We start from the raw sequence: 115,343 nt of genomic DNA, 5'->3' as shown, positions 1-115,343 counted from the left end.
TCGGTCCGCGGATCGAGCTGCCAGAGATCGTTGGTAAAGAAGATTTTGTGAAAAATAATAAAATATTTCGTAAAATCAGTGGAAATGATCCCGGCAAGCAGGGCGGTCACGCCCAGAAATAAAACCGTCCCGGCGCAGAGCATCCGTGGCAGCAGGTGTTTTAACGGAACCTTGAAAAGTGCCAGCAGTGCAACCGATGCCGCTGCCAGAAACAGGCAGAGGCGGCGCAGCGCCAGTCCTCCGAGAAAGAGGTTGCGGACATCCGCCATGTGCGCCTTCTCCCTGGCGTTGAAAAATTCGCGCGGCGTCCCGTCTACGACGGTGTCAATGTTCAGATCGTCGCGGCTGCCGCGCAGATACGCCATCATCTCGTCCGTCACGTAAAGCAGGTCGTCCATCTCCATATGGACATCATCGGCAACCTGGTAGCGGGTGTATTCATTTTCATAATAATGCGGCGTCCAGTAGGCGACGGCTTCCACCGAGGTGATCAGAAACACGATCATCAGACTGAAAGCACAGATAAGCCCCAGAAGCCAGCTTAAATATGTTTTTTTCTGTGTCATATAAAACCTTTCGCGGCTGTCGGGTTGTGGTACAGCTGCAGCCTTTCATTTTATGTGATAAATTTGTAAAGAGGTCGTTTGTTCTATTTTCCTTGAAACGGCTCTGTATGTTAAAGTTTCCGTTTCGTTATCCAGTATAACAGTTTCGGGGAAGCATGAAAAGGCGCGAAATGGAAAAATATGTGAAATTTTTGTTACTGTTTACGGGTAGGCACTTTTGGAATCGAAAGTGCCGTAAGAAAACATGGTGGCAGCAGGAGTTTGCCGTATTTGAATGCGAAGCCACGGCAAATTCCGTTACTGGGCACGATGCGTGAACAGTAATAAATTTTTCGAAAGAATGGCGGGAGGGTGGAATAGGGGCTTGCCAGCTGGCGGGGGATTCCTGTATACTGGAGGAAGATGTTATAATCTGGAGCAGAAAGAGAGAGGATACGAATATGATAAAGGCAGTCATCTTTGATATGGATGGGGTCATCATTGACAGTGAAGGAATTTATCTGAATTATCTGTATGAATATGCAAAAACGAAAAATCCGGAGGTGACTCTGGAGAGTCTGCACGGGACGGTGGGGACGACGAAGCAGGACTGCTGGATGGTTGTGGAGAAGGCGATCCACAATGGTCAGACCTGGCAGGAGCTGCATGACGAGTATCTGGGGCGCTGGACGGACATTTTTAATTCGATTGATTATCTCTCGATCTTCCGCCCGGAGATTCTGGATGTGATGGATCGCCTGAAAGCAGAGGGCTTCCGGCTGGCGGTCGCATCCGCGACGAATATTGAGCAGGTGGAGCGCATTTTAAAGGAAAATGGCGTGGCGTCCCGTCTGGAGCGGATGATCAGTGCGAGTACGTTCAAGCGCAGCAAGCCGGATCCGGCGGTTTACCTCTATACGGCGGAGCAGATGGGCCTGCAGCCGGAGGAGTGCCTTGTGATTGAGGATTCGACGGTCGGCATCACGGCGGGGCACTGCGCGGGAATGACAGTGGCGGCGCTCATCGATAACCGTTTTTCCTTTGACCGGAGTCTGGCGGACTATGAGTTAAATTCGCTGGAGGAGATTGTGCCGCTGGCGGAGAAAATTCGGGATTTGAAGTAAAATTTGAGTTGAGTAAATTCAGGGATTCATTGCGGAAAGTATAATTGCGAAAGTGATGAACCATTGTACAAAGAAAATGAAAAGGAACCATGTATGTCAGGGAGAAGAATCACTGCATGTATGGTTCCTTTTTTTGGCTGATTACTGCGAAACCTGCCGGATAAAGTCTCTGGAAACGTAGGCTTCCTGTCCGTTGTAGCTGATTACCGCCCATTTTTCGTCGTAATCACGGAGATATTCCACATCGGTATCTGGTGCTAGAACACCAATCCTGTCGGTGTCGGTGGATGGTTCCGGACGGACATTGACTGTGTCGGTGGTCCGGTAAACGGTCGATTCTGCGGCAACGGTCTCTGCCTCGGTTTCTGGAGCCAGCGATTCGGTGCTGACGGCTGCAGTAGAATCCGGTTTGGCATCCGTCGCAGGGCGTATCATCTTGATGATCAAAAGCAGCAGGATGATAATAATAATCAGAAGCACTGGTTTAATAATGCTTCGAAATTCAAAAGACGGACCGCCTGCATAGGCGCGCGGACGGCGTCCCTCGGAGCTGCCGGAACGTGTGCCGGCAGGTTTTCCGTTTCCAGAGCTGGCAGAGGAATGTCGGCTGTTCCCGCGAAGGCGGGAAGAAGCGGGGGTTGGAGCTGCACTTCGGGAAGCCCGGGTGGATTTTTTTGTGTCATTGTAGTCATTTGCGAAGGTGTAGACCTCCTGCGACAGAAGGTGATGCGCCTGATTGGCGTTGTAGGCGCTGTTGTCTCCCTCATGGATCGCCTTGTTGCCGATCGTGCGGATCTTGTGGTAATGTTCGCAGGTGGTCTTGCTGATTTTTCCGGCGCTGTAGAGGGCGTCGATCATCTCCAGAAGACCGGTTTCCAGAATGCCATACCGCTCGCAGAGGCATTTGACCATGTATTCAAGGGTCTGGCGGGCTTTCACCATCGCCAGGTTATAATTCTTCTGTCCGATCAGGCGTTCGGTCTCGCGAACCCCGCCGTGGATCTGTTCCCAGGTGCTCTGACCTGTGTTAGCTGTTGTTCCCATAGGCATATCCTCCTGTGTATATGATGCGGGTCCGAAACCGGCGTGCCGGCGGCTGTTCCCGGACGGATCCTGACTTTTGAATGTCCGGCGAAGGGGTGAAAAGACGGCAGTCATTTCGTGACCGTATGTTTGGTTTTGTCCTAAAATTATTATAATATAATCGCTTGAATTATTCATCTATAAAATGATAAAAATTGGAAAAGTTATGAAATTTGTAAGAAAAGGACACAAAGTCGGACGGATTAGAAAGGACGGCATGAAGGAGAGGGGAGGCTGTTTATGGGCAGGCATTTTTGGAACCGAAAGTGCCGCAAGAAAACGTGGGGGCAGCAGGAATTTGCCGTATTTAAATGCGAAGCCACGGCGAATTCCGTTACTGGGCACGTATGCGTGAACAGTACACGGGGATCGTAAAATGGTGTGAAAATAGAGCACCTTAGCTTGCGAAATGGGGGCTTCAATGGTAAGATAAGGATAGATCCGGCGGGTAAGCCGGGGCGTCTCAACGGAATGATACGGTACGGAAGAAAGTCCATCCGGGACGGCGCAGATTGTAGACAGCAGGAGGAACGAAGATGAGATTACGCCATATACCGGGCGCAGAGCAGATGATAGAAGAAAACCCGCATGTGGTTCATGGGGCGAAGGAGAAGAAGGGAACCTGGCAGCAGATTTTTGGAAATGACCATCCGATCCGCATCGAGGTGGGTATGGGTAAAGGTCAGTTTATTTTGGAGCAGGCGTCCCGCAACCCGGATGTGAATTTTGTGGGTATTGAGAAATATTCGACGGTTCTTTTAAAGGCGATCCGCAAGAGAGAACAGATGGAACTGTCCAATATCTATTTCTTATGTGAGGATGCCAGAGAACTGGCAGAGATTTTTGGACCGGGGGAAGTAGAGCGGATTTATTTGAATTTTTCGGATCCGTGGCCGAAGGACCGCCATGCGAGACGGAGACTGACCTCGCCGCCATTTATGGCAGTGTACGATCAGGTTCTCCAGAAGGATGGAAGAGTCGAGTTCAAGACGGACAACCAGGATTTATTTTCCTATTCCCTGGAAGCCATCCCGGAGGCGGGCTGGCGCATCACAGAATATACCCGTGACCTGCACCACAGCGAGATGGCAGAGGGCAACGTCATGACCGAGTACGAGGCAAAGTTCTCGGCGCAGGGCAAGCCGATCTGCAAGCTGGTGGCAGTGCGGTAGGAAAATCGTTACTGGGCACGGGTAGGCACTTTTGGAACCGAAAGTGCCGTAAGAAAACGTGGTGGTAGCAGGAATTTGCCGTATTTAACGGTTATCTGAGCTGGCAGAGCCGGAATAAAGAAAATAAAAGCTGCATATATTTACTATAATATAAAGAAGGATGGCTGGATGCGCGGCGGTGCTTTTTGTGAGAAACCTGGACTCACATGAATGGTAACGAGGTGCGCAGAGCGTTTGCCAGAAATCAGGAATGGATATTAAAAAGCAGCTTACACGGAAACTCATTCAGGCGACCAGCGATAAGGTAGAACTGAATAAACAGGCGTTAAAATGGAAAAAATCGATGGAAGAGGCAGCAAAGGCACTGGGAGGCGGTAAAAAGAAGCCGTCGTAAAGAGAAACAGGGCACTTCTGTTGACTGCCTGTATGGATAGAACGAAAGGAGGAAATGAGTGATGGAAATGAAGTTTACGACCGCGAATTTTGAGGAGGAGGTACTGAAATCGGAGATTCCGGTACTGGTTGATTTTTATGCAGACTGGTGCGGTCCGTGCCAGATGATGGCGCCGGTGATCGGGCAGCTGGCGGGCGAGTATGAGGGAAAAGTGAAGATCGGAAAGCTGAATGTCGATGAGAACCCGGATATTGCAGTCCAGTATAAGGTTATGTCGATCCCGACGATGATTATTTTCCGGAATGGGGAAGTGTTCAGCAAGGAAGTCGGCGCTAGTTCAAAGAAGGAAGTGGAGAAGGCGATTGGGCGGGCGCTGTAAAAGCTGCGTCTTTGGAGTCCGGCGTGGGGCGGGGTAAAAAAGGTTGCGTCTTTGAGTCCCGGCGTGCGCAGCTCGAAAAAGCTGGCGCTTTTCCTCGCTGTCGGGCATTCGCCCTATAAAGAAAAAAAGAGATAACGGATGCTGCTTATGTGCAAGCACAACGCGTCATCCGCCATCTCTTTTTTTCTTTGCACGCCTCATTGCTAACGCACAAAGTGCCTGCCCCACAGCTCTCGGTCTGCGAAACAAGCACTTGATAGTGCGCCTTCAGGGACTCGAACCCTGGACAAATAGATTAAGAGTCTACTGCTCTACCAACTGAGCTAAAGGCGCTTATTTTGTTTTCTTGCGGATGCCTCATCCGTAAGACATGTGTTATTCTACTCCATCCAGAATAAAATGTCAACAGTTTTTTAAATATTTTTAAAAATATTTTAAAAAGCATTATTTTCGGTATTTTTAAAACAGATAAGGGTATGGGCGAAGGAGACTCAGAGGGTATATGGGATGCAGCCATGGGAGAAATGACGAGGTGGGTTTTGCACATGGGACGGTGGATAAGTCTGGAAAGAACGTCGTGGAAAGGGGATCACAGATTTGGGTGTTTGTAAAGGGAGAAAATGATTTTTGTGCAAAATTCTGATTCGAAAAAATATAGGGGAATCCTCTTCCATTTTTAATCTAATTGGTGTATGCTTAAATACGTCACGACGAACACACTATATATTGTGTTATGAAAGAAAATGAGTTCAATATTTTGTGTGTAATTCTAAAAATTACCTAAATACAAATCAAAAATAAAGCCAATCGTAAGACAAGTCGGAACGGAAAAGAATCCTGTCAGTGAAGGCATCCGGACATGAAAAATAGCCTGTCAGAAGAAGGCGCTGCTCTCATGAATGAGGAAATGAGAGTAAGCTGGGGGACGGGAAATGGATACAGATGGATGTTCGATGTATGCCATAAAAGTAGAAAGAGAAATCACAGAAACAGGAACCGGCGAGTCAATTTATAGATTATAGAAGACAAGTCATAAAACGGGCTTAAGGGTAAGGAGAGGGAACAGGGATGGAAGACACAGTAACAACCAATGTAATCAAACGAAATGGAGAAGAAGTACATTTTGACCGGGCGAAGATCGTAAATGCGATCACGAAAGCGAACGGCAATGTGGAGCGTATTCACCAGATGAACCCGTACCAGATTGAAGCGATTGCAGATACGATCGCCGAGCAGGTGCAGGAGATGCCGCACGCGGTGAATGTGGAAGACATCCAGGATATGGTAGAGACCAGCATTATGGAGATGCGTGGTTATGAGGTTGCACAGAAATATGTGCGCTACCGCTACCGCAGGGAGTTAAAACGCAAGTCCAACACGACCGATAACGGCATCCTGGCACTTTTGGATCATATTAATGAAGAAGTGAATCAGGAAAACTCCAACAAGAACCCGGTCATCAACTCGACCCAGCGTGACTACATGGCGGGCGAGGTCAGCAAGGACTTATCCAAGCGTGTGCTGCTGCCGGAGGAGATCGTCCGCGCGCATGAGGAAGGCATCATCCATTTCCATGATACCGACTATTTTGCACAGAAGGAGCACAACTGCGACCTGATCAATCTGGAGGATATGCTGCAGAATGGCACTGTGATCAGTGAGACGATGATCGAGAAGCCGCACAGTTTCTTTACGGCCTGCAACGTGACCACCCAGATCGTGGCGCAGGTAGCCAGCAACCAGTATGGCGGACAGTCCTTTACTCTGGCGCATCTGGCACCGTTTGTGGACATCAGCCGTCAGAAGCTGCGCAAGAACGTGATTGCAGAGCGCACCGAGTGCGGCGAGGCACTGGATGAGGATATCATCAACCGCGTGACCGAACGCCGTCTGCGCGAGGAGGTTAAGAGCGGCATCCAGACGATCCAGTACCAGCTTATCACCCTGATGACCTGTAACGGACAGGCTCCGTTTGTCACGGTATTTATGTATCTGGACGAGGTTCCGGAGGGACGGACCAGAGATGACCTTGCGATGATCATCGAGGAAGTGATGCTGCAGAGAATGCAGGGCGTCAAGAATGAAAAGGGCGTCTGGATCACACCGGCGTTCCCGAAACTTATCTATGTGCTGGATGAGGACAATATTACAGAAGGTTCGAAATATTGGCACCTGACTGAGCTGGCAGCGAAATGTACCGCGAAACGGATGGTTCCGGACTACATTTCCGCTAAGATTATGAAGGAATTAAAGAAGGGCGAGGTTTACCCGTGCATGGGCTGCCGTTCTTTCCTGACGGTAGAAGATTCCCAGATGCTGTCGAACGGCAAGCATAAATTCTATGGACGTTTCAACCAGGGTGTTGTCACGATTAACCTGGTCGATGTGGCTTGTTCTTCGGAGGGAGATATGGACCGCTTCTGGCAGATTCTCGATGAGAGACTGGAGCTGTGCCACCGTGCGCTCCGCTGCCGTCATGAGAGGCTGCTCGGCACGATCTCCGATGTGGCGCCGATTCTGTGGCAGAATGGTGCGCTTGCCCGCCTGAAAAAGGGTGAGACGATCGACAAACTCCTGTACAACGGCTATTCTACGATTTCTCTGGGATATGCAGGTCTGTATGAGATGTGTATGCGGATGTTAGGAAAATCCCACACCGATCCGGAGGCGAAGCCATTTGCACTGAAAGTTATGCAGCGTCTGAATGATAAATGCAAAGAGTGGAGAGAGGCGGAGAACATCAGCTATTCTGTATACGGCACGCCGATGGAGTCTACGACTTATAAATTTGCAAAATGCCTGCAGAAGCGCTTCGGTATCATTCCGGGCGTTACGGATAAGAACTATATCACGAATAGCTACCATGTACACGTATCCGAGAAGATTGACGCGTTCAGTAAGCTGAAATTTGAGGCAGAGTTCCAGAAGCTCTCCCCGGGCGGTGCGATCAGCTACATCGAGGTGCCGAATATGCAGACTAATATTCCGGCAGTTCTCTCTGTGATGCAGTTTATCTACAATAACATTATGTATGCGGAGCTGAACACCAAGAGTGATTTCTGTGAGAAGTGTGGCTATGACGGCGAGATCAAGATTGTTGAGGATGAGGCTGGCAAGCTGGTGTGGGAGTGCCCGAACTGCGGCAACCGCGACCAGAACAAGCTCTTTGTCGCACGTCGTACCTGCGGCTACATCGGAACCCAGTTCTGGAACCAGGGACGTACCCAGGAGATCCGGGATCGGGTGCTGCATCTGTAGGATGTGGTGAAGGCTTTGGCTTGCCAGGCGTCGGACGATTATAATAAATGGAAAATGAGACGGAAAATCGGAATCACTGCCCGGCAGCGGTTCCGGTTTTCTGGTAATGTACTCTCGGAATCTTTCTGTGCTTGATTTTGTGAGATGATTTTTTGTCAGTTGTGTCCAAATTTCTGAGACGTACGCGGTGCGTACGTTGATGAAATTCGGGCACGGCTGGCGGAAAATCAGCCGCAAAAGCGAGTGTAGAAAGACTCCGAGAGTACATTGGTCTAGGGGAGGAAGAGATGTATTACGGAACCATTAAAAAGCATGATATTGCCAACGGTCCGGGCGTGCGCGTCAGCTTGTTTGTGTCGGGCTGCCGCCATCACTGCAAGGGCTGTTTCAATGCGGAGACGTGGGATTTTCGATATGGACAGTTATATACAGAAGAGACGGAGAAAGAGATTTTAGCGGCATTGGAGCCGGGATATATACAGGGCTTTACGCTGCTCGGCGGAGAACCGTTTGAGCCGGAAAACCAGATGGAACTGGTACATTTACTCCGGAAGGTGCGCGAGACGTATCCGGAGAAGGATATCTGGTGCTACAGCGGCTATCTCTGGGATCGGGATCTGGCAGCCGGCGGCGTTGTCCATACAGAGGTGACAGACGAGATGCTGTCCTATGTAGATGTGTTGGTGGACGGAGAGTTCGTGGAAGCGGAGAAGGATCTGACCCTGCAGTTTCGCGGAAGCCGGAACCAGAGAATTCTGGAGCTTAAAAAGCTGCGGAAGCAGGGAAAATAGAAAGTTCAGGTTTACAGAGAGGGAGTTACAGAAATTGCTGCAGTAACCGCGTAAGAATGCTTTTTACTTGAAAATAGGATCGCTAAAAAGAGCTGTCACAAAAGCCGGTGCAAACCGTCGGTTGACAGCTCTTTTTTGGCGTGCGATCCGCACATGAAATCACTTGTTTCCGAATGTTTAATACATTCCATCGTAAGGATCTTCTTCCTCATGAACTTCAAATAGATCGCCGGGCGTACAGTCCAGTGCGGAGCAGATGCGGGCGATGGTGCTGAAGCGGATGGATTCAGTTTCATTGTCCAGAATTCGGCTGGCATTTTTATAGCCAAGCCCGGTCATGGCGATAAAACGGTATTTCGTCAGACGCTTTTCAGCCAAAAGTTTATGAATGCGAAGTTTAATCGTGACAGTTTTCAATTCGGAATTTCCTCCTTTGTATACACACAGTGTTACCTTAAATATAAAGGATTTTCAATGTGCGGATAACTGGCTTAAACAATAGCTGATGTAGAGGAACTTATAGATACATTAGAAACGATTCACTGGTTTGGGTATAAAAAAAGAACTGCCACGCTCATGGCAGTTCTTACGAAAACAAATAGATAGTAAAAAACATCAGCTGTGAATCGCCTTTAAGGCGCCTCACTCCCCCCGTTCTCTTCTGCGTAAAACATCCGGTACTGCGCCGGGGTGATGCCGATCTCCTGCTTAAATACGCGGATAAAATAGGAGGGGATCCGCAGTCCTACCATCTCACCGACCGACTGGATCGTGGCGTCGGAGTGGAGGAGAAGCTGGGAGGCGTGTTCGATGCGTAGTTTTTTCAGGTACTGCATCGGGCTGGCGCCGTATGCCTGGTGGAAACTGCGGATTAAGTGGGACGGGCTGTAGGAATACTGGCGCGCCAGATCGTTTAAGGAGATCTCCTCCGTGTAGTGGGCATCCAGGTAGTCGCGCAGCGTCCGGGCGATGCTTTCCTTCTCGCGACTGTAGCAGTACGGCGCATAGAGAACCTGGAGAAATTCAATGAAATCATGCTGGAGCTCAAACGGCGTCCGCACGGAGGATGGAAAGCTCTTTTTCTGTGTGTATTTGCTGAAAGAAACCAGGTTCATCCGCTGCAGATACTTTTCCAGCTTCTCCCGGTTGGCTTCCGGCACGGTGCCGGTGCGCGGCAGGGAGAGAATGAAATTCTGCGGCGAATAGTAAAATTTCGGCGCGGCGCGCCGGGTTACGTTGTCCGGGTAAAATTCATCGGACAGGCTGTATTTACCGTTGGTATAGAAATGCACCCAGCTCGTCGTGGTCTTTTCCTGGCAGACGCGGCTGCCGCGGTGCGGGGTATCGGGGGTAATGATAAAAAACTGCCCGGCATTCAGTTCAACGCGGAACGGATCCTGTTCGAGATATAAAGTTCCGCTGTGAACATAGATAAGATCAAAGACATTTCGGATCGTCCGGCGCTCATGGATATCGCCGGGGCGGTAAACACATCCGCCTCCGACGATAAAATAAGGAAGGGGCGGACAGTTTAAATTAATAAAATTCATGATGTATGTACTCCCGTTTAAATAAAAACAGCCACGTAACAGGAATCCTGTCTGAACCGCAGAGAAGCAAACGAAAAACAGGACAACTTTGTCAGGTTGTTAAACAAATTTAAAATATCAATTTTATTATATCAAATAGAAAGAAAAACAGCAAGAATCTGTTTGGCAAATCCCTTATATTTGCAGAAATAAAACACTCTACTTGGGAAAATAAGAGGGGATGAATGAAGAATAAAGAAAAATCAGAGAAAAAGAAGGAATGAAATCAGGCTGATTTTGTTCTATAAAAATACGCGTATTCTTTTCTATAATATGCAAAATGTGTTAGATCGCTTTTCCACTATTTGAATGGTATACTTATAAGAAAACATACAAAAAAAGAAGCCTTTTTCAGATTATTGATAGGCGCTTACGGATAAGTGAATAATAAATCAGGAGGTTTTCTGTGAATGATAAAAAAGGAGACAAGTTTCATTGATTTGAAACAGGTAAAGATAGACGACCCGTTCTTTTCGCGGGTACAGAATGTGGTAATTCACACGATGCTTCCGTATCAGGAACGGGTGCTTCACGATGAGGTGTCCGGAATCCGAAAGAGCCATGTGATTAAAAACTTCCGCATTGCAGCGGGAGATGAGAAAGGAACGTATTACGGGCGTGTATTTCAGGACAGCGACCTGGCGAAATGGCTGGAGGCGGTGGCGTACTCACTGACCGTCGAGGCAAATCCAGAGCTGGAGGCGCGTGCCGATGCGATCATCGACCTGATCGGGCGGGCGCAGCAGCCGGACGGCTACCTGGATACCTATTTCATTGCGGCGGAGTCGGAACATAAGTGGCAGAACCTGACGGACTGCCATGAGATGTACTGTGCCGGACATATGACGGAGGCAGGCGTCGCGTACTATCAGGCGACGGGAAAGACGAAGCTTTTAGATATCTGCTGCAAGCTGTGCGATCATATCGATCGGCGGTTCGGACGGGAAGCAGGCAAAGTAACCGGCATTCCGGGACATGAGGAGATCGAGCTGGCGCTGATGCGGCTTTATCAGGCAACCGGGGAAGAGAGATACCGGAAGCTGGCGGCATATTTTATCGATGAGCGCGGACGGGATCCGGAGTTCTTCCATAAAGAAGCGGCGGCTAGAAGCTGGAGCCGCACCGATTACATGGACAAGCAGCCGCCGTCCTACATGCAGAACCACAAGCCGGTGCGTGAGCAGGATACGGTGGAAGGACACGCGGTCCGTTGTATGTATCTTCTGACGGCGGCGGCAAACCTGGCAGCGCAGAATCACGATGAGGCGCTGATGGCAGCCTGCCGGAAGATGTGGGACAACATGGTAGACCGGCGGATGTACATAACGGGTGGAATCGGTTCCACCTATTACGGCGAGGCATTTACCGTGGATTATGATTTGCCGAATGATACCGCTTACGCGGAAACGTGTGCGGCGGTGGGGGTCTGCTTTTTTGCGAAACAGATGCTGGAGGCGGATCCGGACGCGCGGTATGCGGATATTCTAGAGCGGGAGATTTACAACGGAACCATCAGCGGCATGCAGTTAGACGGAACGAAATTCTTTTATATCAATCAGCTTGAAGCCAATCCGGGCATGCCGACCAACGCATATGGCGAAGAAGAATACACACCGGAGCGGATCGGCTGGTATGACTGTGCATGCTGTCCTCCGAACCTGGCGCGTCTGATGACTTCACTTGGTTCTTATGTATGGTCTTCAAGTGAAGATACGATCTATTCCCACCTGTTTGTCGGGGGAACGGCTTCCTTTGAAACAGCGGGCGGCGTGAAGATAGCGCTTACATCGAAATATCCGTGGAACGGCTCCGTTACCTACACGGTAGAACCGGAGCAGGCGGGAGCAGAATTTACTTTGGCAGTCCGTTATCCGGGCTGGTGCCATCAGATGCAGGTGAAGGTCAATGGCATACCGGTTTCCGGGGCAGTCAAGACAGACAAGGGCTACTGGATGATCCAGAGAAGCTGGCAGCCTGGTGATACTGTTTCCTGCGAGATGGAGATGGAGCCGGAGCGGGTCTATGCACACCCGATGGTGCGGGCGGATGCCGGATGCGTGGCACTCAGACGCGGACCAATCATCTACACCTTTGAGGGCGTGGACAACGGAGAGGATCTTCAGACACTGCGGATTCCGCGGGAGGCGAAGATTGAAGTGCTTCCGTATCAGGCGGATCTGCTGGAAGGTATCGTGGCGCTGCGCGTGACGGGCTGCCGGAAGAAAACGGCGGTTAATCCGGCGCTTTATGCAGAAGATGCGGCACCGGAAGAGGTGGTAACCCTGCAGGCAATTCCGTACTATGCATGGTGCAACCGCGGCATGACGCATATGCGCGTGTGGATGCAGGAATAGAGAGATAAAACCGTTTGTCTTATTTTATACTTCGGAGTTGAAAGAATATCCGGGCTATAAGAGAAGGAGAGAGACGTATTATATTAAGAAAGAAGGGAGTACGGACATGAAGAAATATATCGGAAAACGTATCATGATTTCTCTTGTCACGCTTCTGATCATCATCCTGGTACTTTTTATGCTGCTGCAGCTGATGCCGGGATCTCCGTTCAACGATGAAAAGCTGACCGCGGATCAGATTGCGATGATGTCGAAGAAATATGGACTGGACAAACCGTTGATCGTACAGTTTTTCACGTATGTGAAGAACCTGCTGCAGGGCGATTTTGGTGTATCGTATGTTATCTCCAAGGATACCTCCATCTCGGTTCTGTTAAAGAACCGTGTGCCGGTCAGCTTTGGAATCGGACTGGAGGCAGTTTCCTTCGGTGCGGTAGTCGGACTGATTTTAGGTATTCTGGCAGCGCTCAAGAAAAATAGCTGGCTTGATACCATCTGTACTGTGATTTCAGTTCTGGGCGTCAGCCTTCCGTCCTATGTTTTTGCATTGGTTATGGCATATTTCATCGGCTACAAGGCACAGTGGCTGCCGCTTCTGTTTGACGGCAAGAAGTTCTTCGCATCGTCGATCATGCCGATGCTGGCGCTGTCGATGTTTACGGTAGCGACGGTGGCTCGATTTACGAGAACCTCCCTTCTGGAGGTGCTGGACAGCGACTACATGCTGCTTGCGGAGAGCAAGGGAATCACGGGACGCCCGCTTCTGGTGCGCCATGCACTTCGAAACGCGCTGATCCCGATCATTACGGTACTGGCGCCGCTGGTTGTCGATCTGATGATTGGTTCCCTGGTTATCGAGAAGATCTTCTCGATTCCGGGCATCGGAAGTTTAATGATTGCAGCGATTCAGTCCAACGATTACAACGTGACGATTTCGCTGGCATTTATCTACAGTGTCATGTACATTGTCCTGATGCTGGTGGTTGACGTCCTGTACGGAATTATCGACCCGAGAATCCGTCTGGCGAAGAAATCGGATTGAGAGGTGATGGCATGAAAAAACGGAGTGACGAAAAGACAGATGAGAAAATGACAGGCGGGGATGCGGCTTCCGTTCGGGAGCATGTGTTATCACCCGAAGAATATTTAAGCCAGATCGAATTTCTGGACGATGATTTTGAATTCCAGCACAAAGACGGCTTTGAACATGTCGATACAAACTTTGCAAGCCAGAGCTACTGGAAAGAGGCAATTGCACGGTTTAAGAAAAATAAGGGCGCAATGTTCAGCTTTGTCTGTATTCTGTTTCTGATTGTGATGGCGCTTGTCGGACCTCACATGAACCAGTTTACCTACGATCAGCAGATTATTACCAACCAGAACATGGCGCCGAGAGTGCCGGGGCTGGAAAATATGGGTATCTTAGATGGTTCTGAGACGATCCGTACATCCACCGGAAGCAAAGAAATCAACTATTATGAGAGCAACAGTCTGACCGATACCTACTACTGGTTTGGTTCCGATTCGCTGGGACGCGACCTCTGGACCAGGACCTGGAGCGGAACGCGGATCAGCCTCTATGTAGCGGTTCTGGCGGTATTCATCGACCTTGCGTTTGGTCTGACGTATGGACTTGTATCCGGATATTTCGGCGGAAAAGTCGATATGATCATGCAGCGTATCGTCGAGATACTAAACAGTATTCCGTACCTGATCACGGTTACCCTGCTTTTGTTAGTTATGAAACCGGGGCTTATGTCTATCACGTTCGCCCTGATGTTTTCCGGGTGGCTGGGCATGAGCCGAATCGCCCGCGCGGAGGTCTTAAAGCTGAAAGAGCAGGAATATGTGCTTGCTTCCCGGACGCTGGGAGCAAAGAGTTTCCGCATTATTTTCAAAGAGATTTTACCAAATATTTTTGGTCCTTTGATCACACAGACGATGTTCTCGATCCCGCATGCGATCTTTACCGAGGCATTCTTAGCCTTTATTGGCCTGGGGGTGCCGGAGCCGATGGCTTCGCTGGGTTCCCTGATTTCGAGTGGATATCAGAACTTTACAAGCCATCCGTACATGATCGTGTTCCCGTTAATTGTCATGGGACTTCTGATGCTGTGCTTTAACATGCTGGCGGATGGTCTGCGTGATGCATTGGATCCGAAGATGAAGGATATGTAGGAGGAAATGGCATGGAGAAAAAAGAAGAAATTTTACGAGTGCGGAATCTGGACATTTCCTTCGAGACGACAGCCGGAGTGGTCAATGCCGTCCGGGGCGTCAACCTGACGGTAAACCGGGGCGAGACGGTTGCAATCGTTGGGGAATCCGGTTCCGGTAAATCGGTTTCTGCGAAGGCGATCATGGGAATCCTGGCAAAGAACGGAACGATCGACCGCGGACAGATCACATTTTCATATTATCGTAACCCGGAGGAACGGGTCACCAGAGAAATTCTGCAGATGAAAAAAGAGGAAATCCGCCGCCATATCAACGGAAAACGGATCGCGATGGTCTTCCAGGATCCGATGACCTCCTTAAACCCGCTGATGCCGGTTGGGAAACAGATCATGGAAGGCATGATCTGGCATTATCATACACCGAAGGAAGAGGCATATAAGAAGGCGCTGGAGCTGATGAAGCTGGTCGGCATCACCGACGCGGAGAAGCGAATCAAAAACTATCCGCACCAGCTCTCCGGTGGTATGCGCCAGAGAATCGTCATTGCGATCGCACTGGCGTGCGATCCGGAGCTTTTAATCTGCGACGAGCCGACGACGGCGCTGGACGTTACGATTCAGTCGAAGATTCTGGAACTGATTCAGGAGATTCAGAAAAAACGGCAGCTGTCGGTTATCTATATCACGCACGATCTGGGTGTCGTTGCGAAGGTTGCCGATTATGTCAACGTCATGTATGCAGGCAAGATCGTCGAGAGCGGCACGGTCGAGGATGTATTCTACGATCCGTGCCACCCGTACACATGGGGACTTCTCTCCGCGATGCCAGATCTGGGAACGGACGACGAACGTCTTTACACAATCCCGGGCAGCCCGCCAAACCTGCTTCACAAGGTAACGGGTGATGCGTTTGCACCGCGGAATAAATATGCGTTAAACATTGACAGTCGTCTGGAGCCGCCGATGTTCAAGATATCGGAGACACACAGCGCCGCGACATGGCTGCTGCATCCGAAGGCGCCGAAGGTCGATATGCCGCCGGAGCTTCGGGATCGAATTGAGAGAATGAAGAAAGAGGGGGGAATCGCATGAGTGCAGTGACAGAGACAAACAAAAAGCCCCTTCTGGAAGTAAAAGGACTCAAGCAGTACTTTCCGGTCAGCCGGAAATTTACCGTAAAAGCGGTTGAGGATGTCAGTTTTTATATCAATCCGGGCGAGACCTATGGTCTTGTGGGGGAATCCGGATCGGGAAAGACGACGATCGGGCGGGCGCTGATCCGCCTCTACGATCCGACCGCAGGACAAATTACCTTTGACGGGATGGATATTTCCGGAAAAATGAGCCGCCAGACAGAGGCGAGACTCAGAAGTGATATGCAGATGATTTTCCAGGATCCGATGGCATGTTTAAATCCGCGCCAGAAAGTAGCGGATATCATTGCACAGGGGCTGGATATCCATCACCGGTACCATTCCCAGAAAGAGCGGACCGAGATGGTGGCAGACATCCTCCACAAGGTAGGTCTGGCGCCGGAACATGCAAACCGGTACCCGCATCAGTTTTCCGGTGGTCAGCGGCAGCGTGTCGGCATCGCCCGGGCGCTTGTCATGAACCCGAAGCTGATCATTGCCGATGAGTGTATCTCGGCGCTCGATATGTCCATTCAGGCGCAGGTTGTCAACCTGATGAAGGACATCCAGGACGAGACGGGGCTTGCATACCTCTTCATCGCCCACGACCTCTCGATGGTTAAATATATTTCCGACCGCATCGGCGTTCTTCATCTGGGCTACCTTTTGGAGACGGGCACGACGGAGGAGATTTTCTCCCATCCGGTACATCCGTACACCCGAAGCCTGATTTCGGCGATCCCGAACCCGAACCCGGTGGTAGAGCGCAGCCGGATTGCACTGCACTATGATTATAAGACGAGCGGCCTGGATTACGGCGCAGGTACGATGCATCAGATTGAGGGCACACATTTTGTGCGCGGAACCGATGCAGATTTGGAAAAATGGGTGTAGATTTAAAAGAAAGCCGATGCATTCCGGCACAAAATCAACCATAATAAATGTGATAAAATGACCTGTTTAGCGGGTGATTTTATAGATGAGCCGAACCAGCAGACAACTGAGGATAGACAGCCGGGACCAGGAAATGCAGCATGAAACGGGAATGGTTTGGTTTTATTAAAAAAACAAAAAAGGAGGAAGTATTATGAAGCTAAAAAAAGTAATGGCGTGGACGCTGGCTTCTGCTATGTTTGCTGGACTTTTAGCAGGCTGCGGCGGATCGACCCAGACAACAGAGACAGCAGCGGCTGAATCTGGAAGCGCAGAGGGCGGCAGCTCGGCTGAGGGCGGCAAGGTGCTTCGCTATCAGGCAAGCACTCTGGTAGACTCCCTGGATCCGGCACTTTCCAACGACTACACATCCAGTGGTGTTATCTCCCAGTTTATGATGGGTCTGATGACCAAGGATGAGTCAGGTGCTCCGGTTTACGGCGTGGCGGAGAGTGAGGAGAAGTCCGAGGATGGTCTGACCCTGACCTTCAAGATCCGTGACGACGCAAAATGGTCCAACGGCGATCCGGTAACGGCAAACGATTTCGTTTACGCATGGAGACGAGTAGCCGATCCGGCAACTGCAAGTGATTACCAGTTCTTTATCACAACCGCCTGCATCGCAAATGCAGAAGAGGTAACAACAGGTGAAAAACCGGTTGAGGAACTGGGTGTAGAGGCAGCGGACGATAAGACATTAGTCGTAACTTTAAGCTCCCCGTGTGCTATCTTTGATTACCTGATGGCATCCGGCGCATGCTTCCTGCCTTTAAATCAGAAATTTGTAGAGAGCTGCGGCGGCAACTTTGCAACTTCCGCAGATACCCTGTTAGCAGATGGTCCGTTCAAGGTATCTTCCTATGAGCCGTCTGCCATGAAGGTAGAATTAGTAAAGAATGATCAGTTCTTCGGTGCATCCGATGTCAAACTGGACGGTGTTGAGTTCTCGATCATTACCGACAGCCAGACAGCAGCCCTTTCTTTTGAAAATGGCGATCTGGACGTTGTAACCTTAAGCGGTAACCTGGTAGAGCAGTATGAGGATGATCCGAGATTCTCCACCAGAAGTGACGGTTACAACTGGTATCTGACCCCGAACATGAAGAAAGAGGGGCTTGACAATGTAAATATCCGTAAGGCACTGGCAAAATCGTATGACAAAGAAGCGATCACAACCCGTGTTCTGAAAGATGGTTCCACACCGATGGATTACTTCGTACCGCAGGGTCTTGCTACCAATGAAAAAGGCGAAGATTTCCGCGAGGCAGCAGGCAGCGCATACGACAGCTGGACCTACGATGTAGAGGCAGCAAAAGAGCTGTGGAAGACAGGTCTTGGCGAGCTTGGAAAAGATTCCTTATCTTTTACCTTAATGTGTGAAGATACCGATTCTGCACAGGCTGTTGCACAGTTCCTGCAGAGCGAGTGGCAGAACAATCTGCCGGGTCTGACCATCGAACTTCAGGTACTTCCGAAGAAAGCCCGTCTGGAATACATGCAGAAAGGTGAATATGATATCGGTCTTACCCGCTGGGGTCCGGACTACGCAGATCCGATGACTGATCTGGATATGTGGATAACCGGCAGCTCCACCAACTACTCCCAGTTCTCCGATGCAGACTACGATGCAACCATCCAGTCCGCAAAGAAGGGCGATCTGGCACTCGACCAGGATGCTCGTTGGGAAGCTTTAGTTGGCTGTGAGAAGACGCTGGCAGATCAGTGTGTTCTGTTCCCGATTTACGGACAGTCTGTAGCCGTTATGACCAATCCGGATGTAAGCGGTATCCAGTACTACTCCGTAGGGCTTCCTTATCTGTTCATCAATGTAGATAAAAAGTAATAAATAAAAACAGATGGATCAAAATCTGAAATGATTTTAGATTCAAAGCGGACCGCAGAGTGAGAAAATGTACCCTGCGGTTCGTTTTTTTTGTTATTTTATGGCATTTTCGCTGTCAAACTGCAGCCTGCTTGTAACGGTTCACAGGTGGGAATTTTCTGAACTGAAAATTCCGTACGATACAGTAAGGGATGATTTACACGAATCGGAAATGATGATACAATCATAGAAATAGTACAGAGTATTGAGGTGGAAAGATGGCAGGGAAAAAACGAAACAGCAGCTTTGAAATACTGACAGCCATGCAGGACTTAAACACCCCGGCGGGAGCACTCCAGCTGGCGCAGATCCTGCATCTTCCGTCCGCCAGCATTGGGCGGGAGCTTCTGGATCTGGAGAAAGCAGGGCTGCTTGTCAAGGTGCAGAACAAGGGGCGGATCCTGACGCCGCAGGGCGAACGCTTTTTGGAAGAAGAACGGTCACGCCGGGAGAAGATGAAGGCGGCGAATGAGCTTATCGAGGCGGCGTCGATGGAGACAGAAAGCGGGCTGGAGGATATTCTTTTGGTGCGGAAACTCCTGGAGGGATATGCGGCGGAGGCATGTGCAGAGCGGATTGAGCCGAAGGAACTTCAGAAATTAAAAGATCTGCAGGCAGACTATCTCTATGCAATCCGCCATGGAAGGGCGGGAAGCGAGGAAGATCTGGCGTTCCATCTGAAAATCGCGCATCTCTCAGGCAGCCCGTCTATCTTGCGGATGTTAAAGCTCATCCTGACCGACCAGGACGCTTATGCGCGCTTCAACCAGGCAGCAGTCCGCTCTGACGAAGTCCGGGAAAATGAACACGAAAGCCTTCTGGCAGCGATTGAAGCCGGAGACGGGGCACTGGCGCGCCGGGAGATGGAGCGGCATCTGGAGCATGTAGGGGAGAACCTGCAGGCGTATTTTGCGGGGAGAAAGTAGGATTTGTACGGATTATAAATAAGAAAAAATTTATGCAAATCACATCTTCGATGCGGAATTTGTATGTGCAAGAATTCTGTTCTTAAATATGCTTGCGTTATCTGAAATAAAAAATAATGGTTTGCAGAATAAAATTTAAAACAGAAAAAGAAAATGAAAAAAGGATACTTAAAAATGTGAGGATTTATAGCGGATAAATAACAGATATTCATGTTTGATTATGAATCAAAAAGATATAAATTTCATATAAGTGAAAACCAAGTGAACAAAATTCACGTTTAAACAAATGAAAATGAAAAATTATGAAAGCGTGTGAACCGTTATTTTTTTAAAAAATACTCGATCAAATAGTAGAAAGGAAGAATACAAATCTTCAAATAATACAACATTTGAACGGAAGTTATGCTGAAATTCTGTAAGTAAACAGATATTACAAGGGTAAAATAGCATGTTGAAAATCCCGTATTGAGGTAAAATAAGGGGCGAACAAGTGTCCTGTCGATGTAAAAAATTTCAAAATTATGAAAAATGAGATTGACTTTCGATGAAAAGCAGAGTACCATAGAGGTATCAAAACCAAAATAGAAACAATCTGTTTTTCGAGCCGAAATTGCTAAGCGGGAAACCGTATGCAGTCAGGCCAATGGGTACATCTGGAAATGGAAGTGCCTTCCGCATTTGAAAAGAAAGAGAGATTCGCTTTACATCGATGGATACGGGAAGCTGTCAGGCTTCTTGTATAGATAGGGTATATATGTGCTGACAGATAGGTATAGATATAGGTGTATCCATATCTATAGGTGCAGATGTATATACAAACTCGGATACGTTAAGCGGTACTGTCTTTTCAGAGGCGGTGCCGCTTTTCTTTTTGTGTTTCTAAGAACAGGAGGTGCGGATGGAGCCGGATATTAAAAAACTGAACCAGCTGCTTTTATCGGGAAGCTGCTGCAGTCAGGCACTTGTTTCGCTGGGACTTACCCTTAAGGGCGAGGAGAACCCGAGCCTTCTGAAGGCATCTGCAGCACTCTGTCTGGGAGTCAGAAGCGGGCTGACCTGCGGAGCTTTGACCGGTGCGGCGATGATGATGGCGCTCTTTGAGCCGGAAGCGGCATACAGCGAGATGATACCGGAACTGGCAGACTGGTTTCAGGAAAACTATGGTGAAATCTATGGAGGAAGTGATTGTCATTCGATTTTAGGAGATAACATGGCCAACAAGGCACTTCGGTGTCCCCAGGTGGTAGAGAATACCTACCGCAAGGCCAGAGAACTTCTGGAGGACTATGGCGTGGATCTGGCGGATCTGGCAGAGATGCTGGAAAACGCGGATGACTAAGGAATCGTAAGTATTGGGTATGATGCGGAAGGATAGTCGGAAGCATCAGGGCTCTATTTATTTTAAAGAAGGAGGACGAAACAGCATGAAATTAAGAAAAATGATGTTGAACATCAACGGTGTGGATCGTATGTTTATGTGCGATCCGGAAAACGATAAACTGTCAGATGTTCTGCGCCGGATCGGTCTGACCGGTGTTAAGGTTGGATGTGGAACCGGTGTCTGCGGTTCATGTTCCATCATTCTGAACGGACAGGTAATCCGTTCCTGTACCAAGAAAATCAGCCAGGTAGAAGAGTATTCCAAGATTACCACCATCGAGGGTATCGGTACTCCGCAGCATCTGCATCCGTTACAGGTTGCATGGATGAACTGCGGTGCTGTACAGTGTGGTTTCTGTGTACCAGGCTTCATCGTTTCCGCATATGCTCTGTTAGAGCAGAACCCGGATCCGACCCGTGAAGAGGTTCGTGACTGGTTCCAGAAGACAAGAAACGTATGCCGTTGTACCGGATACAAACAGATTGTAGATGCAGTTATGGCTGCAGCTAAGGTTATGCGTGGCGAGTGCAGCATCGAGGATATCAAGTTCCACAATCCGGAAGATGGCAACTACTACGGAAAACCGGTTGTTCGTCAGGATGCACTTGGTAAGGTTTGTGGTCTGACCGACTACGGCGATGATCAGGCTCTTAAGATGCCGCAGGGCGTTTTATATGCAGCTATCGTTCAGCCGAAGGTTACCCATCATGCAAAGATTCTGGCTATCCATACTGAGGAAGCTGAGAAGATGCCGGGCGTTGTTAAGGTTATCACAGCAAAAGACCTCATCGCAGCAGGCGGAACTAACATCATGGCTGAGGGTCAGTTCCATGAGAGAAGTACTGTTATGACACCATCCCGTAAAGTTCTTCAGGATGAGAAGATCTATCGTTACGGTGATGTTATCGCTATGGTAGTAGCTCATACACATCGTCAGGCTCGTGCAGCAGCCGCTAAGGTTACGATGGAATACGAACAGCTGCCAGAGTATCTGACATATCTGGATGCAGTTATGCCGGATGCTATCCGTATCCATGAGGATACCCCGAACATCTTCTGCGAGCAGCCGGTATTAAAGGGAGCAGGTCTGGAAGATGCAGAAGAAGTAAGAGACTTAATCGACAAAGCACCGCACGTAGTAGAAGGAAGCTTCTCCTCCTCCCGTGAGCCGCATCTTTCCATCGAAGGTTGTGTACTTCAGTCTTACTGGGGCGATGATGGTCTGCTGACCATTCAGTGTAAATCCCAGTGTGTATACTCCTCTATCGGACGTCTGGGTAACTGCCTTGGTGTACCGAAGGATAAATACCGTATCATCATGAACCCGACCGGCGCAAGCTTTGGATGGTCTACCAACGCAGGCGATATCGCACTGTGTGCAGCTTGTACCGTAGTTACCGGCGAGCCGGTATCCCTGTCCATGTCCTATGAAGAGCATCAGCACTTCAGCGGCAAACGCTGCCCGGCATACTCCAATGGCCGTCTGGCATGTGATAACGAAGGCAAGATCCTGGCTGCTGAGTTTGATATCGGTATGGATCACGGCGCTTACTCCTGGGGCGGTGACGACGTTATGACCAAACCGGCACGTTTCACCTTCTTCCCGTACAATGTACCGAACGTAGCAGGTCTGGTTCGTGTAGCCAACGTAAACCATGCATTTGGTACTGCTTACAGAAGCTACGGTTCTCCGCAGGCATATACACTCAGTGAGCCGCTGATGGATATGATGGCAGAAGAGCTGGGCATGGATCCGTTCGAGTTCCGTTATAAGAATATCTGCCGTGAAGGCGATAAGAATATCAACAGCTATGTATATCCGCAGTATCCGATGGAGAAGATCATGGATACTATGCGTCCAATCTATGAGAAAGCAGTGGCTGATGCGAAAGCAGCTGACACACCGGAGAAGAGAAGAGGCGTTGGTATCGCATGGGGCGGCTTCAACGTTACTGAGGGCGGCGGCGATAGTGCTGAGGTTGCTCTTGAGCTTATGCCGGGCAACAAGATCCGCAAATACGACACATGGCATGCAATGGGTCAGGGTGCTACAACCGGTTCTCTGGTAGTAACACTGGAAGCTCTGAAAGAGATGCATCTGACACCGGAAGATATCCAGCTGATTCAGAATGATACCAAGACCTGTCCGGATACCGGTATGGCTGGTGCCAGCCGTTCCCTGTACATGGATGGTAATGCAACCATCATCGCAGCGAACAAGCTTCTGGCAGCTATGAGAAAAGAAGATGGTACCCTTCGTACCTATGATGAGATGAAGGCAGAAGGCATCGAGACCAAGTATCTTGGCCGTTATGAGACCAACACAACTCCGGGTCTGTGCCGTCTGGATCCGAATACCGGTATCGGCGACCCGACTCCGGCATTCACATACTGCCTGAACCTGGCAGAGGTTGAGGTTGATACTAAGACCGGTAAGACTACCGTTCTGAAATTTACCTGTGTTGACTTCGTTGGACGTATCGGTAATATCGATGCTGTTAACGGTCAGGCATACAGCGGTATCATGCATGGTATCGGCTTTGCCCTGAAAGAGGACTACGCAGACGTTAAGAAACATGCGAACATGTTTGGCGCTGGTACTTCCTACATCAAGGATGTTCCGGATGATATCAACCTGATTCATATCGATGGCGCTATCTCTGATGGTCCGTTCGGTTCTTCAGGCGCTTCTGAGGCATTCCAGGCATCTGGCCACTGTGCAGTTCTGAATGGTATCTACAATGCCTGCGGCGTACGTATCCATGAGATCCCGGCACTTCCGGAGAAGGTAAAAGCTGGTCTGGATGCAATCGCAAAGGGCGAGAAACCGTACGAGCCGAAGAAATACTTCCTTGGTTCCGATATGTATGAGGAACTGGAGAACATCAAAGAGAATCCGGTACAGGTAGGAACCCAGAGTTTCTACGTATCCCTGGATGATCCGACAGCTGAGCGTCCGTTCTAATCCGATTCGGAAGAGGAATGCGTGGCTGCACATGAAGCGGGCAGCTGCGGCAAGGCGTATCGCGTGATTGTAAATAAGAATTAAATAAAAGCTGCTGCGAACCTGCAGAATCTATGTTTAGAGAGGTAGGTTTTGCAGCGGCTTTTTTGTAATAGGAAATTCCTTGGAACAATGATGCGTACTCGTGTGAAGATGCAGGTTGTCGCAAGCGACCGCGCGAGACGCCCGAATGTGCCAAGACATATTCTTTGGTTATGGTGTATAATAAAAAGTATTAAAATTGGCTCCTGGAATTTTTACTTATCGATGGAGGACGGGATAAATGATTCTGGGAGAGGATAAATGGTTACTGTTCACGGGTAGGCACTTTTGGAACCGAAAGTGCCGTAAGAAAACGTGGTGGCAGCAGGAATTTGCCGTATTTAAATGCGAAGCCACGGCAAATTCCGTTACTGGACACGTATGCGTGAACAGTAACGATAAATGCAGGAGAAAAGAAGGGAGGTCCGCCCTGTGAGCTATTTGGAAGATTTTGAAAAGACGCTGGCGGAGAAATGCCATCAGAACGAGCCGCCGTTCTGCCAGGCAGCCTGTCCGTTCCGGCTGGATATCAAGGGGCTGGAAGAAAAGTGGAAAAAGGGACGTTTCAACGCGGCGTACCGGACCTATCAGAATACGGTGGGATTTCCGGATATTGTGTCGAAGCTGTGCAGCCATCCGTGCGAGAAGGCGTGTCTGCGCGCGAAGCTGGACGGGGGAATCGCGATGGGGCTTTTAGAGCGGGCGACGGTCAAGTACGCGAAGCGGAAGGCACCGAATGCGTATAACCTGCCGTCGAAAGGGAAAAGGATCGCGATCGTCGGAGGCGGTCTTTCGGGGCTTGGCTGTGCGCTGCGTCTCTGCAATAAAAAGTACGATGTAACGGTTTATGAGCGGGAAATGGTTCTGGGCGGTCAGGCGAGAAACCAGATGGATCCGGCGGAATTTGATGCGGAGATCGAAGCGCAGTTCCAGTTTGAGGAATTTTCACGCCATCTCGGTGAAACGGTAACGGATCTGGAGGCACTCCGGGCGGACTATGATGCCGTGTATGTGGCAACTGGGGCAGACGGCGCGGACTTTGGTCTGGAAATGGACCCGGACGGCGCATTTGCGACCCGGACCCAGGGCGTTTTCATTGGCGGTTCTCTGACGGGCGGCGACAGCATGAAGGCGCTGGCGGATGGGCTGGCGGTTTCGCTTGCGATCGAACGGTATCTGAAAACGGGCGGCATGAATGAGCCATTTCGAAAGGAAGGGACACTTTTAAAGCTTCAAACGGATGGGATTGAGCGTGCCGAGCGGGTGGTTCCGGCAAACGGGGAATCGTATACGGAGGAAGAGGCGATGCAGGAGATCGCGCGCTGCCAGAAGTGTTCGTGTGATGCCTGTATGCGTGCTTGTGATCTGATGCGCCTGCATGAGAAAACACCGCGCCGTTTGTATGAAGAGGTTTACATAACAATTCATCCCGGTACGTTATCGCGCGATGGTACGTGGGCGACGAGACTGATCAGCACCTGCGATCACTGCGGGCTGTGCAAGGAGGTCTGCCCGCAGCATATTGATTTTAGCCAGTTTTTGCTCGAAAGTATGCGGGCAATGCGGAAAAAGGGCGCGATGCCGTGGCCATTTCATGATTTCTGGCTGCGCGACATGGCGTATGCCTCCGGAAAAGCGGGGCTTACGCGGAAACCGGAGAATGTTAAGCAGAGTTCCTACGCCTTCTTTCCGGGATGCCAGCTCGCCGGTTCGGATCCGCGCTATGTGACGCGGACATATGAGTGGCTGCATTCCAAAAAGCCGGATGCGGCGATCTGGATGACCTGCTGCAGTGCACCTGCCGAGTGGGCAGGCGAAGTGGACATCCACGCGGCACATCTGGAAAAAATGCGGCAGCAGTGGAGAGAACTGGGCGAACCAACCGTGATTTTAGCCTGCCCGAACTGCCGGAAGATGTTTGAAGAATACCTGCCGGAGCTGCCGGTCGTTTTCCTGGAGGAAGTGATGGAAGAGTGGGGCATGGAGAAAGATGCTGCTTTGGAACCGGACAATGCTGAAAAGGGTGAAATGGAAGCAGGAAGTACCCAGCAAGCGCAGTCGTATGCCTTGTTTGATCCCTGCGCCAGCCGCTATTACCCGGAATTGCAGGAGAGTGTACGCCATCTGGCGGATGCGGCGGGGATTACGTGGGAAAATCTGCCGTATGACGGGAAAAAGGCGCGCTGCTGCGGATACGGCGGACATATCGGGATTGCTTCTCCGAGCCACACAAGCTATATGACAACTTCCCGTGCAAAAGAGGAGGAACTGCCGTATGTGACCTACTGTGTCAACTGCCGGGAGTCCTTTGCCGGACAGGGCAAGGAGGCGGTTCATATCCTCGATCTGTTGTTTGGGTTAAATGGCGCGGGGCGCCCGGCGGCGACGGTGACGGAGCGCTGGCACAACCGCCTGGCGGCGAAACGGGAACTGCTTAAGACGTACTGGAATGAGACGATCGAAGAGGAAACACATATGAAATTAGAAGTTGAGAAGGAGCTGGAACGCAAATTGTCAGCGGGTCAGATTTTGATCGAAGATATGGAGCAGGTCATTGAACACTGTGAGCGGGAAGACCGCGGTATTATCGACCCGGAGACGGGACATCGGATCGGGCATCTGAAGATCCAGCATATGACCTACTGGGCAGAGTACGAGGTGCTGCCGGACGGCGGTTATAAGCTCTGGAATGGCTACAGCCACCGCATGAATCTGGAAGGAGAGTGATGAGTATGCCGACGATTGATGGAGGCGGAAGAGATCAGCGGATCAAAGAGGCGTTGGAGAAAAAAGTCATCTGCCGCCGGTGTCAGGTGGAGATGGTGCCGAAATCCACATTTTTTGACTATCTGGGGCACAATTTCCACACCGAGATCCTGTGCTGCCCGAAGTGCGGCGAGGTATATCTGCCGGAAGCGCTGGTAAAAGGGCGTATGGCGGATGTGGAGAGAGAGCTGGAAGATAAGTAGATAGTAGATATAAGTATGATTCATGAGAGATGCTTTTGGATCTGAAAAGGATAGGTGAGACAGGCTGGCTGCGGGGATTTGCCATGTGTGAACATGAGAACACAGCCCATCTGCGGCTGGCTTCATCATGGGAGAATTGTAATGAATTGAGATAAGGGGATGAAGGACGATGGTAATGAACTTACAGGACAGAGCCCTCCTGCCAGAAGAAATGCGCCATACATACAGTGTCTGTCCGGTCTGTTTAAAACGCATTCCGGCAAAGCGGGAAGAGCGGGACAGGCAGATATATCTGGTAAAAACCTGCCCGGATCACGGGACATTTTCCAGTGTAATCTGGAGAAATAAGCGTAAGTTTGCCGACTGGCGCGGGGAACGTCCGGCGGTGGGAGAAAATGAAAATCTAAATTGCCCGGCGGGCTGCGGTCTGTGTGCGGAGCACAGACGCGCCACCTGCTGTACCTTGCTGGAGATCACAGCGCGGTGCAATATGAACTGTACCTTCTGTTTTGCGGAGCCGGACGGGGCCAAGGATCCGTCCTTAGACACGGTAAAACGCTGGATCGACGATCTGACGGAGCCGGGAAAGACACTTTTGCAGCTTTCCGGCGGGGAACCGACAGTGCGGGACGATCTGCCGGAGATCGTGGCGTATGCGAAGCAGGTTGGCTGTAAATATGTGCAGTTAAACAGCAACGGTCTTCGCCTGGCGGAGGACGAGGCGTTTGTAAAGCGTCTGGCGGATGCGGGACTTTCGTTTGTATTTATGCAGTTTGACGGCGTGGACGATGCCGTATATGAAAAACTGCGCCGCCGCCCGATGCTGGAAGTGAAAAAACGGGCGATCGAGCAGTGCGGCCGGTATGGAATCGGCGTGACGCTTGTTCCGGTCCTTGTTCCGGGCGTCAATACGGAGCAGATCGGGGACATCATCCGGTTTGCCATTCAGCGGTCGCCGTATGTGCGCGGCGTGCATTTCCAGCCGGTCAGCTATTTTGGACGTATCCCGGAGCTTCCGGCGGATGATGACCGCTATACGCTGGATGAGCTTCTGGAGGCGGTTGTCAGCCAGAGCGGCGGGCTTATCAAAGAGGAACAGATCGCGCCATCCTGCTGCGATCACCCGATGTGTGGGTTCCACGGGGATTTCATCGTGATGCCTGGGGATAAATTGATGCCGCTGACAAATTATAGTGGAAAAACCGAGACAGAACCGGAGGGCGAAGGCTGCTGCTGCGGTCCGGATCCGGCGGAGAAGAACCGTGAATTTGTCGGACGGCGCTGGGAACGGCGCGATCTGGAAGAGACGTGCTGTTGTGGAGAAAGTCAGCCGGAAAAAGAAAGCTGCTGCTGTGGCGGAACCCAGCCAGAACCAGAAAGCTGCTGCTGTGGCGGAACCCAGCCAGAACCAGAAAGCTGCTGCTGTGGCGGAACCCAGCCAGAACCAGAAAGCTGCTGCTGTGGCGGAACCCAGCCAGAACCAGAAAGCTGCTGTTGTGGCGGAACTCAGCCCGAATCAGAATTCTGCTGCTGTGAAGAAGAGTCGGTTGACATAACAAATATGGAGGACTTCTTAAAGCGTGCCAAAAGCCACGGCTTCACGATCACATCCATGGCGTTTCAGGATGCCGGCAATCTCGATATCGAGCGTCTGCGCCAGTGCAGCCTGCATGTGTATAAAGACGGGAAGAAGATTCCGTTCTGTGCGTACTACTTGTCTCCGATGGAAAGAGGCAGATAATAGAGGCGCAGAAAGGAGAGGTGCAAAAAATGGATACAAATGAGTGCAGTCTCTGCCGCCCCGGTGGATTTGCGCTGACGAGGCAGATGTTCCAGTTTGCGGGAATTGAGATACCAGAGGCGGGAGCGGCAGATACGGAGTCTATAGATCCTGCAGTGCCGTTTCGCGTCATCGACATCGGCTGCGGAGCTGGCGGCACGATGCGCTGGCTTTCTGAGCATTGCCCGGGCTGGCAGATTTCCGGCCTGGATAAGAATCCGGATGTGCATGAACCTGGCTGGATAGAGACTGGATGTGCGGAGAAACTGCCATATCCAGATCAGACGGCAGATATCATTCTGATGGAATGCAGTTGTTCCAAAGCTGCGGAACCGGCGGCGGCGCTCCGGGAGGCGTACCGGGTGTTAAAGCCGGAGGGATGGCTTTTGATGAGCGATATGTATGCCCGGAAAAAAGAGCTTTTCTTAGACGGGATGCTGGGACGGCTGGAGTCCGCTAAAACAATCTGTGACCGGATGGCGGATGCGGGTTTTGCGCTTGTAAATATGCAGGATGTGTCTGGAACGCTGGCGGAGTGGATCGGGCAGCAGATCTTTGATGGAAATCTGGAATCCGTCTGCGCGGCGCTGGGGGCGGAACGGAAGATTTTAAAAGAAGCGGGCTGCGGTTATTTTATTGCAGCGGCGCAGCCGTCCGGGTTATGGCGGACACTTTCGTATGTAAAGGAGAAAAGTCCATTTTATCAGAAGAAATTTACATCCGTCTGGGGACAGCTTGGGGAAATGGCAGGTTCCGATGTACGGCTCGCGCCGGATTCGTTTTCATGGGCGGATTTCCGGACACTTCCCCTCACAACCCCGGAGGAACTGAAAGCGGAGCCGGAAACATTTTTATGTGTTCCAGCCAAGGAGATCGCGCGTATCATCACGCTGAAAACCTCCGGCAGTACAGGGGCACCGAAGCGCCTGTTTTTTACCGAAGACGATCTGATGCAGACGGCGGATTTCTTTGAAACAGGGATGCAGTACATGGTAAAGCCAGGCGATCGGGTCACGGTTTATATGGAAGGACCGGGATTTTTTTCGATTGGAGGACTTTTAAAAGAAGGATTGGGGCGCATCCGGGTGGAGACGAAGGTTCACGGGCTGATTCACGATATGGAAGCGGCAGCGCGGGACGGCGAGGGGGCAGACTGCCTGATCGGTGTCCCAAGCCAGATGTATGCGCTGGCAGCCCATGCGCCGGGACTTGGCCCGAAAACAGTGCTCTTAAGTGCTGATTATGTGCCGGTCAGCGTGCAGCGTTTTTTGGAAAGAACCTGGAACTGCCGGGTCTTTACGCACTGGGGTATGACGGAAACTGGTTACGGCGGCGGCGTACAGTGTGGGGCGCGCGGGGGTTACCATATGCGGGACCGGGACCTTTTGATTGAGATTCTGGATCCGGAGACGGGACAGCCGGTTCCGGAAGGGCAATACGGCGAGCTGGTTCTGACAACGCTTCGGCGGCGGGGAATGCCGCTTGTGCGCTATCGGACCGGCGATCTGGGGCGGATGATTGCAGAACCGTGTGCCTGCGGATGTTTAAAGCCTAGACTTGATAAGGTTGAGGGACGGCTGGATGACAGCGTCCGGCTGTCCGGCGGCAAGGTGCTTTCCATGCACCTATTAGATGAGCTTTTATTTGCCCTGGATGAGGTGGAAGATTTTCAGGCATCTTACAATGCGGCGCAGAAGCATCTGACGGTGGCTGTTATGAAGAAAGCGGGTTATGCAGATACGGTAGGAAGCAGAGTGAAAAATGTCAAAGCAGCATTAACGGAATACTTTGGGAACTGCCTGACCGTTTCTGTGATAGAAAAAGAAATTTCCCCCTATATCGGTTCGGGAAAAAGGCGGCTAATCATCGAGGAAAAATGAAAAATGAGTGGCAAAATTCAATATCATGAAAAACTTGACGATGAGTTTTGATTGCAGTATCATAAAATTAAAAATAATTGAGAAATTTTGAAAAAAATCAGCAAAATTTGACAAGAACAAGGAGAAAAAATGAACATAGCAATTGCATCAGAGACAGAGGAGATCGACGGACTGGTGCCGGCGACTTTTAAGGAGAGTCCGTTTTTGATGATTATTGACGCGGACAAGAACCAGATTTTCCATGTCTATGGAAAACAGGATCCGGACAATCTGGTATTTGCGAAGAAGGTGGTAGAACATGACTGTGAGGCAGTCATCTGCGGACCGATCGAGAAAGAACCGTTTGAGATACTGGTAAAGGCGGGCGTGACCCGTTATCTGGGAAGCGGGCATACGGTTCAGAAGGCATATAGCTATATGAACCGTTATAAACTGGAGCTGATCCGCGACTACATCGGCGGACCGGGACAATTTGGACACAGCCATGATTTCAGCTGCGAGTGTGGGGAAGAAGAGGAACACGAGCACTAGGAAAGGACAGAATGCGGACGATTTATTTGATCCGGCATGGGAAGCCGGAATTTCCAGATGAACGGAAATATTGCATCGGGCGGACGGATCTGCCGCTTTCAGAGGAAGGGCGGACACAGATTCGGGCGCTGGGGGAGACATTTGCGGGACGCAGAATTGAAAAGATTTATACCAGCCCGTTAAAGCGCTGCCGGGAGTCAGCCGCGATCCTGCAGGAAGTGATTGACAGAAGTATTCCGATTGAGGTCGTAGATGGTCTGGCGGAGATTGACATGGGGGAATGGGATGGTCATTCCTTCGATGAAATCCGGGAACAGTTTCCAGCGGAGTATGTGGCACGAGGGGCAGATATGTACGATTTCCGACCGCCGCAGGGAGAGAGTTTTGCAGATTGTGCAGGGCGCGCCAGGACAACCTGGAATGAACTCCGGATGAAGAGCCGGGGCGATATTCTGGTAATCGGACACGCGGGTTGGTTTCGGACACTGATCAGTGGCTGGGAGAAGCGGAAAAAGACAGAACTTCTGCAGATTCCCTTTGGCTACGGACAGGTGTATGAAAGAAAGGATTATGTATTTGACGCCTTGATCTCGGCGGCGGGGCGATCCTCGCGGATGGGGGATTTCAAACCACTCATGAAGCTCGGCGCCCAGACGGTCCTGGAACGTGAGATACAGACGCTGCGGGCGTGCGGCGTACATGAAATCACGATCATTACCGGACGCCGGGCGGAAGATATACGCGCGGCGGCTGCGGGACCGGGAATCCATTTCATCCACAATCCGGCGTATGCGGAGACGAAAATGTTTGATTCCGTCTGCCTGGGGCTTTCCTATTATAAGGAAAAGCGGAAAACGGCAGGAAAAGAGACGCTGGATGGCATTTTCTTTTTCCCGGTGGATGTGCCACTGTTTACGCCATTTACGCTGGAATATGAAAAATACCGGTTTGCGGAAGGCGATGGGGATGTCTATCTCCCGGAGTATGAGAAAACACCGGGGCATCCGCTTCTGATCCGTGCAGATGTGATCGAAAAACTGCTGCAGCATGACGGGACGATGGGACTTAAAGGCGCCTGTGAACAGCCGGGAATCCGCCGGATTTTCCTGGATGTGCCGGATCCAGGCTGCGCGTTTGATGCGGATACGCAGGAAGAGTTTCAGAAATTGCGTGACTGGGAGAGAAAACGTCCTGTCCCGGACAAAGAGGAGTGCGAGCGTCTGCTTGCATGGTTCCACACGCCGGAGGCGGCGGTGCGCCATAGCCGGGTGGTTGCGGAGCTGGCCGTGGAATTGGCAGATAGAGTTCTAAAGTATAGGGCGGAAAGGTGTGTGGAGATGACATACAAAAGCCCGCCAATCGATAAATATAAAATCTACGCGGCGGCGCTTCTTCACGACATCGCTAAAGCATACCCCGAACATCCGGAGACAGGGGCGGGATGGCTGCGGCTTCTGGGACATACCGGGATCGCGGATATCGTTGCGGATCATATGGATCTGCCGGAAGAAAAGCTGGGATATCTGAATGAAAGCCTGATCGTGTATCTGGCGGACAAGCAGGTACAGGGAGAACGGCGTGTAACGATCGAAGAACGGTTTGCGGCAAAACGGGAGAAATTTAAGGATAACCCGGAGGCGCTGGAGGGCGTGGAACGGCGGTATCAGCTGGCAAAGCGTGCGGAGGCATTACTGTAAAAAGGAAAAGAGGAAAATCATATGAAATTAATGAAAACAACCGAGGCAGTCGGACAGGTACTCTGCCATGACATGACGCAGATTATTCCGGACGTGACGAAGGACGCCGTATTCCGTAAGGGACATATCGTGCGCGAGGAGGACATCCCGGTGCTGCTTTCCATCGGAAAAGATCATATTTATGTCTGGGAAAAGGACGATACAAAATATCATGAGGACGAGGCGGCGGACATTCTGCGCGGCATCTGCCAGAATGAGTATATGCGTGCAACCGATCCGAAGGAAGGCAAGATTGAGCTGATTGCGGAGACGGACGGTCTGTTTCAGGTTGATGAAGAACGCCTCTTAAAGGTCAACAGCCTGCCGGAGATGATGATCGCGACCCGCCGGACGAATTTTCCGGTAAAAAAGGGTGATAAGTTAGCCGGAACCCGTGTGATCCCGCTGGTAATTGAAAAAGAAAAAATGGAGGAGGCGAAAAAGGCAGCGGGTTCAGAGCCGCTGTTAAAGCTGATTCCGTATAAAAATAAGAAAGCGGGCATTGTGACGACCGGAAATGAAGTATTTTATGGACGGATTGAGGATAAATTTGGCCCGGTCATCCGGGACAAGCTTCAGGAATTTGGTGTGGAAGTTCTGGGACAGAAGATTATAGGGGACAATCCGGATAAAATCACGGAGGCAATCCGGGAATGGCTGGATCAGGGTGCCGATTTTGTTGTCTGTACCGGTGGCATGAGCGTCGATCCGGATGATACGACACCGAGCGCGATCAAGCAGACCGGGGCGGAGGTTGTCTCCTACGGCGCGCCGGTACTCCCGGGAGCGATGTTCTTGCTGGCATATACGAAGGACGGAAAGCCGATCATGGGACTTCCGGGCTGCGTGATGTATGCGAAGAGGACCATCTTTGATCTGGTGCTGCCGCGTGTGATGGCAGATGTGCCAGTGACAAAAGCGGATCTGGCGAAAATGGGCGCAGGTGGTCTGTGCTTAAATTGTCCAACCTGTATTTTCCCGAACTGCGGTTTTGGTAAATAATCGAGCCAGAGAGAGGCGATGAGGCAGCAACCGCGATGGCACAACTGCGAAATGAGAAATGGATGGCTCATGCAGTATAAAAGAGAGGAAGTGCGTGATATGAATCTGTATGGGGAGATTCTGAAAAAACTGGAAGGGACGCCGTGTCTGGCGCTCGAGAGAAGCTTTGTGGGAGAAGAGGGAAATCTAGCAGATATGCGCTGTGAACTGAAAGAAGGCGCAGAGGCGTCGGAGATTGGAAAAGAAGCCCTGACACAGGGGCAGCCGGTCTGTGGGCGCGCCGGAAGCAGTTGGAATGTGGCGGAACCATTTTTCCCGAAAGAGCGCCTGATTATTCTCGGAGGCGGCCATGTGGCTCTTCCGGTGGCAGAATTTGGCGCGCGCGTCGGATTCCTGGTAACTGTGGTGGACGACCGCCTTTCCTTCGCGAATCCGGGACGATTCCCGATGGCAGAGAAGGTGATCTGTGATGACTTTGGGCATGCGATCAAAGAACTCAAGATTCAGGAGAGCGACTATATCTGTATCGTTACGCGCGGACACCGCCACGATGCGGACTGCCTGCGGATGATTGGAAAAGGAAAAGAACCGGCGTATCTCGGCATGATTGGTTCGAGACGCCGCGTCGGTATCGTGAAACAGGAGCTTCTGGAAGAAGGTTACGATCCAGAGCGGATGAGCCGTTTAAAGAGCCCGATCGGTTTAAAGATCGGCGGTGTGACACCGGAGGAGATCGCGATCTCGATTCTGGCGGAGATCATACAGGTAAAGCGCATGGATCGGGAAGACAAACGTGTGAAAAACCGTTCCGATCTGGATTTTGATGTGCTGAAACGCCTGGCAGAGGAGCCGGATGAGTCGAAAGCAGTGGTCACGGTGATTGAATCAAAGGGATCCTCCCCGCGCGGGGCAGGCGCGAAGATGATTGTCTACCGGGACGGACGGATTCTCGGCAGCATCGGCGGCGGCTGCAGCGAGGCGGCCGTGCTGGGCGAGGCACGTTCTCTGATCGGAAGCAGCAGGTACAAAGTAGTTCATGTAGATCTGACCGGCGAGGCAGCGGAAGATGAAGGAATGGTCTGCGGCGGCATTATGGATGTGCTGGTGGAAGACTTTGCCACGGATCGGGAACCGTGTGACCGGTAAGGAAACCGAAGCACCGGCGTATTTGGATAAAAAATTTCAAATAAATGAAAAATAAAAAGATAAAAATAAAATACATGAAAAATCATCATAACAATTTCACGAAAATAGACGGAAGGGCTTGGAAAGAAAAACTGGAAAATTCATAAGAATAAAGGGAAAATGCAGAAAAAAGCCGCGTTATTTTTTGATGCACATAACGACGACGAGCATTAAATAAGAATTATTGTAAAGATTGACAAAAAAAGTGCCACGTGCTACTATTTGATTAGCAAATATCATTATAATTTTTCAAAAATAACGGAAGGGTAAAAACCACATTGCTATGGCGTAAGGAATCGAAACGAGGAGGATGCCGGAAACATGTGCGTGAAATGAGGGAGGAACCAAGATATGAGAAAAACGTGGGCACTTGTAATAGCAGCAGCGATGGCGGCAGCATCCCTGACCGCATGTTCATCCAGCAAACCGGCTGAGACAGCAGCACCGGAAACGGAGGCAGTTGAGACAGAAGAGACCGAAGCAGAAGCAGAGGCAGCCGGCGACCAGCAGGAGATTCTGGTAGCGGCAGCAGCCAGCCTTCAGTACGTTATGGAAGACAAGATTCAGCCGGCATTTGAGAAAGAGAATCCGGACATCAAGCTGAGCTTTACCTTTGACAGTTCAGGAAAGCTGCAGACCCAGATTGAAGAGGGCGCAGATGCAGACGTATTCTTCTCCGCAGCGATGAAGCAGATGAACGCGCTGGAGGACGAGGGACTGGTTGATGCAGATTCTGTCGTAGAGCTTCTGGAAAATAAGATCGCCCTGATCGTTCCGAAGGATTCCACACTGGGAATTACCGGTTTTGAGGATATTACAAAGGCAGAGAAGATTGCACTCGGCGATCCAGAGAGTGTTCCGGTTGGACAGTACTCCAAGGAAGCCTTTGAGAACCTGGGTATGTGGGATGATGTAGAGGCTAAGACAAGCTTTGGTACCAACGTAACCGAGGTTTTAAGCTGGGTAGCAGCCGGAAGCGCTGATGCAGGTATCGTGTACCTGACCGATGCAACCACCAGCGACCAGTTTGACCAGGTAAAGGTTATCGGATATGCACCGGAAGGAAGCGTATCGAAGGTTATCTATCCGGTTGGCGTTGTAAGCGCAAGCACAAAGAAAGATGCAGCACAGAAGTTTGTAGATTATCTGGGAACTGATGATGCGCTCTCCTTCTTTGCGGAGTATGGCTTCACAGCAAATAAATAAGCCGGGAGCGATGGCTGTCTGGGATATGCAGCCGACTGTGTGAACAGAAAACAGGACGGCGAAGGACAGACAGTGAACAACGTAGGGAATAAAATCCGCCGCAGAATGCAGGGTCCGCTGAAAACCAGGTGTTCTGCGGCAGTTTTTATCTCAGTCGAGAAGACTCCGAGAGTACATTTCATAGGAAAGGGGGAAGAAAGATGGACTGGTCTCCGATATGGATATCGATGAAAACAGCAACGCTGTCGATCATTATTACGTTTTTTCTGGGAGTCTGGATGGCGCGGCTGGTGGTATCGGCACGCTCTGAGAAAGTGAAAATGGTGCTGGACGGCATCCTGACGCTTCCGATGGTCCTGCCGCCGACGGTAGCAGGCTTCTTCCTGCTGATGATTTTCGGTGTAAAACGACCGCTCGGACAGCTGTTTCTGGAATTGTTTGGCGTCAAGATTGTATTTTCATGGGCGGCAACGGTGATCGCGGCGGTGGCGATCTCATTTCCGCTTATGTACCGGGCAGCGCGCGGCGCGTTTGAACAGGTCGATGTGACGCTTATCTATGCGGCTCGGACGCTGGGATTTTCCGAGAGCCGCATTTTCTGGAGGGTGATTCTGCCGTCGGCGATGCCGGGCGTCCTCAGCGGCGCGATCCTTGCCTTTGCGAGAGGACTGGGCGAGTTCGGTGCGACCGCGATGCTGGCGGGCAATATCGCCGGAAAGACGCAGACACTGCCGCTTGCCATCTATTCACAGGTGGCGGCTGGAAAAATGTCGATGGCATACCAGTATGTGTGGATCATCGTGGTGATTTCCTTCCTGGTCGTCGTGCTGATGAATGTGCTGTCGCGGCGGGATATGCGCGGAAGCAGCAATCATAAAAAGAAGGATAACAGTGTGGAAGCGGGCGGTCAGGATGCAAAGGTTTCGGTGGAACTGTTTGCGGACAGGGAAGCGGATGCACAGAAGGGAGGCGCGGGATGAGCCTGCAGGCGGCAATCAAAAAGAGATTTTCCGGCTTTTCGCTGGACGTATCGCTTAACACCGATGGCGGCGTCATGGGCATTCTCGGCGCCTCCGGAAGCGGCAAGAGCATGACGCTCAAGTGTATCGCCGGAATTGAGACGCCGGACGAAGGGCGGATCGTGTTAAATGGCAGGGTGCTCTTTGATTCGGAAAAGCGCATCAACCTGCCGCCGCAGAAGCGGAAAATCGGTTATTTATTCCAAAATTATGCATTGTTTCCGAATATGACCGTAGAAACCAACATTGCGGCGGGGCTTTCGGGCAGCAAGGAGGAAAAACAGGAGGCGGCTGCCCGCATGATCCGTCTCTTTAAATTAGAAGGGCTTGAAAAAAGGTATCCGTCCCAGCTTTCCGGCGGACAGCAGCAGCGTGTGGCGCTGGCGCGCATTCTCGTCTATGAGCCGGATGTGATCATGCTGGATGAACCATTTTCGGCACTTGATTATTATCTGAAGGAACAACTGCAGTTCCAGGTGCGCGAGGTACTCCGCGGGTACACGGGCGATGTGCTGATGGTCAGCCACAGCCGGGACGAGGTCTATCGGTTCTGCGAGAAGAGCATCATCTTAAACCGCGGACAGGTGGCGATGAAGGGAGAGACGCGGGCGATTTTTCAGAAACCGGAAAATGTCACTGCGGCACGCCTGACAGGCTGTAAAAACTTCAGCCGGATCCGGCGGATCGGCGAATATGAGGTGGAGGCGCTAGACTGGGGACTCACGTTTCAGACCGAAGAAGCAGTTGCCGCGGAGCATGCCTATATCGGCATCCGGGCGCATCAGTTTTATCCGGCGCGCGGCAGTGCGAATGAATTTACGTGCGAGTGGGGGGACACACTCTGCCAGCCATTTGAGTGGGATATTTTGCTGCGTCCGGTGGAAAACGCAGAGGCAGCGGGTGACAAAGAAAATGCACCGGAACGCGAGGTGATCTGGTGGAAGGTAGACTATAAGCAGAGTGATTCACTAAACCGGTATCAGCGCGGCGACCGCGTCCGGCTGGGAATCGCACCGGGAGATATCATGCTTTTAAAAGAAGGTTAGAATGATAGAAAAGGGGATATGTATGGCAGACGGGAAAACAGGCGCGATCATCCTGGCGGCAGGGCGGTCGGCGCACATGGAAGAATTAAAGCCGATGCTCCGGATGGGGCAGACCACGATGATACAGCGGGAGATCGACACGATCCGGCAGGCGGGGATCTCGCCGATCGTCGTCGTGACCGGGTATCAGGCGGATGTGCTGGAACGTCATATTTCACACCGTGGTGCGGTCTGTATCCGAAACAAGCGGTATGAGACATCGCAGATGTACGGCTCAATCTGCATGGGACTGCGCCATATCCAGAAAAAAGCCGATCGGGTGCTGTTGTTCCCTGCCGACGTGCCGATGATCACGGCGGACACAATCGAGAAGATGGCGCAGGCGCCCGGAAGCATGGCAGTACCGGTCTGTCAGGGAAAAAAAGGACACCCGGTCATGCTGTCGAAGGAAGTGTTTGGACATATCTTAACGTACCGGGGTGGAAAAGGACTCCGCGGCGCAATGGATGCGTGGGGCGAAGGCGTCCGGGAGATCGAGGTTGAAGATCCGGGTGTTTTACTGGACACCAATACGAAAATGGACTACGAATCGCTGCTTGCCTACGAAAAAGACAGGCAGAAGCGCGGGGAGCTGGCATTTCAGGCGTCGATTTCGCTGAGCCGCGAGGAAGAATGCTTCAGCGCGCTGACGGCGGATTTTCTGGAGGCAGTTGCTGAGAGTGGTTCAATGCTCGGTGCCTGTCAGATCCGGGATATTTCCTACAGCAAGGGCTGGAAAATGCTCAAGATCGCGGAGGCGCAGCTGGGAATCCAGTTTTTAGAGCGCCAGACGGGCGGAAGCAAGGGCGGATTTTCTGTGCTGACGCCGGAGGGAAAGGTGTTTTTAGAAAAATTCCGCCGGATGGAAGCAGCAGTGCAGGCGGCAGCAGAAGCAGCGTTTGAGAAAATCTTTCTGGAGCCGGAAGAAGAGGAAAAGGAGGATACAGATGGAAGAGAAATTAACGCATTTTGATGAAAAGGGAAATGCGATCATGGTAGATGTAACGGAAAAGAAGATTACCAGCCGGACGGCGACGGCATCCGGCAAGATTCACGTCAATGAAGCTGTCATGAAGGCGGTTCTGGAGGGAACGGTTGCCAAGGGCGATGTGCTGGGGGTGGCGCGTGTGGCGGGAATCATGGCGGTGAAGCAGACCGCACACCTGATCCCGATGTGCCACACACTTCTCATCACGAAATGCAGCGTGGATTTTGAGGTGAATGAAAAAGAGCTGACGATCAAGGCACTTTGTACTGCGAAGCTGGAAGGAAAGACCGGCGTCGAGATGGAGGCGCTGACCGGTGTCAGCGTGGCGCTTCTGACCATTTATGATATGTGCAAGGCGATCGACAAGCGGATGGAGATCGGAGAGATACATCTCGATGCAAAATCGGGAGGAAAGAGCGGGGAATTTGTGCGATGATAGACGGATACGGCAGAACGATCGACTACGTCCGGATCTCCGTGACCGACCGATGCAACCTGCGCTGTGTGTACTGTATGCCGGAGGAAGGCGTCTGCAGCATTTCACATGAAGAGATCCTGCGGTTTGGTGAGATCGAGAGGGTCTGCCAGATTCTGGCAGAGAACGGCATTCAGAAAATCAAGCTGACCGGAGGCGAACCGCTGGTGCGCCGGAGACTGCCGGAGTTAGCAGCAGCGTTAAAACAGATTCCGGGAATCAAGAGCCTGACGATCACGACGAACGGTGTTTTATTAGAAGAAATGTACGATGCGCTGGCGGAGGCGGGGGTTGATTCAGTCACGATCAGCCTGGATACGCTGGATGCGTCGGTGTACCGGCAGCTCACACGCCGGGATGAGATCGAAGCGGTCAGACGCGGCCTTCGGACGGCGATCCAGAAAGGCAGGATGCAGATCAAGATAAATTGTGTGCCGGTGCTTGGGATCGAGGAGCAAAAGCTTTTAGAGGTGGCGGAACTGGCGAAAAACCATAACGTGCACGTGCGTTTCATCGAAATGATGCCGATCGGCATGGGAACGCAGTTTGCCTTTGTGAAAGAAGATGCGTTGAAGCATGCGCTGGAAGAGGCATTTGGAATCTTTACCCCGTGCGGGGACGTGGCAGGAAATGGCCCGTGCCATTATTTCGCAGTCCCTGGCTTTCAGGGGCGGATCGGTTTTATCAGCGCGGTCAGCCATAAATTCTGTTCCGAATGCAATCGGATACGGCTGACCTCAGAAGGATTCTTAAAAACCTGTCTCCAGTATGACAATGGGGTGGAATTAAAGACCATTCTGCGCGGCGGCGGTACCGATGAAGACCTGCGCCGGGCGATCGGACAGGCGCTTGCGGAAAAGCCGAAGGGACATAGTTTTGAGAAAAAGACGGAATTTACGGATCGGGAACACCGGGGAATGTCCCAGATAGGCGGATAAGCAGGGTGTTTGTGAGGATTATGATTATGGTTTCTGCGGTGAAAGTGTGAGCCGGCGGAATGTTACAAGTGAAATATCGTATATGAAATATGAAATCGGAAAATTTATGGATAGAAAAGGGGAAACAATCATGGGAAAAGTAATCGCAACGTGTACCAGTGAAATCAAAGGTGTTCAGAAGAAAAATGTCCATCAGGTCTGTCTTATCGAGGACTATGGAATCGAGGGTGACGCCCATGCGGGCAAATGGCACCGTCAGGTCAGCCTTCTTTCATATGACAGGATTCAGGAATTCCGCGCGCGGGGGGCGAAGGTCGAGGACGGCGCGTTTGGTGAAAATCTGGTCGTGGAAGGAATCGATTTCAAGACGCTCCCGATCGGGACAAAATTTAAATGCAACGACGTCGTGCTGGAATTGACACAGATCGGAAAAGAATGCCACCATGGATGCGCGATCTTCCAGGCAATGGGCGATTGCATCATGCCGCGCGAGGGCGTATTTACGAAGGTGCTGCACGGCGGCGTGATCAAAGAGGGAGATAATCTGGAGATTCTGGAAGAAGCGTAGGAAAGAGATCAAAGAGAGGTGGGAAACCAATGAGAGCAGCAATTATTACATCCAGTGACTCTGGGTACGCGGGAAAACGGGAGGACGTGAGTGGTCCGGTAATCGCAGAAATGGTGAGAGAGGCTGGTTATGAGGTGGTCTGGCAGAAGGTGCTGCCGGATGACCAGGCGATGTTGGAAGAGGTGATGAAGGAGATCTGCGATGAGGGAAAGGCCGATCTGCTCTTAACAACGGGCGGAACGGGATTTTCTCCGCGCGACGTGATGCCGGAGGCGACGCTGGCGGTCGCGGAACGGATGGTTCCGGGTATCCCGGAGGCGATGCGGGCATACAGCTTACAATTTACAAAGCGGACGATGTTAAGCCGAGCGGCAAGCGGGATCCGCAAACGCACGCTGATCGTCAACCTGCCGGGCAGTCCGAAGGCGGTGCAGGAGTGTCTGGAATACATTCTGCCACAGCTGGATCATGGATTAAAAATCCTTTTGGGGCTTGATGGGGAATGTGCTAGAAAGTAGGGAAAGCAGCAAAAACGAAGATGGAAAAACAGATATAATATATGAGACGATGTATGCTAATAGCGAGGACTTTCAAGTCCTCGCTATTTCAACGATGGTCAGCGCATTTGTGGCTGAATGGAATGACCACAAGAAATCTACTCCATTCAGTCATGAATGTTCCGTTCAGGAATTACTTACTCGATGCGGAGCATCCGATAGCCGATTCCGATGTGTGTTTGTATGTATTGCTGCCCGTCTTTTCCGCGTTCCAGCTTTTTGCGCAAGGTTGCCATGAACACCCGCAGAGAAGCGATATCGTTTTCCCAACTGCTGCCCCAAATCTGCTGCGTGATATAGGTGTGTGTCAGAACCTTACCAACATTTTTGGAGAGCAGGCACAGCAGCTTGTATTCGATGGGTGTCAGGTGTAGCTCTGTGCCGTCAAGATATGCGCAGCCTGCCGCATAGTCGATTTTCAGCGCACCATTCGTAAAAATCGGAGAATCCTGCACGGAGTCTGTTTTCATCATCGACAGTCTCCGCTGCGTCACCCGCAGTCGTGCCAACAGTTCGTCCACGGAAAAAGGCTTCGTTAGATAATCATCCGCCCCAGCATCCAGCGCCCCGATTTTATCGGAATCCTCTGTTCTGGCGCTGATCACAATGATCGGCATATTCGACCACGACCGGATTTTTTGGATGACTTCCACGCCGTCCATATCCGGCAGCCCCAGATCAAGCAGTACAATGTCCGGGTTGTGAGACAGCGCTTCCATCACGGCACTTGCGCCGTTTTGCGCCGAAAGATACCTATATTCGTGAGTTTTTAGTGTCATCGTTATTAAATTTCGCACCGGGGTATCATCTTCTACAACGAGGATGAGCGGCTTATTCATTTAAGTTCACCTCACTAAGTGGTATTGTAAAGGAAAAGATGCAGCCATGCGGCGAATTGTCTTTCAACGTCATTTCACCATGATGTGCATGGACAATAGTTTGACAGAGCGTAAGTCCAAGTCCAAGACTTCGGCGGCTGTCGCCAATTGGATTCCCCCCAGTAAAGAACATTTCAAAAACACGTTCCTTCAGTTCATTCGGAATACCGGGACCGTTATCGCTGACACATATTTCAGCCATATTTTCTCGCGGGATTGCCGTGATCCGGATGTTCGAGCCAACTGGAGTATATTTGACTGCGTTATTCACCAGATTGATGAGCACCTGCATGATGAGTCCTGCGTCCATCCGTGCCAGCAACAGTACGTCTCCGCAATCTACTGCGATGTGATGTTCTGCCGCTCTTCGGTCAATATGCCTGAGTGCTTCCGATATGATGTCATCCACGACCTGATCAGAAAGGTGCAGCTTTACGCTGCCGTCTACAATTTTCGTAATGGAAAGCAAGTTCTCAACCAGTCCCGTCAGCCATTGTGCATCGTCATAAATGTCCGTAAAAATCTGTTTCCGTGTCTGCTCATCCAACACGTCATAGCTGTGCAGCAGCGTATCTGCGTTGCCGGAAATCGAGGTCAGTGGTGTCCTGAGATCATGAGAAATCGAACGCAAAAGATTGGCGCGAAGCTGTTCGTTCTTTGCAAGAACGGCAGCTTCTTCCTTTTCTCTGGCATTTCGCAGGTTATCCAGCGCCAGAGAGCACTCGCCGAGGATGGAGAACAGAACGCTGGATGTAAATGCGTCAGGCTGCGTTTGCTTTTCCATCGGAATCCCGACAACACCGTAAATCTGCTGCCCGGTACGGATGGCAAGATACAGCCGTTTTGCTTTTGGAAAGTTTTGCGTCGTTGCTCCGGCGCGCTTGCGGTTTTGCCAGACCCATTGAACCACGTTCTGTTCCCGGTCGGTATCTGGGATGCTGTATGGACTACTTCCGTCAGCCGGATAAATGTTCCCATCCAGCAGAGCGTTGCCCTGTGCCGGGTAAATCAGAACGTCTCGCTGCATGAGCTTTTGTATCTGCGTCGCGGTCATCCGATAGACCTCCTCCGGCGTTTCCGCTTTTTGGAGCTGTCTGTTCATATCAAAAAGGAGCTTCGTGCGATAAGCGTCCCGTGCGGATAGCTGTGCGTGGGCTTTGAGCTTGGCCGCAAGTGTACTTGTCAAAAGTGCAGCCGCGAACATGACGGCAAAGGTTATTGGGTATTTGCTGCCATAGGCTGCCAAAGACAGCCGGGGCTCCGTCATAAAATAATTGAACAGGAGGACACTCAAAAAAGCGGACAGCACACCGCAGGTATATCCGCTGGTAAAAGTGGAAGTCAGAAGCACACCCAGCAGGTAAACCATGATGATATTGGCATTTGCAAAGCTGAGCCGCAGAAAAATCCATCCGATGACCGTCGTAACTGCCAGAATTCCGATGGTCAGAAGTAGTTCCCGGGCGGTCGGAAACGCCGGGCGGATAGTAAGCGGCTGATTTCTGCGGCAGTTCTTATAGGCTTCCACATCCGGAATAATATAAATATCTACCTCCGGTGCAAGCGTAATGAGCTGTTCTGTCAGCGTCGATTCGCTCCAGAAATGCCGCCGCTGTATGCCGCTTCGTCCAATCACAATTTTGGTCACATCAGAGAGCCGCACATATTCCGCGATCTGTGTCGCCACATCTTCACCATGCGTTGTGACAATTTCTGCGCCAAGCTGCTGCCCCAGACGCATATTCGCCTGCAAACGGACGGTATCTTCCGCGTTCATATCAGCGTCTCCGGGGGTCTGCACGTAAAGTGCGGTAAGACTGGCGCAAAATGCCTGTGCCATTTTCCCTGCCATTCGTACAATGCGTTCATTGGATGGAGACGAGGACAGGCACACAAGAATATGCTCTTTTGGCATTTCGCTTCCTTTATTCTGCACATTTTCACCACCCCTCTTAAACAATATTATAGCAATTATAGCACCAAAATGTGAAGGTTTCTACTGCGCCCAATTGGATTTGTTGTCCGGAAAAGAAATTTGCTCTGAATCATAGATCACGATTTCTACATGGGCATGACTATTGCGAAACTGAGAAAATGTTTCCTCAAGTTCGTCAGGAGAAATATTTCCGACCAGATGCACGCACGGTTCAGCCTGCTGTTGTTCAGACGATTCTTTGATGCGCTTCTGATTTTCGTCCAGAAAGCGATCCAGCCGTTTCATCAAAACCCAGCCGAACAGGAACATTAGCGCCGTCCCAGCGATCAAAACGCTATCTTCCATATACCCTCACCGTCCATTCAGATTCGGAAGCACTTTTGCAGCGCTTTGTATTCGCCCAACGCTAAAATCGTTATTTCCCCGGACAGCACCGTATCCGGCGTAATGGAAGCGTCGATTTTTCCTGAATGTTTGATGCCGAGAATGTTAATGCCATACTTTCTGCGAATATCCAGTTCACCAACACTTTTGCCGATCCACCCGGCCGGAACTTCTACTTCAAAAATGGCGTGCTGCTCGTCGATCTCTATGTAGTCGAAAATATGGTCGGCAGTGTATCGGATCGCTGCCCATTTTGCCACCTGTTTTTCCGGGTAGACTACCTGGTCGGCACCGTTGCGAAGCAGAAACTTTGCCTGCACATCACGCTCGGCACGCGACACCACGCACTTCGCCCCCAGCTCTTTCAGCAGCGAGGTGGTTTCCAGCGAGTTCTGAAAGTTACCGCTGATGGTTACGATGCAGACATCAAAATTTCCGATGCCAAGAGAGCGAAGAAACTCCGCGTTTGTACTGTCGCCAATTTGTGCATTGGTGACATATGGCAGCACATCATTGATTCGTTCCTCGTTTGTATCGACCGCCATGACCTGATGCCCCAGCTGAGAAAGCTGTACTGCAATATGCCGTCCGAAGCGGCCTGTGCCAATCAATAGAATGTTTTTCATGTGAAAAGACTCCTTATCCAATCGTGATTTTTTCCTGCGGCAGCTTTGCATTCCCCACTTTTTTGCTGGAAAATGTCGCATAAATAAGGGTAAGACCGCCGACTCTGCCCAGATACATGAGCGTGATCAACACCATTTGCGATGGAATGTGCAGCTGCGGTGTAATACCAAGTGTCAATCCCACCGTCCCGACCGCCGATGCCGTTTCATACAGGCAGGCAGACAGCGGAAGATTCTCATATGCGCTGATAAAGACAGCACCGCCAAAGAACAGCATCAAGTACATTGTCAGAATGGTCGCGGCGGTCTTGACGGCGCTGCAATCGACTCTGCGTCCGAAAAATCGGGCACTATCGCGCTGGCGGAAGGTTGCAGTGGCATTGGCAAGCAGAACCGCCAGTGTCGTTGTTTTCATACCGCCTGCTGTAGAACCTGGAGAACCGCCGATCAGCATCAAAAGGATCATTACGCCCTGTGATGCACCGGACATCGTGGAAAGATTTACCGTGTTGAAGCCCGCTGTCCTCGGCGTGACAGACTGAAAAAAGGATGCCAGCAGCCGGTTTCCGGCGGGAAGCGCGGAAAAGTCTGAAAAGAAGAAAAACATAGCAGGCAGAAAAATTAAAAAACCTGTCGTGACCAGAATCACCTTGCTCTGCATTCGGTAGCGATGAAACCGCCACTTGTTTTCAAAGATGTCATCCCACGTCAGAAATCCAATACCTCCGATCACGATCAGCAGCATAATCGTGATATTGATTATCGGGCTGTCCGCGTAGCCGGTAAGAGATGGATAGCGGTTGCTTTCTGTCCCAAGAATGTCAAACCCGGCATTGCAAAAAGCGGATATGGAATGAAATACCGCCATCCAGATGCCACGCCATCCGTAGTCCCGGCAGAATACCGGCAGCACGGCAAGCGCTCCCAGCAGCTCAATCAGAAACGTCCCTCGCAGGATGAAGCGTGTCAGACGGACGATTCCGCCGACCTTTGGTGCTGAAATTGCATCCTGCATGGTGCTGCGCTGCATCAGAGAAATCTTTCGCCCGGACAACAGCGCAAACGATGCTGCTACGGTTACGACACCAAGACCACCAATTTGGATCAGTGCCAGAATAACCGCCTGCCCAAAGGTTGACCAGTAGCAGCCTGTATCCTGTACTACAAGCCCTGTCACGCAGACGGCAGAGGTCGCAGTAAACAGCGTTTCATTGAATGGAGTTACATTCTCTCCAGTCGTGGAGATCGGCAGCATCAGCAGTAGCGCTCCGAGTAGAATGACCCCGGCAAAACCCAATGTGATAATTTGAAAAGACGAAAGACGGCGCTTTCGTCGAATAATCTCGTCCGGCATAAAGGCAGCTCCTTATTTCTGTGATGGTCATATTATATAGCTGGAGATTTTAAGAGCGGATAAGGGAGATTTACGACGTATTAAGATTGAATAAAGATGAGGAGATTGCTTGTGCAGATTGGGCAAGATGGCTTATTTCAATCGCTTTATTTGCGGAAGTGGACAATTTCAAAGAAAATGGCAAGGAGGATATGAACGATAAAATAAGGCGCCGGATCAAAGTGGGGTGCGAAGGTTGAGGGAGGAATTACGATGAAAAACCGGAAAAGTGCGCCGAGATATGAGTAGGATGCTGGAAAATATGTGTTTTTGGTTGTATACTGTGTATGTGAATAAAATCGGGGGAGTAACTATCAGAAAAGTTCGCTCGGAATCGTCTGGAAAAATTTCGGGTAAACGGAGAGGAGAAAGAGAGGGTAGAAGTTTATGAAACTGGGATTTATTGGAACGGGAATCATTACGACGTCCGTCGTGACTGGATTCTGCGAGAGCGGAATGGAGAATCTGCAGATCGTTGTATCGCCGAGAAATAAAGAACGGGCGCAGATGCTGCATGAGAAATACCCGGAGATCGTGTCGGTCGCGGCGGATAACCAGGAAGTTGTGGACCGGTCGGACTGGGTCTTTGCGGCGCTCCTTCCGAAGGCGGCGGAAGATATCTTAAAACCGCTTCATATCGGACCGGAGAAGAAGTTTATCAATCTGGTTGCAACGCTGAGCTTAAAGCGCATTGAGGAAATGTTTGGACCGAGAGAGATTCTGGCGGATGTTGTGCCTCTGACCTTCGCGGCGAACCGCTTCGGACCGGTGGTGATTTACCCGGATATCCCGGAGGTAGTCGATCTGATGAGTCACGTCGGCAAGCCGGTTCCGGTCGATACGCCGAAGCAGATCGCGATCCTTAGGAGCACGACGGGCCTGATGAGCGCTTACTATATGCTTCTGACCGTCATTATCCAGTGGTGTGAGAGAAACGGGCTGGATGAGCCATCCGCACGGGCATACATCACCGAATTTACTGGGGCGCTGTCCCGCAAGGCAGCGACGTGGGACGGGGATCTGGAAGACCTTGCCAGAGAAATGACACCGGGAGGACTGAACTGGATGGCGCTGACGCATCTGGAGGAAAAGGATGCGTATACGCCTTGGACGGAGATTCTGGGGCCGATTTTGGAGAAGGTTATAAAAGAATAGAGTCGAGGTGGAAAAACTCGGGGCGCACATTTTTCACGCCCCGAGTTTTTCTTTTAATTAAAGTGTGAGTATTCTAAAAAAGTAGTTGCTTTTTTTAAGAAGGAATGATAGTATATAGAAAACACTTTAGTACGCTACCATGATAGCAAGATAAACAAAAGTGATGGGAGCTATAACGGCAGGATATAGACGAGCGGGTGATTGTCCGGCGGATTTTGTTGAGCCGGGGCGGTTGCGGCGGCAGTTGAGAGGAGATAGAGCATGAATTTAGAGATTCAGAGCCTTCGGAGGGCGGAGGCGGCGACGCTTCGCCTGAGAGGTCTTTATGAGAGCTATGGATACCGCAAGTACCGGATGGGGCGGTTTGAGGAATATAGTTTGTATGCAGCGAATAAAAGTTTCCTGCTGGGGGAAAATGTGCCGACATTTACGGATCTGGACGGACGCTTGATGGCTCTCAAGCCGGACGTGACGCTGAGCATCGCGAAGAACACCAAGGCAGATAAAAATACGTGCGAGAAGGTCTATTATCTGGAGAGTGTGTATCGTGAGAGCAAGGAAAGCCACACTTACAAAGAGATCAGCCAGATGGGACTGGAGTGCATGGGCGGCGTGGATGACTGCGTGATCGCGGAGGTGCTGGCGCTGGCGCTCAAGAGTCTGGCGGATTTTGAGACGGACTATGTGCTCAAGATTTCCAACATGGATTTCGTGGTGGGACTGATGGAAGAGCTTCCGGTCAATGCCGATCAGAAAGATATCATTTTAGGGCTGATTCGGACGAAAAACCGCAGCGGATTGGAAAAATTGTGCGCGGATCTGGCACTGCCGGAGGGCGATACAGAGAAATTGATGAAGGTTTCCGGGCTGTACGGAGAGTTTGGGCGGGTGCTGGCAGAGGCAGGTGCGATCGCGGATACGCCGAAAATGAAGGAGGCGGTTGCACTTTTATCCCGCCTGTATGAGGTTCTGGAGGCGATGGGACTGGGCGGACAGCTTGACAAGGTGCGGCTGGATTTCTCGATGATCAATGACATTGAATATTATAACGGTATTATTTTCCAGGGATTCTTAGATGGTCTGGCACGCCAGGTTCTTTCCGGCGGCCAGTACGACGGTATGATGGCAAAATTAGGAAAGAAAGCCGATGCGATCGGATTTGCCATCTATTTGAAAGAGCTGGAGCGCCTGCCGGAAAAGAGCATCCGCTACGATGTCGATGCGCTGGTACTCTATGAGCCGGATGTCGATGTAGTGCGCCTGTGCCAGGCGGTTGAAAGTCTGCGCCGTCAGGGACTGCGCGTGCGGGTGGAGAAAGCTGTGCCGGAGGATCTGCGTTACTGCTATCTGTACCGGTATGACGGACGTCTTTCCCTGGAAGAGGACCGGGAAAATGCCTTTCAGGAGAATGGAAAGGAGGGCGCGAGATGTTAAACATAGCACTGCCAAAGGGAAGACTGGGCGATCAGGTGTATGAGCTTCTGGCGTCGGTCGGATATGACTGCAAGAGTATTTACGACGAAAATAGAAAACTGGTGTTTGAGAACCCACAGACGGGTGTCCGCTACCTGCTCGTAAAGCCGAGTGATGTGGCAATCTACGTCGAGCACCATGCGGCAGACGTCGGAATCGTCGGAAAAGACATTCTGATGGAGAGCAACCCGGATGTATACGAGCTTCTCGATCTGGGACTTGGAAAATGCCGGATGTGCGTGGCTGGAAAAGAGGATTACGTCGAGGACAAAGACCGACCGGTGCGCGTGGCAACGAAATTTACGAATATTGCGAAAGAGCATTACGCGAAGCTGGGACGCGATATTGACATTATTAAATTAAACGGAAGCATTGAGCTGGCGCCGATTCTGGGACTTTCGGACGTCATCGTGGATATTGTAGAGTCGGGCAGCACGATCCGTGAAAATCACCTGAAAGTGCTGGAAGAGTTCCTGCCGATCAGCGCCCGTTTCATCGCCAACAAGAGCAGCTTTGAGTTTAAAAACAAGCAGATCACCGAGATGGCGGAAAAGCTGAAGGGCGCGGTGGAAGAACACCAGAAGAAGAAAGAACAGGAAAAGAAGGAAAAAGCAGAGAAAGAGAAACAGGCAGCAAACGAAGCAGCCGCAGAGGACAAAAAGGAGGCGTAGGCAGATATGAGCCGTTTTTTGAGCAAAGCAAGCGAATCACTTCTTCCGTACACACCGGGCGAGCAGCCACAGGGACGGAAATTTATCAAGCTGAACACCAATGAATGCCCGTATCCACCGAGCCCGAAGGTTGCGGAGGCGATTCTGGCGGGGTATGAGGAAATTGCGGCTGGTTGTGGCACTGCGGGGGCAGCAGGCAGGGCAGAAAAGGCTGACTGTGGATGTGATGCAGGTGCGACAGAAGCTGGAAAAATGGCGGAAAAAGTGGCTCAGATTATGCCGCCGGAACTGGCGAACCTTCGTCTCTACTCGGATCCGGAGGAGCGCGTGCTGATCGAGGCGATCGCCGCTCACTACAGAGTCGGAACCAATCAGGTCATCGCAGGCAATGGCTCCGATGAGATCCTGGGATTTGCATTCCGGGCCTTCTGCGATTCGGAAGCACCGCTGCAGTTTGCGGATCTGACCTATGGCTTCTATCCGGCGCTGTGCGGTCTCTATGGCATTCCGTTCAGGGTAGTTCCGCTGGAGGAAGATTTTACCTTAAATATTGAGCCATATAAAAATTGCGGAAATAACGTGATCATTGCCAATCCGAACGCCCCGACGGGGATGAACCTGCCGCTCTCTGCGATTGAGGAAGTGGCGGCATCCAATCCGGACCGCGTCGTGATGGTGGATGAGGCATATGTGGATTTCGGCGGAGAATCCTGTGTATCACTGCTTCCGAAATACGAAAATCTGGTGATTATCCAGACCTTTTCCAAATCCCGCAGCTTAGCCGGCGCGCGCGTCGGATTTGCGATCGCAAACCCGGAACTTATCGCGGATATGAACCGGATCAAATACAGTTTTAACCCGTATAACGTCAACCGCCTGTCGATTCTGGCTGGCGCGGCGGCGATGCGCGACTGGGACTACACGAAAGAATGTACCGGGCGCATCTGCAAAACGCGTGAAAAAACGACCGAGGCGCTCCGGGCACTTGGATTTACTGTGCTGGATTCGAAGACCAACTTCATTTTTGCCAAGAGCGGCGATATGCCGGGAAAAGTCTATTTTGACGGACTGCGCGAGGCAGGAATCCTGGTAAGACGCTGGGACAGCGAGCGGATCAAGGATTACGTCCGCATTTCCATTGGATCGGAAGAGGAAATGGAGACATTTGTGAAGGAGACGGAAAAACTGGTGGAAGCAGCGAGGAAAGGAAGGTAGCATGGCAGCAGAACGGAAAGTATCTCTGGAACGGAATACCGCAGAGACGAAAATCAGCCTGTCGATTGATTTAGATGGAACGGGAAAATATCAGGTCGATACGGGCTGCGGATTTTTAAACCATATGCTGGAACTCTTTGCCAGACATGGACGGTTTGACCTCACATTGAAATGTGACGGAGATACGCAGGTCGATTACCATCATACGACAGAGGACATCGGAATTGCCCTGGGACAGGCAATTTTAGAGGCGCTGGGCGACAAAAAGGGAATCCGTCGCTATGGAAGCTTCCTGCTTCCGATGGATGAAACACTGGTGATGACGGCCCTCGATTTAAGCGGACGCTCCTATCTGGTCATGGATGTGGACATCCCGACCGAAAAAGTGGGCGATTTTGATACCGAGCTTGTAAAGGAATTTATGACTGCACTGTCCTCCAACAGCCGGATGACGCTGCATTTCAAGATGTTTCACGGAGAAAACAGCCACCATATCATCGAGGCGATGTTTAAGGGACTGGGCCGGGCACTTGGTGAGGCGGTGTCGATCGATGAAAAATATAAAAATGAGATTCCTTCGACAAAGGGAGTTCTGTGATTTTCGCGCGTGACTGTGAAGGTACTGAACAGTTACCACATTAGATAATAGGGAGGTCGCGAATGATAACGATTATTGATTACGGCGTCGGAAATTTATTTTCCCTCAGTTCTTCTCTGAACTATCTGGGATTGGAAAATAAAGTCAGCCGGGATCCGGAAGATCTGAAAAAAGCGGATCACATTATTTTACCGGGCGTCGGCGCGTATGGAGATGCGATTGCGAAGCTGCGGGGATCCGGCATGGCGGAACCGCTCTTAGAAGAAGCCAGGGCGGGCAAGCCGATCATGGGAATCTGCCTTGGAATGCAGCTTCTCTTTGATAAAAGCTATGAATACGGCAAGCATCGGGGTCTGGGACTGATTCCGGGTGTGATGGCAGATTTGAGGGAAGACATTCCGGCAAACTTAAAAGTGCCGCATATGGGCTGGAACAGCCTGCATCTGACCGAAAAAGGGAAGAAGCACCCGCTGTTCAAGTACAGCAAAGAGGGCGATTACGTCTACTTTGTCCACAGCTTTTACGGAAAGGACTGTGAAGAAAGCCTGCTGGCAACGTCAGAATACGGTATTCCGGTGACCGCGTCTGCGGCCAATGGAAATGTCATGGGCTGCCAGTTCCATCCGGAGAAGAGCGGAGAAGTGGGACTGCGGATTCTGAAGGCATTTGCGGAGATATAAGATTATAGGTTTGAGAAAGAAAACGGTCTGTTGGGGCTTGGCAAAAAGCGCGAGAATAAGCGCGTGAATGGAAAACAGAAAATCGTGGATTGCGAGGAAAACAGACGGTGATGGAGAGGACAAGAACATGGAGTTATTTCCGGCGATTGATTTGCGGGGCGGCAAGGCCGTGCGACTGGTGCAGGGCGATTATAACCAGATGACAGTATTCAGCGACCGACCGGAAGAGGTGGCGCTGGGATTTAAAGCGCAGGGCGCAAAAAATCTGCATGTAGTCGATCTGGACGGCGCGAAAGATGCGGCGCTGGCAAATTTTGATACAATAGAGAAATTAATCAAGACAACGGGACTTTTTGTGGAAGTCGGCGGCGGCCTCCGCAACGAGGCATCCATCGATAAATACCTGTCACTCGGAGCCGGACGCGTGATTCTCGGCACGGTGGCAGTCACAAATTACCCATTTGTCGAGGAAATGGTCCGCAAATACGGAGATAAGATTGCGGTCGGTGTCGATGCCAAGGACGGCTTTGTGGCAACCCACGGCTGGCTGGAGACGAGCGAAGTGCGCGGCGTAGATTTCTGCCGCCGCCTGCGCGATACCGGAGTGAAAACGGTGATTTACACCGATATTTCCCGCGATGGGAAGATGCAGGGAACGAACCTGGAGCTTTATAAAGAATTATCGCAGATTGAAGGGCTGGATATCGTGGCGTCCGGTGGAATCAGCAGCCTCAAGGAGATTGATATTTTGAAAAATGAGGTGTATGGTGCAATTTTAGGAAAAGCGCTGTATCTGGGTGCGATTGATTTGAAGGAAGCACTGAAATATTCCGTTTAGGAGAAGCATCGTATAAAAAGCGGCGAAAAAATCATTCGAATCGTTCGAATAAATAATCAGAAAAAGAAATCAGGAGGGAACGGCATGATTTCAAAACGTATTATTCCGTGTCTGGATGTAAAGAACGGGCGTGTCGTGAAAGGCGTCAATTTCGAGGGAATCCAGGATGTGGCGGATCCGGTCGAGATGGCGGAATTTTACAACCAGAGCGGCGCGGATGAGCTGGTATTTTATGATATTACGGCAAGTGTAGAAGGAAGAAAAATCTTTACGGACATCCTGACGGAAGCGGCAAAACGGGCTTTCATCCCGCTGACGGTCGGCGGCGGCATCAGCACGCTGGATGATTTTGACCGGGTATTAAAATGCGGCGCGGACAAAGTCAGTGTCAACAGCGGCGCGATCAAAAATCCGGAACTCATCACCGAGGCGGCCCACCGCTACGGCGATCAGTGCGTGGTGCTTTCGATGGATGTGAAACGCGTGGGAAATGAATTTCACGTATTTAAGCAGGGCGGCCGGGTCGATACCGGTATCGATGCGCTGGAATGGGCAGAATCCGGTGTCAAACGCGGCGCAGGCGAGCTGGTAGTCAACAGTATCGATACCGACGGCGTGAAGCAGGGATTTGATATTCCGATGCTTTTAGAGATTGCAAAGCGCGTCGATGTGCCGATCATTGCATCCGGCGGCGCGGGAAAGAAAGAAGACTTCTTAGAGCTCTTCCAGTATCCGCAGATCGACGCGGGACTGGCAGCAAGCATTTTCCATCGGAAAGAAGTGAATATTAAGGAATTGAAACAGTATCTGGCGGAGAATGGGGTGGAGATGCGGTTGATCTAAATCATCCTAAATTGCGAAGGGAGTGAGAAGTTTGAGGGCGGTGCTAAGTTCGAAAAGACCTCACTAAGCACCGGCGTATGCGATGTTTTCTACAGTTTTTGGATGCCTGTTCTCCTGTGGATCATAAAGGAGAGCGTCGGCGTTGCGCTGACCGTACGAAAACATGGGCTATCAGGCAAAAATCCCATTGCTGTAGGCAATTTTTAATGGATTTTGCGCGTGACTGTGAAGATACTGAACAGTTACGATGTAATTAAAATTTTATGTGGTAAGGCAGGATAAAAATATGAGTGAGAATATCAACGAGATTGCAGGCGTAGAGGCGTCGTTTAAAGTGGATGAATTGAAGTTTAATAAGAAAGGTCTGATTCCGGCGATCGTGCAGGATCATTATAGCAAGAAGGTTCTGATGATGGCGTGGATGAATAAGGAGAGTCTGGAGATCAGTCTTCGGGAGCGGAAGACCTGTTTTTACAGCCGCAGCCGTCAGGAGCTTTGGAGAAAGGGCGAGACGAGCGGGAATGTGCAGCATATTTCCAGTATTTATGCGGACTGTGATAAGGATACGCTGATTGTCGAGGTAGTCAAGGAAGGTCCGGCGTGCCATACGGGCGCGGAGAGCTGCTTTTTTGAGCCGGTTTACCAGAATGAGGAGATCACGCCGTTTTCCTATGAGGGACTTTACGACCTGATTCTGGGACGTAAGACGAATCCGAAGGAAGGAAGCTACACGACGTATCTGTTTGATAAAGGTCTGGACAAGATCCTCAAAAAAGTCGGCGAGGAGTGTACGGAGGTTATCATCGCAGCAGCGAAGAAGGACAAGGCAGAGACAATTTACGAGCTGGCAGATCTTTGCTATCATGCGATGGTTCTGATGGCAGACGCAGGCATCAGTGTAGAGGATGTGACGAAAGAGCTGGCGAAGCGGCATGTGGTGGATCATAAGGTGAAGCAGGAGTATATGAAGTAAAAATGCTTTAAAGAAGATGAAGGCGGTGTCTGGCAGGGGTGCTGGATGCCGCTTTTTTGTTATAGAGGCTCCTAAAAAAGTGACAAAAGAGGACATGAAAATATATGGAATAGATATAGATGCCTTTGTGTTCTTTTGTTTATTATGTATAATATTTACTTTATTAATTGTTGAGAAAAAAAGAAAAATAGACCTGTCAATCACCTTGAAAAAGGATCCGGATGTGCTATAATATTAGAATCAAAGAAAAGGCAGGTGAGTTATATGATATTAGTTGATAAAAATATAAAGGAATTATCTGCTGAAGGAAAGCTGATTAAAGAAGCGTATACGGAAGAAAATGTCAATAGTATATCATATGATTTGACACTTGGAAGTTTTGCAGACAAGGCAGAGACTGAGAAAAAATTGATACCTGGTGCCACGGTGATAATAAAAACGAAGGAAAAATTAAGTATTCCAGATAATATTACCGGGCGAGTGGGAGAAAAGAATTCACTGTTAAGAATGGGATTAAAAGTGGATGGTCCACAGTACCAGCCGGGTCATACAACCTATGCCTTTCTTCGCGTCCAGAATATCTCTGCGGATGAGATAACTTTGAAAGTTGGCATGCATATAGCACAGATATACTTTGAAGAATTAAAAGAACGACCAGAAAAAACATATGCAGAGCAGGAAAATGCATCCTTTCAGAACGAAGATGAGTATAGACATTTTGGAAAATACGAAGAAGCCTATAGAAAAAATATTAAAGCTTTCGAGAAAATGCAGGATATCAAAGAGAATATTGAGAGTGCGTCACATCGTATTTATGGAAATGTCCTGACATTGATGGGAATTATAGTTGCTATTTTTTCGCTGATATCTATTAATTCACGTATATTTGATGGACAGACAATCAGCCCATCGTATATCATTGCGATGAATTTATCACTGACATTCTGCATTGCCGTGATGCTGGGAATGATTCTCTTTTTAATTAATAAGGGAAGAGGAAAAGGTTTTGCGATTATATATGGAATTGTATTGTTGATTCTGGGAATTGCATCGGTTATATTTTGTTCAAAATTCTAAAAATAGGCCTTATAGAAGAAAAGCGGTATCCAGCGTTTTAAACTGGATGCCGCTTTTACTTTTCTAGGGGATAAATGGTATAGGTGGAACAAAGCTTGAAAGGTGGGAATGAAATATTGCATATAAAGGATCGGATAAAAGAAAAACTTCAAGAATGGAATGGTTTCTGGTTAGATAAAGATTCTGCCAGTACGAGCATTATATGGGCGCTTGTGTTTTCATGTTGCATTCTAGTGCTGGATTCATATGGAGCATTTACATATTGTAAAAATCAGTATGGTGTGTTTAGAGTTTATATAGTGTTGATTTTCAGCTTTTTGATATTGGCGGTCTTGGTGTGGAAATGGAACTGGTGGAAGTTGCTGCAAATACCCCATAAAAATTCGGCAGATGCAAGTATGTTTTTTATCATGCTTTCGTCTTTGATGATTGGTGTGGGAGAGTGCATATATAAAACTTTGTACTGTTACAAATTGTTACTTTTAGGGGCGTTATTGCTGCTTTCGAGTTTAGTTTTACGTTGGCGGTGGAGAACTTTTTTTCGAAATGCAGAACAAGATAAAAAGAAATTGGTTGATTTGCTCCAATTATTAAATGGAGAACTTCATGCAGAAGGTCAGCCGATCCTTTTTTCGGAGTCTACTCCGGATAAAGATTTACTGGGGCGTCAGGGGCTTGTTAATATGATTTGCAATTCTGTTAATGCCTGCAATGCTGAACATGCATATGTGATTGGAATTAAGGGTGCATGGGGAAGTGGTAAAACAACTATTTTAAATATTGCAAAGAAGGAATTGCGTGAAAAAAAAGAAAAAATAATCATTATAGATGATTTCGATCCATGGATATTTGGTACACAGGAAGCACTTCTGACTGCAATGTATGATGAGATATTGTCTAAAACAGGGCTTCAATATAGTTCCTATAGAAATCGAATAATAGCTAGAAAGCTGCAGAAAACAGTTGCTGATTCTAAAAAGTTATTAGGCGTATTTGATGTTTTTCTAAATGATGAAAAAACTGCTTATGAAACTGTAAAACAATTGAAACAGAATCTTGCTCGATATTTATGTTTTATTGACAAAAAGATTGTCTTAGTTATTGATAATATAGATCGGGCTGAGGCAGATAATATTTTATTTTTATTTAAGCTTATCGGGGCAGTGTTTGATCTCCCCAATATCCTATATATTTTGTCATATGATGATAAACGGATTAAGGCGGTGTTTGAGGATGAGAAAAAAATCAATCCAAAGTATATTGAGAAAATTGTCCAGCAAGAAATCGCAATTCCTGATATTCAGAAGGAAAGGCTGGAGACCATCTGCGATGAATGTATAAAAAATCTCTTGCAATGCTATGGTGTAACTGAGGATTGGTTAAATCAGTATACTAGAATCATTCAGGTGATCAGTACCTCCATTACTAGCTTGAGGCAGTTGAAGCGCCTTTTCAACACTGCGTTTGTAACAACATTTTATTATGATAATATTCTATTTAAACCGCATTTACTGGCGATTGAAACAATACGTTTTTTAGAGCCAGAGTTATATGAAACGATAAAAAGTAATCCTCAATTCTTTATTTCCAGAGATTTTGGGATTATTCTGAGCAGAGTTGGTTGGAATGGAAGCAGGCAGGAATTTAATACAGAAGGAAAAAGGTTTTTCGAAGAATTGTTTCAAAAGTTTGAACAATATGAAGATCTGCTGGCAGAGTTATTTCCCTATGTTCAACGGTATAAGGAAAATCAGGAATTAAAATCAGAACGTTTTGTTGAAGCTGGTGAAGAAAAACATATTACAATTGCGACGATTTCCAGCATAAAGTATTTTGACCTATATTTTTCATATGGTACTAACGATCATCTTGAAATAATGTCCCTGGTTAATAACTTTATAATTTCAATTAATGGGTCAAAAGAACAAGAGGGTGTTGCGTATACTCAGGAAAAGATTATAAAACTTCCGAAAGAAAGGCAAAGAGAATGGCTTGAATGTCTCCAAAATAAAACGAAAGAACTGGATAAAGACAAACGTATTCTTGTTGCAAAGGGAATTTGCAATGTACTTACATACATTGACCGTTCTCCTTCGTTTAGGTTTGGTTCTGTCTATCAAAGAGCCTTAATTGTAGCAACAAAATTGGCAGGAGGTGCTGATACGGCTGCGCTTAATGATTTTGTTGAAGCTTGTTCGAGGAGATATAATATTTTAGCATTGGAAGAGATGATTTCGGATTGCAAATCTTTTAGGAGAACAGAAGACCATGAATATCAGGAGCTGCAATTGATTCTTGAAAGAAAATATGATGAATTATGTAATCAAATTATAGAACAGAAGATCGATTTATATGAAGCCCCTGTTTATCAAAGATTTCAAATCTGGTCTTTATATGATGCATTTGAAGAGAAAGAGAAAATTCATATTTATATGAAAGCAATTGTCAACCAAAAAAATCTTTTCCGCGTGCTGGCGGATGTGATCGAAGAGTCGGATGGAATCAGAGGGCATGGATATACATTTAACGAAGGAAAAGAGAAACTTTTGTTTGGAGAAATAGGTTTTCTTCAATCGTTTATTGAAAATGTCACCCCGCAAACTGAAACCGAAAAATTCATTTTAAAATTGAGGAAAAACAAGCAGGATATCCGAGATGAAAATTCAAGAGGTACGGAATATTTAGTTACCCCATTTAATTGGAATTTATAATGTGATAATATAATAGAGAACTAAATAAATCGATGGGACTGGCGCATCAGCGAGAGTGCGGCAAGGACTTTTTAATTACTTCAAAGGGACAGCGGAAATTTCAGAGTAAAAAAATGCTGAACAAGGCGAGGAAATACGATGGAACTGTTAAATATATATGAAAAGATATACAAGGACGTTTTCTGCAAAACATTCAGCCGCTTCTTTTTTGTGTTTTTGTGCGGAGGTGCAGATAAAAATAACATTAGAAACCGGGTCAGAACGTATTTAGAAAAGGAACGGTTTCAAGTTCTCTATCCGGAAGATCTGTTTATGGATATGCTCAATCGGGATAAGAACAGTGATCTGCTCGAATACGAAAATCTTCTGGCGGACAGTGCGGATGTTGTGTGCATCATTTGTGAAAGTATGGGGTCGGCAGTCGAGCTGGGAGCCTTTGTTCAGAGTGAAAAATTCGAACAAAAACTGATCGTCTGCATGAATCAGAAATATGCCAGAGATAAAAGTTTTATTATGATGGGGCCGGTCAAGCATCTGGAAAAGAAGAACAAAGAGGCAGTCATACGATATAAAGATACAGAACCGGAAAAACTGGGAGCTGCATTGAGCAAAAAAATGACCATTTTGCGCCGCTTTGCACAAAAAGGAAATAAGATGCAGAGTTTTGAAAATATAGCTGCCTATATTTCGTTTATACCGGTTATTGTGTACTTTTTCAAAGATGTAAAACGGAAAGAGCTGCATAAAACATTAAAAGAATTGCTTTTAAAGAATAAGGAGCTGCCAGCAACCTATAATAAGCTGTTTAATGCATCCCTGAAATATATGGTCCGTTCTGGGAGCCTGACAACAAGGTTTGATGAAAATGAGAATGATGAGATATTGTCATTATCGAAGGCGGGATATATGGAAGTGAATGATTTGCTGAAGCTGTCGTATGCGGCTAATCGGACTGTCTTGCATGATAAGATACGGTGTGATATACTGAGAGAGCAATTAAATAATTAGTCGCCCTTTTTAGTTTATACATAACGTATTATTACATTGTGTTCGGAAGAAGATTCTTGCTTCCTTGGTGTATGGTCCACATGATTCGTTATGCTTAGCAGTATAGTTCATAGTCATGAATTATCCAGCTAACCCTAACGAAAAACTTATGGTGAAAGGGGCGACTTTTTATGTCTCAAAAAATATCTCCATTATTAATCAATTCTTTAAAATTACCGGTGTTTGAGACGTTGGAAGAATTATCAGAGATAACCAGGCTGAGTACGCGTCTGCTGTATTGTCTTTCCAAGAAAACGGATCGGTATTATAACGTCATAGAAATCCCCAAGCGCAACGGAAAAATGCGTGAAATATCAATTCCATCCTATACATTACATATCGTTCAAAGATGGATTCTGATGGAAATATTGAATAAATTAGTTCCTTCAAGCAGTGCGATGGCTTTTAGGAAGGGTGACAATTTTGGGCATAAACAAAATGCTATTTACCATGCAGATACCTTATATGGGCTGGCGATTGATTTGAAGGACTTTTTTCCAAGCATAACAGCGAATAAAGTGTATACGCTTTTTTCTAATCTGGGCTATAATCACTTTGCAGCAGCGATACTGACGAATCTTTGTACGCTGGATGGAAGATTGCCGCAGGGAAGTGCATGTTCCCCGGCGATATCCAACATCATATGTATGAATATGGATAAACGTCTGATTGGATTGTGTGAAAAAAGAGGAATCCGTTTCTCACGCTATGCAGATGATATGTACTTTTCCTGTGATGATAAATTGCTGTTATTGAAAAATTATCCCATTATAAAAAAGATAATCGAAGATGAGGGCTTTCTATTGAATGAAAGAAAAACACATTTTCATACGCCATCGAATAAAAAGCAGATCACAGGAATAACGATTTCACCAGGAAAAGCGGAGAACGCGGTAGAATTAAAGGCTCCAAGAAAGCTGAAACAAAAAATTAGAGCGGAGATTTTCACTTGTTTAATGACAGGGGATTATAAAAATCGGGAGCATATTTTGGGAGAGATTGCGTATGTTGAATTTATTGAGCGGGAAAATAAGTATCCTTATAAAGATCGAATAAGGCATTATATTGAAGAAAAATCAACTAAGATACAGTATTTTCCGGAGCTGGTGCAGGCTTATAATGAGAATCGATTTTTTAAGGATATGCCGTTGCTGGAGGGAAAATAATAAGAAGCTGCCTTTTTGTGAAAATTGGCAGCTTCATTCTATCATGCAGTCGATTGCATTTGTTTTGTGATGAGAAAAACAATTTTTCTCACTTCTTAAGACTTTTCTAACCTTTTCTTCCCATACAGAGATTTCGCTTTTATGAAAAACGATGCTCATCTTACCAATAGCTTATGAGGTAAAATAAGGAATATCAGTACGGAACAAAAAGTTACTGTTTTTTTATGTATAAACAACCAAAAAGGACACCTTTTCCTGTCACTCTCGCCCGCTCTTGGCATATCTCACTTATTCATATCCGTATCAATCACCCTAAAAATTCGTTTCACAACCACCAATAAATTAAAAATGACTAAAAACGAGCAGGCATAAATTAAAAAGCTGAAAACCCAGCTAAGCTGTCCTGTGAATAAATTTACTAAACACAGGATTAATACAGATACACACATGGTTATTTCAAACATGACAATATAATAGGTTTCTATCAATGCCTGTTTTGAGGTGTTTGCTTCTATACTGTAATAATCCAAATCTTCTTTAATTTTAGCTTTCATCTGGATGATGGTTGTCAAAAGTGCAAATAACATGGATGTTAAAATGGAAATTAATACAGTTAAAATATTTTGGATCGTTTCGCTGATTGGATTTTCTCTGGCAATAATTCCAGCCAGAAGAATCGGCAGGATCATATAATTTAAAAGTGGTGCTATCAACAAATGTCCTTCTTTATCCTTAAAACAACTAAAGTAATTTTTAAAAATATCCACCAAGGAAGCGTATTTAAGTTTAAGAACACAGCTATTAAACAACCATATTACCAGTATGATACTCAGAGAACCTTCTCTGCTTAATATCCAATGTTTCATCAATTCACCTTCTTATGCTAACCCCATGCTCCGCATATATTCTTTTGCTGTTTCGCGCATTTCGGACTTTAATATGTCTACATCGGGATGCCCTGTTTTGACTCCGGCCTGATCGGTGATGTCTTCTGTCACAACCAGGGCATCTAAATTGCCGATATCAATGGTTTTTCTGTCTTGCCTAGGCGAAATTTGAATTTCAGGCAGTCATAATCGAAATCGGATACAGAAACAACTTCACATAAGCTCCGCTGTCCTCTTAAGACCTCCCGGATCTTATCGGCGCCCTTTTCAAGAAAACCCAAAGGATTATGGATGATCCGTTCTTCATACACGGCCTCATCATTTCCGCGTATCCCATTTCGCTCAGAAATATCCTGGGAAATTCCGTATTTAATCATCCGGAGTTCTTTTAAAACACCATCTACCAGGTAGTGTTCTACATATTCTTTAGGCATAAGAGTTTCTAATGAAAAGTTCCAGCCTTCATATGTGTGTCTGACAAATTTTTTCATGCGGTGTTCAAATGCTGATTTCATGCTGCTGCGGCCTTCGGTCTGAAAAATAAGTATGCCACGTTCCGGTCTTATAGGAGACAGTGCCAGATAGAAAGCGAATGGTATAACTTCAGCCTCTTCAACGGTCTTCTTGTGGGTCAGTTTTCTGGTTTTTGTGTGAATGAGTTCGGCTTCAGTTCCATATTCTCCGGTTTTTACAACTCCTGTAAAAGCATTAAAAATAATATGTCCATCCTCATCTTTTACACATTCCACCTCAAATGAGTTGACTTTAAAAATGTTCTCAGCATGGTTATCAATATCAAATTGTTTCGCATTCTGTTTAGAGAAAGCTGAAATCATATCTATAAAAGTTAAATGTCCATGTTTCTTTTCAAAGTGATACTTTCCAGTATGAAAAACATTTAAAGCATATATGGTTAAACCTATTTTTTTCATGGCATTGGCCTCCGAGGTATTATTTATAAATCTGTAATTTGTAAATGCTAACAAGCCAATTATAGAACTTATGTTCTGCGATGTCAACTGAGTTCGCTATCAGTCCGATATGTATTTCTAAGTAAATATAGAATTTTGCCTTTTTACCCTTTATTTTAAGAATTTCCTAAACATTCCTTCCCACAAACTTCTATTGAATCCCCCCACAAACCGTAGTATAATAAACTAGACTTCGCATAGGCACAAATCCTCTAAAATCAGGGCGTGCCGGATGCGGATGTATGAAAGCGCGTTAAGAGACGCAGAATAAGAATCAAAAGCACGTGGAGTAAGCTGCCTGTGATCAATGTCATGGTCAGATGAAAGATGGAACATAGGATGGATCGAGATCGTATCCGGGCAGCCAGAAGGCGGCTCCGGGATGGCGAAGCATACCCATTGTGCACCTGAAAGCAGGGAAAATGCAAAGGAGAGTGCGGTATGTGGTATGTGATCCAAACACAGACAGGCAGGGAACAGGAGCTGACAGAATGCATCGAACGCGTTTTGAAAGGAAATGGATACCAAGCCTGTTTTGTGATCGAGCAGGAATGCGTCTGGCGCAATGCCGGGGAACTTTTGGAATACCAGAAACCGCTCTTTCCATCCTATGTTATCGCGGACACCGACACGCCGGAGGAATTCTTTCTGGCATTAAAGCGGGTCCCGAAGCTCTCCAAACTCCTGCGGACGGACTGTGAATTCTGGGAGATCCAGGAGGAAGAAAAGAAATTACTTTGCCAGATGATGGAGTTGGATGAATGTCTTGTCCGCCGCTCCTTTGTCACCCTTGACGAAGACGGCAACATCCTAACCGCCCAGGGACCATTATCCTTCTTCCAGGACAAGATTGTACGCAAGCGCATCCGTAAGCGGATCGTGACGGTCGAGGTCGAGCTTCTGGGAGAAAAGCGCAGGATAGAATTGGGAATCCGTCTGCCGGAAGATAAGTAAGACAAAGGTAAGGGACAGACTGTAAAAACAGAACCTTAAATTATAAAATTAAATAAAAAGGAAGGAACCAAAACACAAAAGCATGAATCAATTCGAACCATATAAGCGGCTGATCAAGCTGGGCTTTGCCCTGATTCTGATCGCGCTGCTGACAGGACTTTACGGTGCCATCTGGATCAACTGGTACAACAAGATCATCTGGGCGCCGTTTTTCCGCAGGGGTAACTGGATGATGATATTCATCTATGGACTCCTGCTTATTTTCTTTATGCAGCTGTACGGCGGATTTAAGATAGCGCTCCTGAAACGGGGCAATCTGATCTACTCGCAGATACTGGCGGTGGTAGTCACCAATATCATTACGTATTTCCAGATCAGTGTGCAGGATAAGAAATTCACGGCACCTCTGCCGCTGGCAGTCAATCTGGTCGGCGCAGTCATCATCATTCTGGCATGGACGATGACATTTCTGTGGCTGTACCGGGGGATGTTTCCACCGAGAGAACTGCTGCTGATATCGGGCGATCACTCCGACTATCATCTGATCGAAAAGATGAACGCCCGCGAAGATAAATACATCATCAGCCAGATCATCAGCTATCACGAAGGCCCGGAACGGGTAAAGGCGGAGATTGCCAGATATGACAGCGTGATTGTCGGAGATATTCCGGCGCACGAGCGCAACTATATCATCAAATACTGCTTCGGACGGAATATCCGGACTTACAGTGTACCAAAAATTTCAGACATTCTGCTTCGGAGTTCGGTGGAACTGAATCTGTTTGATTCGCCGCTGCTGCTTTCGAGGAATAACCAGGGACTGCAGATTGAACAGGCCATCATGAAGCGGATCATCGATATCATCGGATCGCTCGTCGGAATCGTTATCACGATTCCGGTTTTTTTGATTGTAGGAATCAGCATCAAGGTGACAGACGGCGGACCGGTGATTTATCATCAGACGCGCCTCACAAAAAATGGCAAGAAATTTCAAATCTATAAATTCCGGACCATGGTGCAGAATGCGGAGGCGGATGGAAAGGCAAGACTGGCCAGTGAGGACGATCCGAGAATCCTGCCGATTGGCCGCCTCCTTCGTGCAACCCGCCTGGACGAGCTGCCACAGATTTACAATATTCTGAAAGGCGATATGTCCATCGTGGGTCCGCGGCCGGAGCGCCCGGAATTAGCAGCCGAACTGGAAAAAGAGATACCGGAATTTTCCTTCCGCCTGCAGGTCAAAGCCGGACTGACCGGTTATGCCCAGGTATATGGAAAATACAACACAACCCCTTATGACAAGCTGAAGCTGGATTTGACGTACATACGGAACTATTCTGTTCTGGAAGATCTGAAGCTGATTATCATGACGCCGAAGATCATGCTGATGAAAGAGAGTACGGAAGGGGTCAAAGAAGAACAGGAGCCGACAAACGGAAAATAAAACATGGAAAAACAAGCAGATATACGCATTTTGATTGCCTGTCATAAGCCAACGTATGTGCCGGAAAATCCCCTTTTTTATCCGATACAGGTGGGAACGGCTCTGACAGATCGGCGGCTGGAAGGAATGGCATACCATGACAATGAGGGCGATAATATATCCGAAAAAAATCCAGATTATTGCGAACTGACAGCCCAGTACTGGGCGTGGAAACATTTGGATTGCGATTATTACGGATTTTTCCATTATCGCCGTTATCTGACCTTTCGCAATCTAAGCCCGGTGACTGCGAAAGGGAAAATAATAGGAAAACGTCATATCCCATATATAGAATTAGATTCCGTATGGGAAGATCTGACACCATACTGGATCGAGGAAGACTGGATGTGCCGCCAGATCGAACAATACGATCTTCTGACCGTGTATCGCGAACGAATCAATACAACGGTTTACCGACAATACTGTCAGTATCATGATGGAAACAATCTGAATCAGATGCTGGCACTTTTAAACCGGATTTATCCGGAATATGCAGATGCGGCGGACGCATATATGCATTCCAAAGAAATCTATTATATGAATATGTATATCATGAAAAAAGAGCTGTTCCAGAAATACATGGAATGGCTTTTTACGCTTTTAAGCGCCTTTGAAGCAGAGAGAAAAGAAGCAGACAGGCAGAAACAGGAGCCGAGACTGATTGGGTATCTGGCGGAGCGCCTGTTCGGCATCTTTTACTTATATCAGAGAAACAGGGGGACGCAGTGTGCGGAACTTCCCTATCTGAAATTCTATCATACCGAACCGGGAAAGGAGGAAAGCACATCCAATATACGGGAATTCAGGCTAAAACCGACAAAGATCAAAATAAAAATAGACATGCGCAGATTAAACCGCTTATTTCCGGCAGGAAGTTTAAGACGGGTTCTGCTGCGCGGACTTTTTCTGAGATAAAAGAAAAAAAAGAGAAAGGAAAAAGATATGAATTTGTTCTTAAAACGACTGGGCGGATTTTACAAATACCGCTTCCTGATGCAGCAGCTTGTCACAAAAGACATCAAGCTGAAATACCGCCGGAGCTTTCTGGGGTATCTTTGGAGTATTCTGAATCCGCTGATGGTTATGGTTATCATGGTAATTGTATTCTCCAATATGTTCCGGTCGGATATTACCAATTTCCCGGTATACCTGATTATCGGACAGACTCTTTATAACTTTATGAGTGAATCAACCACACAGGCGATCTTTTCCATCATTGGAAATGCGTCCCTGCTAAAAAAAACGTATGTACCGAAATATGTATTTACCGTCTCTAAAATCACAAGTTCCTTTGTAAATATGATATTTGCTCTGGGGGCACTTATTATCGTATTTATTGTGTGCCGGGTAGTCCCGAATGTATTCTTTCTGTTCATTCCGGTGATTCTTTTGCAGGAATATCTATTCTGCCTGGGACTGGGAATGCTGTTAGCACAGGGATGTGTATTCTTCCGTGATATCCAGCATATTTACAATGCAGTACTGACCGCATGGATGTACCTGACCCCATTATTTTATCCGATCACCCTGCTTCCGGAGGCACTGCGGAAACTGGTTATGACCCTGAATCCGATGTACTTCTATATCACGCAGTTCAGACAGATCGTTCTGGAATGCCGGATGCCAGATCCGTATCTGATCATCGCCGGATTCGTGGCAGCAGGTATCGCACTTCTGGTCGGAGTGGGCGCGTTCTTAAAGACGCAGGATAAATTTATCTTATATATCTAGGAGGCAGAAATGGCATCGGACAAAGATACAATCATAAAAGTAACCAATGCGGCGGTCCGTTTCAATATGGCTTCCGAGCGCATCGATAACTTAAAAGAATATTTTGTAAAACTGATCAAACGGGAGCTCATGTTTCAGGAATTCATGGCTCTGAAAGATATCAATTTTGAAGTAAAACGCGGGGAAGCGTGGGGCCTCATCGGAACCAATGGTTCCGGAAAATCAACCCTGTTAAAACTGATCTGCGGCATCCTGAAGCCGTACCGCGGCACGGTAGAAGTGAGAGGAAGCATTGCACCACTGATCGAGCTGGGTGCCGGATTCGACGGGGAACTGACGGCGACGGAAAACATTTATTTAAATGGCGCCGTTCTCGGTTACAGCAAGGAATTTATGGATGCGCATTATGATGAGATCGTCGAGTTTGCAGAACTCAAAGATTTCATGAATATGCCGATCAAAAACTATTCCTCCGGTATGGCAGCCCGTCTGGGATTTGCTATCGCCACGATCGTGCAGCCGGAGATCCTGATCGTCGATGAGGTACTGGCGGTCGGAGACGCAGCGTTCCAGGAAAAATGCCAGGAGCGCATGCATCATATGCTGGAAAATGGTACGACGCTTTTGTTCGTCTCCCATACGATGGCAACGGTGCGTCAGCTCTGCGACCATGCAATCTGGCTGAACAAGGGAAATGTGGTTATGCAGGGCGAGGCAGAGAGCGTCTGCGATGCTTATATGGAAAGCCTGAATCTGCCGGAAAACGCATAAAAATCCCGCAAAATGCTGTAGATGAAAGGAATGTAATATACATGGAAAAACAAGCAGGACAGAACCCGGATATCCGGATCTACGTGGTCTGCCACAAACCGGCCTATGTGCCGGAAAACCCATATTTATACCCGATTCAGGTAGGAACGGCACTCTCCGGAAAAAAACTTCCGGGGATGCTGCATGACGATGAGGGAGACAATATTTCCGAACGGAATAAGACATACTGTGAGCTGACGGCACAGTATTGGGCATGGAAAAACGAAGAGGCGGATTACTATGGATTTTTCCATTACCGCCGCTATCTGGCATTTGATCCGTCTCTGAACAAAGACGATGGATGGGGGAATATTGCCTATGACCGCATCTCAGAAGAAGCGATCGAGGAAATGAAACTTCAGCCGGAGATTATGCGCGATCTGATCACAAAATATGACGTGATCAGCGTCCGCGGACGCCGGTATCCGCGCATTAAGACAGAAGGAAAAACGATGGATGTATACCATGAATATGGCATGGTTCCTTTCCAGCACCGGAAAGATCTCGACATTACCCTGCAGATTTTGAAAGAAAAATATCCGGCGTTTGCACAGACAGCAGATTCGTATATGCAGTCCGAAAACGCCCATGAGTGCAATATGTTCATCATGAAAAAAGAGATCTATAAAGACTACTGTGCATGGCTCTTTGACATCCTTTTTGAGACAGAAAAGCGGATCGACAGTACCTGGTACAGCGTGGAAGAATACCGGGTGATGGGATATCTGGCAGAACGCCTTTGCGGCATCTACTATGAGTGGCTGAAAACCCAGCCGGGAATCCGGGCGGGAGAATTGCCGAAAACCCTGTTCAAAGAGACAGCGCCGAAAGCGGTTCTGGAGCCGGTTTATCCGGCAGGCGTGCCGATCGTGCTGTCTGCCAACGATAAATTTTCACCGTATCTTGACATCATGATCCGCTCGGTGATTGTGAATGCCTCACCGGAGAGAGAGTATGACATCATTATTCTGTACAACGACATTTCTGAGAAAAATCAGCATCTGATTTCCATGGCAGCCAGGGACAAACAGAATATATCGATTCGTTTCATCCGAGTATGTGAATACTTCGATGCGGGCAAATTATTTGTCGATCAGCACTTGTCCGTAGAGACATATTACCGCCTGATCATCCCGGAAATCATGCCGAATTATCACAAGATTCTCTACCTGGACTGTGATATGGTAGCCGATCATGACGTAGCAGAACTGTATGATTTCGACCTGAACGGAGCTGTGATCGGGGCAGCAAAAGACATCGATGTGGCAGGACAGCTGAATCTGAACCAGAACAACTGGCAGACCTATGCGACCGAGATATTGGGTCTGGATAGCCCGTATGACTATTTCCAGGCAGGTGTCCTGATTCTTGATCTGGACGGACTCCGCAGGACGATGAGTTCAGAAGATATGATTCAGATGGCACTGACCCATTCCTATCGCTGTCACGATCAGGATATCCTGAACATCGTGTGCAAAAACAAAGTAACTTACCTGCCACAGCAGTGGAACACGCTGATGGACTGGCAAGAGATTGGACGCAGCCGTATGGACATTCTCAAGATGGCGCCGAGACAGCTCTATGAAGCATACACACAGGCGAGAAAACGCCCGTATCTGATCCATTTCGCTGGATACCAGAAACCTTGGGATGTGGTGGACTGTGATTTTGCGGAATATTTCTGGGAGTATGCGAAGCTGTCGCCGTATTATCCGATGATCCTGAGAAAAACGAAACGATGCCTGATGGATGAGAGAGAAGCGGAACTGTCAAGAATCGCAAGGATGGAGCAGAACGCGGGCATCCGGAAGATCGCCAATAAGGTGCTGCCGATTGGGAGTCGGAGGAGAGAGTGGGTTAAGGGAATCATTAAGAGAAAACGTTAGTGTATATTGGAGGGGTTATGCCAAAAATATCCATATTGATACCAGTTTATAATGTTGAAAAATATCTGCGGGAGTGCCTGGAGAGCGCAATTAACCAGACAGAAAAAGATATCGAAATCATTTGTGTGGACGATGCATCAGAAGATAGTTCACTAAAAATACTGCAAGAATATGCGAATCGAGACAGACGTATTAAATTAATAAAACATGCTGAAAATATGGGTTTATGCAAAACTCGAAAAGATGCAGTAGAAATAGCGACAGGTAAATATATATTATTTTTAGATAGTGATGATTATATATCTTTGAATACTTGCGAATATCTTTTTTGCATTATGGAGAAAGAAGAATATGATTTTGCACAATTTGGAGCAGAAATTTTGGCGGGAGAAAAACTGGCAGACGATTTGATTTTATGGGTTGATCATTTTATGAATCCAGAGGACACAAGTGGGATACAGAAAGATATTTTAAGTGCCTGTTTTGTTGAACATAAATTTAATTGCAACTTGGTCAATAAAATTTGGAAAACAGAGTTGTGCAAAGAGGGATTTGCTAAGCTTTTAGATGGAAAATATGTATCTGCAGAAGACAGATATGCACTGTTTATTCTTTCTTATTATGCCAAACATGTAGGAATAATAAAAGAAAAGTTTTATCATTATCGCTTGGGTGTTGGAGTTACGGGGGGAAACGTATTAGATATTAAACGTTTTGAAAGTAGATGTAAGGGCTCTGTAATTGTCGAAAACGTAAAACAATTTTTGATTCATCAATGTAAATTCGAAGACTATAAAAATGAGTTTTTTAATTTAAAAGATGAAATTTTGTTGGATTGTATTGATTGTTGGTTATATAAAATCGAAGAGAAAAATGCAAGAAAATGTTTTGAATTATTATTACAGTATTGGGATGCTCAAGATGTAATAAAATTAATAGGATCTAATTATTTTGAAAAACAGGATTTAATATTAAAGAGAATAAATGATAAATCAAAAGTGGCAATTTATTATCGATATGTTGGATATCTGGAAATGGATAGGGTTTTATTAAACTATAAAAAATATTTCGAAGAAAAAGGAAAACAAGTTTTACTGATTACCGACGAGAATTCTCCAGAAGAAGGAGATCGATATTTAGAATGTCAGTTGGAGCATATTTTTTCGGCAGAAAAAGCAAATTGGGGTGATTATCAATATAGAAGTAGAGATATACAAAAAGTATTATTGGATAATAGGGTAGAGAGGTTAGTATATTTGTCTCCTACATCACATATTGCTAAAATGGATGAATTGACAATTAGACTGTCGGGATGTTTATTTGAAATGGGAATGGATGAGTATAGAGTTGATGAATTAAATAAAATTAAAATGCAAGAATCTATTTCGGATATCAGATTCTTGAAAAAAGTACTAAGGAAGATAAAAAGAGGAGAATAAATTATGGAAAGAACAGATTTTACAGAAGAGTCTACTTCTATTAAAAGAGTTCAAGATTTGAAAGAGGAGAAAAGAATTATAGAGGTTGAAAAAGAGCGAACACAGAGATTGTTGGAAATGAAAACAAAAGAATGTGATATTTTATGGGAGCGAACAAATAGATTAGAAACGGATTTGCGAGTTATAAAAAAAACAAAAGGATATCGAATAGTTAATAAATGTTGGAAGTTGATTGACATAGTAAAAGGAAGAAAAGAGATACAACGAGAGTGTGTTTATGATGTTGTAGATGAAAATAAAAAACAAAAAAATAAAAAAGAAAAAATAGCTTTAATTGTAGATAGACCTGATTGGGCGTTTGATCATATTGCGGATCAAATAAAGAAAAATTTGAATCAATATTATGATTTTAAAGTGATTTATGCTTGTGATATAGAGAATGTGGCAGATATATTTATTTTAAGTCAGGACTGCAAAATAGTTCACTTTTTTTGGAGGGGATTATTATCATCTTATGATAGTGAATGGGTGCAAAATCGAATTTTTCGATTGGGTTATACAAAAGAAGAGTTTTTTAGTAAGTACATAAAAAACAAAAAAATATCAACAGAAATATATGACCATCTATGCTTAGATGATGAAGAAAAGATGGTTACAGAAAAGTTGTTTGCTCGTAAAGAGTCGATACTAACGGCATATGCTGTATCTTCAAAAAAACTTGAAAGAATATACCAGGAAAAAGTGGAATTAAAAAAAAGACCGGATGCTTACTTGCCAGATGGAGTGGATTTGAATTTGTTCCAACCGAATAATTTAAGTAGATTTGACAATATAAATGATAGATTAATTCGTGTTGGGTGGGTAGGAAATAGTAAGTGGAGTATTAACGATTTAAAAGGAATTAATACTATTATAAAGCCAGCGATACAAGAATTAAGACAGGAAGGCTATAATATCGAATTATATACTTCTGACAGGGAAGAAAAAATGATTCCGCATTACCGTATGCCTCAATTTTATAGCAAAATTGATTGTTATATTTGCGCGTCATTACATGAAGGAACACCTAATCCGGTTTTAGAAGCAATGGCTTGTGGGGTTCCGGTTATTACAACAAATGTGGGTGTTGTGGAAGAATGTTTGGGGACTCTACAAAAGAATTTTATTATGAAAGAACGGACGGTTAAGGAACTGAAAGAAAAAATAATTAAATTATTAAAAAATAGAGAAGTATTTAAAGAGTTATCTAATGAAAATCTTGAGAATATAAAACAATGGGATTGGAAAATTCAAACAGAAAATTTTAGGAAGTATTTTGAATTTTGCTTGAATAAGAGAAATGGATAATATTAAGTAGGTATTAAAAAATGAATTTAATTAATATTATAGATTACGATGAGGGAATAAAAAAGTTAGCTAGATATGCGCTTGAAAGGAAACTTGTTCCTGTTTTCGGCGCTGGTTTTACAGCTGGATGTCAAGCTGTTAATGGTGGTGTTCCGGATGGAAAACTTGCAAAAAATGAAATGAGTAAACTGATATGTGCAGAAAAAAATTGTTTATATAGTTACGAAGAGGTTAATAAAAAAAGTTTTTTTGATGTTTCAGACTTGTTCTTTGAATGCGTTTCTAGTGAAAAACGTGCAAAATATTTTGAGGATAATTTTACGGAAGTAAAATTATTACAGCAACAAATTGATTTTTTGACAAAGGTAAATTGGCCATATGCATATACATTAAATGTGGATGATGGAATTGAACAAAATTCGGATTTTCAATTAATATTGCCATATCTTAAATTTAGGCGACCGAAAACATCTAAAAAATTATTATATAAATTACATGGGGATGCGAATTATGAAAGTAGATATAGAGATGATAATAAAAATAATATAGTGTTTAGCCAAGAACAATATTTACAGGCAATTACAAGTGAAGAAAATAAAGATATTTATAAAGCACTGCTTTCAGATTATGCACAACAACATATGCTTTTTATTGGATGTAGTTTGCAAAATGAAATGGATTTGCAATATGTTTATAATAAAAGTAAAAATATACAGCAAGATGCATATAGGATTGTTTTAAGAAATGAAAAACCAACACTTGATGAAGAAAGAAGTTTAAAGAAACATGGAATTAATGGAGTGATAATAGTTGAAAATTTTGAAAAATTTTATCCGGATTTCGTTTCAATGTATCAGTACTTGGAAAGGGAAAATAGAGAAAAAATATATAAATATATAAATCCGAGTATAATAATCGAAAAAGGAAAAAAAGAATCCTTGAAATTGATTTCAAATACAAAAATATTTGATACTCAAAAAAATGCTTTTTTAAAAAGTACATTACATATTTATCGAGACTGTAATAAGGAAATACAGGATGAATTGGATAAAACATCGTTTGTTTTGTTGAAAGGAAGACGCTTTAGTGGAAAAACATATGTTTTGTGCAATTTGGCGGAATATTATAAGAAAAGAGATGTTTTTTACTTCCCATCAGAAATATTTGTGGATGAGGAGTTGATTCTTAAAATTTTAGAATCACAAAAGGATAGTATTTTTTTGTTTGATAGTAATTCGATGTCGTCGAATGTATATGGATTATTAATAGATTTAAGGACGCGATTAAATAATAATAATAATAAAGTTGTAATTGCGATAAATTCTAGTGATAATTATTTGGTCTCTAATTTGAATTGTAATGTAATTGATATAAGTAATAGATTTGATGAAAATGAAATCGTAATGAGTAATAAAGTACAGGATTCTTTTGGATTGGTTAGGCGCAAGGCGGATCAAACGAATATAGATTATTTGTATGTTTTGAAAAAGGATCAAAATATAAATATACCGTTTACTATAAAGAAAGAGATTAAGATTTCTCTTAAAGAAAGAAGTGTGTTAATTGCGTTATGTGCGTTGGATAAATTATACTATTCAGATTTGATTTCTCTTGATTTAAATCGCGATGAAATAAATGATATATGTAAAAAGTTTTCTCCATTTGTTGAGTTGATTTTAACAACAGAAGAAGAGGCAACAAAACATTCAAGTTCAAAAATGGTTCATAATAGTAAAATTGCACTAATAGAATTATTAAAGCAATTTCAAATACAGGAAATATCGGATAGCATATACTATATTGTCAAAGAATTTAAACTTGATTATTCGAGAAAACGTTTATATATAGATATTATTTTATTCGATACGCTGAACCAAATATTTTCAACAAACAAAGACTCAAAAAGTCTTATTTATACTATCTATAAAGATTTGCAGCCATTATTAGAGAATGATTTACATTATTGGTTGCAAAGAGCAAAAAGTATATATAGAACCCAAGACAATGTTGAGAGCTTTGAAGAAGCGTATACGTATGCTAAAAAAGCTTATATAGATGGTAAAGGAGCTTTGGTAGTAAAAGCAGCTCTTACTACAGCACTTATTTCGTGCGCAATAGCAGAAAAAAAGCCTGAAAAGGACAAAATGGGTTATTATATAGAATGTGTTTTCTTAGCTCATACGGCGGTTTTTTCGGATTATTTTCATTTATATCCAACATACTTAAATTCGGAATTACCGATAGGAAAGAACACGACAAGTGAACGAAGAATAACTGAAGCGTGTGAATATATATGTAAAAATTGCGAACAATCGGGGTGTGAAAGAGAAAGTAGGGAACTGCTGGAGTATTTTGAACGAAAAGAATATATAGGAGAAAAATATAATGTGCGGAATAGTAGGATACACAGGAGATAAACAGGCAGCGCCCATTCTTCTTGCCGGATTAGAAAAATTAGAGTATAGAGGATATGATTCAGCTGGTTTGGCGGTTAGAAAAGGGAAATCATTGCCGGAAATCGTAAAGGCGAAAGGTAGGCTGATTGCTTTAAAAGAAAAAACAAATGCTGGAAAAGCAATACATGGAAACTGCGGAATTGGACATACCAGATGGGCGACCCACGGTGAACCGTCAGAATTGAATGCACATCCTCATGCAACGGAAGATAGAGAGGTTGTAGGTGTTCATAATGGAATTATTGAAAATTATCAGGAGTTAAGAGAAAAACTGATAAAGAAGGGATACTCCTTTTATTCTGATACGGATACGGAAGTGGCTGTAAAGTTGGTTCATTATTATTATGAAAATTATGGTCAGAATCCGATTGATTCATTAGCAAGAGCTATGACTAGAATTCGTGGTACCTATGCACTGGCTTTTATGTTTAAAGAATATCCAGAAGAAATATATGTAGCCCGTCAGGATAATCCAATGATATTGGGGCAGGGAGTGGGAGAAACATTTGTAGCGTCGGATGTACCGGCGCTTCTTCCATATACGCGCCAGGTTTATTATATTGGGAATCAGGAAATGGCTCGTTTGCATAAAGGAGAGATTACTTTTTACAATATCGACCAGGAAGTGATTGAAAAAGAACTGATTGAAATTAAGTGGGATGCAGAGGCTGCAGAAAAAGGCGGATATGAGCATTTCATGATGAAAGAAATTTATGAGCAGCCAAGAGCAGTTCGTGATACAGTCAATGCAGTTTTAAAAAATGGGAGAATTGATTTATCAGATGCAGGTTTAGATGAAAAAACAATCCGTTCAATTGGACGAATTTATATTGTGGCGTGTGGTTCTGCGTATCATGCAGGAGTGGCGATGCAATATGTAATGGAAGAATTGGCAAGAATTCCGGTACGTGTGGAACTGGCTTCTGAATTTAGATATCGGAATCCAATTTTGGAAGAGAATAGTTTTGTTATTATTATTAGTCAGTCGGGGGAAACAGCAGATAGTTTGGCAGCTTTGCGTTTGTCAAAAGAGCAGAAAATCCCAACACTTGCGATTGTGAACGTAGTCGGTTCAACGATTGCGCGTGAGGCAGATCATGTATTTTATACATTAGCTGGACCGGAGATTGCGGTAGCAACGACGAAAGCGTATAGTGCACAGCTGATTGCCGGGAATTTGTTGTCGATTCAGTTTGCTTATGCAAAAGGAAAACTGGATGAAAAGAGATATAAGGAACTAATAGAAGCGCTTCAGAAGCTTCCAGAACAAATTCAAAAAGTGCTGGATGATGAAAAAGAGCGAATTCAGTGGTTTGCTTCAAAATATGCAAATGCGAAAGATGTATTTTTTATCGGCCGCGGCATTGATTATGCTGTCGGCATGGAGGGAAGTTTAAAATTAAAAGAGATCAGTTACATTCATTCTGAGGCATATGCAGCAGGAGAGCTAAAGCATGGAACAATTAGTTTGATTGAAGATGGGATTTTAGTAGTCAGTGTATTAACGCAGAAAGAACTATATGAAAAAATGATCAGCAACATGGTTGAAGTGAAGTGCCGTGGAGCTTATCTTGTAGCAGTGACAATGGCAGGAAATTATAAAGTAGAAGATACAGTAAATTTCGCTTTGTATATTCCAGAAACAGAAGAGTGCTTTACACCGAGTTTAGCAGTGATTCCGTTGCAACTTTTGGGATATTATGTAAGCGTTTCGAAAGGTCTGGATGTGGATAAGCCGAGAAATTTGGCGAAGAGCGTAACGGTGGAATAGGGGGAGAGTAATGGATTATTTGCGGAGGAACATATGAATACAACCCTCATCATCATGGCTGCTGGCATCGGTTCCCGTTTCGGAACCGGTATCAAGCAGCTTGTAAAGATGGCTCCCAATGGGGAGATTATTATGGACTTTTCGATTTACGATGCAAAAGCAGCTGGATTTACCAAAGTTGTTTTTGTGATTCGAAAAGCAATCGAAGCGGAATTTAAAGAAGTGATTGGAAATCGCTTATCGAAAGTTATGCCAGTAGAATATGTCTATCAGGAATTGGAAGATTTACCGGATGGATATGAGGTTCCAGCAGGGCGCGTGAAACCATGGGGAACTGGACAGGCAATTTTAGCTTGCAAGAATGTAGTAAAAGAGCCATTTGTGATTATTAATGCAGATGATTATTATGGAAAAGAAGCATTTATAAAGCTTCATGATTTCTTGATTTCCGAGAATGAGAATAAAGAGAAGATGAACCTTGCCATGGCTGGATTTTCTTTGAAGAACACGCTGAGTGAGAACGGAGCTGTAACTAGAGGTGTCTGTGTGGCAGATGCAAATGGATATCTGGAGAAAGTGATTGAGACAACGGGAATTCAGATAGTGGATGGAAAAATACAGTGCGATAATGCGGAAGTCAGCAAATGGATTACATCAGATGCAATGGTATCTATGAATATGTGGGCGGGATATCCGGATTTTTTGCGGTATATAGATGAAGGATTTGCCAGATTCCTTGATACATTAGGGGAAAATTCAGAGAAGAAAGAATATCTTCTCCCGAATATTGTGGCGGAATTGCTGGAAAAGAATTTGGCGGCTGTAAAAGTCCTGAATACATCGGATAGATGGATTGGTATTACATATAAGGAAGATATAGAACCGGCACAGGAGAAGTTTCGATTTATGATGAAATCTGGCATATATCCGATGCAGTTATGGGAGTAGTAATGTATAAAAAATTAAGAAGGTTTAGATTATGAATTTTTTTGAGAAGTTGAAATTATTAAAAAAGAATAATGCTACTGAAATGAATTACAAGATGTTATTTCAAAACATTATAAAGGGTATATATCTGTCCGTATTTTTGATAATAATTTTAATTTGTGTTTTTTTCCCTAAGATTGAATATGCAAATAAATCTCTTTGTGCGAATTTTTTGTCGCCATGGGTGCTAATGTTTTTGGGAACGATTTTTTTTGCTGTAGTATATACTGTGGCAAATTGTTTTAACTTTAAAAACAGTAAAAAAACTATGATAGTCGTTTCGATACTGTTTTTCTTTTTGAACCTTTTTTGTGTGTATAATTATTATTTTTATACAGGGTGGGATTCTTCCGAATTAATAAATTTTTCTAATTCATATATACACCATCAAAATGCAAATGATTATCAATGGTATTTTTCAAGATACCCTAATAACCTGTTTTTGGCAGAAATTTTCTCTATAATCCGATTTGTGGCACATAATATAGGATTCCATGATTATGAATATTTTGCTATTTTGACAGTTCAATGTTTTTTAAATGCCGTAACAGGCTATTTATTATTTCATATAATTAAGTATTTATTTGATGATACAAAAATTTCGCTGTTTGGGTATGTTGTTTATGTTCTTTTGGCTGGAATATCTCCATGGATTTCTATACCGTATTCGGATTCTATGGCATTGATATTTCCTACGTTGATTTTATATCTTTATATTCATAATAAAAAGAAGAATTCTATGTTAGTGTGGTTCTTCATAGGTCTTTGTTCAACGGTGGGATATAAAATAAAACCTCAAACATTTATCGTTTTTATTGCAGTTATTTTAGTTGAAACATTTTGCGTTGCAGGAAAGAGAGAATTGAAAAAAAGTTTCTTGAATGATTTGATTGCTATTTTTGGCGCTTTCATGGGGCTGTGTATAATTAAAGTTGGAATTTCAGCGATGAATTTTCCGGTTGATAAAAACATGTCTTTTGGAATTGCACATTATTTTATGATGGGTATGAATCCTGCTGATATGGGAAATTTTTCTGATAAGGATGTTGAATTTTCTGCATCATTTTCAACTTGTGCAGAAAGAAACGCAGCAGATTTGTATGTGGCAATTAATCGTATTAAAAATATGCATGTACTAGGCTTGGTGCAGCAATTTGCGCGAAAAATATTATCCAATTATTATAATGGTACATTTAGCTGGGCTGCAGAAGGTGGATTCTTTTTGGAAGTATTTCCTCCGAAAGCGACACCAATATGTGAGTTTTTGCGTGGTTTGTATTATACGGGACAATATGGAGACATCGGAAAATACTATATTTTATGGTCAAATTTTGAACAGATGATATGGTTGACAATTATATTTTTAAATGTGTTTGCATGGCATGCAACTAAAAACAATCGTGTATGTGTGATTATGTTAAGCATCTTAGGGCTGACACTGTTTGAATTAATTTTCGAAGCACGTGCAAGATATTTATTCACATATATTCCACTATATATTATATTGTCTCTCTATGGATTCCAATATATAAGATCAAGATTAAATACTTTTAGAGAACGATATAAAAGATCGGAAAGGTAAAATTTAAAATGAATACCATATTATACATTATTATTCCTTGTTACAATGAGGAAACAGTTCTTCCAATTACATCAAAGATGTTTTTGGATAAGCTGACTTCTTTGATTCAGTCTAATACGATTTCTAACAGCAGCCGTATCCTTTTTGTGAATGATGGAAGTAAGGATAAGACATGGGAAATCATTTGCAATCTGGCAAAACAAGATGAACATTTTATAGGAATCTCTCAGAGCCGTAACCGAGGCCATCAAAATGCGGTTCTTGCGGGTTTGATGGAAGCGAAAGATAAATGTGATATTACAATTTCCATTGATTGTGATGGTCAGGATGATATTAATGCTATGGACGAGATGGTGGAGCAGTATAAGCAGGGATGTGAAATTGTCTATGGCGTCAGAAGTAAACGTGATACAGATACATTTTTTAAACGTTTTACAGCAGAAGGATTTTATAAACTTTTAAACTGGATGGGTGCGGAGGTTGTCTATAATCATGCGGATTATCGCCTTGTCTCAAGTCGGGTGTTAAAGGAGTTTGCTAATTTCAAGGAGGTAAATCTTTTTTTGCGTGGGATGTTTCCGCTGGTTGGCTTTAAGAGCACAAGTGTTTATTATGAGCGTCATGAAAGAATTGCAGGAGAAAGCCATTATCCATTAACGAAAATGTTGAGCCTTGCGTTTGATGGTATTACGAGCTTGAGCATAAAACCTATTCGAATTATTACAGCGCTTGGTACGGTGATTGCAGGACTCAGTTTTCTTGGAGTTATTTGGTCGATCGTGATGCGTTTCATGGGAAATGTAGTTGCCGGATGGTCGAGCATGACATGTATTATTTGCTTGATTGGCGGAGTGCAGCTGGTTTGTCTAGGGATTTTAGGTGAATATATCGGAAAGATTTATATGGAAGTCAAGCATCGGCCGAGATATATTATTAGTGAACGGACAGAAGTAAAAGATACTTCTAATTCACATAAGAAGGTTCACTATTAAGTCTGGGGGGTGCCTGAATGGAGAGACAGGAAATGGAAGGAAAGCAGCGCAGGAAGGCTCTTCTGGTTACCCATGTCAGCGGCTTTGTCCCGCAGTTTGAGATGAACAATGTCCATATTTTACAGAAAATGGGATACGAGGTTCATTATGCCTCAAATTTTCATACGCCGTCCTATGGAACGGATAATCACCGTCTGGATGGAACCGGGATTATCTGTCACCAGATTGATTTTGTACGGAGTCCGTTTGATAAGCGGAATTTTCAGGTGTACCGTCAGATGGTTGAGCTGATGCGCCGGGAAAATTTTTCGCTGGTGCACTGCCACACACCGATGGGAGGTGTGATGGCGCGCCTGGCGGCCCATGCGACGGGGACTGGCCCGGTGATTTATACGGCGCATGGATTCCATTTTTTTAAAGGGGCGTCGTGGAAGAACTGGCTGTTTTATTATCCGATGGAAAAGTTTTTATCGAGGTATACGGATCAGCAGATCTGTATTAACCGAGAGGATTATGAACTTGCGAAACGGAAATTCCATGCGAGGTATGTGGATTATGTGCCGGGTGTGGGGATAGAGGAAGATAATTTTTTTAAAATGGGGGAAAAGGAACGTCAAAAGAAGAGAGAGAGTCTGGGCGTGCCGCCGGGACGGGTAGTGCTTTTGACGTCCGGGGAGATGATTCCGAGGAAAAATCAGGAAGTGCTGTTTCGGATGCTGGCGAAGCTGAAGGATTCGGAAAAGGAGTCAGTTTTATCGTTGGAACGAAATGAAACGGCAGATGAGCAGGAGGATGCTGGAATAGGCAGGCGAGTTGAGAGATGCAGCTATGAACGGCTGCATCTTTTATTATGCGGACATGGCGAATTGAAGGAGTATTTGCAGGATCTGGCAGCGCAGCTTGGGATAGCGGATCATATATCATTTTTGGGTTATAGGGAAGATATGGCGGAGATTTTTGGTGCTTCGGATATCTTCCTTTTTCCGTCTTTCCAGGAAGGACTGCCGCGTGCGATGCTGGAGGCGATGGCGAGCGGACTGCCGGTGGTTTGTTCGGAGATCCGGGGCAATACGGACCTGATGGGAGAGGAGTGGACTTTATCTGAGGATGGAAGCCAGAAAATCTGTCCGGGCGGAATGATGATTGAGAAGATGCAGGATGAAGAAGTCTGGGCGCGGGCACTTTTGTATATGCTGGAACATATGGATGAATGGGACCGGATGGGCGAGGTGTGCAGAAAGCGAAGCCGTCTGTTTGGCCTGGATGCAGTGGGGGAAAAGATGGAGAAGATTTACAAGAGACTGCTGGGAAGAGAGTCGGAGAGAGGATAAAGGAGTCATGAAGGAGAAGATGGTATTTGCGCCAGCCAGCGTATTGTTTTTATTGTTTGTTTTTTTGAAACAGTTTTATCTATTTCCTTCGGGAGGAATGGGAGCGGCGGATGTTTGTCTGCTGCTCTCTTTTTTTATTTTACTGGCTGGATGCTTGAAAAAGAAGGAACGAATCGGACGGGTTCGGGAAGATGGTTTTTTCTATGTGTTTTTGCTGTTTGTGATAGGGATTAATGCATATTATGGTATACGGCTGGGGCGGAATGAGTTTTTCCGGTATACGTTTTTCTGGATTTATAATGCCTGTGCGATATGGACGTTTCGGAAGCTGGTGGATCAGGAGAATGAAACGTTTTTATTGTGGATGAACCGGGTGGTGAAGGTAAATATCGTTTTGCAGCTTCTGGTATATGCATCGGGCCATGGACGGATTTTTCATGAATACTGGGGCGCGGTGCGGTACCAGGGAACGTTTAATGATCCGAATCAGCTGGCGTTTTTCTTATTTATGATGGTGCTGCTTTTGTACCTGTACCGGTGTCGGTTCGGCGATCGGAGCTTTCTTATTTTTTACTTGCTGGCTTTACCGGTGCTGGCGGCATCGAAATCGACGGGAATTCTGCTGGGCTTTCTGGTTTTTACCTTGCTGGCAGGAGCGCATGCACTCTATCTGGAGGGATGCAGGAGAAAGGTTCCGTCGAAGGTGTGGATCGTGGGAATCTGTGGTGGATTTCTTTTGTTGGGCGTGTTTTTGTGGTGGATATGGCCAGCGGCGGATTTCGATGTGAAGACCGTGGATTACAATATGCTGACCCGGATTCAGGAGAAGATCTGGAAAGTTGCACATGGCGGACTTTTGGGACTGTTTCTGGATCGCGGCATGGAGAAGCTGGTGCTTTACCCACAATACCTGTTATACGGCGCAGGCGAGGGCGGATTTGACCGTTTCACGCTGACCAGCCAGATCAATGAGATTCATTGCTGCCTGTTCAGTGTATTATTCTGCTATGGAATAATCCCGACGGTTTTCCTACTTATCTGGCTGGTCCGGAATCTGCGGTATATGAATGCGGCGATGATGTGTGCGGTGGCAGGGATTTTGGCGGAGAGTTTCTTTTTGGTGAATTACCGGCAGCCGATGTTTTGGATGATTTTGGTGTATGGGAGTGTGATAAGGGAGAAGGAGAGTGAAGGTAGGCTTTTTTCTTAACAAATGTGGTTAGGAAAAAAATTTACATTTGGAAATATTTAAAATTTGCTGCTCCTAGTTGATTTTTTTTGAGGATTGAAATTAGCAATAAACTTAAAATAACTCGAAAACTTGACTTTTAACATTGGCTAAGTTAAAATGAAAAAAATTGAGTTAAAAAGGGGAATGGGAAATATGCTTACAAGCGTATTCGGGATTTCTACAAAATATGAAGCATGGAATCATCAGGATTCTTTGCCTGTTTATATTGCAGGGAGTTATAATTTTCACACAGCATATATTGGAAACAGACGCTGTATAATGCTTACTCCGACAGAAGAACTTGCCACACTTCCGGCATTGAAAAAACAGATTACAAAAATACAGCAGATTGATAATGTACCAGTCGTATTTGAACTTGCGTCGGTATCTAATTATCGAAGAAAAAGCCTTATAGAAAATAATATACCGTTTATTACTGATAAGCAGGTCTTTCTTCCTTTCATTGGGACAATGCTTTCTGATGAGAAAGAACCCCAAAAGCTGACAGATAAGTTTGTTTGCTCAACACAGCAGTTGTTTTTGTTTTATCTGTATAGTAAGAAAAAACGATTGTATATTTCAGAAGCCGGAAAAGTACTTCCATTTACAGCAATGACCTTGACCAGAGCAGTAAAGCAGTTGGAAGCGACGGATTTGTTTCTTGTAGCAAAAGACGGTGTCAACAAGTTTATTGAGTCAAAATATAACAGAGATGAATTATTTGAAAAAGCAAAAGTATATTTGACAACACCTGTCCGCAAAGCAGGATATATAGATAAGACGCAAGTTACAGAAAATATGGTTTTTGCAGGGGGAACGGCACTTTCTGAAAAAACAATGCTAAATCCAAGCCGAGTTGCTACCTATGCAATCAGTGAGAAGGATTATGATAAAACTTTACTGACCGATGAATTGATAGACCCAGATAAGCAGGTAAGACTTGAATTATGGGCATACAACCCGAAACAATTTTCAGAGGATAACAGTGCTGACGATATTTCCATTGTTTTATCTTTTGGAGATACAAACGATGAGAGAATTGAAGAAGCAGTAGATGAATTGCAGGAAAGAAGGTTGAAGGAGTAATGGTCAGCGGATTTACAAAATTTAAGGAAAGATTTCAGGGTTTTGAAAATCAATATGTTATCATCGGCGGGACAGCTTGTGATTTGATTATGGAAAATGAAGAATTACCGTTTCGTGCTACAAAAGATGTAGATATTGTATTGATTGTCGAATCCATAACAGCAGAGTTCGGCAGGCAGTTCTGGGAGTATGTCAAGGAAGCAGGATATGAGCATTTGAATAAAAGTACCGGAAATGCACAGTTTTATCGTTTCACATCTCCGAAAAGCAAAGAATATCCATATATGATAGAAATATTTTCCAGAAATCCGGATTTTCTTATATTGGAAGATGATGCAGTTCTCACACCGCTTCCGATAGACGATGAAATCTCCAGCTTGTCGGCAATCCTTTTAAATGAAGCGTATTATGAATTGCTAAAAACCGGACAATTGATGGTTGATGGCATTCCGGTATTAAGTCCGACTTGTCTGATACCATTTAAGGCGAAAGCGTGGCTGGATTTAAAGGAACGCAAGCTGAATGGAGAGCAGGTTGACAGCAAAAATATAAAGAAACATAAAAACGATGTGTTCCGATTAGCACAGTTAATCACAGCCAATACAAGGCAAGTTCTCAGTCCGGAAATAGCAGAGGATATGAAAAAGTTCTTATCTGAAATAGCTGATGAAACAGTGGATTTAAAGTCCTTGGGTATAAGAGGAACAGATAAGAAGAAAATGACAGATATGTTGTACCAGTGTTATGGGTTGAAGGATAATACATAGTAAAAGTGTTCTTGAAGATTTTGGACTCGCCCTGAGAGGGGAGGGTGCGGACATTTTCTTGGACAGGTTAAACAGCCAATCCAAGTCTACGTCTGTACTCCATAGGACTCATGTATCCTAATGGAGTATTAATAAGGTATTGTGTCCAAATTGAGAGTTTGTTTTGGGGAATGCTTGAAGCTGACGGGATATTCTTGTTTAAATTGTCGTTGTATGTTATAAATAAATCACAAGTATAACAACACGTAACAAGGAGAAAACCAACATGTACGATTATTTAATAGTAGGCGCCGGTCTCTACGGTGCCGTATTCGCCCATGAGGCGAAGAAAGCGGGCAAGAAGGTTCTGGTGATTGACCGCCGCCCGAATATTGCAGGAAATGTGTATACAGAGCCGATGGAGGGCATCCAGGTTCACAAGTATGGCGCGCATATTTTCCACACGAATAATAAGGAAGTCTGGAATTATGTAAATCAGTTCGCGGAGTTTAACCGTTTTACGAACTCTCCGGTGGCGAATTACCACGGCGAGCTGTATTCCCTGCCGTTTAATATGTACACCTTCAACAAGATGTGGGGTGTCGTGACTCCGCAGGAGGCAGCGGCGAAGATCGAGGAACAGCGCAAGGCAGCAGGCATCACCGAGCCGAAGAACCTGGAAGAGCAGGCGATCAGCCTGGTTGGTACGGATATTTATGAGAAGCTGATCAAGGGATATACACAGAAGCAGTGGGGAAGAGAGTGCAAGGATCTTCCGTCCTTTATCATCAAGCGTCTTCCGGTTCGTCTGACCTTTGACAACAACTATTTTAACGCCCTGTATCAGGGAATCCCGGTTGGCGGCTATACGAAGATGGTTGCCAATATGCTGGACGGCATCGAGGTTCGCCTGGAAGAGGATTATTTTGAGAATAAGGCTGATTGGGATGCGATGGCAAAGAAAGTAGTTTACACCGGCGCGATCGATGCGTATTTTGAGTATTCGCTGGGCGTTCTGGAGTATCGTTCTGTGCGCTTTGATACCGAAGTGCTGGATATCCCGAATTTCCAGGGCAATGCGGCAGTGAACTATACAGATGCGGAGACTCCGTGGACGCGTATTATCGAGCATAAATGGTTTGAGTTTGGCAAGGATGCGGATGGCAATGATCTGCCAAAGACGGTTATCAGCCGTGAGTACAGTTCTGAGTGGAAGTTAGGCGATGAGCCGTATTATCCGGTCAATGATGCGAAGAATGGTGCGCTGTATGAGAAGTACAAAGAGCTGGCCAAGAAGGAAGAGAAGGTAATCTTTGGCGGACGTCTGGGCGAGTATAAGTATTATGATATGGATGCGGTGATTGCTTCGGCGTTGGAGCTGGTGAAGAAAGAGCTGTAGGAGAATTTTTGATTTTTATTCGGATCGGCGGATGGTTTCGGAATCATGGATTAGATGGGAAGCTACCTGCTGATTCAGATAAAATGGTGAAATGAAAATTGCAAAATTTAGTATTTCAAAAATAAGGCATAATAAAACATCTTGAATACAGAAAAAAGATATGCTATAGTAAAAATAGGAAAGCCAGAGACATACGGCCTGCCGAAATGAAACAGTTAATCTCTTATGAGACCAGCCGCCCCTATTGCAGTAGTGGCGGCTATTTTCTTCTCGTGAAGATTGTATAACACAATCCTACGAGAGCGACAATGAATATTCCAGACTGAATTAAATCCGAATATGTAATATACATTGTTATCGCCCTCCTTTCTGTCATTGGTATGACGAGATGCTGGAGGGGAAGCCCTCCAAAAGTAGGGGCAGGCCGCCTTTCATATGCTCTGACTTTCCATAATTTTAATTTATCATAATTATAATGTGAGATCAATAAAAAAACACATCTAAACTGTGCAAATGATACTTTTGAAAATGCACAAACTATGCACGTCATTGATTCGGCATCAATTTCTCCAAATCCTCCATCATTCTCCCCAAATCCCGTTCCACCACCTCATACACCAGCACATCCGGCTTATTTTCGTTCAAAAATTCCGGCTCGAATGCCTGCCAGTGGTAAAAATCGGTATACGCAAAGTATTTTGGCAGTCCGACCAGCAGGGCGGTGCCGAAGGAGTCGCGGTAGATCGTGATGCGTCGCGGGTCGGGCGCCTGGTCTGCTGAGATGTGGGCGATGTTGCCATCGTCGGAGGCACTGTCGTAGTGGATGGTTACATTGTTTCGGTAACCGGATACATCTGCTTTGGTATCGTCGCACATGGATTCTGGCATGTGGAACAGGTTTGCCAGATCGCCCGGATCGCGTGGCTCATAGGTGACAGTGACGTCCTCGATCGGCGTGGAGGTGCCGCCAGCGGCATCGATGATCTGCCCGGAGACGAGAAATCCGGCAGCATCGTTCCAGTGGGTGTCGGTTTTGAAATACCACTGATAGTCCCGGCGGTTTTTGAGCTCCGGGTATGGATTGACAACTGGGACATTTGTGTGTATTTCCAGATAATCGAGCAGTTCACTGCGGCGGGTAGGTCCGTCCGGTGCGGTGAAGCCATCCGGGAGGAATTCGCTGCATACGCCTTCTTTATTGGGAGCACACAGGAAGATAAATTCGGTGCCTTTTTCTTTCCAGGCGTCGTGGACGGTCTGGAGTTTGTGTGCCAGCATCTGGAGTTCCCCGGCGGAAAAACGGTTGGTGCCGAGGAAGTCCTCGACAGAGCTTCCGAGCGTGTAAAAGTACCAGCCATCTTTTCCGGTGATGACGTCCTGCGAGTCTCCGAACTGGAATAAGGAGAGGTTTAAGCGGGCGTTCAGGCTTAAGAAGCGGTTGCGGAACGCCGCGTGGTCGTTGATCCAGTCCTCAACACCGGATGGAAAGGTATCGATGGTTTCCAGCGACAGAGTTGGAAATGCCGCCAGACTGCGGTTTTCGCCGGTGCCCTCATCGGCTGTGGTTTTCAGGATAGGAAACAGCAGGTTGGGGGAGAGGATGCAGGCGAAGAAGACTGCGATCATGATATGAGTGCGTTTCATAGGATAAAGTCCTCAATTCATAAATTTTTATTCATTTCTTGAATTTTCCGTAGTGTTTATGGTTTCATTGATAGCATTTTCGGAAGATTCGCCGTTTACCTCTTTTTGAATAGTAGCTTCTTCCGGTATATTTGTTTTTTTCAGTTCATCGCCCTTTTTCGGCTTTTCAGTCGCTTTGGAAGCATCGGTTTCTTCTATTATTTTTGCGTCCTCCACCGCCTTCTCCGTCGTTTTCTCCACCAAATCAAACGCCACCTGCGCCTTAAACAGATCCCCATCAATATACAAACTAAACTGCCCTTTCTGCAGTTCCGTCAGATCTTTGGCGATCGATAGTCCCAGTCCGCTTCCCTCGGTGGTGCGGGCAACGTCGCCGCGCACGAAACGCTCGGTCAGCTCGTCCGCACGGATGTTGAGCGGATTGGCAGATATATTTTTGATGGTGAAGACTGCCTGGCCAGCAGTACCGGTTTCTGGATTTCCGGGAACGTGGGCGAGGTCTACGTAGACGCGGCTGCCCTCCATCGCATATTTGCAGACGTTGTTGTACAGGTTTTCAAGCACGCGCCACAGGCGGCGTCCATCGGCGCGGATCATCAGCGGTTCCCGCGGGGCATTGATGATGAGCTGCAGATGTCTGGCATCCAGTTTTTCTTCAAATTCGCCGTTGGTCTGAAATGCCATCTGGACGAGGTCAATGTCGGTAAATTCAAGCTTCACATTGCCGGAGCTTGCCTTGGATGCCTCGACGAGGTCTTCAATCAGTGTTTTGAGACGCTGTGATTTCTGGTCGAGCACATCGAGATAGGCGTTGATCCGCGCATCTTCAATATGTTCCCGCTTCATTAGGTTTACATAATTTATAATCGAGGTCAGCGGCGTTTTGATGTCGTGTGAGACGTTGGTAATCAGGTTGGTTTTGAGGCGTTCGCTCTTCATTTTCTCCTGAAGGGCGGTTTCAAGACCGGAACTGATGTTGTTGAGTCCCTCTGCCAGCGTGAGCTCCGGTCCGTCAAATTCATCGAGGTTGAGCTGGTAGCTGGTTTCTCCGGTGGATAGCTGCTGGACGGCGTCGCGGATGGATTCCTGTTCGATTGCCTGCCGGAACAGTATGTAAAAGATCCACAGGTTAAACAGCAGAAATACCAGCACAGTCAGACCTGTCAGCAGGTAAACAACGTATAAACTTGCATACACGCGGTCCCAGAAATACCAGGCAAGGCTGATAAGCGCTGTGTTGATTGCAAGATAGAGAACAAATCCGATGCCTAGGCGGCTGCGGAAGTTCTGCCGTGTTTTGAGGATCAACATTTTCTTCTGAATCCGGCAGATCAGGCTGGAGGTCCACAGGGTACCGGCGCGGTAGCGGCGCAGGAGGCTGAAAAAGAGCAGCAGTCCGCCCAGATACAGGACCAGCGCCTGCAGGCTGTGATCGGAGAAGTACCAATACTGCGATGGAATGACCAGATGCAGGATGCGGATGAGAATCAGGTCGCTTACAACCAGGGCGATCGCGGTCATGGCGGCAAAAAAGACGATGCCGGTTTCAGTGCCGCTCTTGTCGAAGCCGTGCAGCGTCACGTCGAAGCTGCGGTAACTCTGGTAGCCGGACACCCGGAACAGAAACAGGAAGCTTAAAAGCAGTCCGATCGTTGCAAAGATTGTCAGTGCAAATCCGGTCAGATACAGGTGCTGCCGGTGCAGGTATGCGGTATGCGTGCGCGCGTAAAGGTCAGTGACTGGATAATTTGTATCGATTCCGATCAGCAGATAATAGTCGCTGCCGGTGTACGGGTTATTGGATGCCAGTGCGGAAATGCTGCTGAGCGGGATCGCTTTCATGTTGGTGTCGTAGAAAACGGAATTGCCCGGCAGGTACGCGTAGCGCCCGTATTCCTTGACATTTTCCGGTGTCAGGGAATCGGTGTTTGTAAACTGGGTTGTTTCGCTCTGATCCGAATCTGGCTCCGTGTACTGGATTTTAAAATGCAGGTTGGATGGATTGGCGACGAAACGGTTATACACTGTGTAATAACGATGCAGTGTGTCCATGATCTCGACCGCTGCATCCTCCAATGTGCTGCGCTTCCGGCTGGCAGAACGGTAGCTGTAGATCCGCTGCGGCTCTTGAACCGACCATTCGACGTAGCCTTCGCGGCTCTTGACGCCGTCTGCCGGTTCAGAAACCTTCTGGCAGTTAAAGTCGTCGTCGAGCTGGTACCCCATGGATTCCAGATAGGAAATCAGGGAGGACAGGGAGAAATTTTCGGTCTCGCTTGGTCCAAAGGTCATTTTGAGCATCCGGCGCGAGAGGTCGATCGAGCTGTCGGCACCGAAGACGTCCTGATATTCCATATATAGGAAGATATCGTTCAGATCGTTATTAAATTGTGTGTTAAATTCCGCGGTGTCCTCATAAGGAACCGAGCCAATGCCGGTCAGCCCCAGCCCGAAATTTCCATTGATATACATGAGGCTGATACCGATGAGTCCCAGAATCAGGAAAAACAGATGCGCGAGGCTGGCGATCCATTTCTGGATCTGCATCGGAATATGTGAGAGTTTTGTCATAAATTTTGCAACTCCTAACTTCTGTTAGATGGATGATTCACATTTTTACTGCTTCTCAATTTTATATCCAACACCCCAGACAACCTTCAGATAGCGCGGCTCCCTCGGGTTAATTTCGATCTTTTCGCGGATATGGCGGATATGAACCGCAACTGTATTGTCCGCGCCGATCGCCTCCTCATTCCAGATCGCCTCGTAGATCTGGTCGATGGAGAAGACTTTTCCGGCGTTTTTAACGAGCAGAAGCAGGATGTTGTACTCGATCGGTGTCAGCTTGATGAGTTCGCCGTCCACGGTTACTTCCTTATTTTCATCGTTGATCTGCAAGCCGCCGCATTTGAATACGTGGTTGCCCATCTGATTGTTCATATTTCCCAGCTGCGTGTAGCGGCGGAGCTGCGATTTCACGCGGGCGACCAGTTCCAGTGGGTTAAACGGCTTCGTGATATAATCATCTGCCCCGATATTTAAGCCCAGAATCTTGTCCGCATCCTCAGACTTCGCGGAAAGAATAATGATCGGGATGCTGCTGGTTTCACGCACCTTCAGCGTCGTCCGGATGCCATCTAACCCTGGCATCATAACGTCCAGAATCATCAAATTCACGGTGTGCGTTTTTAAAAGTTCCAGTGCCTCCGCGCCGTCATATGCCTTGATAACCTCAAATCCCTCACCGGTTAAGTATATGTCAATCGCTTCCACGATCTGTTTGTCATCGTCACATACAAGAATACTCTGCATAGCAACTCCTCCTTTTAATAGGGTAATATATAGATAATATAGTATACAAATTTCTGTATAGATACAATAAAGATACCTATGTCTTATAATTATACAACGAAAAAGGAAACCGCGGTATCCTAATTTTTATGTATTTCAAGTGATGCGTATTTCAGGAGAAGAGCCGCCCCCAATCTGTAGGAAACATCACTCGCGCCGGCACTTAGCGAGGTTTTTTCGAGCTTAGTGTCCGCTGCAGCGAGTGCAAGAGCGAGAGCGTTTTCCGGAAGATTGGGGGCGGCTCTTCTCTGTCCGGGTTGCGTCTTCTCACCAGAATCCTGCCGTTCATTTACAAGTTATCCTTGACAAACCCCAGATTCTCCGCTACACTCTAAATTAATTTGAATATCAAACCATTTGAAATTAAAACTATCTTTTATAGAAGAAGCGGAGTTAAACGAGAAAATGACAGCTAGAATCATTGGAATCGGCGCGTATGCGCCGGAGCAGGTTGTGACGAATCAGGATTTGACGAAATTTCTTGATACAAATGATGCCTGGATCCGGGAACGGACGGGTATTGGAGCCAGACATGTCTCGACGAGCGAGGGAACCTCGGCGTTGGCGACAGAGGCGGCGAAGCGCGCGATTGCGGACGCGGGCATTTCTCCGGAGGAGATTGAGATCGTGATCGTGGCGACTTCTTCCCCGGATCGGGCGTTCCCGAGTGCGGCGGCGGATGTACAGGGAGCCATCGGGGCGAAACATGCGGTGGCGTTTGACATCACGGCGGCATGTTCCGGATTTATTTACGCCTTACATATTGTGCAGGGATTTATTCAGGCGGGCATCTATAAGACGGCGCTGATCATCGGTGCGGAGACACTGAGCAAGGTGTTAGACTGGACGGACCGCAGTTCCTGCATCCTGTTTGGCGATGGCGCGGGCGCGGCGGTTGTCCGGGCGGACGAGACGGGTGTGGTGAAGACGCTGGTCGGCAGCGACGGGACGAAGAACGACGTTCTGTACTGCCAGGCGAGAAGTCTTGAAAACTGCCTGACGGGCGGCAAGCCGGAGCTTGGTTTTATGCAGATGGACGGTCAGGAAGTCTTCAAGTTTGCGGTTAAGAAAGTACCGGAGATTGTGAATGCGATTCTGGAGGAGACCGGAACGGACCGCGAGGCGGTACAGCATTATCTGCTGCATCAGGCGAATATCCGGATTCTGGAAGCGGCGTCGCGCCGTCTGAAGGTTCCGATGGACAAGATTCCGGTCAATATCGAGCGCTACGGCAATACGTCGGCGGCTTCGATTCCGATTCTCCTGGATGAAATGCACCGGGACGGACGCTTAAAACGCGGCGATACGCTGGTGATGGCAGGTTTTGGCGCGGGTCTTACCTGGGGCGCGGCATTGATGACCTGGTAGGTGCCTGGAGAAGCAAAAAATATATAGCAAAACTAATGTACATTATTCCATTTTTTGATAAAATATAAGAACAGTGATTGCATTTTTGCGGTCACAAAAAGAAAATTCATTTAAAAAGGAGATTGAAACGATGTTAGAGAAAATGAAAGAAATTATTGCAGAGCAGCTGAGCGTAGACGCAGATTCCATTACCGAGGCTTCCTCTTTCAAGGATGATCTGGGTGCTGATTCCCTGGATCTGTTTGAGCTGGTTATGGCTCTGGAGGACGAGTACTCCGTAGAGATCCCGGCTGAGGATCTGCAGAACCTGGCAACGGTAGGCGATGTTATGAACTACTTAAAAGAAAAAGGTGTAGAGGCATAATGAAAACAAAGATCACAGAAATGTTGGGGATTGAATACCCGATTATTCAGGGCGGCATGGCATGGGTGGCAGAACATCATCTGGCAGCAGCCGTTTCTGAAGCTGGCGGTCTGGGCTTAATTGGCGGCGCCAATGCACCAGGTGAGGTTGTACGCGAGGAGATCCGCAAGGCGAGAGAGCTGACAAAGAAGCCGTTTGGTGTCAATGTCATGCTGATGAGCCCGTATGCGGATGACGTGGCAAAGGTAGTTGTAGAAGAAGGCATCAAGGTCGTAACGACCGGCGCCGGTATTCCAGGCAAATACATGGGCATGTGGAAGGAAGCCGGCATTAAGGTAATTCCGGTTGTCGCTTCGGTTGCACAGGCACGTCTGATGGAGAAGAGCGGCGCAGATGCAGTCGTTGCAGAAGGCATGGAGTCCGGCGGACACATTGGCGAGGCGACGACGATGACGCTCGTTCCGCAGGTGGTTGATGCGGTTTCGATTCCGGTGATTGCGGCTGGAGGTATCGCAGATGGACGCGGCATTGCGGCGGCATTTATGCTGGGCGCAGAGGCGGTCCAGATGGGAACCCGCTTCGTCGTATCGAAGGAATCTATCGTAAGCCAGGCTTACAAGGACAGAGTCATCAAGGCGAAAGACATTGATTCGACCGTAACCGGTATGAGTCACGGACATCCGATCCGCTGTCTTAGAAATAAGATGACGAGAGAGTATCTGAAGCTGGAAAAAGAGGGACGCCCGTTCGAGGAACTGGAGTATTTAACACTTGGAACGCTTCGGAAGGCAGTCATGGAAGGTGACGTGGACAACGGAACTGTCATGGCTGGACAGATTGCAGGTATGGTGAAGAAAGAGCAGACCTGTAAGGAAATGATTGAAGAAATGATGGCCCAGGCGGAGGCGCTTTTGGGCAGAAAGTAGAGAGTGAGTGTAACGCTATGAGCAAAATTGCATTTATTTTTCCGGGTCAGGGCGCACAGACCACTGGCATGGGACAGGATTTTTATCAGGAAACGGAAACGGGACGCGGGATGTTTGAGAAAGCAAGTGAGATCCTTGGATTTTCAATGACCGATCTTTGCTTTGATCCAGAGCAGACGGACCGTCTGAATATCACGGAGTATACGCAGCCGGCGATGGTAACCGCCAGCCTTGCGATGATGCGTGTATTCATGGAACGTACCGGAATCCGCCCGGATGTGGCTGCGGGTCTGAGCCTGGGAGAATATCCTGCAATGGCAGCTGCAGGCGTTATGTCTGACGAAGATGCCATCCGTACCGTACGGCAGAGAGGTATCCTGATGCAGGGCGAAGTCCCGGTTGGTCAGGGTGCCATGTCTGCTGTACTGGCGATGGATGCAGAGAAGATTGAAGAGGTGATTGCGCCGATCGACGGCGTGCAGATTGCCAACTACAACTGTCCGGGACAGATCGTTATCTCCGGTAAGACAGAGGCGGTTGCCGAGGCAGGAGAGAAATTGAAGGAAGCGGGCGCAAAACGCGTTCTTCCGTTAAAGGTAAGCGGACCGTTTCATTCCAAGATGTTAGTGGGAGCTGGCGAGAAGCTTGGAAAGGTACTCGATACCGTTGAGATCCATACACCGGAGATTCCGTATATTGCGAATGTGACGGCAGATTATGTGACCGATGCAGCCGATGTAAAGCCGCTTCTGATGAAGCAGGTTTCTTCCTCCGTCCGCTGGGAGCAGACGATTCGGAAGATGTTGGCAGACGGTGTGGATACATTTATTGAGATCGGACCGGGCAAGACCCTGACTGGTTTCATGCGTAAAATCGACAAAAACGCGAAGGCGTTCAATATAGAGAAACTGGAAGATATCGACAAAGTAAAGGAGGCGCTTGGATGTTAAATGGAAAAGTAGCAGTTGTGACAGGTGCCAGCCGCGGCATTGGCCGTCAGATCGCTATTTCGATGGCGAAAGAGGGCGCTGTGGTGATCGTCAATTATAATGGCTCTGCGGCAAAGGCAGAGGACGTTGTGAAGGAAATTACCGAGGCAGGCGGACAGGCGGAAGCCGTTCAGTGCAATGTATCGGATTACAGCGCGGCAGAGGCGTTCTTAAAGGACATTATCAGCCGCTATAAGAGAATTGATATTCTGGTAAACAATGCGGGTATCACCCGTGACAATCTTCTGATGAAGATGAGCGAGGAAGAGTTTGATGCTGTTATCGATACGAACTTAAAGGGCGCATTTAACTGCATTAAGCACGTATCCCGCCAGATGTTAAAGCAGAAGGGCGGACGCATCATCAATATTTCCTCCGTTTCCGGCGTGATGGGAAATGCAGGACAGGCAAATTACTGTGCGTCCAAGGCGGGCGTGATCGGACTGACTAAATCCGTGGCAAGGGAGATTGGAAGCCGTGGTATCACGGTCAACGCGATTGCACCGGGATTTATTGATACGGAAATGACCGCCGTTCTTCCGGACGATGTGAAGAAGGCGATGGGCGAGCAGATTCCGTTAAAACGTTTCGGTACGACCGAGGATGTAGCGCAGGCAGCCGTATTTCTGGCTTCTGACCGCGCAGCTTACATCACAGGACAGGTTCTGTGCGTGGACGGCGGAATGGCGATGTAGGGAAAGGGTGCTTTACAGATAGGCACTTTTGGAACCGAAAGTGGCGTACGATAACGTAGTGGCAGCAGATTTTGCCGATTTGGAATGCGAAGCATCGGCAAAATCGTGTCGCAGTTTGCACAACGTGTGAACTGTGACGATAGAAAGGCAGGTTTTTAGATGGGAAATAAGACACGTGTAGTAGTAACCGGTCTGGGAGCGATCACTCCGATTGGAAATGACGTAGCAAGCTTCTGGCAGGGATTAAAGGATAAAAAAGTCGGTATCGCGCCGATCACATATTTTGATACAACCGATTATAAGGCAAAGCTGGCAGGCGAGGTGAAGGATTTTGATCCGAAGAAATACATGGATCCGAAGGCAGCGAGACGTATGGAGCCGTTTTCCCAGTATGCGGTAGCGGCAGCCGGTGAGGCGATCGCACAGGCGGGTCTGGATATGGAAAAAGAGGATCCGTTCCGCGTGGGAACCAGCATCGGTTCCGGTATCGGAAGCTTACAGGCGATGGAACGTGAGCACAAAAAAATGCTGGAAAAAGGACCGAACCGCGTGAACCCGCTGCTCGTTCCGATGATGATCAGCAACATGGCAGTCGGCAATGTGGCAATGCATTATGGTTTAAAGGGCAAATCCATCAACGTGGTAACTGCCTGTGCGACCGGTACGAACTCTATCGGTGAGGCGTTCCGCTCGATCCAGTACGGCGAGGCAGACGTGATGGTAGCCGGTGGTACCGAGTCTGCGATCACACCGCTCGGTATGGCAGGTTTCGCGGCTCTGACGGCTCTTTCTACCAATGATGACCCGGAGACGGCATCCCGTCCGTTTGATAAGGACCGCGATGGTTTCGTCATGGGCGAGGGCGCTGGTATCGTAGTTCTGGAGTCCTTAGAGCACGCGCAGAAGCGTGGCGCAAAGATTCTGGCAGAGGTAGTCGGCTACGGCGGAAGCAACGATGCATTCCACATCACTTCCCCGGCAGAGGATGGAAGCGGCGCAGCGTATGCGATGGAGATGGCGCTCAAGGATGCAGGTATCGCACCGGAGAAGATTGATTACATCAATGCACATGGAACCAGTACACACCATAACGATCTCTTCGAGACGATGGCAGTGAAAAAAGCGCTGGGCGACCACGCTTACAAGGTAAAAATTAACTCCACTAAGTCGATGATTGGACATCTTTTAGGTGCAGCGGGCGGTGTTGAGTTTATCGCCTGCGTGAAATCCATTGAGGATGGATTTGTACACGCAACCGCAGGTTTAAAAGAGGCAGGCGAGGGCTGCGATCTGGATTACACGATGGGCGAGGGTGTTCCGATGGATATCCACTATGCCCTGACCAACTCCCTGGGATTTGGTGGTGTCAATGCCAGCCTGGTAATCAAGAAATTTGAGGACTAAATATAATTTGAGGACGTTTTTGTGTGGATGATTGAATGATTGGAAGCAGCGCACTGGAGCTGGCGGAAGAGACTTGCAGCATACAAAAATGATGTCTGGGAAAGCGAAAGAGGTAACTGAAATTATGATGGGAATTAAAGAGATCCAGGAGATCATCCCGCACCGTCATCCGTTTCTTTTGATCGACTGTATCGAGGAAGTGACACCGGGCGAGGGTGCGGTTGGATATAAAAATGTAACATACAACGAGCCGTGGTTTGCAGGTCATTTTCCGCAGGAGCCGGTCATGCCGGGCGTCCTGATCGTGGAGGCGCTGGCGCAGGTCGGCGCGGTTGCGATTTTAAGTGAAGAAGGAAATAAGGGCAGGACGGCATATTTCGGGGCAATCAACAACGCAAAATTCAAGAAAAAGGTAGTTCCGGGCGACAAGTTAAAGCTGGAGTGCCATATCATCAAGAGAAAAGGACCGGTCGGCATCGGAAGTGCGACGGCAACCGTCGATGGCAAGCTGGCTGTTTCCGCAGAGCTGACGTTTATGATTGGCTAATAAGTGAGGTTGAATAAGAGATGTTTAAAAATCTGTTTAAGAAATCGTATACTTCGATCAATACAAACGACCACGGTTCTGCCGGCGTAAGCCGTGCGGAGAGCGCGAAAGCAGATAAAAGGGCGGCAGAGGCAGCACAGGAAAAACCGGAGAAGATTCCGAGCCGTCCGACGGCGATGACGCCGGAAAGTCTGCGTTCTTTATGGCGTAAGTGTAATAAATGTGAGAAACCAATTCTGGTGCAGGATGTCAAGGACAACCTGTATGTGTGCCCGCGCTGCGGCGGATATTTCCGGATGCATGCGTACCGCCGGATTGAGATGCTGATCGATGAAGGTACCTTTGAAGAGTGGGATAAGGAGATGTCTGTGGTCAATCCGCTTGCATTTCCGGGCTATGAGGGCAAGGTTGAGGCAGCCAGAGAGAAAACTGAGTTAAATGAGGCGGTTGTCACTGGTAAGGGAAAGATTCACGGTTATGAGACTGTGATTGCGGTCTGCGACTCCCGTTTCCTGATGAGCAGCATGGGTCACAACATGGGAGAGAAGATTGCCCGTGCGGTAGAGCGTGCGACCGAGGAACGGCTTCCGGTTATCATCTACGCGGCTTCCGGCGGCGCGAGAATGCAGGAGGGCATGATCTCCCTGATGCAGATGGCGAAAACTTCCGCAGCCTTAAAACGTCATTCCGAGGCGGGACTTCTCTACATAAGCTTTATGACGGATCCGACCACCGGCGGCGTAACGGCAAGCTTTGCGTCCCTGGGCGATATCATCCTGGTAGAGCCGGGAGCGCTGATTGGATTTGCGGGTCCGCGTGTCATCGAGCAGACGATCGGCCAGAAGCTCCCGGAGGGCTTCCAGAGAGCCGAGTTCCAGCTGACACACGGTTTTGTGGATCAGATCGTGGAAAGAAAAGATCAGAAGCGTGTTCTGGGACAGATTTTGAAGCTTCACAGCCAGGAGCATGGCTGGGAGAAATGGAACGACGAGGCGGAGAACCACACAGAAGCGGCATCTGCATCCAAGGCAGAAAAAGCAGCTTCTGTGGCGGAAGGCAAGTTAAAGAGCCGGAAAGCACCGTTCTCCGGTATCATGCGCCAGAAGACATTAAATAAGATCGCAGGTCGAGAGAGAGACGCCTGGGAGGCAGTACGCCAGTCCCGTAGCGCCGGACGTCTGAACGCCAGCGATTATATCCGGATCCTGTTTGACGATTTTACCGAGTTCCACGGCGACCGGTATTATGGCGATGATATGGCGGTCATCGGCGGTGTGGCATCCTTCTATGGAATGCCGGTCACGGTCATTGGACAGGAGAGAGGTAAATCCCCGAAAGACAGCATGAAGCACAACTTCGGCATGCCGTCTCCGGAAGGATACAGAAAGGCGCTCCGTCTGATGAAACAGGCGGCGAAATTTAACCGTCCGATCATCTGTTTTGTCGATACGCCAGGTGCATTCCCGGGTATGGAGGCAGAGGAGAGAGGCCAGGGCGAGGCGATTGCCCGCAACCTCTTTGAAATGTCAGATATGAAGGTGCCGATTCTGGCGATTATCACCGGTCAGGGCGGCAGCGGCGGCGCACTGGCGCTGGCGGTTTCCAACGAGGTATGGATGATGGAGAATGCGACCTACTCGATCCTTTCTCCGGAGGGCTTTGCTTCGATTCTGTGGAAAGATGCCAAGAGAGCCAGCGAGGCGGCGAAGGTCATGAAGATGACGGCAGAGGATCTGTATGAGCTTGGCATGATCGAGCGCATTATCTGCGAGGATGAGCCGGCAACCGATGACAACATCGAGGAGATCGGACGCATCATCGACCGCCATATGCGCGAGTTCTTCCAGTCCTGCGCGGAAAAGACGCCGGATGAGATCGCGGAGCAGCGGTATGAACGCTTTAGAAAAATCTAAAAATAGATATTGAAAGGGGGTTGCCGCGCGGCGGTCCCCTTTGTGAATATAGGAGATCGTATGAGTACAATTTTATCACAGTTAAAACCGCTGAAAATTGGTGATCTGACGGCGAAGCTTCCGATCATCCAGGGCGGTATGGGGGTTGGCATCAGCCTGTCCTCGCTGGCAGGAGCCGTGGCGGGGGCTGGCGGCATCGGCATTATTTCCACTGCCCAGATCGGTTTCCGGGAGCCGGATTTTGCCGAACATCCGCAGGAGGCGAACCTGCGCGCGATCGGTTCAGAGTTACAGAAGGCGCGCGCGATCGCGAAGGGCGGCATCGTGGGCTTTAATATCATGGTGGCAACGAAAAACTATGCGGAGTACGTTAAAACGGCGGTCAAGGCGGGCGCTGACCTGATCATATCGGGCGCAGGACTTCCTGTTTCCCTGCCGGAGTATGTGAAAGGGACGGCGACGAAGATTGCGCCGATCGTTTCCTCCGTTAAGGCGGCGACGGTCATCTGTCGGATGTGGGACCGCAAGTACCAGACCGCACCGGATCTGGTGGTCGTTGAGGGACCTCTGGCGGGCGGACATCTGGGATTTGACCGTGAGAAGCTGACCGAGCTGGAGGTAGACACGCCGCACGCAGCCGAGACATTCCATCAGGCGGAATATGACGAGGAAGTGCGGGGAATTATCGCGCTGGTTAAAAAATACGCGCAGAAATATGGCAAATCGATTCCGGTTGTGACGGCTGGCGGCATCTACGACCATGCGGATGTGATGCACCAGATGGAGCTTGGCGCGGACGGCGTGCAGGTGGCAACCCGTTTTGTGACAACCGAGGAATGCGATGCACCGATGGCATATAAGCAGGCATATCTGGATGCGAAGGAAGAGGACATCGTGATTGTCAAAAGTCCGGTCGGCATGCCGGGACGTGCGATCAAGAATGCGTTCTTAAAAGAACTGGAAAAAGGAAGACAGGCAGTGACACACTGTTACCAGTGTCTGGAACACTGTGATCCGGCGAAGATCCCATACTGCATCACGCAGGCACTCGTCAATGCCGCCCGCGGTGATGAAGATCATGCTCTGATTTTCTGCGGCGGAAACGCGTGGAGAGCAGAGAAGATAGAGACGGTTGAGGGCGTGATGCGGGCGCTGTGCGAAGGGTAGGATAGATTTTGGCAGGGTTCAGGGATGAGCCAAGATGAAATTTGCAAATAGTTCAGTGTAAAATGCAAAAATATAAAGAGAGGGCTTGCAAAATGCAGCCCTCTTTTGTGTATCCAATCATCCCCTAAAACGATTTAAACAAGCATAAATCTCCTGCACGCGCGGCATTGCCAGTCCCATGGCGGCATATGAAGCATCGCTGAACACAGAGAGCCCGTCTGCTTCATAGGCTTTTAAGAGTGTGGCAACCGTTTCCTGTACGGTGCAGCGCTCCAGAAGCCCTTTTTCCAGGCAGTAGCGCACCATCTGGGCGAGTGCGGCGGTCTGCTCGCTGTCGGCAAGCTGTTCGACGAAGCGCAGATCGACCGGCTCTTTGGCAACCTGGAAAGAGTGTTTGTCGTGGACACGGACTTTGATACGCGTGTTCCGGTCCGAATTTCGGTCAGCTTCGCGGCGTCCTCCGCGACCGCGTTCAAAGCGTCCTGCATCGGAGGCGCTGCCGCCGCGATTGCCAAACCGTCCGGAACGACCGCTGTTTTCGCCCTCTTCCTGAGATTCACCTCCAGCTTCTGCGCGGCTGTCGCCAAAATTCAGCGCCATCGCGCCCACAGCCCGTCCTGTTCCGCCAGCCGCCAGCTTCCGCCCAGCCGTCGGGAGCTTGAACCCAGGAGCCTGGATGGCGGGTTTGGAAACTTCCTGTTCGCAGGCATTTTTTACCATCTCCGTGATATCAAACGGGCGGTATGCATCCATCTGGATGATAGTGTCTGCGATGAAGAAGTAGGCACCGGAGCTTCCGGCTACGAGGACGGTGGAGATGCCTGCCTGCTTGTAGAGATCGCGGGCGCGTTCGATGAACGGGGTGATCGGCTCTTTATCGCGGCTGACGATGCGCTGCATCAGGTCGTCCCGCAGCATGAAGTTGGTAGCGGAGGTGTCCTCGTCGATCAGGAAAGCGCGGGTTCCCGCTTCAATGCTTTCGATCACGGCTGCCGCCTGGGAGGTACTGCCGCTGGCATCGGCGGTGGAAAAGCAGGTGGTGTCTTTTTTGTTCGGCAGATCCCGGATAAAGAGGGAAATATCTACGTGGTTGATGCTGCGTCCATCCTCGGCGCGCAGCTTGACTGCGGTTTCATCGGTGATGACATATTCACGTCCATCCCCCGGAATATGGTTGTAGACGCCGGATTCCAGCGCTTTTAGCAGTGTGGATTTGCCGTGGTAGCCGCCGCCCACGATCAGGGTGATGCCGCGGTGGATTGCCATGCCGGAGATCGGACCGTGTCCCGGAAGATTCAGAGTGATTCTTAAGGAATCCGGGGAATGGAACGCAACACTGCCCTTCATCGGACGGTCGGAGACGCCGGTTTCACGCGGCAGGATTGAGCCGTCTGCGACGAAGGAGACGAGGTCTAAGCGTTTCAGCTCATTGCGGATAAATTGCTGATCGTCTGCCAGCGTGATGCGTTTTTTGATTTCAGCGGTGTTCTGGCGGCGGTAGAAAAAGACGTTTTCGACACAGCCTGGAAGAAAATCAAAGAAAATCCGGATCAGTTCACCGGAGTTGATGGTGCGCCCGAATGCCGGGAAACCAACCTCGAAACGGGCTGTAATCTCATTTCTTCCGATCTCGCAGGCGGTCCGGGAGAGGACCTCCTGACCGGGGCGGCTGGTGGCGATCAGACCACTTTTTCCAGAACCTTTTGCCTTGAAAGAAAGACGACCGATTTCACGGGAAAAACAGCGGAGCAGGTAATCTTCAAGTGCTGTTTTTTTCCACGGCGTATCAAAGAGCTCTGCCGGAAATCCGGCTTTCGCGTGGCGGACCTGGACACTGACCTTGGAAGGGGACGCAAACGGGTCACCCTGTACATGGTCGATGGATAAAATATACGTATTAAAATCATAAGCGCCGCGCACGTCCTTGTAAGCCGGATAGCTTTTGTGATCGATGGAGGTGAGGAGACGCTTTAAATCTGCGGATTGTTTCATTCTGAATACCTCGTTTTCATAATATTAAATCATATTTCAATGTCTTCACGGTTTTTGGCAGGAGAATCCATATAAAATGGCCTTTTTCAAAGAATGTCTGTCATGTGAAGCAGATGATAGTTCTTATTTTAAAGATCCAAATTCTGAAATGCAAGCGGAATGGACGAAAAGAAACGATATAATTGTATCTATTTATGATGGTGTATATTTGGCGTCTTTTTATACTTGTCTGAGTATAAAATGTTCTGAGCGTACCATATGACAGCAGGGAGGTAGATGCATGTTAAATGCACTCTGGGAGTTTATGATGCTTACGGGGCTTGGCTGGGCGGCGGTGCATGGGACGCTGGGGGCGGTGACGGAGGGAATGCTTGCAGCGGCGGGGGATGCAGTCTCGCTGGGAATCACGATGCTGGGGGTGATGGCGTTCTGGACGGGAATTTTGGAGATCGGACGGCGGGCGGGGCTGATTGAGCAGTTGTCGGCGGGGATGCGGCCGGTGCTTCATTTCCTCTTTCCACGCATTCCAGCGGGTCATCCGGCGCTTTCTTCGATGGCCGCCAATATGATTGCCAATATGCTGGGGCTTGGCTGGGCGGCGACCCCGGCGGGGCTTACGGCGATGAAGGAGCTGGAAGAACTGGAGGAGGAACGGAGAGCGGCAGGGGATCCGGCGGCGGTCACACAGGGAACGGCGAGCGATGAAATGTGTACGTTTCTGGTCGTAAATATTTCATCGCTGCAGCTCATTCCTATCAATATGATCGCCTACCGGAGCCAGTACGGATCGGCGCATCCGCTGGCAGTGGCCGGTCCGGCGTTCCTGGCGACCTGTGTCAGCACGCTGGCAGGAGTGGCGGTGTGCCGCGTGATGTGCAGGAGAAAGCAATATAAATCAATAAAAAAGGATGGCTGGAAATAGAAAACGCAATTTGGCGTCATGTAGGGGGAAAATTTCACACAAAAAACAAATTTATCCCCTATAATGCCCTTGTTAAAATAAGGGGCTCTGGAAACAGATCCGTTATCATAGAACGCGGATTCAAACCATACATATAAAACAAGTATAGACACGGGAGCCGTCGAATGCGCTGCATCAATTACCTCTCTGAATACCTGGTTCCGGTTGTTTTGTTTTATATCGTTGGGTTTGCGGTGCTTCAGAAACGCCCGGTTTTTGATGATTTTATCGAAGGGGCGCTTGCGGGGCTTAAAACGGTGGCTGGAATCCTGCCGACGCTGGTGGGACTGATGGCGGCGGTCGGCGTGCTTCGGACCTCCGGTTTTCTCGATTTCCTCTCCGGGGTGCTGGCGGGACCGGCGGCATTTCTGCATATACCGGCACAGGTGGTTCCACTGCTTCTGGTGCGTCTGGTGTCCAGTTCGGCGGCGACGGGGCTGCTCTTAGATATTTTTAAAACGTATGGACCCGATTCGCGGCTCGGCATGATGGTGTCGGTTCTTGAGAGCTGCACGGAGACGGTTTTTTATACGATGAGTGTCTACTATCTGACCGTGCGGATCTCAAAGACGCGATGGACGCTTGCGGGGGCGCTGATTGCAACGTTCGCGGGGCTTGTGGCGAGTATCTTATGTAGTGCCATGGTAACTGTTCACGGGTAGGAATTTTCTGAACTGAAAATTCCATACGATACAGTTCTGGCTGCAGATTTTGCCGGTTTGGAATGCGAAGCATCGGCAAATTCCGTTACTGGGCACGTGTGCGTGAACAGTAACAAGTGCCATGTTATAAGAGAAGATGTAAGAAATTTGCTAGTTGTCTTGCCGCACAGAATATTGTATAATCGGTAGGGTAAATTGCCGTTTTGCGCGCTGAAACCAAGGATGAGAGGGAAAACTGTGGGAAATTATGAGACGCTGAATGAGCTTCTGGTGACGCTGTTCCGCGATGTGATGGACATAGAACAGAAGGTAATCATTACGCCGGAGTTTAAAGACATCACGAATAACGATATGCATGTGATCGAAGCGATCGGGATTGGTGAACCGAAAAATATGTCATCGATTGCCAGAGAACTGTCCGTTACGGTGGGAACGCTCACGATTGCCATGAACAGCCTGGTCAAAAAAGGCTATGTGGAACGAAGCCGGGGACTCGAGGATCGGCGGGTCGTATATATTTCTCTTTCAGAGCGGGGCAGAAAAGCGTATGGGCATCACGCCCGGTTCCACCGGGAGATGATCGAGAGCCTGACAAGCGATCTGTCGGAAGATGAGATGCAGACGTTGGTAAAGGCGCTGATGAAGCTGAATCAGTGGTTTAGGAGTAAGGATGGGCAGCGGTAAAAAGAATGGATGTAGTCTGCACTGGATGGAAACAGGTGTGAAAGACAAAAACGGTTGCGAAAACCGTGAAGCAACTGCTGCGAGGAGAATACAAGGAGGTACATTATGAAGAAATTTATGGTAATGGCAGCTGGTCTTATGATGGCAGCTGTTCTGGGCGCATGTGCGCCGACGGCAAGAAATACAGGAGAGACCAGCGAACATGGAACTGCCCCGGCAGGTGCGGCGCAGCAGGAGACTGTAGACGGCGTGGCTGAGAAAGAAAGCATGGTGGTAACGGATGCAGATCCGACGGTAACCGTTTGCGTATATTCTGTAAAATCTGATAAGAGCGGCTTAAAACAGAATATGGATGGCATTGACGGCGATGAGCTGGATGCACAGGAACTGCTTGATAAGATGGCAGAGGTGGGCGTCATTGAAGAGGGAATCACCGTGGATAAATTTGAGCAGAAGGACGGCGCTCTGACGCTGGATCTCTCCTCCTTAAAGGAGTCCTCTGACAAGCTGGTTGTCATGGCCATTGCCAATACATTTATCCAGAACTACGAGGCAAAGACGCTGGAGTTGAGCGTAGCAGGCGAGAAGATCGGCGACGGTCCGATGAGCTTTGAGAAGAATTACAAGAAAGTAAACTAAAGCATGAAAATGCGAAAAGAGCGGGATCCCTGAAGTCTGCGGATGCATACAGGGAGATACCGCTCTTTTTCTCTTATACGTGTAATTTCTCCGTCATCAGCCATGTTTGAAAATACGGTTTGATGACCCGGAAGGAAGCGCCGTCCATGTTCAGGATGAACTGGTGGAAGCTCTTGGCGTTGAATTTGTTTCCAAGTACCTCCTCGGCTTCCTGGCGCATGGTCAGGATTTCCAGATAGCCGGTATAGTATTTCAGGTAATTGCCTGGATTATCAATGATTGCCAGGTATATCTCGCGGGCGGATTCCGGATCCGTAAATCCGTAGGAATTTTCCAGATAACTGGTGGTTGTGGCGAGATCCCAGCCATCATAGTGGATGCAGATGTCGAGAAGCGCGTACAGCCCGTAGCTGCTGGCTTCGCTGCAGCGCATCAGCGGTTTGACCGCTTCCGGCAGCCCGTTGTCGAAGGAGTAGGCGTACAGTTCGCTGTAGAGTCCCCAGCCTTCGTTGTAGCCGCCGCAGGCAAGAAGCCGCCGTACCGGCACCGGCTCCCGGTCATTGAAATAAGCCGACTGGTAGAGATGCCCCGGATAGCCCTCGTGCGCCAGCATGGTGTAGAGGTTCTGCTCAGTGCTTGCTTTTTCGTTGATGTAAATGGTGTTGGAACCGTCGGAATCGATCGGCGGTACGAGGAAAAACGCCGGGGACAGGGAAGATTCCAGCGCTTCCGGGACGTATTTGAGCGTGTAGGAGGTATCTGTAAGCGCCGGGAAATCATCTTGAATCTGCGTCTGTAAATTCTGAAGGATCTCATCCGGATCGGAGAGTGTGATGGCAGAGTCGGTCATCTGCCGGACGAGTTCCGGATGTTCCTTTAAGCGGACGCGGATTTCGGATAAATCTGCCTGCATCTGCTTCTCAATCCGCGTTTTGAGTGCATCGACCGAAGAATCTGTGCCGGTCAGCGCCGCCGCAAGATAGGCATAATACTCCCTGCCGTGTTCGTAGGTGCTAAGTCCTCCTACCTCCGGATGGGAGCCCTTGAGCGATTCCAGTGCTTTAGAGAGGTTTGTATATGCCGGGATAAAGTGTTCCTTTAAAATGGTCAGATGTTTTGCTTTGTAGGACGCCTTTTCTGCATTGCTTAAGCCCTCAACCGCATTTAAGCGGGAGGCAAATGTTTCCGTCAGCAGGCTGTTTTCCGGGCGGATGAGGTAGCTTTTACAGGATTTTAAAATCCGGTCGATGGTGTCGTCGGACGGTGCGAGACCGGCGTCTGCCTGCGCCTGTTCATACGCTGCGAGCTGCTTGTAATATGTGTCGATCTGCGAAAGCAGTGCCAGGTAATGGTCGATGTCGGCACGGTTGTAAAATGTATATTCGGCTAATAAGGTCGGAAGTTCCGCCTGCGTGCCGATCAGGGCGCTTAACGGCTGATTGTAGAGTTCCAGTCCCTTCGAGCCGGCTTCCGTCTCCAGTGTGTCCTTCATCATCCGGTAGGTGAAGAGCTGGTCGGAGGTCAAGAGAGAGGTATCGAAGGAAGAAAGTTCCTCAAGAACGGCCGCGTTTTCCTCGGAATCTTTTTGAAGCTGTTCCAGGGAATATTCTGGAAATTTCATCTCCGGTTCGGTGATACCGTAATTTTCCGGATTCCGGACAAGAAAATGAAGGGAGAGCGGATCGTCCTGCACGCTTTCTTGAAACTGGTGTGCCAGAAACGCATCAAAACGCGCCTGTTCGCTGGCAGCATCGGACGATGCATTGGAAGGAGAACCAGTCTGCCCGGAAGCGGCGTAGGATTCGGCAGGGGTCCCTGAGCCGGAAGAACCAGCGCATCCGGAGAGCGCCAGGGCAGCAGCTGCAGCGATCGCGAGCGCTGTGCGCGGCAGGGGCGGGAAGGAAAAGCGTTTCTGCATAATATAATACCTCCAAAACAAATATATATGTCTGCAAGTATACCATACTTGACAAAGGGATGCAAAACAGATAGACTTAATCTATATATTTATATATGAAGAAAAGGCAGAGAAAAGAAGGTGGCTTGCCTTTAATCGCAGATGGAAAACCATGGGCGGTTAGAGGCTTTTTTTGTGAAGAACACAATTTAAAGCGCAATTTTAATAAGGAGGGCATGATAAATGTGTCAGAACTGTAAGAAACCTTACTATATAACAACTGCGATTGCCTATACATCGGGCAAACCGCATATCGGAAATACCTATGAGATCGTGCTGGCGGACAGCATTGCGCGCTACAAGAGAGCGCAGGGCTACGATGTGCGTTTCCAGACGGGCACCGATGAGCATGGTCAGAAGATCGAGTTAAAGGCAGCTGAGGCTGGCATCACGCCGAAGCAGTTTGTCGATAACGTGGCGGGTGAGATCAAGACGATCTGGGATCTGATGAATACATCCTACGACAAATTTATCCGCACCACCGACGAGGATCATGAGGCGCAGGTAAAGAAGATTTTCAAGAAGCTCTATGATCAGGGCGATATTTACAAGAGCTGCTACGAGGGACTTTACTGTACCCCGTGCGAGTCCTTCTGGACCCAGTCCCAGGTCGTAGACGGCAAATGCCCGGACTGCGGACGCCCGGTGCAGCCGGCGAAGGAAGAGGCGTATTTCTTCCGTATGAGCAAATATGCGCAGAGACTCATCGATTATATCAATGAGCACCCGGAGTTCATCCAGCCGGTTTCCCGTAAAAATGAGATGATGAACAACTTCCTGCTTCCGGGCCTGCAGGATCTGTGTGTTTCCCGTACTTCCTTTAAATGGGGGATTCCGGTTGATTTCGACCCGAAGCACGTTGTATATGTATGGCTGGATGCACTGACCAACTATATCACCGGTCTTGGATATGACTGCGACGGCGAGAGCGGCGAGCTGTTCAAGAAATACTGGCCGGCAGACCTGCATCTGATTGGTAAGGATATTATCCGTTTCCATACCATTTACTGGCCGATCTTTTTGATGGCACTCGACCTGCCGCTTCCAAAGCAGGTATTTGGTCATCCGTGGCTGTTACAGGGCGACGGCAAGATGAGTAAATCCAAGGGAAATGTGATTTACGCCGATACACTGGTTGATTTCTTTGGCGTGGATGCAGTCCGCTACTTCGTTCTGCATGAGATGCCGTTTGAGAACGACGGCGTTATTACCTGGGAGCTGATGGTAGAGAGACTGAACTCGGATCTGGCAAATATCCTCGGCAACCTCGTAAAGAGAACGGTATCGATGACGAACCAGTACTTTGGCGGCGTAGTAGCCGACAAGGGCGTGACGGAGCCGGTGGACGAGGATCTGAAGAAGGTAGTGCTGGAAGCAGTCCGCAAGGTCGATGAGAAGATGGATAAGCTGCGTGTTGCCGATGCGATCACCGAGATCTTCAATATTTTCCGCCGCAGCAACAAATACATTGACGAGACAACCCCGTGGATTCTGGCAAAGGAAGAGGACAAGCAGGATCGTCTTGCGACTGTTCTCTACAACCTGGTTGAGTCTATCACGATCGGTGCGTCCCTGCTTGAATCCTTCATGCCGGAGACCTCGGAGAAGATCTTAAAAGAATTAAATACCGTAAAACGTGAACTGCCACAGATGGATGAATTTGGCCGTTATCCGTCCGGAAATAAGGTGACTGAGGAGCCGGAGGTTCTCTTTGCCCGCCTGAAACTCGACGATGTGATGAAGAAAGTCAAAGTTATCCAGGAAGAGCAGAAGAAGGCAGTTGCTGCAAAGGCGGAGCCGGAGAAGGAAGAGGACGAGAAAGCCGAGGGCATCGATATCGAGCCGAAAGCAGAGATTACCTACGATGATTTTGCAAAACTGCAGTTCCAGGTTGGCGTGATCCTCTCCTGCGAGGCTGTTCCGAAGTCCAAGAAGCTTCTCTGCTCCCAGGTTCAGGTCGGAAGCAAAGTGCGCCAGATCATCAGCGGCATCAAGCATTCCTACTCCCCGGAGGAGATGGTCGGCAAGAGAGTCATGGTTGTGACCAACTTAAAACCGGCGAAATTGGCAGGTCTGCTCTCCGAGGGTATGATTTTGTGTGCCGAGGATGCAGACGGAAAGCTGTCACTGATGACAACGGAGAAAGAGATGCCGGCGGGTGCGGAGATCTGCTAAGAAAAAAAGGAATATAACTTATATGATATTTGATACACACGCTCATTACGATGATGAGGCGTTTGACGGGGACCGGGAAGAACTTCTTTCCGGTCTGGCAGCAGGCGGGATCGGCACGGTCGTCAATGTCGGCGCGGATATGGAAAGCACGAAGACGACGATTGCCCTGACGGAAAAATATCCGTTTATCTATGGGGCAGCAGGTGTCCATCCGAGCAGCACGGCGGAGCTTGACGAGGAAAAATTTGCCGAACTCCGTGTGCTGGCACAGTCCGGGAAGATCGTGGCGATCGGCGAGATCGGTCTCGACTATTACTGGGAAGAGCCGGATCATGAGACCCAGAAGAAATGGTTCCACCGCCAGTTAAATCTGGCGCGGGAATTAAAACTTCCAGTCATCATCCACAGCCGCGACGCGGCGAAGGATACGCTCGATATCATGAAGGAAGAGCACTCCGGGGAGATAGGCGGTGTGATTCATTGCTTCTCCTATGGAAAAGAGATGGCGGCAGAGTATTTAAAGATGGGCTTTTACTTAGGCATCGGCGGCGTACTGACTTTCAAGAACGCGAAAAAGCTTCTGGAAGTAGCCGAGATGGCGCCGCTCGACCGTCTGGTACTCGAAACCGACTGCCCCTACCTCGCTCCGGTTCCCAACCGCGGCAAACGCAACTCCTCACTGAACCTGCCATATGTGGCGGAAAAGCTGGCAGAAATCAAGAAATGTACACCGGAAGAGATCGTCCGTGCGACTGAAGAGAATGCGCGGAGGCTGTACCGGTTACCGTAAAAAGGGGTGTCCCGGACACCCGGGAAAGGATTTTCGGAATGGATCTTGGAAACCCGAAGAATACAATCGAAGTAATACAGAAATACAATTTTGCCTTCCAGAAAAAATTCGGTCAGAATTTTCTGATTGATACGCACGTGCTGGACAAGATTATCTCAGCGGCGGGCATGACCAAGGAGGACACCGTCCTGGAAGTCGGTCCTGGCATCGGTACGATGACACAGCGCCTTTCACAGGCGGCAGGACAGGTCATCGCCGTGGAGATCGACACAAATCTGATTCCGATCTTAAAAGATACGCTTCAGGACTGCGAAAATGTAACTGTTATCAATGAAGATATTTTAAAGATTGACATAAAAAAAATGGCGGAAGAAAAAGGCGGCGGACGTCCGGTTAAGGTCGTGGCGAACCTGCCGTACTACATCACGACCCCGATCATCATGGGGCTGTTTGAGAGCGGTGCGCCGATCGACAACATTACGGTTATGGTGCAGAAAGAGGTCGCAGACCGGATGCAGGTTGGTCCGGGCTCGAAGGATTACGGCGCGCTGTCGCTGGCGGTTCAGTATTATGCCGAGCCATACATCGTGGCAAATGTGCCGCCGAACTGTTTCATTCCGCGTCCGAATGTCGGCTCAGCGGTCATCCGTCTGACCCGCCATGCGAAGCCGCCGGTGGAGGTAAAGGATAAAGATTTAATGTTCCGTCTCATCCGCGCGTCCTTCAACCAGCGCCGGAAAACCCTGCAGAACGGGCTTTCCAACGCGCAGGATCTCTCCTTTAGCAAGGAAGAGATCGCAGCCGCAATCGAGTCGCTGGGATTTTCCCCGTCCGTGCGCGGCGAGACGCTGACGCTGGCGCAGTTTGCAGCGCTTTCGGATGTGCTTGGGAAATAGAAATTGGATAAGAGAAATATAAAAAAGTCCCATCCTTATGCAGATTCAAATCTGAAAGGATGGGACTTTTTGAACTTTTTGCTTTTTTAAAATTATTCCGACAATAAAATCCGGTCATTATCCAGCGCGTGGCCTGCGCCGGTCTTGAAGCGGGCGATCAGATCCTCGACAGTCATGGAAGCGCGCTCTGCGCCGCCGACGTCGAGCACGATATTTCCGTTTGCCATCATGAGCGTGCGGTTTCCGAGCTCCAGAGCCTGGTTCATATTGTGGGTGATCATCAGGCAGGTGATTTTCTCCTCAGCAACGATATTTTTCGTCAGCTCCAGTACTTTTTCAGCTGTTCCCGGATCGAGGGCGGCAGTGTGCTCATCGAGCAGCAGAAGCTTCGGCGTGATGAGGGTTGCCATGAGCAGGGTGAGCGCCTGGCGCTGACCGCCGGAGAGAAGTCCGACCGGCTGGGTCATCCGGTCTTCAAGCCCCATATTTAAGAGGGAGAGGCGTTCGCGGAACGCATCTTTATCTTTCTTGGAAATGCGGGAAAATGGAGATTTCCCCTTTGCAGTCCGCAGATAGGCGAGGGCAAGATTTTCTTCGATCGTCATGCCCGGCGCCGTTCCCTTTAACGGGTCCTGGAAGAGGCGGCCGACCATCAGGCTGCGCTTGTGCTCCGGCATATAGGTGATGTCCTCGCCGTCCAGCTCGATAAAGCCGTCATCGACGTAGAAGCTGCCGGCAATCGCATTGAACAGGGTCGATTTTCCGGCGCCGTTGGAGCCGATGATTGTCACAAAATCGCCGTGGTTCAGATGCAGGGACAGCCCGGAGAGCGCCTGTTTGGCGTTGACAGTTCCCGGATTAAAGGTTTTTGATATCGACTGAATATTTAACATGCTCCGTGTCCTCCCTTCCGGCGTGCCGCTGCATTTTTACGTGTCTGGAATGCCGCCCATTTCCGGATCGTCGGAAATGCGATTGCCAGCGCTACGATCACAGCGGTGACCAGTTTCAGCCCCTGTACAGGCATGATTTTTGTATACAGGACGATAGCGTAGATAAAACGGTAAATAATCGAACCGATGACGGTGGCGATGACACCTCTTGCCACACCGCGGCGTCCGAGGACGGTTTCACCGATGATCAGGCAGGCAAGACCGATCACGACGATACCCGTGCCGCCGTTGATGTCGGCGGTATTCTGGTACTGACCGACCATTGCGCCGGAGAGTGCGGTCAGCGCATTGGCGATGCATAAGCCGACCGTAATGGTAAATGTCGGGTTGATCGAGGAGGCGCGCACCATGTCAATGTTGTTGCCGGTTGCCCGGATGGAGAGTCCCAGACGGGTACCGAGGAAATAAACGAGCAGTGCGCCCGCAAGCACGGTCACGCAGATTGCCAGAAGTGCTTCATACCAGTCGCCACCGATACCGGTTTTTTGAAGCAGGGAAAAGATGGTCTCTGCCTTTAAAAGACTCACGTTGGCGCTCCAGCCCATCACCATCAGATTGATGGTGTAGAGTCCCATATTGGTGATGATACCGGCGAGAATGGACGGCACACCGAGACGGGTCTGCTGAAATGCGGTGACAAATCCGGCGCAGATGCCTGCAAGCATGGCAGCCGGAACCGCGAGAAATGGATGCCCTGCCGCAGCCATTGTGACGGATACCGCTGTGCCGAGGACGAAACAGCCGTCCGTCGTCATATCCGCGATATCCAGTATACGGAAACTCAAGAACAGCGCCATTGGCACAAGCGCATACAGAAATCCCAGTTCCAGAGCGGTTTGTAAAATATGAAGCATGGGAAATTACCTCCGTAGAATGATCGGTACTCCCAGAACGTTCATAAGGCAGATGCGCCAGCCGCGTGGTAAGCGGGGGGGGATGCGGCTGGCGTCTGGTCTGTCTTACGGTTCTGAGAGTACATGAAAGTCAGTCAAATGAAAATCAAAGTGCCGCCGGATGAGGATGCATTAGTCCTCGGTGGTTTTAACCTCTACAACATCGCCAAAGTCCTTAAATACAGCTGTGTCGATATTCAGGGCTTTGGCAGTCTCGGTATTTACGGTTACGATGCCGCCTTCTGCGGTGTAGTAGTCTTCCATACCGTCCATGCCTTCGGTGATTGCCTGATAAGCAAGGTCAGCGGTCTGTGCACCAAGGTCCGTGTAGTTGACGCCGCAGGTAGCAAATGCGCCGTTGCGGACGAAGGAATCAGCGCCGGTATAGTGCGGGATGCCTGCAGCAGCCAGATCCTTGAAGATAGCCAGCTCAGCTGCCATGATGACATTGTCGGTAGGAGTGAAGATAGCGTCTACTTTGTCAGCAACCAGGGAGGAAGCAGCGGTGATAACTTCGTCGTTGGTGTTTGCAGTCTGCTCGGTGTAGGAGATGCCTTTTTCGTCTAAGTATGCCTTTGCATCCGCGATCGGTTTGGTTGAGTTTGCCTCGGATAAGGAATATAAAAGCCCCACATTTTTAACATCTGGGTTTGCGGCAAAAATCATATCCATGATTTTCTCGGTGTTCAGCGCATCGCTGGTACCGGTTACATAGTCGATGCCGGTCAGCTCAGCGGCTTCCGGATCGGAAACAGCGGCGTAGACAACCGGTGTCTGGGTCTGCTGTGCGGATACGGTCGCTACCTGTGCAGCCAGGGTCGCAATCGGGATGATGGCGTCAACACCGTCAGCAACCGCCTGATCACCAATCTGCTTTAAGGTTGTCTGGTCATTCTGGCCGGAGTACAGCTCGTAGTGAATGGTTACATTGTTATCCTCGGCGATTTTATCTAACTCTGCCTCGACTGCATTTGCAATCTCATCAAGGGAAGCGTGGTCGAGCTGTTTGACAATCGCTACATTATAAATTTCTTTGTCCGCGGAAGCTTCCTGAGAGGTTTCAGCGGTGGTGTCTGCTTCGGAAGCGTTGCTGGATGTGCTGGAAGAGCATCCTGCGGTTGTCAGTGTCAGGGCTGCGGTGCATCCAAGTGCAAATAATTTTTTCAGATTCTTTTTCATAGTCATTTTCTCCATTCTTTATTCTTATTTTGATATTTGTTTTGGATGGCAGATGTATCAGTCTGCCTTGCCGGAGCAGAGTAAAGAATGTGTCTGGAAAGAAGATTCTCTTTGGTTTGGCGCCGCGCGCCGTGATGAAAGATTTTACTGAGAATGTTTCCAGAAACTAAAAAACGCCTCTGTCCCCATACATGGGACAAAAGCGTAAACTTCTGCGATACCACCCAAATTGACATTTGTGAAAATGTCCACTCGCTTACACGTACCATCATACGTGCCCCGATGGATAACGGGTGGGGTCCCGTCAGCCCCTACTGAAACAATCGTTCAAGGCTGCCCTCGGAAGTCCATTCAC

General features: G+C 47.9%; 97 protein-coding genes, 1 tRNA gene, 1 riboswitch and 1 other annotated feature (2 of these 100 running past the window's edge). Of the genes, 78 read left to right on the top strand and 20 right to left on the bottom strand.

Going from position 1 to position 115,343, the window contains the following annotated elements:
* Nucleotides 1-566, bottom strand: the 5' end (the start) of a protein-coding gene (locus C7U56_RS16220) for a TIGR01906 family membrane protein (RefSeq protein WP_338108858.1). The gene continues 1,804 nt to the left of window position 1, outside the view; only the first 566 of its 2,370 coding nucleotides appear in the window; its start codon is at nucleotides 564-566; its stop codon lies off the left edge, out of view.
* Nucleotides 567-1,006: 440 nt separating this feature from the next.
* On the opposite strand from C7U56_RS16220, the gene C7U56_RS08560 reads away from it, so the two are divergent.
* Nucleotides 1,007-1,669 carry an HAD family hydrolase gene (locus C7U56_RS08560; protein WP_107000922.1) on the top strand — a complete coding sequence of 221 codons (663 nt, stop codon included), beginning with the start codon at nucleotides 1,007-1,009 and terminating at the stop codon, nucleotides 1,667-1,669.
* A gap of 141 nt (nucleotides 1,670-1,810) precedes the next feature.
* On the opposite strand, the gene C7U56_RS08555 is transcribed toward C7U56_RS08560, so the two are convergent.
* Complete coding sequence (locus C7U56_RS08555) at nucleotides 1,811-2,713, bottom strand: SH3 domain-containing protein (RefSeq protein ID WP_107000921.1); 903 nt, start codon at nucleotides 2,711-2,713, stop codon at nucleotides 1,811-1,813.
* Nucleotides 2,714-3,288: 575 nt separating this feature from the next.
* On the opposite strand from C7U56_RS08555, the gene trmB reads away from it, so the two are divergent.
* From trmB to trxA, 3 genes are all read left to right on the top strand, one after another.
* A complete protein-coding gene (gene trmB / locus C7U56_RS08545; RefSeq protein ID WP_107000919.1) occupies nucleotides 3,289-3,924 on the top strand; it encodes a tRNA (guanosine(46)-N7)-methyltransferase TrmB in 636 nt (211 codons plus the stop codon).
* Between the two features lie 250 nt (nucleotides 3,925-4,174).
* Complete coding sequence (locus C7U56_RS15620; protein WP_181357206.1) at nucleotides 4,175-4,318, top strand: hypothetical protein; 144 nt, start codon at nucleotides 4,175-4,177, stop codon at nucleotides 4,316-4,318.
* Nucleotides 4,319-4,379: 61 nt separating this feature from the next.
* Nucleotides 4,380-4,697: a thioredoxin gene (trxA, locus tag C7U56_RS08540; protein WP_107000918.1), complete on the top strand. Its 318-nt coding sequence runs from the start codon at nucleotides 4,380-4,382 to the stop codon at nucleotides 4,695-4,697.
* Between the two features lie 260 nt (nucleotides 4,698-4,957).
* Here trxA and C7U56_RS08535 read toward each other — a convergent pair.
* Nucleotides 4,958-5,030: transfer RNA gene (locus C7U56_RS08535), tRNA-Lys, on the bottom strand.
* A 735-nt stretch (nucleotides 5,031-5,765) separates the two neighbouring features.
* Here C7U56_RS08535 and nrdD point away from each other — a divergent pair.
* Nucleotides 5,766-7,955, top strand: coding sequence for an anaerobic ribonucleoside-triphosphate reductase (nrdD, locus tag C7U56_RS08530; RefSeq protein ID WP_107000917.1), 2,190 nt, complete (start codon nucleotides 5,766-5,768; stop codon nucleotides 7,953-7,955).
* 287 nt (nucleotides 7,956-8,242) lie between these two features.
* On the top strand, nucleotides 8,243-8,746 hold the full coding sequence (nrdG, locus tag C7U56_RS08525; RefSeq protein WP_107000916.1) for an anaerobic ribonucleoside-triphosphate reductase activating protein: 504 nt from the start codon (nucleotides 8,243-8,245) through the stop codon (nucleotides 8,744-8,746).
* Between the two features lie 177 nt (nucleotides 8,747-8,923).
* On the opposite strand, the gene C7U56_RS08520 is transcribed toward nrdG, so the two are convergent.
* Nucleotides 8,924-9,163 (bottom strand): helix-turn-helix domain-containing protein, encoded by a 240-nt coding sequence (locus C7U56_RS08520; protein WP_022359127.1) that lies wholly within the window; start codon nucleotides 9,161-9,163, stop codon nucleotides 8,924-8,926.
* Between the two features lie 215 nt (nucleotides 9,164-9,378).
* A complete protein-coding gene (locus tag C7U56_RS08515) occupies nucleotides 9,379-10,296 on the bottom strand; it encodes an AraC family transcriptional regulator (protein WP_107000914.1) in 918 nt (305 codons plus the stop codon).
* A gap of 449 nt (nucleotides 10,297-10,745) precedes the next feature.
* Between C7U56_RS08515 and C7U56_RS08510 the strand changes: the two genes are divergently transcribed.
* From C7U56_RS08510 to C7U56_RS08390, 25 genes are all read left to right on the top strand, one after another.
* Nucleotides 10,746-12,689 (top strand): glycoside hydrolase family 127 protein, encoded by a 1,944-nt coding sequence (locus C7U56_RS08510; protein ID WP_107000913.1) that lies wholly within the window; start codon nucleotides 10,746-10,748, stop codon nucleotides 12,687-12,689.
* Nucleotides 12,664-13,731: an ABC transporter permease gene (locus C7U56_RS08505; protein WP_333493356.1), complete on the top strand. Its 1,068-nt coding sequence runs from the start codon at nucleotides 12,664-12,666 to the stop codon at nucleotides 13,729-13,731. The genes C7U56_RS08510 and C7U56_RS08505 overlap by 26 nt, the downstream gene beginning before the upstream one ends.
* 11 nt (nucleotides 13,732-13,742) lie before the next feature.
* Nucleotides 13,743-14,867, top strand: a complete 1,125-nt coding sequence (gene opp3C / locus C7U56_RS08500; protein WP_022359123.1) for an oligopeptide ABC transporter permease — start codon at nucleotides 13,743-13,745, stop codon at nucleotides 14,865-14,867.
* An 11-nt stretch (nucleotides 14,868-14,878) separates the two neighbouring features.
* A complete protein-coding gene (locus C7U56_RS08495) occupies nucleotides 14,879-15,958 on the top strand; it encodes an ABC transporter ATP-binding protein (protein WP_107000911.1) in 1,080 nt (359 codons plus the stop codon).
* Between the two features lie 5 nt (nucleotides 15,959-15,963).
* Nucleotides 15,964-16,893: an ABC transporter ATP-binding protein gene (locus C7U56_RS08490; protein ID WP_370824313.1), complete on the top strand. Its 930-nt coding sequence runs from the start codon at nucleotides 15,964-15,966 to the stop codon at nucleotides 16,891-16,893.
* Between the two features lie 193 nt (nucleotides 16,894-17,086).
* Entirely contained in the window at nucleotides 17,087-18,775 is a 1,689-nt protein-coding gene (locus C7U56_RS08485) for a peptide ABC transporter substrate-binding protein (protein ID WP_207722859.1), read from the top strand.
* A gap of 257 nt (nucleotides 18,776-19,032) precedes the next feature.
* Nucleotides 19,033-19,740, top strand: a complete 708-nt coding sequence (locus C7U56_RS08480; protein ID WP_107000908.1) for an FCD domain-containing protein — start codon at nucleotides 19,033-19,035, stop codon at nucleotides 19,738-19,740.
* A gap of 585 nt (nucleotides 19,741-20,325) precedes the next feature.
* A riboswitch (molybdenum cofactor riboswitch) is annotated at nucleotides 20,326-20,445 on the top strand.
* 193 nt (nucleotides 20,446-20,638) lie between these two features.
* Nucleotides 20,639-21,079 (top strand): DVU_1555 family C-GCAxxG-C-C protein, encoded by a 441-nt coding sequence (locus C7U56_RS08475; protein ID WP_107000907.1) that lies wholly within the window; start codon nucleotides 20,639-20,641, stop codon nucleotides 21,077-21,079.
* Nucleotides 21,080-21,164: 85 nt separating this feature from the next.
* On the top strand, nucleotides 21,165-24,086 hold the full coding sequence (locus C7U56_RS08470; RefSeq protein ID WP_022359117.1) for a molybdopterin-dependent oxidoreductase: 2,922 nt from the start codon (nucleotides 21,165-21,167) through the stop codon (nucleotides 24,084-24,086).
* Nucleotides 24,087-24,599: 513 nt separating this feature from the next.
* Nucleotides 24,600-26,894 carry a pyridine nucleotide-disulfide oxidoreductase/dicluster-binding protein gene (locus C7U56_RS08465; RefSeq protein WP_181357205.1) on the top strand — a complete coding sequence of 765 codons (2,295 nt, stop codon included), beginning with the start codon at nucleotides 24,600-24,602 and terminating at the stop codon, nucleotides 26,892-26,894.
* Nucleotides 26,895-26,899: 5 nt separating this feature from the next.
* Entirely contained in the window at nucleotides 26,900-27,136 is a 237-nt protein-coding gene (locus C7U56_RS08460; RefSeq protein WP_022360474.1) for a DVU_1557 family redox protein, read from the top strand.
* A gap of 169 nt (nucleotides 27,137-27,305) precedes the next feature.
* Complete coding sequence (trsS, locus tag C7U56_RS08455) at nucleotides 27,306-28,877, top strand: radical SAM (seleno)protein TrsS (RefSeq protein ID WP_107000905.1); 1,572 nt, start codon at nucleotides 27,306-27,308, stop codon at nucleotides 28,875-28,877.
* Between the two features lie 29 nt (nucleotides 28,878-28,906).
* Nucleotides 28,907-30,796 carry a DVU_1553 family AMP-dependent CoA ligase gene (locus C7U56_RS08450; protein WP_107000904.1) on the top strand — a complete coding sequence of 630 codons (1,890 nt, stop codon included), beginning with the start codon at nucleotides 28,907-28,909 and terminating at the stop codon, nucleotides 30,794-30,796.
* 129 nt (nucleotides 30,797-30,925) lie between these two features.
* Nucleotides 30,926-31,327 (top strand): NifB/NifX family molybdenum-iron cluster-binding protein, encoded by a 402-nt coding sequence (locus C7U56_RS08445; RefSeq protein ID WP_107000903.1) that lies wholly within the window; start codon nucleotides 30,926-30,928, stop codon nucleotides 31,325-31,327.
* Nucleotides 31,328-31,338: 11 nt separating this feature from the next.
* Entirely contained in the window at nucleotides 31,339-33,024 is a 1,686-nt protein-coding gene (locus C7U56_RS08440; RefSeq protein ID WP_107000902.1) for a DVU_1551 family NTP transferase, read from the top strand.
* A 21-nt stretch (nucleotides 33,025-33,045) separates the two neighbouring features.
* Entirely contained in the window at nucleotides 33,046-34,065 is a 1,020-nt protein-coding gene (locus C7U56_RS08435; protein WP_107000901.1) for a molybdopterin-binding protein, read from the top strand.
* A gap of 69 nt (nucleotides 34,066-34,134) precedes the next feature.
* Nucleotides 34,135-35,211, top strand: coding sequence for an XdhC family protein (locus C7U56_RS08430; RefSeq protein WP_181357204.1), 1,077 nt, complete (start codon nucleotides 34,135-34,137; stop codon nucleotides 35,209-35,211).
* A gap of 390 nt (nucleotides 35,212-35,601) precedes the next feature.
* On the top strand, nucleotides 35,602-36,456 hold the full coding sequence (gene modA / locus C7U56_RS08425) for a molybdate ABC transporter substrate-binding protein (protein WP_107000899.1): 855 nt from the start codon (nucleotides 35,602-35,604) through the stop codon (nucleotides 36,454-36,456).
* A gap of 200 nt (nucleotides 36,457-36,656) precedes the next feature.
* Nucleotides 36,657-37,436: a molybdate ABC transporter permease subunit gene (modB, locus tag C7U56_RS08420; RefSeq protein WP_107000898.1), complete on the top strand. Its 780-nt coding sequence runs from the start codon at nucleotides 36,657-36,659 to the stop codon at nucleotides 37,434-37,436.
* Nucleotides 37,433-38,521 (top strand): sulfate/molybdate ABC transporter ATP-binding protein, encoded by a 1,089-nt coding sequence (locus tag C7U56_RS08415; RefSeq protein ID WP_107000897.1) that lies wholly within the window; start codon nucleotides 37,433-37,435, stop codon nucleotides 38,519-38,521. Before modB ends, C7U56_RS08415 begins: the two co-directional genes overlap by 4 nt.
* A 22-nt stretch (nucleotides 38,522-38,543) precedes the next feature.
* The gene (locus C7U56_RS08410; protein WP_181357203.1) at nucleotides 38,544-39,533 is read left to right on the top strand and encodes an NTP transferase domain-containing protein; all 990 of its coding nucleotides are present in this window, start codon (nucleotides 38,544-38,546) and stop codon (nucleotides 39,531-39,533) included.
* Nucleotides 39,508-39,984 (top strand): cyclic pyranopterin monophosphate synthase MoaC, encoded by a 477-nt coding sequence (gene moaC, locus C7U56_RS08405; RefSeq protein WP_107000895.1) that lies wholly within the window; start codon nucleotides 39,508-39,510, stop codon nucleotides 39,982-39,984. Before C7U56_RS08410 ends, moaC begins: the two co-directional genes overlap by 26 nt.
* Nucleotides 39,981-40,961 carry a GTP 3',8-cyclase MoaA gene (gene moaA / locus C7U56_RS08400; RefSeq protein WP_107000894.1) on the top strand — a complete coding sequence of 327 codons (981 nt, stop codon included), beginning with the start codon at nucleotides 39,981-39,983 and terminating at the stop codon, nucleotides 40,959-40,961. The genes moaC and moaA overlap by 4 nt, the downstream gene beginning before the upstream one ends.
* A gap of 130 nt (nucleotides 40,962-41,091) precedes the next feature.
* Nucleotides 41,092-41,529 (top strand): MOSC domain-containing protein, encoded by a 438-nt coding sequence (locus C7U56_RS08395; RefSeq protein ID WP_022360487.1) that lies wholly within the window; start codon nucleotides 41,092-41,094, stop codon nucleotides 41,527-41,529.
* A 29-nt stretch (nucleotides 41,530-41,558) separates the two neighbouring features.
* The gene (locus tag C7U56_RS08390; protein WP_107000893.1) at nucleotides 41,559-42,047 is read left to right on the top strand and encodes a MogA/MoaB family molybdenum cofactor biosynthesis protein; all 489 of its coding nucleotides are present in this window, start codon (nucleotides 41,559-41,561) and stop codon (nucleotides 42,045-42,047) included.
* A gap of 176 nt (nucleotides 42,048-42,223) precedes the next feature.
* Here C7U56_RS08390 and C7U56_RS08385 read toward each other — a convergent pair whose 3' ends face one another.
* From C7U56_RS08385 to C7U56_RS08365, 5 genes are all read right to left on the bottom strand, one after another.
* Nucleotides 42,224-42,925, bottom strand: a complete 702-nt coding sequence (locus C7U56_RS08385; protein WP_022360489.1) for a response regulator — start codon at nucleotides 42,923-42,925, stop codon at nucleotides 42,224-42,226.
* Nucleotides 42,918-44,879: a DUF4118 domain-containing protein gene (locus C7U56_RS08380; RefSeq protein ID WP_107000892.1), complete on the bottom strand. Its 1,962-nt coding sequence runs from the start codon at nucleotides 44,877-44,879 to the stop codon at nucleotides 42,918-42,920. The genes C7U56_RS08385 and C7U56_RS08380 overlap by 8 nt, the downstream gene beginning before the upstream one ends.
* Before the next feature lie 81 nt (nucleotides 44,880-44,960).
* Nucleotides 44,961-45,245: a hypothetical protein gene (locus C7U56_RS08375; RefSeq protein WP_146143920.1), complete on the bottom strand. Its 285-nt coding sequence runs from the start codon at nucleotides 45,243-45,245 to the stop codon at nucleotides 44,961-44,963.
* 17 nt (nucleotides 45,246-45,262) lie between these two features.
* Nucleotides 45,263-45,910 carry a potassium channel family protein gene (locus tag C7U56_RS08370; protein ID WP_022360492.1) on the bottom strand — a complete coding sequence of 216 codons (648 nt, stop codon included), beginning with the start codon at nucleotides 45,908-45,910 and terminating at the stop codon, nucleotides 45,263-45,265.
* A 13-nt stretch (nucleotides 45,911-45,923) separates the two neighbouring features.
* On the bottom strand, nucleotides 45,924-47,264 hold the full coding sequence (locus C7U56_RS08365) for a TrkH family potassium uptake protein (RefSeq protein WP_107000890.1): 1,341 nt from the start codon (nucleotides 47,262-47,264) through the stop codon (nucleotides 45,924-45,926).
* A 426-nt stretch (nucleotides 47,265-47,690) separates the two neighbouring features.
* Between C7U56_RS08365 and C7U56_RS08360 the strand changes: the two genes are divergently transcribed.
* The 13 genes from C7U56_RS08360 (at nucleotide 47,691) to C7U56_RS08295 (ending at nucleotide 61,750) form a co-directional block, all read left to right on the top strand.
* Nucleotides 47,691-48,458: an NAD(P)-binding domain-containing protein gene (locus C7U56_RS08360; protein ID WP_107000889.1), complete on the top strand. Its 768-nt coding sequence runs from the start codon at nucleotides 47,691-47,693 to the stop codon at nucleotides 48,456-48,458.
* A gap of 261 nt (nucleotides 48,459-48,719) precedes the next feature.
* Nucleotides 48,720-49,892 carry an ATP phosphoribosyltransferase regulatory subunit gene (locus tag C7U56_RS08355; RefSeq protein WP_107000888.1) on the top strand — a complete coding sequence of 391 codons (1,173 nt, stop codon included), beginning with the start codon at nucleotides 48,720-48,722 and terminating at the stop codon, nucleotides 49,890-49,892.
* Nucleotides 49,886-50,602: an ATP phosphoribosyltransferase gene (gene hisG, locus C7U56_RS08350; RefSeq protein ID WP_107000887.1), complete on the top strand. Its 717-nt coding sequence runs from the start codon at nucleotides 49,886-49,888 to the stop codon at nucleotides 50,600-50,602. Before C7U56_RS08355 ends, hisG begins: the two co-directional genes overlap by 7 nt.
* Before the next feature lie 6 nt (nucleotides 50,603-50,608).
* Nucleotides 50,609-51,817: a pyridoxal phosphate-dependent aminotransferase gene (locus tag C7U56_RS08345; RefSeq protein ID WP_107000886.1), complete on the top strand. Its 1,209-nt coding sequence runs from the start codon at nucleotides 50,609-50,611 to the stop codon at nucleotides 51,815-51,817.
* Between the two features lies 1 nt (nucleotide 51,818).
* Complete coding sequence (gene hisB / locus C7U56_RS08340) at nucleotides 51,819-52,415, top strand: imidazoleglycerol-phosphate dehydratase HisB (protein WP_107000885.1); 597 nt, start codon at nucleotides 51,819-51,821, stop codon at nucleotides 52,413-52,415.
* A gap of 62 nt (nucleotides 52,416-52,477) precedes the next feature.
* Nucleotides 52,478-53,095, top strand: a complete 618-nt coding sequence (gene hisH, locus C7U56_RS08335; protein WP_107000884.1) for an imidazole glycerol phosphate synthase subunit HisH — start codon at nucleotides 52,478-52,480, stop codon at nucleotides 53,093-53,095.
* A gap of 127 nt (nucleotides 53,096-53,222) precedes the next feature.
* The gene (gene hisA / locus C7U56_RS08330) at nucleotides 53,223-53,933 is read left to right on the top strand and encodes a 1-(5-phosphoribosyl)-5-[(5-phosphoribosylamino)methylideneamino]imidazole-4-carboxamide isomerase (protein ID WP_107001021.1); all 711 of its coding nucleotides are present in this window, start codon (nucleotides 53,223-53,225) and stop codon (nucleotides 53,931-53,933) included.
* 84 nt (nucleotides 53,934-54,017) lie between these two features.
* A complete protein-coding gene (hisF, locus tag C7U56_RS08325) occupies nucleotides 54,018-54,776 on the top strand; it encodes an imidazole glycerol phosphate synthase subunit HisF (RefSeq protein ID WP_107000883.1) in 759 nt (252 codons plus the stop codon).
* A 286-nt stretch (nucleotides 54,777-55,062) separates the two neighbouring features.
* Nucleotides 55,063-55,749: a bifunctional phosphoribosyl-AMP cyclohydrolase/phosphoribosyl-ATP diphosphatase HisIE gene (gene hisIE, locus C7U56_RS08320; protein ID WP_107000882.1), complete on the top strand. Its 687-nt coding sequence runs from the start codon at nucleotides 55,063-55,065 to the stop codon at nucleotides 55,747-55,749.
* A gap of 264 nt (nucleotides 55,750-56,013) precedes the next feature.
* Entirely contained in the window at nucleotides 56,014-56,826 is an 813-nt protein-coding gene (locus C7U56_RS08310; protein WP_107000880.1) for a dCTP deaminase, read from the top strand.
* 83 nt (nucleotides 56,827-56,909) lie between these two features.
* Complete coding sequence (locus C7U56_RS08305) at nucleotides 56,910-59,537, top strand: KAP family P-loop NTPase fold protein (RefSeq protein ID WP_147352092.1); 2,628 nt, start codon at nucleotides 56,910-56,912, stop codon at nucleotides 59,535-59,537.
* A 138-nt stretch (nucleotides 59,538-59,675) separates the two neighbouring features.
* Nucleotides 59,676-60,545 (top strand): retron St85 family effector protein, encoded by an 870-nt coding sequence (locus C7U56_RS08300; protein WP_107000878.1) that lies wholly within the window; start codon nucleotides 59,676-59,678, stop codon nucleotides 60,543-60,545.
* Between the two features lie 170 nt (nucleotides 60,546-60,715).
* On the top strand, nucleotides 60,716-61,750 hold the full coding sequence (locus C7U56_RS08295) for a retron St85 family RNA-directed DNA polymerase (protein WP_107000877.1): 1,035 nt from the start codon (nucleotides 60,716-60,718) through the stop codon (nucleotides 61,748-61,750).
* Between the two features lie 284 nt (nucleotides 61,751-62,034).
* Here C7U56_RS08295 and C7U56_RS08290 read toward each other — a convergent pair whose 3' ends face one another.
* On the bottom strand, nucleotides 62,035-62,616 hold the full coding sequence (locus C7U56_RS08290) for a hypothetical protein (RefSeq protein WP_107000876.1): 582 nt from the start codon (nucleotides 62,614-62,616) through the stop codon (nucleotides 62,035-62,037).
* 143 nt (nucleotides 62,617-62,759) lie between these two features.
* Complete coding sequence (locus C7U56_RS08285; RefSeq protein WP_107000875.1) at nucleotides 62,760-63,569, bottom strand: hypothetical protein; 810 nt, start codon at nucleotides 63,567-63,569, stop codon at nucleotides 62,760-62,762.
* 480 nt (nucleotides 63,570-64,049) lie between these two features.
* On the opposite strand from C7U56_RS08285, the gene C7U56_RS08280 reads away from it, so the two are divergent.
* The 18 genes from C7U56_RS08280 (at nucleotide 64,050) to glf (ending at nucleotide 86,839) form a co-directional block, all read left to right on the top strand.
* On the top strand, nucleotides 64,050-64,562 hold the full coding sequence (locus tag C7U56_RS08280) for a transcription termination/antitermination NusG family protein (RefSeq protein ID WP_107000874.1): 513 nt from the start codon (nucleotides 64,050-64,052) through the stop codon (nucleotides 64,560-64,562).
* 82 nt (nucleotides 64,563-64,644) lie between these two features.
* Nucleotides 64,645-66,006, top strand: coding sequence for an exopolysaccharide biosynthesis polyprenyl glycosylphosphotransferase (locus tag C7U56_RS08275; protein ID WP_107000873.1), 1,362 nt, complete (start codon nucleotides 64,645-64,647; stop codon nucleotides 66,004-66,006).
* A 3-nt stretch (nucleotides 66,007-66,009) separates the two neighbouring features.
* A complete protein-coding gene (locus tag C7U56_RS08270; protein ID WP_107000872.1) occupies nucleotides 66,010-66,960 on the top strand; it encodes a DUF4422 domain-containing protein in 951 nt (316 codons plus the stop codon).
* A 27-nt stretch (nucleotides 66,961-66,987) separates the two neighbouring features.
* Nucleotides 66,988-67,776: an ABC transporter permease gene (locus C7U56_RS08265; protein ID WP_107000871.1), complete on the top strand. Its 789-nt coding sequence runs from the start codon at nucleotides 66,988-66,990 to the stop codon at nucleotides 67,774-67,776.
* A 9-nt stretch (nucleotides 67,777-67,785) separates the two neighbouring features.
* Nucleotides 67,786-68,547, top strand: coding sequence for an ABC transporter ATP-binding protein (locus tag C7U56_RS08260; RefSeq protein ID WP_107000870.1), 762 nt, complete (start codon nucleotides 67,786-67,788; stop codon nucleotides 68,545-68,547).
* Nucleotides 68,548-68,588: 41 nt separating this feature from the next.
* Nucleotides 68,589-70,472, top strand: a complete 1,884-nt coding sequence (locus tag C7U56_RS08255; protein ID WP_107000869.1) for a DUF4422 domain-containing protein — start codon at nucleotides 68,589-68,591, stop codon at nucleotides 70,470-70,472.
* Between the two features lie 17 nt (nucleotides 70,473-70,489).
* Nucleotides 70,490-71,911: a glycosyltransferase family 2 protein gene (locus C7U56_RS08250; RefSeq protein ID WP_107000868.1), complete on the top strand. Its 1,422-nt coding sequence runs from the start codon at nucleotides 70,490-70,492 to the stop codon at nucleotides 71,909-71,911.
* Between the two features lie 3 nt (nucleotides 71,912-71,914).
* The gene (locus C7U56_RS08245) at nucleotides 71,915-73,258 is read left to right on the top strand and encodes a glycosyltransferase family 4 protein (RefSeq protein ID WP_107000867.1); all 1,344 of its coding nucleotides are present in this window, start codon (nucleotides 71,915-71,917) and stop codon (nucleotides 73,256-73,258) included.
* A gap of 20 nt (nucleotides 73,259-73,278) precedes the next feature.
* Nucleotides 73,279-75,675: an SIR2 family protein gene (locus C7U56_RS08240; RefSeq protein ID WP_107000866.1), complete on the top strand. Its 2,397-nt coding sequence runs from the start codon at nucleotides 73,279-73,281 to the stop codon at nucleotides 75,673-75,675.
* Entirely contained in the window at nucleotides 75,644-77,485 is a 1,842-nt protein-coding gene (glmS, locus tag C7U56_RS08235) for a glutamine--fructose-6-phosphate transaminase (isomerizing) (protein ID WP_107000865.1), read from the top strand. Before C7U56_RS08240 ends, glmS begins: the two co-directional genes overlap by 32 nt.
* Before the next feature lie 33 nt (nucleotides 77,486-77,518).
* The gene (locus C7U56_RS08230) at nucleotides 77,519-78,433 is read left to right on the top strand and encodes a nucleotidyltransferase family protein (RefSeq protein ID WP_107000864.1); all 915 of its coding nucleotides are present in this window, start codon (nucleotides 77,519-77,521) and stop codon (nucleotides 78,431-78,433) included.
* 31 nt (nucleotides 78,434-78,464) lie between these two features.
* Nucleotides 78,465-80,054 (top strand): glycosyltransferase family protein, encoded by a 1,590-nt coding sequence (locus C7U56_RS08225; RefSeq protein WP_107000863.1) that lies wholly within the window; start codon nucleotides 78,465-78,467, stop codon nucleotides 80,052-80,054.
* Nucleotides 80,055-80,062: 8 nt separating this feature from the next.
* The gene (locus C7U56_RS08220; protein ID WP_107000862.1) at nucleotides 80,063-81,046 is read left to right on the top strand and encodes a glycosyltransferase family 2 protein; all 984 of its coding nucleotides are present in this window, start codon (nucleotides 80,063-80,065) and stop codon (nucleotides 81,044-81,046) included.
* A 17-nt stretch (nucleotides 81,047-81,063) separates the two neighbouring features.
* Entirely contained in the window at nucleotides 81,064-82,377 is a 1,314-nt protein-coding gene (locus C7U56_RS08215) for a glycosyltransferase family 4 protein (RefSeq protein ID WP_107000861.1), read from the top strand.
* A gap of 7 nt (nucleotides 82,378-82,384) precedes the next feature.
* The gene (locus C7U56_RS08210) at nucleotides 82,385-83,587 is read left to right on the top strand and encodes a hypothetical protein (RefSeq protein ID WP_107000860.1); all 1,203 of its coding nucleotides are present in this window, start codon (nucleotides 82,385-82,387) and stop codon (nucleotides 83,585-83,587) included.
* A gap of 138 nt (nucleotides 83,588-83,725) precedes the next feature.
* Complete coding sequence (locus C7U56_RS08205; RefSeq protein WP_233430220.1) at nucleotides 83,726-84,694, top strand: MarR family transcriptional regulator; 969 nt, start codon at nucleotides 83,726-83,728, stop codon at nucleotides 84,692-84,694.
* Complete coding sequence (locus C7U56_RS08200) at nucleotides 84,694-85,461, top strand: hypothetical protein (RefSeq protein WP_107000858.1); 768 nt, start codon at nucleotides 84,694-84,696, stop codon at nucleotides 85,459-85,461. The genes C7U56_RS08205 and C7U56_RS08200 overlap by 1 nt, the downstream gene beginning before the upstream one ends.
* 265 nt (nucleotides 85,462-85,726) lie before the next feature.
* Entirely contained in the window at nucleotides 85,727-86,839 is a 1,113-nt protein-coding gene (gene glf / locus C7U56_RS08195) for a UDP-galactopyranose mutase (protein WP_107000857.1), read from the top strand.
* Nucleotides 86,840-87,385: 546 nt separating this feature from the next.
* Here glf and C7U56_RS08190 read toward each other — a convergent pair.
* The 3 genes from C7U56_RS08190 to C7U56_RS08180 are packed head-to-tail and all read right to left on the bottom strand — an operon-like array spanning nucleotide 87,386 to nucleotide 91,795.
* The gene (locus tag C7U56_RS08190) at nucleotides 87,386-88,483 is read right to left on the bottom strand and encodes an alginate O-acetyltransferase AlgX-related protein (RefSeq protein ID WP_107000856.1); all 1,098 of its coding nucleotides are present in this window, start codon (nucleotides 88,481-88,483) and stop codon (nucleotides 87,386-87,388) included.
* A gap of 27 nt (nucleotides 88,484-88,510) precedes the next feature.
* The gene (locus tag C7U56_RS08185) at nucleotides 88,511-91,054 is read right to left on the bottom strand and encodes a sensor histidine kinase (protein ID WP_107000855.1); all 2,544 of its coding nucleotides are present in this window, start codon (nucleotides 91,052-91,054) and stop codon (nucleotides 88,511-88,513) included.
* Between the two features lie 45 nt (nucleotides 91,055-91,099).
* Entirely contained in the window at nucleotides 91,100-91,795 is a 696-nt protein-coding gene (locus C7U56_RS08180) for a response regulator transcription factor (protein ID WP_022360531.1), read from the bottom strand.
* Nucleotides 91,796-92,239: 444 nt separating this feature from the next.
* On the opposite strand from C7U56_RS08180, the gene C7U56_RS08175 reads away from it, so the two are divergent.
* The 9 genes from C7U56_RS08175 to C7U56_RS08135 all read left to right on the top strand — a co-directional run bounded on the left by C7U56_RS08175 (nucleotide 92,240) and on the right by C7U56_RS08135 (nucleotide 101,207).
* Nucleotides 92,240-93,202 (top strand): beta-ketoacyl-ACP synthase III, encoded by a 963-nt coding sequence (locus tag C7U56_RS08175; RefSeq protein ID WP_107000854.1) that lies wholly within the window; start codon nucleotides 92,240-92,242, stop codon nucleotides 93,200-93,202.
* Nucleotides 93,203-93,332: 130 nt separating this feature from the next.
* Nucleotides 93,333-93,566, top strand: coding sequence for an acyl carrier protein (gene acpP / locus C7U56_RS08170; RefSeq protein WP_022360533.1), 234 nt, complete (start codon nucleotides 93,333-93,335; stop codon nucleotides 93,564-93,566).
* Nucleotides 93,566-94,492, top strand: coding sequence for an enoyl-[acyl-carrier-protein] reductase FabK (gene fabK / locus C7U56_RS08165; protein ID WP_022360534.1), 927 nt, complete (start codon nucleotides 93,566-93,568; stop codon nucleotides 94,490-94,492). The genes acpP and fabK overlap by 1 nt, the downstream gene beginning before the upstream one ends.
* Nucleotides 94,493-94,509: 17 nt before the next feature.
* Nucleotides 94,510-95,442, top strand: a complete 933-nt coding sequence (gene fabD, locus C7U56_RS08160) for an ACP S-malonyltransferase (RefSeq protein ID WP_107000853.1) — start codon at nucleotides 94,510-94,512, stop codon at nucleotides 95,440-95,442.
* Nucleotides 95,436-96,176 carry a 3-oxoacyl-[acyl-carrier-protein] reductase gene (gene fabG, locus C7U56_RS08155; RefSeq protein WP_107000852.1) on the top strand — a complete coding sequence of 247 codons (741 nt, stop codon included), beginning with the start codon at nucleotides 95,436-95,438 and terminating at the stop codon, nucleotides 96,174-96,176. Before fabD ends, fabG begins: the two co-directional genes overlap by 7 nt.
* A 159-nt stretch (nucleotides 96,177-96,335) precedes the next feature.
* Nucleotides 96,336-97,580, top strand: a complete 1,245-nt coding sequence (fabF, locus tag C7U56_RS08150; RefSeq protein ID WP_107000851.1) for a beta-ketoacyl-ACP synthase II — start codon at nucleotides 96,336-96,338, stop codon at nucleotides 97,578-97,580.
* A gap of 124 nt (nucleotides 97,581-97,704) precedes the next feature.
* Nucleotides 97,705-98,127, top strand: coding sequence for a 3-hydroxyacyl-ACP dehydratase FabZ (gene fabZ, locus C7U56_RS08145; protein ID WP_022359380.1), 423 nt, complete (start codon nucleotides 97,705-97,707; stop codon nucleotides 98,125-98,127).
* 20 nt (nucleotides 98,128-98,147) lie between these two features.
* Nucleotides 98,148-100,040, top strand: coding sequence for an acetyl-CoA carboxylase, carboxyltransferase subunit beta (gene accD, locus C7U56_RS08140; protein ID WP_107000850.1), 1,893 nt, complete (start codon nucleotides 98,148-98,150; stop codon nucleotides 100,038-100,040).
* A 60-nt stretch (nucleotides 100,041-100,100) separates the two neighbouring features.
* Complete coding sequence (locus C7U56_RS08135) at nucleotides 100,101-101,207, top strand: NAD(P)H-dependent flavin oxidoreductase (protein WP_107000849.1); 1,107 nt, start codon at nucleotides 100,101-100,103, stop codon at nucleotides 101,205-101,207.
* 117 nt (nucleotides 101,208-101,324) lie between these two features.
* Here C7U56_RS08135 and C7U56_RS08130 read toward each other — a convergent pair whose 3' ends face one another.
* A complete protein-coding gene (locus tag C7U56_RS08130; protein ID WP_107000848.1) occupies nucleotides 101,325-103,199 on the bottom strand; it encodes an ABC-ATPase domain-containing protein in 1,875 nt (624 codons plus the stop codon).
* A gap of 280 nt (nucleotides 103,200-103,479) precedes the next feature.
* Between C7U56_RS08130 and C7U56_RS08125 the strand changes: the two genes are divergently transcribed.
* The 4 genes from C7U56_RS08125 to C7U56_RS08110 all read left to right on the top strand — a co-directional run bounded on the left by C7U56_RS08125 (nucleotide 103,480) and on the right by C7U56_RS08110 (nucleotide 106,145).
* Complete coding sequence (locus tag C7U56_RS08125) at nucleotides 103,480-104,121, top strand: nucleoside recognition domain-containing protein (protein ID WP_107000847.1); 642 nt, start codon at nucleotides 103,480-103,482, stop codon at nucleotides 104,119-104,121.
* Nucleotides 104,122-104,285: 164 nt separating this feature from the next.
* Nucleotides 104,286-104,822, top strand: coding sequence for a hypothetical protein (locus tag C7U56_RS08120; RefSeq protein WP_022359373.1), 537 nt, complete (start codon nucleotides 104,286-104,288; stop codon nucleotides 104,820-104,822).
* A gap of 237 nt (nucleotides 104,823-105,059) precedes the next feature.
* Nucleotides 105,060-105,506, top strand: coding sequence for a MarR family winged helix-turn-helix transcriptional regulator (locus C7U56_RS08115; RefSeq protein WP_022358468.1), 447 nt, complete (start codon nucleotides 105,060-105,062; stop codon nucleotides 105,504-105,506).
* A gap of 105 nt (nucleotides 105,507-105,611) precedes the next feature.
* Nucleotides 105,612-106,145 (top strand): GerMN domain-containing protein, encoded by a 534-nt coding sequence (locus tag C7U56_RS08110; protein WP_022358467.1) that lies wholly within the window; start codon nucleotides 105,612-105,614, stop codon nucleotides 106,143-106,145.
* 73 nt (nucleotides 106,146-106,218) lie between these two features.
* Here C7U56_RS08110 and C7U56_RS08105 read toward each other — a convergent pair whose 3' ends face one another.
* Nucleotides 106,219-108,063 (bottom strand): DUF885 domain-containing protein, encoded by a 1,845-nt coding sequence (locus C7U56_RS08105; RefSeq protein ID WP_107000845.1) that lies wholly within the window; start codon nucleotides 108,061-108,063, stop codon nucleotides 106,219-106,221.
* 222 nt (nucleotides 108,064-108,285) lie between these two features.
* On the opposite strand from C7U56_RS08105, the gene metG reads away from it, so the two are divergent.
* From metG to rsmA, 3 genes are read left to right on the top strand one after another with little or no spacing between them, the layout of a single operon-like run.
* Nucleotides 108,286-110,277: a methionine--tRNA ligase gene (metG, locus tag C7U56_RS08100; RefSeq protein WP_107000844.1), complete on the top strand. Its 1,992-nt coding sequence runs from the start codon at nucleotides 108,286-108,288 to the stop codon at nucleotides 110,275-110,277.
* Nucleotides 110,278-110,299: 22 nt separating this feature from the next.
* A complete protein-coding gene (locus C7U56_RS08095; protein WP_107000843.1) occupies nucleotides 110,300-111,067 on the top strand; it encodes a TatD family hydrolase in 768 nt (255 codons plus the stop codon).
* Nucleotides 111,068-111,105: 38 nt separating this feature from the next.
* Nucleotides 111,106-111,963, top strand: a complete 858-nt coding sequence (gene rsmA / locus C7U56_RS08090) for a 16S rRNA (adenine(1518)-N(6)/adenine(1519)-N(6))-dimethyltransferase RsmA (RefSeq protein WP_107000842.1) — start codon at nucleotides 111,106-111,108, stop codon at nucleotides 111,961-111,963.
* A gap of 92 nt (nucleotides 111,964-112,055) precedes the next feature.
* On the opposite strand, the gene C7U56_RS08085 is transcribed toward rsmA, so the two are convergent.
* The 3 genes from C7U56_RS08085 to C7U56_RS08075 all read right to left on the bottom strand — a co-directional run bounded on the left by C7U56_RS08085 (nucleotide 112,056) and on the right by C7U56_RS08075 (nucleotide 114,988).
* On the bottom strand, nucleotides 112,056-112,856 hold the full coding sequence (locus tag C7U56_RS08085; protein WP_107000841.1) for an ABC transporter ATP-binding protein: 801 nt from the start codon (nucleotides 112,854-112,856) through the stop codon (nucleotides 112,056-112,058).
* Complete coding sequence (locus C7U56_RS08080; protein WP_107000840.1) at nucleotides 112,850-113,770, bottom strand: ABC transporter permease; 921 nt, start codon at nucleotides 113,768-113,770, stop codon at nucleotides 112,850-112,852. The genes C7U56_RS08085 and C7U56_RS08080 overlap by 7 nt, the downstream gene beginning before the upstream one ends.
* A gap of 171 nt (nucleotides 113,771-113,941) precedes the next feature.
* A complete protein-coding gene (locus C7U56_RS08075; RefSeq protein ID WP_107000839.1) occupies nucleotides 113,942-114,988 on the bottom strand; it encodes an ABC transporter substrate-binding protein in 1,047 nt (348 codons plus the stop codon).
* 189 nt (nucleotides 114,989-115,177) lie between these two features.
* Nucleotides 115,178-115,343, bottom strand: a binding site (T-box leader); it runs 85 nt beyond the window's last position.

This window comes from Clostridium fessum (assembly GCF_003024715.1).
In the GTDB taxonomy this organism is placed as follows: Bacteria; Bacillota; Clostridia; order Lachnospirales; family Lachnospiraceae; genus Otoolea; species Otoolea fessa.
This window is presented reverse-complemented; position numbering and strand designations above follow the sequence as displayed.

Excerpts from the sequence above, each read along its gene's own strand:
- C7U56_RS08560 (WP_107000922.1), top strand. The coding sequence starts at position 1,007 with ATGATAAAGGCAGTCATCTTTGATATGGATGGGGTCATCATTGACAGT.
- C7U56_RS08555 (WP_107000921.1), bottom strand. The coding sequence starts at position 2,713 with ATGGGAACAACAGCTAACACAGGTCAGAGCACCTGGGAACAGATCCAC.
- trmB (WP_107000919.1), top strand. The coding sequence starts at position 3,289 with ATGAGATTACGCCATATACCGGGCGCAGAGCAGATGATAGAAGAAAAC.
- C7U56_RS15620 (WP_181357206.1), top strand. The coding sequence starts at position 4,175 with ATGGATATTAAAAAGCAGCTTACACGGAAACTCATTCAGGCGACCAGC.
- trxA (WP_107000918.1), top strand. The coding sequence starts at position 4,380 with ATGGAAATGAAGTTTACGACCGCGAATTTTGAGGAGGAGGTACTGAAA.
- nrdD (WP_107000917.1), top strand. The coding sequence starts at position 5,766 with ATGGAAGACACAGTAACAACCAATGTAATCAAACGAAATGGAGAAGAA.
- nrdG (WP_107000916.1), top strand. The coding sequence starts at position 8,243 with ATGTATTACGGAACCATTAAAAAGCATGATATTGCCAACGGTCCGGGC.
- C7U56_RS08515 (WP_107000914.1), bottom strand. The coding sequence starts at position 10,296 with ATGAATTTTATTAATTTAAACTGTCCGCCCCTTCCTTATTTTATCGTC.
- C7U56_RS08510 (WP_107000913.1), top strand. The coding sequence starts at position 10,746 with ATGATAAAAAAGGAGACAAGTTTCATTGATTTGAAACAGGTAAAGATA.
- opp3C (WP_022359123.1), top strand. The coding sequence starts at position 13,743 with ATGAAAAAACGGAGTGACGAAAAGACAGATGAGAAAATGACAGGCGGG.
- C7U56_RS08495 (WP_107000911.1), top strand. The coding sequence starts at position 14,879 with ATGGAGAAAAAAGAAGAAATTTTACGAGTGCGGAATCTGGACATTTCC.
- C7U56_RS08485 (WP_207722859.1), top strand. The coding sequence starts at position 17,087 with ATGAAGCTAAAAAAAGTAATGGCGTGGACGCTGGCTTCTGCTATGTTT.
- C7U56_RS08480 (WP_107000908.1), top strand. The coding sequence starts at position 19,033 with ATGGCAGGGAAAAAACGAAACAGCAGCTTTGAAATACTGACAGCCATG.
- C7U56_RS08475 (WP_107000907.1), top strand. The coding sequence starts at position 20,639 with ATGGAGCCGGATATTAAAAAACTGAACCAGCTGCTTTTATCGGGAAGC.
- C7U56_RS08470 (WP_022359117.1), top strand. The coding sequence starts at position 21,165 with ATGAAATTAAGAAAAATGATGTTGAACATCAACGGTGTGGATCGTATG.
- C7U56_RS08460 (WP_022360474.1), top strand. The coding sequence starts at position 26,900 with ATGCCGACGATTGATGGAGGCGGAAGAGATCAGCGGATCAAAGAGGCG.
- trsS (WP_107000905.1), top strand. The coding sequence starts at position 27,306 with ATGGTAATGAACTTACAGGACAGAGCCCTCCTGCCAGAAGAAATGCGC.
- C7U56_RS08450 (WP_107000904.1), top strand. The coding sequence starts at position 28,907 with ATGGATACAAATGAGTGCAGTCTCTGCCGCCCCGGTGGATTTGCGCTG.
- C7U56_RS08445 (WP_107000903.1), top strand. The coding sequence starts at position 30,926 with ATGAACATAGCAATTGCATCAGAGACAGAGGAGATCGACGGACTGGTG.
- C7U56_RS08440 (WP_107000902.1), top strand. The coding sequence starts at position 31,339 with ATGCGGACGATTTATTTGATCCGGCATGGGAAGCCGGAATTTCCAGAT.
- C7U56_RS08435 (WP_107000901.1), top strand. The coding sequence starts at position 33,046 with ATGAAATTAATGAAAACAACCGAGGCAGTCGGACAGGTACTCTGCCAT.
- C7U56_RS08430 (WP_181357204.1), top strand. The coding sequence starts at position 34,135 with ATGCAGTATAAAAGAGAGGAAGTGCGTGATATGAATCTGTATGGGGAG.
- modA (WP_107000899.1), top strand. The coding sequence starts at position 35,602 with ATGAGAAAAACGTGGGCACTTGTAATAGCAGCAGCGATGGCGGCAGCA.
- modB (WP_107000898.1), top strand. The coding sequence starts at position 36,657 with ATGGACTGGTCTCCGATATGGATATCGATGAAAACAGCAACGCTGTCG.
- C7U56_RS08415 (WP_107000897.1), top strand. The coding sequence starts at position 37,433 with ATGAGCCTGCAGGCGGCAATCAAAAAGAGATTTTCCGGCTTTTCGCTG.
- C7U56_RS08410 (WP_181357203.1), top strand. The coding sequence starts at position 38,544 with ATGGCAGACGGGAAAACAGGCGCGATCATCCTGGCGGCAGGGCGGTCG.
- moaC (WP_107000895.1), top strand. The coding sequence starts at position 39,508 with ATGGAAGAGAAATTAACGCATTTTGATGAAAAGGGAAATGCGATCATG.
- moaA (WP_107000894.1), top strand. The coding sequence starts at position 39,981 with ATGATAGACGGATACGGCAGAACGATCGACTACGTCCGGATCTCCGTG.
- C7U56_RS08395 (WP_022360487.1), top strand. The coding sequence starts at position 41,092 with ATGGGAAAAGTAATCGCAACGTGTACCAGTGAAATCAAAGGTGTTCAG.
- C7U56_RS08390 (WP_107000893.1), top strand. The coding sequence starts at position 41,559 with ATGAGAGCAGCAATTATTACATCCAGTGACTCTGGGTACGCGGGAAAA.
- C7U56_RS08385 (WP_022360489.1), bottom strand. The coding sequence starts at position 42,925 with ATGAATAAGCCGCTCATCCTCGTTGTAGAAGATGATACCCCGGTGCGA.
- C7U56_RS08380 (WP_107000892.1), bottom strand. The coding sequence starts at position 44,879 with ATGCCAAAAGAGCATATTCTTGTGTGCCTGTCCTCGTCTCCATCCAAT.
- C7U56_RS08375 (WP_146143920.1), bottom strand. The coding sequence starts at position 45,245 with ATGGAAGATAGCGTTTTGATCGCTGGGACGGCGCTAATGTTCCTGTTC.
- C7U56_RS08370 (WP_022360492.1), bottom strand. The coding sequence starts at position 45,910 with ATGAAAAACATTCTATTGATTGGCACAGGCCGCTTCGGACGGCATATT.
- C7U56_RS08365 (WP_107000890.1), bottom strand. The coding sequence starts at position 47,264 with ATGCCGGACGAGATTATTCGACGAAAGCGCCGTCTTTCGTCTTTTCAA.
- C7U56_RS08360 (WP_107000889.1), top strand. The coding sequence starts at position 47,691 with ATGAAACTGGGATTTATTGGAACGGGAATCATTACGACGTCCGTCGTG.
- C7U56_RS08355 (WP_107000888.1), top strand. The coding sequence starts at position 48,720 with ATGAATTTAGAGATTCAGAGCCTTCGGAGGGCGGAGGCGGCGACGCTT.
- hisG (WP_107000887.1), top strand. The coding sequence starts at position 49,886 with ATGTTAAACATAGCACTGCCAAAGGGAAGACTGGGCGATCAGGTGTAT.
- C7U56_RS08345 (WP_107000886.1), top strand. The coding sequence starts at position 50,609 with ATGAGCCGTTTTTTGAGCAAAGCAAGCGAATCACTTCTTCCGTACACA.
- hisB (WP_107000885.1), top strand. The coding sequence starts at position 51,819 with ATGGCAGCAGAACGGAAAGTATCTCTGGAACGGAATACCGCAGAGACG.
- hisH (WP_107000884.1), top strand. The coding sequence starts at position 52,478 with ATGATAACGATTATTGATTACGGCGTCGGAAATTTATTTTCCCTCAGT.
- hisA (WP_107001021.1), top strand. The coding sequence starts at position 53,223 with ATGGAGTTATTTCCGGCGATTGATTTGCGGGGCGGCAAGGCCGTGCGA.
- hisF (WP_107000883.1), top strand. The coding sequence starts at position 54,018 with ATGATTTCAAAACGTATTATTCCGTGTCTGGATGTAAAGAACGGGCGT.
- hisIE (WP_107000882.1), top strand. The coding sequence starts at position 55,063 with ATGAGTGAGAATATCAACGAGATTGCAGGCGTAGAGGCGTCGTTTAAA.
- C7U56_RS08310 (WP_107000880.1), top strand. The coding sequence starts at position 56,014 with ATGATATTAGTTGATAAAAATATAAAGGAATTATCTGCTGAAGGAAAG.
- C7U56_RS08300 (WP_107000878.1), top strand. The coding sequence starts at position 59,676 with ATGGAACTGTTAAATATATATGAAAAGATATACAAGGACGTTTTCTGC.
- C7U56_RS08295 (WP_107000877.1), top strand. The coding sequence starts at position 60,716 with ATGTCTCAAAAAATATCTCCATTATTAATCAATTCTTTAAAATTACCG.
- C7U56_RS08290 (WP_107000876.1), bottom strand. The coding sequence starts at position 62,616 with ATGAAACATTGGATATTAAGCAGAGAAGGTTCTCTGAGTATCATACTG.
- C7U56_RS08285 (WP_107000875.1), bottom strand. The coding sequence starts at position 63,569 with ATGAAAAAAATAGGTTTAACCATATATGCTTTAAATGTTTTTCATACT.
- C7U56_RS08280 (WP_107000874.1), top strand. The coding sequence starts at position 64,050 with ATGTGGTATGTGATCCAAACACAGACAGGCAGGGAACAGGAGCTGACA.
- C7U56_RS08275 (WP_107000873.1), top strand. The coding sequence starts at position 64,645 with ATGAATCAATTCGAACCATATAAGCGGCTGATCAAGCTGGGCTTTGCC.
- C7U56_RS08270 (WP_107000872.1), top strand. The coding sequence starts at position 66,010 with ATGGAAAAACAAGCAGATATACGCATTTTGATTGCCTGTCATAAGCCA.
- C7U56_RS08265 (WP_107000871.1), top strand. The coding sequence starts at position 66,988 with ATGAATTTGTTCTTAAAACGACTGGGCGGATTTTACAAATACCGCTTC.
- C7U56_RS08260 (WP_107000870.1), top strand. The coding sequence starts at position 67,786 with ATGGCATCGGACAAAGATACAATCATAAAAGTAACCAATGCGGCGGTC.
- C7U56_RS08255 (WP_107000869.1), top strand. The coding sequence starts at position 68,589 with ATGGAAAAACAAGCAGGACAGAACCCGGATATCCGGATCTACGTGGTC.
- C7U56_RS08250 (WP_107000868.1), top strand. The coding sequence starts at position 70,490 with ATGCCAAAAATATCCATATTGATACCAGTTTATAATGTTGAAAAATAT.
- C7U56_RS08245 (WP_107000867.1), top strand. The coding sequence starts at position 71,915 with ATGGAAAGAACAGATTTTACAGAAGAGTCTACTTCTATTAAAAGAGTT.
- C7U56_RS08240 (WP_107000866.1), top strand. The coding sequence starts at position 73,279 with ATGAATTTAATTAATATTATAGATTACGATGAGGGAATAAAAAAGTTA.
- glmS (WP_107000865.1), top strand. The coding sequence starts at position 75,644 with ATGTGCGGAATAGTAGGATACACAGGAGATAAACAGGCAGCGCCCATT.
- C7U56_RS08230 (WP_107000864.1), top strand. The coding sequence starts at position 77,519 with ATGAATACAACCCTCATCATCATGGCTGCTGGCATCGGTTCCCGTTTC.
- C7U56_RS08225 (WP_107000863.1), top strand. The coding sequence starts at position 78,465 with ATGAATTTTTTTGAGAAGTTGAAATTATTAAAAAAGAATAATGCTACT.
- C7U56_RS08220 (WP_107000862.1), top strand. The coding sequence starts at position 80,063 with ATGAATACCATATTATACATTATTATTCCTTGTTACAATGAGGAAACA.
- C7U56_RS08215 (WP_107000861.1), top strand. The coding sequence starts at position 81,064 with ATGGAGAGACAGGAAATGGAAGGAAAGCAGCGCAGGAAGGCTCTTCTG.
- C7U56_RS08210 (WP_107000860.1), top strand. The coding sequence starts at position 82,385 with ATGAAGGAGAAGATGGTATTTGCGCCAGCCAGCGTATTGTTTTTATTG.
- C7U56_RS08205 (WP_233430220.1), top strand. The coding sequence starts at position 83,726 with ATGAAAAAAATTGAGTTAAAAAGGGGAATGGGAAATATGCTTACAAGC.
- C7U56_RS08200 (WP_107000858.1), top strand. The coding sequence starts at position 84,694 with ATGGTCAGCGGATTTACAAAATTTAAGGAAAGATTTCAGGGTTTTGAA.
- glf (WP_107000857.1), top strand. The coding sequence starts at position 85,727 with ATGTACGATTATTTAATAGTAGGCGCCGGTCTCTACGGTGCCGTATTC.
- C7U56_RS08190 (WP_107000856.1), bottom strand. The coding sequence starts at position 88,483 with ATGAAACGCACTCATATCATGATCGCAGTCTTCTTCGCCTGCATCCTC.
- C7U56_RS08185 (WP_107000855.1), bottom strand. The coding sequence starts at position 91,054 with ATGACAAAACTCTCACATATTCCGATGCAGATCCAGAAATGGATCGCC.
- C7U56_RS08180 (WP_022360531.1), bottom strand. The coding sequence starts at position 91,795 with ATGCAGAGTATTCTTGTATGTGACGATGACAAACAGATCGTGGAAGCG.
- C7U56_RS08175 (WP_107000854.1), top strand. The coding sequence starts at position 92,240 with ATGACAGCTAGAATCATTGGAATCGGCGCGTATGCGCCGGAGCAGGTT.
- acpP (WP_022360533.1), top strand. The coding sequence starts at position 93,333 with ATGTTAGAGAAAATGAAAGAAATTATTGCAGAGCAGCTGAGCGTAGAC.
- fabK (WP_022360534.1), top strand. The coding sequence starts at position 93,566 with ATGAAAACAAAGATCACAGAAATGTTGGGGATTGAATACCCGATTATT.
- fabD (WP_107000853.1), top strand. The coding sequence starts at position 94,510 with ATGAGCAAAATTGCATTTATTTTTCCGGGTCAGGGCGCACAGACCACT.
- fabG (WP_107000852.1), top strand. The coding sequence starts at position 95,436 with ATGTTAAATGGAAAAGTAGCAGTTGTGACAGGTGCCAGCCGCGGCATT.
- fabF (WP_107000851.1), top strand. The coding sequence starts at position 96,336 with ATGGGAAATAAGACACGTGTAGTAGTAACCGGTCTGGGAGCGATCACT.
- fabZ (WP_022359380.1), top strand. The coding sequence starts at position 97,705 with ATGATGGGAATTAAAGAGATCCAGGAGATCATCCCGCACCGTCATCCG.
- accD (WP_107000850.1), top strand. The coding sequence starts at position 98,148 with ATGTTTAAAAATCTGTTTAAGAAATCGTATACTTCGATCAATACAAAC.
- C7U56_RS08135 (WP_107000849.1), top strand. The coding sequence starts at position 100,101 with ATGAGTACAATTTTATCACAGTTAAAACCGCTGAAAATTGGTGATCTG.
- C7U56_RS08130 (WP_107000848.1), bottom strand. The coding sequence starts at position 103,199 with ATGAAACAATCCGCAGATTTAAAGCGTCTCCTCACCTCCATCGATCAC.
- C7U56_RS08125 (WP_107000847.1), top strand. The coding sequence starts at position 103,480 with ATGTTAAATGCACTCTGGGAGTTTATGATGCTTACGGGGCTTGGCTGG.
- C7U56_RS08120 (WP_022359373.1), top strand. The coding sequence starts at position 104,286 with ATGCGCTGCATCAATTACCTCTCTGAATACCTGGTTCCGGTTGTTTTG.
- C7U56_RS08110 (WP_022358467.1), top strand. The coding sequence starts at position 105,612 with ATGAAGAAATTTATGGTAATGGCAGCTGGTCTTATGATGGCAGCTGTT.
- C7U56_RS08105 (WP_107000845.1), bottom strand. The coding sequence starts at position 108,063 with ATGCAGAAACGCTTTTCCTTCCCGCCCCTGCCGCGCACAGCGCTCGCG.
- metG (WP_107000844.1), top strand. The coding sequence starts at position 108,286 with ATGTGTCAGAACTGTAAGAAACCTTACTATATAACAACTGCGATTGCC.
- C7U56_RS08095 (WP_107000843.1), top strand. The coding sequence starts at position 110,300 with ATGATATTTGATACACACGCTCATTACGATGATGAGGCGTTTGACGGG.
- rsmA (WP_107000842.1), top strand. The coding sequence starts at position 111,106 with ATGGATCTTGGAAACCCGAAGAATACAATCGAAGTAATACAGAAATAC.
- C7U56_RS08085 (WP_107000841.1), bottom strand. The coding sequence starts at position 112,856 with ATGTTAAATATTCAGTCGATATCAAAAACCTTTAATCCGGGAACTGTC.
- C7U56_RS08080 (WP_107000840.1), bottom strand. The coding sequence starts at position 113,770 with ATGCTTCATATTTTACAAACCGCTCTGGAACTGGGATTTCTGTATGCG.
- C7U56_RS08075 (WP_107000839.1), bottom strand. The coding sequence starts at position 114,988 with ATGAAAAAGAATCTGAAAAAATTATTTGCACTTGGATGCACCGCAGCC.